This is a genomic window from Methylomonas sp. BW4-1, assembly GCF_052474385.1.
Map to the genome: position 1 here is coordinate 5,228,962 of NZ_CP184125.1, position 110,938 is coordinate 5,339,899.

Below are 110,938 nucleotides of genomic sequence, written 5' to 3' on the forward strand. Positions count from 1 at the left end.
TCTTCGAACAGATATATCTAAAGAAGAGCTAATTAATGAATATTTCAGAATAAAGGCAGAATTAGGAAAAATAAGGCTATCGGCAAACGACATAAAGTTAAATTCAACATTTTCTCTCTCCGCATATTTGAATAAATTTCGAACTTGGAATGAGTTTTTAAGAGAGATAAATGAAATTAATTAAGCTAAGTTAGGACAGCAATCATCTATTTTTATCAAATTTAGAAAGTTGAGACGGGGTTGATCCCGTTATTCCGCCCCGAGCATCGCAGCTTTTGGCGAGATTAGCCCGCAGGGGAGCGGCAGGGATGCCGCTCGTTTTCGGAGGGCCAGGGATGGCCCTTCCGAAAACCCTCGCCAAAAGCGAGAAGCGCAGGATTAAGGCGGAATACCGGGTGGCCTTTTCTTTGAATACTTTCTTTTGGCCATGCAAAAGAAAGTATTTCGGCTGTCGGGCCGAGACCCGACATCAAAATAAACCGCGATAGCGACACCAAATAAACAAACACCCGTAAATTCAACAGACAACTCGAAACGATGGCCAAAATATGACCTCAATAACTCTTCCAATTTTCGGCCAAGGCAGCCAACCCGCCGAGGAAGACGGCGTTGAACTCGACTATCTGGCGATGCCGGAAGAAATGACGACCTACCGGATGCCGACGATTTCGGTGGACTTGAATGCGGCCGATCTGGCGCAGGCCAAAACCGCGTTGCAGCAGCTCGAACAGAATTTGGCAAAGTATCCAGCAACCAGCGAAACCATAGACTTGATAGCCCTGGACCAAACCAATCGCCAGTTCGTCGACGAATTGCTCGGCGAAGGAGAGGTCAGCATGCTGTGTAAGGGTGCGCAAACCCTGCGGATTCAGGAATCGGTGCTGGCCGGCGTCTGGCGTTCGCAACGCCTGGACGGGCAAAAACAAATCGTCACCGATACATTGGAAGTCGGCATCATCCCGCAAGCCATCTTGCAAACTGCATTCGTCGACGCCGCCAAGCATGTCGATACCGACATGAGCGCGTTGCCTGACGGCGTGATGAACGCGCCACCGCTGCTGGCGGAATTGAATGCCAAGATTGCCGAGTATCAACCCGGCACCGAAGCACACATCATCAACCTGAGTTTGCTGCCGCAAACCGAGCAGGATTTGGCGTTTTTGGAGCAACGCTTGGGCAGAGGTACGGTGACGATTTTGTCGCGCGGTTACGGCAACTGCCGGATCGACGCTACCGCCACCCGCAACGTTTGGTGGGTACGATATTTTAATTCGCAGGATACGTTAATCCTGAATACGCTGGAAGTCAGCGAGGTGCCGAATGTGGCGTGTGCGTCGGCGGAAGACATTGCCGACAGCCATCAGCGCTTACAGGAAATTTTGCAGGTGTATTTGTGAGCGAAGGTTTCTTCTCCGGCGCTTATGGAGGCGATGCCTCGCGCTTGCCTCCCGAGGCCAAGCTCGAATGCAAGATTTGCTGGCATGTCTACGACCCGGCCGAGGGCGACGCCGTTTGGCAAGTGCCGTCCGGTACGGCCTTTGCCGACTTGCCGGAGCATTGGAGCTGTCCGCAATGCGGCGCGCCTAAGCAAGGTTTTTTGGTGCTGGACGACTGAATATGGCCTGGCAGGACGGCGAGCAGATTCAACAATGTTTGGAGGCGGTGTTTAACCAAATTTTGACCACGCGGATGCGTGATATGCCGGTGCTGAATCCGGTATTGGCGGTGCGAGCCCTGGGGTTTAACCGCTACAACGCCGATTGGGCAGGGGTATTGATCACGCCGTGGTTTATGAATCTGTTGCTGTTGCCGGGTGGGCAGAGCCCCTGGCTTACGCAAGCGCCCGGCAGCAAGTTTGCACAGGTGTTTCCCTATGGCAGTTTCGAGTTTACCGTTGCCGACGAAGCGGAACTGGGGCGATACGCGCAGTGTTCGTTGTTTTCGCCGATGTTTCAGTTTGCCGATCAAGCAGCGGCAGTGGTTGCTGCGGAAAGCGCTTTGCAAGCCTTGTTGGCTGGCCCGGCGCCACGCGCGATCAGCCGCCGTGATTTGTTACGCGGCAATTTGGTAAGGCCTTAAGTGACGCCGGCGGGCGAGATTCATATCGAGCTGACACATCGTGCCGGCAAGGTCGAAGCGGTGAAGATAGGCTCGACCCGGCCCGAAGCGGCGCGGGTGTTGGTCGGCAAAACACCGGAGCAGGTGTTGGACACCGTGCCGCTGCTGTTTTCCTTGTGCGGCACTGCCCAGGCTTATGCCGCGTTATTGGCTTGCCGTGCCGCGTTGGGATTGGCTGCCGAGCCGGAGGCCGACGTTGCCAGGCAGTGTTTGCTACAACTGGAAGCCGTGCGCGAACATGCCTGGCGCATAGTATTGGATTGGCCGGTTTTGTTGGGCTGGACGGCGGACAAAGCCGCCGTTGCCGGGTTGTTGAAGTTGGATAGGCAGTTTAAATCGTGCCTGTTCAGCAACGGCGAGGGCTTTAGGCTGAATAGCGTTTTGCAAATCGACGAAGTGCGTTTACAGGATTTGCTGGCTGAATTGACTGGACTGATCGATCAAGCGATTTTCGCTGGCGGTTTGCACGGATTTTTGGCAATCAACGATGAAGCGCAATTGGGCGCTTGGCTGAACGCTAATCCGGCTTTGGCTGCCGGTCTGTTGAATGTCGCGTATCGGCAGCACTGGCCAGCGCTGGGGCATAACAAGGTGGCGGGTTTGCCGGCATTGGATCCGTCCGAACTGAACAGGCAGATGCAAAACACAAATCCTTTGGCTTTCTGTCGGACGCCGCAGTGGCAGGGCTGTTGTTTTGAGTCGACGCCGTTGAGTCGTCAGCAAACCTCGCCCTTGCTCGCGGATTTGTGTAGCCGGTACGGCAACGGTTTGTTGCCGCGATTTGTGGCGGTGTTACTGGAAGTGGCTGCAATCCCGCAGAGACTGGCGGCTTCGCTTGATTCGCCGCAAGCGTATGGTGCTGATGGCGTTGGTTTGGCGCAAGTGCAGGCGGCGCGCGGATTACTGATTCATCGCCTGGCCTTGCACCAGGGCCGGGTGTACGATTACCGCATCGTGGCGCCGACCGAATGGAATTTTCATCCGGACGGTGTCTTGGCAGAGGGTTTAATGGCTTTGCAGGCGGCCGATGCCGATGATTTGCGGCGGAAGGCGGAGTGGTTAATTCATGCGGTGGACCCTTGCGTGGCCTATCGGGTGACATTGCAGAAACAGTAGGGTACGCACCGCGTACCATCCGACAGTTTGACAGGTACGCGGTGCGTACCCTACGGCTGAATTTACCGAGCAACCATCATGCATGAAATGTCGCTCTGCGAGAGCGTGTTACAGATTATCGAACAGCAGGCCAAGGCCCAGCAATTTGCTAAAGTCAAAACCGTGTGGCTGGAGATTGGCACCTTGTCGGGTGTGGAACCGGAGGCGATGCAGTTTAGTTTTGAAGTGGTGATGCAAGGCTCCCTGGCCGACCAGGCCCGCTTGGAAATTATCGACGTGCCGGGTGTGGCGTGGTGCATGCCCTGCAGCTGCGAGGTGCTGGTGCGGCAGTTATACGACGAATGTCCGCACTGCGGCAGTCATCAATTACAGATCGTCGATGGCGATCAAATGCGAATTAAAGAACTGGAGGTAGAGTAATGTGCGGCGTATGCGGCTGCGGCGAGGGCCATATCCACTCGCACGAGGAATCACATGAGCACGAGCATGCTCATCACCACCACCACAGTCACGAGCATGGTCATCACCATCATCATGAACATACTGCAGAACATTCACATGCGCCGGGTCTGACCCAGGCGCGGATGGTGCAGATCGAGCAGGATATTCTGGCCAAGAACAATCGCTATGCCGAGGAAAACCGCCGCTATTTCAGCGAACGCGGCATGCTGGCTTTGAATTTGGTGTCCAGTCCCGGCTCGGGCAAGACCACGCTGTTGACTGAAACCATTCTGCGTTTGAAAGACGAGTTGAGCATCGCGGTGATCGAAGGCGACCAACAAACTGCCCGCGACGCCGACCGCATTCGCACCACCGGCGTACCGGCCTTGCAAATCAACACCGGTAAGGGCTGTCATCTGGACGCGCACCGGGTCGGTCATGGCTTGGAAAGCTTGAATTTGCCCGAGCACAGTTTGTTGTTCATCGAAAACGTCGGCAATCTCGTCTGTCCATCGGCTTTTGACTTGGGTGAAGCGCATAAAGTGGTGATTCTGTCGGTCACCGAAGGCGAAGACAAGCCGATCAAATATCCGGATATGTTCCATGCCGCCGATTTGATGATCCTGAACAAAACCGATTTGCTGCCGTATCTGGATTTCGACAGCGCGCAATGTATCCAGTACGCGAAACAAGTTAACCCGCGCATCAAGGTCTTGTCGCTATCGGCCAAGACCGGCGAAGGCATGGACAACTGGCTGACCTGGCTGAGGGCGGAGATGGCTTTGCAGCGGATTGAGTATGCTTAAATCACTATGCGGTAAGATTTTTTCTGACCGTTTACCTTCATTTTCGAGGAAAGGATATGCCGACTAGTCAAGAAATTTACCAACAAATCAGCCACTTAATGCCATTGGAGAAATTGCGTTTAGCAGAGATGTTGCTTGCCGATCTGGATGCGCCGAATCCGGAAATCGATGCTGTCTGGCGCGACGAGGCGCAAAAACGTTGGCAAGGCTATAAAGATGGCAAGCTAAAAACAGTCAGTTATGAAGCGGTTATGCAGAAATATAAATGAAGGTTGAATTTCTCGAAGCCGCGCAAGCCGAGCTCGATCAGGCCTTTGAATGGTATGAAATACAGCAAAATAATCTAGGTCTACAGTTTTTATACGAGTTCGATGCTGCGATTAGGCGAATTACCGCGTATCCAAAATCCTATACGTTGATTGGCAATGAGATAAGACGCTGCCTGATAAAACGTTTTCCGTATGGTGTTTTGTACGGCCTTGATGAAGGCAAAGTTATCGTAATTGCAGTAGCGCATTTACATCGAAAACCTGATTATTGGATGGAAAGAATTGGGTAATAAGGTCTCAACCTGAAGCCCGCATGCAAAAAGTGATGCGAAAGCAAGCGCCGAATTAATCTACAACATCAACAATCAGCTTATGTGCCTAGCCCTCCCTGCCCAAATTACCGACATTGATTTTTCAACACAGATGGCGACGGCGTCAGTGGACAACGTCAAAGTGGAAGTGTCGCTGGCCTTGGTCGATGATGTGAAAGTCGGCGACTATGTGCTGGTCCACGTCGGTTATGCGCTGAATAAAATCGACGAGGACGAGGCCCTGAAAACTTTGGCCTTGTTTGCGGAAGCCGGTCTAACCGCCTCATGAAATACATCGACGAATTCCGTCAGCACGATCTGGCCCAGCAACTGGCTAACAGCATTGCGCAAACCGTCAATCCGGACCGCCATTACCGGCTGATGGAGTTTTGCGGCGGCCATACCCACGCGATTTTTCGTTATGGCGTGCAGGATTTAATGCCGAGCAATGTCGAGTTCATTCACGGCCCCGGTTGCCCGGTGTGTGTGTTGCCAACGGGACGCATCGACAACGCGATTCAATTGGTCGAACAGCACAACGTAATCCTCTGCACTTATGCCGATCTGATGCGGGTGCCGGGCGGCGGCAGACAAAGTCTGCTCAAAGCCAAGGCGGCCGGCGGCGATATTCGCATGGTTTATTCCACCCAAGACGCCTTGAAAATCGCCCGGGATAACCCGGACCGGCAAGTGGTGTTTTTTGCGATTGGTTTTGAGACCACTACGCCGCCGACTGCCGTTGCCATTAAACAGGCACAGGCCGAAGGACTGACTAATTTCTCAGTGTTTTGTAACCATGTGCTGACGCCGGCCGCGATGCAAGCCATTTTGGATGCGCCGGAGCCGGTACAAATCGACGCCTTTCTCGGCCCGTCGCACGTCAGCAGCGTGATCGGCAGCAAACCCTATGAAGCCTTTGCTCAGGATTACGCCAAGCCCATCGTCATCGCCGGTTTCGAGCCGCTGGACGTGATGCAATCGGCCTTGATGTTGATCCGCCAACTCAATGCCGGTCAGCATACAGTGGAAAACGAATACAGCCGGGCAGTGACCCGCGACGGCAATGTCAAAGCCCAAGCCTTGATGGCCGAGATATTCGAGTTACGGCCGCACTTTGAATGGCGCGGTTTGGGGTTGATCCCCCATAGCGCGTTGAAACTAAAAGCCGAATATGCTGAGTTCGACGCCGAACAGCGCTTCCGTATGCCGGCTATCCAAGCTAGCGACGTCAAGGGCTGCGAGTGTCCGGCCATCCTGCGCGGAGCCAAAAAACCGCAAGATTGTAAATTGCTGGGCACGGTCTGCACCCCGGAAAACCCGATGGGCTCGTGTATGGTGTCGTCGGAAGGGGCTTGTGCGGCGTATTGGAGTTACGGGCGGGTGAGGCAACGTTAGGAAAAGCGGGCGCTATTTAACGCCCGCTTGGGTGGCCCGTGTTTAGCGGACTAAGTGATGCGGCTTATTTATAGATTTCTGCTGCCGCCGCTTTCAGTTTCGCTTCGTCGCCCTGCATCGGTTTCATCATGGGGTTTGTCGACGCTTTGGCGCCAGCAACCAACTCGTCGGCGGTTTTGAATTTAGCTTTCAAGGCATCCACGGCCGGTGCGACCGAGCCGTTATGGCAACCTTTGCAAGTAGCCGCCGCATCGGCGCTGGCCAGTGAAGGCGTGATGGCAACAGCTGCCAGTGTCAATATAGCGAGTAGATTTGTTTTCATGAACGTTACCTCGTGTTAATTATTATTTTTAGACTACGGTCCGGACAAGCGTCCTAACCGCTGGTGCGGATGATTTTAGGCATCGGCATGGGTTTTCTACCATAGCCGGAAATTCCAGGCAATCGCTTAAGGGTTTTGGAGTGGGGATAAGCAGTGTCGCGGGGTATGGAGGAAAGTCTTTGCCGACTGTTTACCAAACAAACTGCTTGCTTAATAAACCGCGTCGTGATTGCCAATATTGATGGGAATGATGCGGCCGTCTTCGATCAATAATTCCAGGGTAATGCGGTAAGACAAATTGATGGAAACCGAATGCAGTCCAGCCAACTTGCCTTGCAGTGGATGCAAACGGAGCGACGGGTGAAACGGATTGGCTTCCAGTAGCTGCAAAGTTTTTAGATACGGTTGCCGGAGTGCCGGATGACGTTTGATAAAGCGTGCGGCCTTTTTGTTGTATTGCTCGGTAAAAACCAAGGCATACGCCATTACAGCGTGTCCAGCCGGGCCAAATGCGCTTCCGGAGACTCCTGCGTGAAGCGGCCGGCCGCCAAATCCGCGCGGGTTTGCGCCAGCGCTGCATCCAGTTCGCATTCGCGCAAATAGTGGTAGTGGGCGATGTCCATCACTACAAAACGCTCCTTGCCGCGCACCGACACCACCGCTTCCGGTGCCTCGGCCAGCGCCGCCTCGATAGCAGCGATACCTTTGGTTTTTAAGTCGTTGGCGCTAATTTGCGACATGGCTATTCCCCGCAGTTAATTTAGGATGTCAATGGTGTGCTTAATCGTGCGGTTAAGCAAGCGATCTTTTATACTCAAAAAAGCAGGACTATATGTCGCTCAGCATCTACTGCCTGTACACCATTGGTCATGGAAGGGCTTTTGGGTATGTTTCAAACGTGCTTGAGTTGCGGTTGAATGCGCGTATCTAAATGGATACAATTGGCCCATGAATTATTTTGTGCAGCAAACGGAATCGTTTGCAAAATGGCTGGCGTCATTAAAAGACCTGCGCGCCAAAACTGCAATCTACCGCCGCATTGACCGGGCGCAGGCCGGCAATCTTGGCGACACCAAAGCGGTGGGCGAAGGCGTTTGCGAGATGCGCATCGATCTCGGTGCGGGTTACCGCGTTTATTACACAATACGTAACGGCATGATGATTATTTTGTTGGCCGGCGGCGATAAGTCCACGCAACAGTCCGATATTCAACGTGCGATTAAACTGGCTAAAGAGGTTTGAAACATGAGTGAACAACTACTGCCTTTCGATATGACCACGCTGCTGGACAGTGACGAAGCCATCAGCGAATACCTGAACCAAGTTTTGGAAGAAGGCGATAGCGACGAACTGATCAGAGCCTTGGGCTATATCGCCAAAGCCAAAGGCATGGCCATGATCGCCAAGGAATCCGGCCTGGGCCGCGAAAGTTTGTACAAGGCGTTGGCCCCCGGTGCAAAACCGCGCTTCGACACGGTATTGAAGGTTATCCGGGCATTAGGCGTTAAGTTACATGCCGAGCCGGTTTGAGCTGCCCGTCCGCAACCTGGGCAGGGAATGGCTTGATGCAAGGATTAGCCAAATAGTACGACGTGCCGAACAACGTGATGCGCATCGTTCGCGATTGATGCGCTTCGCTTTCGCTCAGCACATCCAACGGCCCAGCGAGTTTTGGTATGAGTTTGAATAATTCGAAAGAAACGGAATTACAACGAAATGCCCGTTGGTTATTGCGTCATACAGTCTTAATTGTTGCCTTTACTACGTTTAGCGGACTGCTCTCAGGGTGTCTTACGTGCTTTGGAGCATGCGATGCTCTTCCAAGCGTCACAAAAATGGTTGTATTTAAGGGGAACGATGGAGCGGTATATTTCGATATTCCCGCCCGTAAAAAATATAGGCGTGCCGAGCTTGTAGGTATCTATATCTATAAGATAGATTTAGGGCATCCAATTCCTTACTGGAGTATGTCGCAGAAAAGTTACACAGATCGAGGCAAGCTGGCGAGTGAGGAGCAAGATCTAGCGTGGCCATTGCGTTACGGGCAAATGGGGCCGTTAACAGAAGTCAACTCTGAGCCTAAAGAGTTTGAGAATGGCAGGTACCGGGCAGAAGGAACGGTACGGCTATATGACGAGAAAGGGAAAGAATTTTTCGATTTTTCTGATCTCTTTCTTTATGAAAATGGCGCTGTGTATGATTACCCTACTGAATAAACGATCTAGTGCTTAATTTCATAAATAAGCGATATAAAAGTTAATCATAATATTATGATTATAAAAGGATTTAAATTGCCACCAATTAGTGCAATTAAGCACTAGAACTCCTAGTTCCGACTAGCGAACCATAATTTGCCCCTTGTCCCCAACCAATCCATCCGTCAGCTCTTCAATAACTCAAACCCATGTCCTACTCCCATACACTCAATCTAAAATCCGGCCAAGTCGATCTTACCCACGGCGGTGGCGGCAGGGCGATGGCGCAATTGATTACCGAACTGTTCATCAAGCATTTCGATAACGACTTGCTGCGTCGGCAGAACGATCAGGCCTTGTTCGATGTGCCGGCCGGGCGCTTGGCGATCAGCACCGACGGCCATGTGATTTCGCCGCTGTTTTTTCCGGGCGGCGACATCGGTTCGCTGGCGGTGCACGGCACGGTCAACGACGTGGCGATGTCCGGCGCTAAACCGCTTTATCTGAGCGCCGGCTTCATATTGGAAGAGGGCTTGCCGTTGGCCGACCTGGAACGCATCGTCATCAGCATGGCCGCTGCCGCCAAGGCCGCCGGTACGCCGATTGTCACCGGCGACACCAAGGTGGTGGAGCGCGGCAAGGGCGATGGGGTGTTCATTACCACCACCGGCGTCGGCATCGTGCCGGACGGGGTGAATATTTCCAGCGACCGCGCCGAGGCCGGTTGCGCGATTTTGCTCAGCGGCAGCATCGGCGACCACGGCGTGGCGATCATGGCCAGCCGGGAGAATCTGCAATTTGAAACCAGCATCATCTCCGATTCGGCGGCCTTGCACGGTTTGGTCGCCGACATGGTGGCCGCGGCGTCGGCGGCGATCCGCTGTTTGCGCGACCCGACCCGTGGCGGCTTGGCGACGGCCTTGAACGAACTGGCCGGCCAGTCCGGCGTCGGCATGGTCATCGACGAAGCGGCGATTCCGGTCAAAGCTCAGGTCCAGGCGGCCTGCGAAATCCTCGGCCTCGATCCGCTGTATGTCGCCAACGAAGGCAAACTGGTGTGCATTTGCGACGTCGCTGCCGCCGAGACTTTGCTGGCGGCGATGCGCCATCATCCCTTGGGCCGCGACGCGGCCATCATCGGCCAAGTCATCGCCGACCCGCACCATTTCGTGCAAATGACCACCGCTTTCGGCGGCCGGCGCATCGTCGATTGGCCGGTCGGCGAGCAATTGCCGCGCATCTGCTGATGCCCGGCAAGGCCATCCGCGCGCGCGGCGTGGTGCAGGGCGTCGGCTTTCGGCCGGCGATTTGGCATCTGGCGCGCGAGTTTGGTTTGGCGGGATCGGTGTGGAACGACGCCGAAGGCGTGATGATTCATGTCTATGGCAATGCGGCCGACCTTGAACGCTTCGCCGCAGCCATTCCCAACCAGCTACCGCCGCTGGCGCGTTTGGATGCCTTGGAAATCACTGATTTAGCAGGGGGAGCGGCGGACAGCGAATTTCGTATCGTCGCCAGCCAATCCGGTCGCGTCGAAACAGCAATCGCCGCCGACGCCGCCACCTGCCCGGATTGTTTGGCGGACATAGCCGATCCCTGCAACCGCCGCTACCGCTACCCGTTCACCAATTGCACGCACTGCGGGCCGCGCCTGTCCATCGTCCACAGCGTGCCTTACGACCGCTGTCATACCAGCATGGCGGCATTTGCGATGTGCCCGGAATGCCAACGCGAATACGATGACCCGGCCGACCGCCGTTTCCATGCCCAGGCCAATTGCTGTCCGGTTTGCGGGCCGCAGCTCTGGTTGGAGGCAGCCATCGGTCCCTCGCTCGGCGTGGGAATGCAGCCGGAACCGGCGCGCGGTTCGGGACGCCGGAGCGTCCAAGACGGGGTTCCCACGCGGCGCGTGGGAACCATGAACGCAGGCGTGATGAACGATGTCATCCACCAAACCGCGGACCTGATTCGTCAAGGCCATATCGTCGCCATCAAAGGTTTGGGCGGCTTTCATCTGGCTTGCGATGCAAGCAATGCCAATGCGGTGGACGAACTGCGCCGCCGCAAGCGTCGTTACGCCAAACCGTTTGCGTTGATGGCGCGGGATGCAGCGATGGTAAGCCGTTATGCGCTGATCAATTCTCGGGAGCTGTCAGCCTTGGAGGATCGCGCCGCGCCTATCGTGCTGTTACCAGCGCAAGGCGAATATCTAGCGAGCGGCGTCGCGCCGGACGACGACAAACTGGGTTTCATGCTGCCGTACACGCCCTTGCATAGCTTGCTGATGCAAGAGTTGGAGGCGCCCATCGTGTTGACTTCGGGCAATATTTCCGACGAGCCGCAATGTACAGATAACGCCGAGGCGCGGGAAAAATTAGCGGGCATCGCGGATTATTGGTTGTTGTACGACCGTGACATCGTCAATCGCCTGGACGATTCAGTAGTGCGCTTGATGGATGGCAACATGCGCATGCTGCGCCGGGGGCGCGGCTACGCGCCGGAAGCGCTGACATTGCCCAAGGGCTTCGAATCCGCCGCGCCGGTTCTGGCACTGGGCGCCGAGTTGAAAAACAGTGTTTGTTTGCTGAAAAACGGCCAAGCGCTGGTCTGCCAGCATATCGGCGATCTGGAAAACGCCGCCGTGCAACAGAATTACCGGCAAACCATCGATTTGTACAAAAAGCTTAACGACTTTCGGCCGGTAAAGATTGCGGTCGATCAGCATCCCGGCTATCTATCGACCCAATACGGCCAGACTTTGGCTGCCACTGAATCCATTGAATTAGTCCGCGTCCAGCATCACCATGCCCATCTGGCGGCTTGTCTGGCCGAACATGGTGTTGATCTGAACGCACCGCCGGTATTGGCGGCGATCTTCGATGGTTTGGGCATGGGTGAGGATGGTGAATTATGGGGTGGCGAATTTTTATTGGGCGATTACCGGAGTTACACGCGGCTTGGATATTTCCAGCCTATTGCCTTACTCGGTGGTGCCCAGGCGATGCGCGAACCCTGGCGGAATACTTATGCACAACTGCGGCATTATTTTGATTGGCAGGCATTGCAGCGCGATTACCTGGATTTGGACATCATGCGGCTGTTGGCCGGCAAGCCTTTGGCAACGCTCGATACGATGCTGGCGAAAAAACTCAACTCGCCGCTCAGCAGTTCCTGCGGCCGATGGTTCGACGCCTTTGCCGCCGCTTTGGGCCTGCACCCGGAGCAAGTGCATATCGAAGGCCAAGCCGCGATTGCCATGGAAGTGTTGGCGACGCCGGTGTTTGCCCAAGAACAGGCTTACGCGGACGCTTGGTCCATGGAGCGCAACTGCGAGATGACGATATTGAGTTGGCCAGGCCTTTGGCGGGCGGTGTTGGCCGATCTGCAAATCTGCATCGACAAGGCCCGCATTGCCGCCCGTATCCACCATAGCCTGGCCGCGGCGACCGTTGAGTTGCTAATGCAATTGAGCGGAGAAGCGGGCGCGGATAGCGTTGTACTCAGTGGCGGCGTGTTTCAAAACCGCTTGTTGCTGGAAGCAGTCAGCGAGCAATTGCGGCAACAGGGGAAAACCGTGCTATCCCCGCAGCGCTATCCGATGAACGACGGTGGGCTGGCTTTGGGGCAGGCGGTGATTGCGGCGGCGAGCGCTGGATGATATGCCGTATTGATAGGGTTGAATTGCGACCATGTCGTCTACGAGTTAACCTGTGTGGTAAACAATTGGAGATCGATGTCGGTTGATCATTTGCGTTAGAATATTTACGCTGTCTCCGTTTCAACGCAAAAGCGTCGATAGTTCTACAAAAAGGCAGAAATACTCATCAAATTGAAGCACATTGTCAGTAAACCTTACTCAACGAGGCAATTATGAAAGCAATAGGAAGAATGAAAAAATTTTTAATATCCGGGTTGTTTTTTGCTTGTACCCCCTATTCCGACGGTTATGCCGCAACCACGCTTTATACCCAAGACTTCGAAAATCCCAATGCCGGCGCATTTGTGAACGATAGCGGTGATGTCGATATTTATAATCCGATCAACGCCCTTTATGGTGGGCAGCCGGCCGGTTTCCAGTTTGCTCAAACCTTTACCGTGGAAACATTGCAAATTGGCGGCACACAGGCGTGGGGAACAGGGTTTCTCGACCCGCAAGCACGGGCGGGAAACTATGCTATCAGCATGCTTTCGAGTGCTCAGAACGATCTTCTAGGTCTGTCCTTTAATATTGGAACACACAAATATCTGAATTTTCAGATGGATGTGTCCTCGATAGATTTGGATAGATGGGGTGGCCCTTTTGTCGCTTCGGGAGGCGTTGCGCCAGTGTTTCGTTTCTCGCTTTTTGATAATCCCGGCGGCGGTAACGGAGTAACTGGAGGGACATTGTTAAGTTTCGCGGATGTAACCGGGACGGCAACGGCGCTGAAGAATACTTTCGATTGGACTAACCACATCATAGCGCTTGACGCGACAGGGAACACCAACGGCAACGTGATATTGCAAATCGATGAGTTACAAGGCGGCTATGCGGCGCTGGATAACTTTGTGATCGCGGCATCCGATAAACCGAGCGACGTCGGCCAAGTGCCGGTACCGGCTGCCGCCTGGTTATTTGGCAGCGGTTTGCTTGGATTGCTGGCTCTTAGACCAAGCAAGCGCCGCTAACGGTTGTAGCTTCAACCATCGTTAAACCGGCACGGCTGGTTCCCTAGTCGATCAGACAGGGCTAGACCACGTCTCACCCTGTCTGCCGTCGTCAAACCTGCTTCTCAAACGCTACCTCAAACCGGCCATAACGCTGCAAAATCGCCGGCAACAGCAGTAAGTTCAGCATGGTCGACGAGGCTAGACCGCCGATGATGATGGCCGCCATTGGCCCCATGATTTCCCGGCCCGGATTATCGCTGCCTATCGCAATCGGCAGCATGGCCAGTGCGGTGACCAGCGCGGTCATCAGGATGGCCGGCAGCCGTTCCTGGGCGCCGCGAATCAAGGTCTCCGTTGACCAGATTTGGCCTTCCAACTCAATCAAATGCCGGTAATGCGAGATCAGCATGATGCAGTTGCGCACGGTGATGCCGAACAAGGTGATGAAGCCGACGAAGGAACCCACCGACAGCGTGGCGTCGGTGATGACTACCGCGGCGACGCCGCCCAATAGGGCAAAGGGCAGGTTCAACAAAGTCAGCAGCATGTGCCGCAAACTGCCGAGGGCGATGAACACGAAAATCAGCACGCCGGCGCCGGCCAGCAGGGCGTGGATGATCAACGTTTCACGAGCCTTTGCTTGTTCCAGCGCCGCGCCGATGAATTCCGGGTAGCTGCCGTCGCGCCAGCTGAGCTCGTTTTGCACGCGCTGTTTCAATTCGATCATAAAGGCGTCCATGTCCCGATCTTCCACCTTGCAAGTAACGGTCTGGATGCGCTGTGCGCCTTGATGCAGGATGTTATAGCGGCCTTCGCCGTGGCGGATTTCGGCGACCTCGCCGAGCAGCACCCGCTGGCCTTCAGCGTTTTTCAAGGGCAGCTGAGCCAGGTAATCCGGCTGACTGCGCCATTCCGGGGCCAATGCTACCGCCACATTGAAAATCCGGTTGCCTTGCAGATGCTTACCGACGATGCGGCCTTCGTAAGCGGTTTGCATGGCGGTCATCACTTGTGCCGGGCTGATGCCGCGAAATTTTAATTGCTCCAGATTCAGTTCCACTTGCAGCAGGGCAGTGGCCGGCGGTGAGCGCAATTGCACGTCTTCCGCGCCGGGGATGGTGTTGATCAGTGCGGCGAGTTGCTGTGCCTTGTGGTCCAGTTCGGCCAGATCGTTGCCGTAGATATTCACCACCACCGGCGCGGTGTAGCCGGAAATAGTTTCATCGACCCGTTCGGTCAAAAAGGTGTTGGCTTCGTAATTGATGCCGGGGAATTTTTCCAAAATATCGCGCAAGTGGTCCAGCACCTGCTGTTGTTTTTGGCCGGATAATGGTTTTAAGCGTACTTCGTATTCGCTGTAGTGGCTGCCGTAAGTGTCGGCGCCGCGTTCGGCTCGGCCGGCCCATTGCGAGACCGATTCCACACCGTCGATTGCCATGATTTGCTCGGTGAGTAAGCTGCCGACGCGGATGGATTCTTGCAGCGAAGTACCTGGTACGCTGGCGGTGTGGACGATGAAATGGCCCTCGCGCAATTCCGGTAGAAATTTATGATCCAATCGCAGAAAGGCGGCTATGCCGATTAGGCAGGCAAGCGCGCCTATCATCGTCACGGTTTTGAAATGCTTGATAGCCCAGAGTAATTGTTGGGCATACATTGGTTTAAGTCTGCGCAACACGGGTGGATCGCTATCGTCCGGCAGCTTGTTGCGAAACATTAAATGGCATAGAGCCGGTGTCAGCGTTAGCGCCACCAACAAGGACATCAAAATCGCCAGAATATAAGACACGCCCAGCGGCGCGAACAAGCGACCGCTGACGCCGTCCAGCGTCAGCAGCGGCACAAACACCAAAGCCACGATGAAGCTGGCATAAACCACCGAACTGCGAACTTCCAGCGAAGCCTGATAAATCACCGTTTCAGCGCTATCCGGGAAAATTTTTAAGCGGTTTTCGCGCAGGCGCCTAAAGATGTTTTCGGTGTCGATGATGGCGTCGTCCACTACCTCGCCCAGCGCAATCGCCAGCCCGCCCAACACCATGATATTCAGATTGACGCCAGATTCCAGCAGCACCAGCGCAGCGGTCAGCAACGACAATGGAATGGCGGTAGCGGCAATGAAGGCGCTACGCAGATTGAACAAGAACACATATAGCACTACCAGTACGAACAGACCGCCGATCAGTAAATGCCCGGACAGGTTATGCACCGATGTTTCGATGTAATCGGCCGGCCGGAATAAATGCGAGTAGAAATCCACGGCCTGTTGCTTGAAGATGGGTTGAAACTCTTCCAACACGGCCTCGACCTGCCGCGACACCGACAAGGTATTGGCGCCGTACTGGCCGATCACCATCATCACGATGCCGGGTTTACCCATGATTTGCGCCGCGCCGATGGGCGGCTCGGCGCCATAACCGATCTGCGCGACATCGCCCAAGGTCACGTTCATGCCGTCCTGGCGTTTGACGACCAGTTGTTTGAATTGCTCGGGATTGACCGGCTGGCCGCTGATTTGCAGCGTAAAGCGTTGGTTGGCGTTTTCAATGAAACCGGCGCCGTTCATTTCCGCCGCGCCGGCTGCCGCTTTGACAATGTCGTCTATTGAGAGATTGAAACGCTGTAAAGCTGCCGGTTGTAACTGCACCTGTAGTTGCTGAATGTCGCCGCCGAATACATTCACATCGGCCACGCCAGGTACCGCGAGTAGGCGTGGCACCAAGCTCCAATCCACCAAGCCGCGCAGTTCCATCAAGGTCTTGCTGTCCGAACTGAGCCCTATCGTCAATACTGTTGCCGACGAAGAAGACAAGGGCACGGCAATCGGCATGCCCACGCCAGGCGGCAGTTGCTGACTAAGGCCGTCCAGCCGTTCGCTGATCAATTGCCGGTTGCGGTATACGTCGCTAGTTTCGTTGAAGGTGGCGGTGACGATGGAGAGACCTTGAATCGATTGCGAGCGTAAGGTTTGCAACCCAATTAAGCCGCCAACGCTTTTTTCGATTTGCTGAGTCACCAGCACTTCCACTTGCTCGGCAGCCAGGCCGGGGGCTTCGGTCTGGATGATGACTTGTTTGGGCGAAAATTCCGGAAAAATATCCAGACCGGCGTTAGCCAGACGGTAACCGCCGTAAACGAACAGCAGTAGCGCCAGGGCCACGACGATGCCGGAATAACGAATGGAAAAACGGACCAGAAGTGCAAGCATGAGCGACGAAAGGGGTGAAATAGCGGGCTATTGTGCCTTGTCGGTCAGGATTGGTCCATGTTGATACGCTGCTTTCCTGGCTATGCGGATAGAAAGAAGGCTAAGCTGTGTGGTGATTTTCGAGCGGAATGGTGCTTAAAAAATCGCCTCCGCGCTAGTGGCGGAGGTGAGCGTTGTAGATTTTTTAAAATCAGGAAAGCGATTTTTTGCGGGACAAGGCGATGAAGCCCAATAATGCCGAACCCATTAAGCCAAAGGCTGCCGGCACAGGAACTGGGGTTGTGGTGGTTAATAGTCTGAACTGTCCATCCCATTTTGTCGGGCCGGTGAAGTTCAAGCGAAAACTATGCAGGCTGGCAAATACCGCAGGATTAGTAAAGTCGCTGAAACTTACCAAGTAATTATTGTTGCTGGTAAACGTTTTGATACCGGAACTTGAGCTGCCGTTGGCTACCATTTCCACGTTGACACCCAGATCGATTGCTAACACCTCCAGCAGGATGCCGTTGCCATGAGCGGTTAAATCGAGCGGATCGAAATTCCACAGAATGGAAGCGCCACCGGCCGAACGGCCGTCATTCGATATGATCAGCTGGTTGCCGCCGGAAACGATTTCCGTGGTGTTGGCTGAGGCGGTTCCCGAGGCTTGAGCGATAAAGGTCCTCGAGGCATTACTCAGGTCCGTGCCGGTAAGAGCAGACACTGTATCGCTGGTAGAGCCTGCGCTACTGCCGTCGTCGAATGCGGTTTGAGCATGGCTGAAATTATCAATCGTCATTATGCCTGCTTGGCTTTGGCCGGATAGCACTAAGCCCAGGCTTAGAAGCAAAGGCGCGAGGTTTTTGTGAAAATGTTTAGCATTCATATGAGTTATCCGTGAGCAGAATTGAAGTTTGGAAATCAGAAGATTTTGACGGCAGGCGTTAAACCGCTACTAGTTTTTGGCGTTTGCCGCCGACAATGCCCAAAGCGCCTATGATCAATAAAGCGGTGACGGAAGGTTCCGGGACCGTTGATAACTGGCTGAAGTCAGCGTCCCAGGCGGCATTGGTGCCTCGTAATTTCAGCTCCAGACTGTTTAGGTTCTTGAAAGCCGCAGGATTCGAAAATTGTGAGAAATCAAATCTAATAGTGCTGGGTGAACCGATTGCAACGCTGGCCAAGTTCTGAAAACTTAGCAGCGAAGTACCGTTGGCGATCATTTGAATTTGGTAACTGGCGTCGCTAGATTCTGTCGTCAGCAATATCGCGTTAGCGAAAGTAGTGAAATCGACCGCAGCGAAGTTGTAAAAGATACTAGCGGTGCCGGTTGAATTGCTGCTGTTACCGACCGTTAACAAGCCGTCTTCTACAAAAATTCTGGTGGTACCGCCAGGGGTAGAGCTGGAATTTAAGGTTCGTTGCAAATTGCTTAGATCAGATCCGGATACATTAGCTGGGCCATTGACGGTGTTTGTAGTGGACTGACGGGTGGCAAAATTATCTATCACTGTTGCCGATTCGGCGGCTTGAGTGAAGAAGGCTAAAATCAGGATTAATCCGGATAAGGGCATTTTCGGCATTACAGCATTCATGTCGATTCCTTTTTGTCAGTGGCTGAAAGATAAGTGATTCGCGTGCAAGCCATTGGGTTGCATAGTGCGTCACTCTAACTAAGCATTAGTGATGCCAACTTAATTTAGATTAATCCAATCAATTATTTAAATGTGATTTGGTAGCGCTTTTTCAGCTGAGCTGCTGACAGCCGGGGCAGATGTTACGACAGATTTGGCAGGATGGCATGGTGCTGTCACGCGCGGCATTTAATAATGAGCGCAGTTGCTGCTTGTGGTCTTGGTGAGTGAGTGGGAATGTTTCCGATACTTTGCCGATCCTTTCAAAGTGCGATAGCATCGTACTAACACCTTCAATCTGGAGTTCAGCCTCATGGATAGCCAACATATCGATTTGCACCGCTCCATTATCTCCCTGAGTTGTGCGCTGGATTTAGTCGGTATCGACGAAGTCAAGCACGGTAAGCGGGTCGCGATGATGGCTTGGCACATTGCCGGTAAGCTCGATTGGTCGGCTGTCGATAGATTGAGCATTCTATACGCCGGTATGCTGCACGATTGCGGGGTGGCAAAGGTTCGCGAGCATAGGCATTTGACCGAATCTCTGGAGTGGGACGGTGCGGAGGCGCATTGTTTACGCGGTGCGGAATACTTGCAAGCCTGCCCGCCGCTGGCCTATCTGGCGGAGGAAATCCGCTATCATCACACGCGCTGGGAGCAATTGGTTGAATTGCCGCTGGTGCCCCGGATAAAGTTGCGTGCCAATCTGTTGTTTCTGGCTGATCGGATTGACGTGTTGCAAGCCCCGTATTTGGCCAGCGAGCAAATTCTGGTGGCTGCGCCCAAAATAGTGGAGCGCTTACTGAGTTATTCGGGATCGCTGTTTGCGCCCGAGCTGTTGGCTGCATTTGCGGAACTGGCGAAAAGTCAGGCGTTTTGGCTGGCGATGGACCCGGATTATCTGGATGAGGATTTACGCGAATTGGGGCGTGATTTGCCGACGGTAGACTTGACTTATCCCTCGCTTCGGGAAATGGCGCGGCTGTTTTCGCGAGTGGTGGATGCGAAAAGCCCGTACACCGAGCAGCATTCTGAACGGGTTGCCCAAATCTCCAGACAATTGGCATTGGATTTGGGTGTGACCGGCTGCGATCTGGAGCAGGTGGAAATTGCCGGTTTGTTGCACGACATTGGCAAATTGCGGGTTTCCGAGGACATCATAGACAAACCAGGCAGCTTAACTGCCGAAGAACGTGCCTGCATGCAGCGCCATAGTTATGATACTTACCGAATTTTGCAACGGGTGTTTACCGACTCCAAAATTCCGCAATGGGCTGGTTTGCACCATGAAAATCTGCGTGGCGAAGGATATCCGTTCAAGACCATCGGCAAGTCTTTGGAGTTGGAGTGCAGGGTTATCAGTGTGGCCGATATTTTTCAGGCTTTGGCCCAGTCCCGCCCATATCGCGAGGGCATGTTACTGGCTGACATTATCCAGCACCTCAGGCAGCGCGTGGCGGAAGGGGTTTTGGATGGCGAGGTGGTTGCCAAGTTGATCGAGAATGCGGACTTTTATTACGAATTGGCGCAAGGCAATTACTCGATGGATTAAACCGGCGGCCAAAGGGCTATGCTTGTCCGCGACATCCAGGCCTGGGCCTTTTAAAATATTCGCTCGAAGCCGAAAACACAAAAGCCGGAGGCATATTCACGCCTCCGGCTTTTAGCGACAGCGAGCTAAATTGCGGATTACGCTTGACGTTGTTTTCTGGTATTAAAACCTATCAAACCGAGTAAGCCGGAACCCATCAGCCATGCTGCTCCCGGGACCGGGACCGCGGTAATCGGACCACTTCCGCCATTGTCGTCGAGGCAATATTCAACATAGAGCTCTGCCGCTTTGAAAAAATAATCTTTGCTACCATAATCCTTCACGCCCAATACGGCCGTCAATGAAGCGAAGCCGGTTTTGGAAAGAAAATCGCTAACATCCAAGCTGATATATTGTTTGTAGCCATCGACTTCGGTCCAGCTTGTGGAAACGTTGGAGCCGTTAATCGATGTTATACGAGCGTATTCGTTTTTGTCTTTTAACAGGCCATTTAAGATGATGGAGTCGTCGGCCGATGTTGAGTCGTCACGCAACCATATTTTCAGCAGAGCGCTGTTGATAAAGGTGGTGTCCAGCTGATAGTTGAAGTTAAGGGTGTAGCTATCGTTACTGCTAATGTTGTCGGCTTTCGAAATTAGCGTGCCGTTGCTGCCGCCTGATAACGTCAGGCTCAGTTTTTCTAAATCGCAAGGTGCTTGATTGCCGCAGCTACCGTGTTCTGGCTGATTGTCGTGTTCATGTTCGTGTTCAAACCAATTTGACGCAAAGGCGGAGGAAGTGAATAGGGCCGAAGATAATAGGATGGAAGCAGTAAATAGCGTTTTCATGGCAAGTACCCGGAAGTAATGAATAGAAATTTATCGGAGGTGATTGGACGCAGAACAGGATGTGTGCGGCAAATCATCTGGTGAGCAGTTTATCCGGGTATGTAACGTCGTTTAATTGTCCGTTCGTGCCATGACAATTTTGTCATGGCGGACGGTTTGGGTGGAGTGCTTGGATAGCGGGATCGCTCAGGTGCGGTATGGATTACCTCCCATCCGAGTCGACTGTTGGGCAATAAGAACAACTCACAGATCTGAAAGCGGTATCACAAAGCGCGAATTGCCCGCCCATTTGCTTGAACAGGCGGCAGAGAATATTTTGCGAAAACACCGCCTCAATTTTGCAGGCGGTGTTTATTTTGAGTTCTCTCAGATGCGGCGTTGCCCGATAAATCCCAAACCGGCCAATGCCGCGCCAAACAGCCATGCGGCTGCAGGTAACGGCACGGTCGTGATATTGATCGAGGCATTTGCCGTTAATACATTGCCGTTGGATAGCGTGTCGGTGTCAGGATCGAACAAGGAATTAAACGGGCTGCGGGTGAATAAATCGTAAGTCAGTACAATTTGGCCGAAGACGGTGCCCTGCGCGGCGTTGTCAGCAATTTTAAAACTACCTACGCCGGTTTGGCTGGCGGCATCGAATGTCTGTCCCCAGACGGTGCTGGCGCCAAAGCCCGGTCCCACAACGAAGAAATTGTCGGGTGCGCTGATAAAGTCCGTGAATACGCCTGGGGAGGTAGAGGACTGAAATTCCGCTCCTGTCACCACGAGGTAGTTTTGCGTGTTGGTGAGCAGGAAGCCCCAGCCCACGGTATCGCCCGCATCGCCTTCGATTAAGCCGTTTGTCGGCTCTAATTGTAGCGAGGTTGCTGCTTGGGTGCTGGGAAGAATAAGCAGCAAACTGGCTAACAGGATAAGTTGTTTGATCATGAGAATATCTCCTTAATAAGGGCTAGCGGAATTGGTTGGTCAGCGTTTTCGATCCGGTTACTTCACCGTTGTTACTGCTGAATGTGATGGTTGCTTTAAAGCGGGCGGCGTTCGGGCAGCCGTTAAAATTGATGGTTGCAGTGCCGCTTACCTTTGCGCCCGCTTGGATATTGCCAACACCCAATGGGAAACTGGCCGGGTTGGTGATCGTTGGTGTGCAGGAGCTGCCGCTTAGCTGCGTCAAACTGAATGTGTCGATCTGGGCATTTTCCGCCGGACACCGGCTGTTGTTGCTTAGCGTGATGGTCCAGATGCGCCCGCTCTGGGTCCCGGTTTTACTACTGATGCCGGCGGATAGTTCCGGCAGGCCGCCCGCCTCGCAATCCACCGGGTTTTCGATGAAGCGGTCGGAAAAGTCGGTTTTGGCGTAGTCGTAAGCCACGATATTGTCGACGATGTACTTGTCATAGGAGTTACCATCCGATTCCGCTTGCGCACCGATCACTAGGCCGACTGCCGGGATAGTGGACGGATTCCATTGCTGCGAGGTCGCGTTGATCAACTGTCCGTCCCGGTAGACTCTCATGGTATCGTTGCCACCGTCGATGCCGTTTACGTTCCAAGCGATTGCCGCATGGAACGGAGCTCCGATCTGGGCGACAAATTGCTGAGGTTCAAGTGATGTAATAACGCCGGCGGAAGCGATGCCACCAAAAATACCTTGGCCGGTAACGCCGTCTCCCCAGGATAGATAAAAACTCTCTTCCCGCCAGGAATAAGGATGTCCGACCAACCCGAAAACACCGTAGTTATAGGGTTGAGGTTGAGTGACCTTGGGTACGATCCACATTGAGATCGTACCTTTTTGCGCCAAACTGGTCATGATTTGGGCGGGAAACTCAATCCAATTCCAAAGGGCCTTTCGGACGTAGCCGTTGCCGAATTTGGCCGGCTCGTAGGCATATTGGTTGCCCTGAATGCTGCCACTGGGGCCGACTTCGCTGTTGATCACTTCGGTGTTGCTACCCAATTTGTTCCATAACACCACATTCCCGGTTTCAGCTTGGGCTGTAGGGCTGAACAAGCCGAGTAAAGCCAGCAGGCATGCGATGGCAGATAGGGTTTTGCGTTTAATTCCGTTCATAGAATCCTCCTTTAGGGAGTCAAGAAATACAATATGCCGCAACCCGTTTATGGTGTCGGTTAGCTGGGTAGGGCAGGCGAATAGTTAGAATTATTGTAAGAAAAGAGGATGGAGCGAAGCGCCATGGCCGGCAACAAGCCGATAAAAGCCAGGATAGACGCCAAAATTTATGGTACGAAATATAAGGTAATTAGGCAATCGATAACTAGTGAGTTAATTCTGTGGCTTGATGGCATTTAGGGTTGATTTGTTTGATTTACCGGCATTCGGCAAAGCGCTCGGCGCTGCCGCTATGGGTATAGCCGGGTATAATTCGCGGCTATTGTTGACAACCCTTCTCCGCCATGTCCGAAGACTACTATTTCACCCCCGATCAAGCCGTCGAATCCCTAAAAGTGCCGCCGCATTCCATTCAAGCCGAGCAGTCGGTGCTGGGCGGTTTAATGCTGGATAACCAAACCTGGGATTCGGTGGCAGACAAGGTGGTCGAGACCGACTTTTATCGCCGCGACCATCGATTGATTTTCCGTGCCATCGCCCAATTGGCCGAAAAGCAGGACCCGTTCGACGTGGTGACTTTGTCCGAGGTGCTGGAAACGACCGGCGAACTGCAGGATGTGGGCGGTTTGGCTTATTTAAGTACGCTGGCGCGCGATACGCCCAGCGCCGCGAATATTGTCGCCTACGCCAACATCGTCCGTGATCGTTCGGTTTTGCGGCAATTGATTCATGTCGGTACCGAGATTTCCGATTCGGCATTTACCACCGAGGGCCGGGAAACTGCCGATTTGCTCGAAAATGCCGAACGCAAGGTCTTCGAGATCGCCGAGCAGCGCCAACGCGGGCAGGGCGGGTTCAGTTCGATCAAATCCCTGCTGGCCAAGGCTGTGGATAAAATCGAAACCCTCTACGAACTGGATGGCGACATCACCGGAGCCAGCACCGGTTTCACCGATCTGGACGAAAAAACCTCCGGTTTGCAACCCGCCGATTTGATTATCGTCGCCGGCCGGCCATCAATGGGTAAAACCACGATTGCGATGAATATGGCCGAAAACGTGGCGCTGAAAAGCGGCATGCCGGTGGCGGTGTTCAGTATGGAGATGCCGGGCGAATCCTTGGCGATGCGGATGATGTCGTCGCTGGGCCGCATTGACCAGCATAAAGTCCGTACCGGCAAATTGGACGACGATGATTGGCCACGCCTGACCTCAGCGATTAACCTGCTCGCGGAAACCAAGATGTTTATCGACGACACGCCAGCTTTGACGCCAACCGAAGTGCGTTCGCGCGCCCGGCGTTTGACTAGGGAGCACGGCCAATTGGGTTTGATCGTGCTCGACTACCTGCAGTTGATGCAATCGCCTGCCAGTGGCGATAACCGGGTGCAGCAGATTTCTGATATTTCCCGCGGCTTGAAGGCGCTGGCCAAAGAGCTCAATGTACCGGTGATTGCACTGTCTCAGCTCAATCGTAATCTGGAGCAACGCCCCAACAAGCGGCCGGTGATGTCGGATTTGCGTGAGTCGGGGGCGATCGAGCAGGACGCCGATTTGATTATCTTTGTCTATCGCGACGAGGTGTACCACGAAGACAGCCCGGACAAAGGCATCGCCGAGGTGATTATCGGCAAGCAACGGAACGGACCCTTGGGGACGGTGCGGTTGACTTTCCTGGGCCAATACACCCGCTTCGAAAACTTTGCCGGCGTTTATAACGGCCCCGAGGATTACGAATGACGCCTGCGGCTTTTGTGCATCTGGATTTGGAAGCCGTGCGCCATAACTTAGTGCAAGTGAAGCGTTACGCGCCGGACAAAAAAATCATGGCGGTGATCAAGGCCAACGGCTACGGCCACGGCATGGCGCGGGTAGCCACCGCTTTGGACTTGGCGGACGGCTTTGCCGTCGCCAGGGTGGACGAGGGCGTCAGGCTGCGGCAAGCCGGGTTTAAACAAGCCATCACCGTATTGCAGGGCTTTGTCTGCGTCGATGAGTTGTTGCAATTATTGAAGTATCAATTGGCGGCGGTGATCCACACTCCCCAGCAAATCGCCATTTTGCAACAGCACGCCGATGCCGAAGGCAAACTTGCCGTTTGGCTGAAAATGGATACCGGCATGAACCGCTTGGGTTTTAAAGGCGCCGATTTCAACGCCGCTTACCAGCAACTGTTGGGCTGCGCACGGGTCGAGCGACCGATCAATCTGATCACCCATTTTGCCAACGCCGACGATTTACTGGACGACAAAACCCGTCGGCAAATCGATTTGTTCAACGATGCGGTCAAAGACTACCCCGGTGCGTGCAGTATCGCTAATTCCGCAGGGATTATCGGCTGGCCGAATGTCCGCTTCGGCACCGCTCAGGACCGCAGTAGCGATTGGGTGAGACCGGGATTGATGCTCTATGGCTGTTCGCCGTTTGCCGGTAAAACCGGCGCGGACTTTGGTTTGCAGCCGGTGATGAGTTTGCATTCACGGCTGATCGCGGTCAAGGATGTGGCCGCCGGCGAAACAGTGGGATACAGCGGTACTTGGCAATGCAAAACTGCGACTCGGCTGGGTGTGATTTCCATCGGCTACGGCGACGGCTACCACCGCCACACCAAGAGCGGCGCGCCGGTGTTGGTAAACGGCCAACGGGTGCCGTTAATCGGCCGGGTATCCATGGATATGATCACCGTCGATCTCAACGAACTGCCGGATGCCCAACCCGGCGATCCTGTGACGTTGTGGGGCGACGGCTTGCCGGTCGAAGAAATTGCCCGTTACGCGGAAACCATTCCTTACACCTTGTTGTGCGGGATCACGCAGAGGGTGCAGGTCATCGAGCAGGGGACGGAATAAGTGCGAAGGTTCCTTAATCCTTAATGATTGAGCTTTTTTGGGCTATTCAGCTTTTAACTCGAGTATCCGGATGGGCGATCACAAATCGGTGCGAGTTCGTTTCTTCCATGTTCTGCAAAGAGCGGATAAAAATGACTTAATTGACTTACCGGTAATTTTTTCTTAGTGCCAGAAAACCGGCTATGCCGGAAATAAACAAAAACAGTGCTGATGGAATTGGAACAGGCGATGCTAATAAAAGACCCTGGCCATTTCCCAGTCTTCCCCAGGTCACATCCTTTGCTGTTAAGTAAGTTGGAATTAAATCAACAGCCGATACAGTATCGGGCAAGTTCCGCAAAGCTATTTGCATAAACGACGGAAGCACGGATTGTGCGTAGGAATATTGCATTCCAAAAATAATGTTGCTTGCACTCCAAGGATTGATGTTATAAGCAACACCAGAATATGGCGTAATGCTAGAATACCAAGATGATGAGGGATTTTCAGAAGCGAAATAACTTACTCTAGATAAGAAAAAATTAGCTTCTGTTGGGTCTGAAAAATCTTGTCTTTTTATATAAGCAATTTCAGGCAAAAACTCAAAATACAACTGTTCAAACATTCCATTTGGGTTCGACAGAGAGATATCTATGTTAATAGAGTTACTAGATACGTCAGTTATTGTTACTGCAGCAAATGGTGTATTTAAGTTTTCTATATCATGGTCTGTCGCGTAGATCGATGGGGCGTTTTTGAAAAAAGAATAAGAAAAAGTGCTTCCTGAACAAATACTACTAAAACTAAATAAAGAAATAAGAAATACAAAAATTGATAACTTCCTCATGATGTTTTTTCCCTGTAGGTAAAGTTGTGTATTGATTAAAACGCTATAGCCGAAAACTTCAAATCGGGTTATCCGGCCTTATGTTGGCGGAACACATTTCAGGTGCCGATTACCACAAATTATTGCAAGCCCAAAACGAGTCCACTTTATCAAAGTTATACCCCCACCTCCACTTCGTACCCCGAATATTTGCGGATATTGATTACGCCGTTGTCGAAGATTAAATACTGGCCTTTGATGCCTTCCAAAATGCCGGACACTAAGGGCTCTTTATCGAAATTAAACGATTTCACTTTGCTAGGGTACTGCAACACCGGGTAGTTCAGCGTTAGCGGTTCGGCATCGCTGAGCAGCTGCGGCGGACTGTCTGGAAATTGCGCGGCGATGGTTTGTAATTGCTCGGCGCATTCGGTGAGCAAGCCGTCGCGGATGGTCGGCAAATCCAACGGTGTAGTGTTGTTTTTCAGCATTTGCTGCCAGCTGGTTTTGTCGCTGACATGTTGCGCCAAGGTTACCTCAATCAAACCCGACAGATGGCGGGAAGCGACTTTGAAAATAGGTAAGGCTTGCACCGCGCCTTGATCAATCCAGCGGGTTGGGGTTTGCGATTGGCGGGTGATGCCCACCTTGATCCCGGAAGAGTTGGCTAGATAAACGATATGCGGTTGAAAGCAAAACTCCTCGCCCCAGCTCGGTTCGCGGCAGGTGCCGGCGGCGTAGTGGCAGGTTTCCGGCTTCATGATGCACATATCGCACTGCGCCAGCTTGATAAAACAGGGGTAGCAATAGCCTTGATTAAAGCTTTTGTTGGTTTTTTTCGCGCAATGCACGCAAAAGATTTGGCCGGTGTAACGTAGCGTGAGTTTTTTGCCCAACAGCGGGTTCAATTCGATTGCCTGCTCGCCGACCGGCAAGCGGTATTGCACTGGCTCGGCCAACGTGCTGGTCATTTTCTGCAGACTGCCTAACACTTGATTTAATCCCGATAGCTGAATAACGGCGGCTATAATGACAGCGTTTCCAGCGTACTCAAAGAGGATTCGATGTCATTCATGCAAGTTGCTGCGGGTGGCAATATTCCGTTTGAAATAAATGTGGTGGTCGAGATTCCCGCATTCAGCGATCCTGTCAAATACGAGGTGGATAAACATACCGGCGCCCTGACAGTGGACCGCTTTATGGGCACCGCCATGCAATATCCCTGCAATTACGGCTACATCCCGCAAACTTTGTCGGAAGACGGCGATCCGGTGGACGTGATGATCATCACGCCGGCACCTTTGCTAAGCGGCTGCGTGATCAATTGCCGGCCGGTAGGTGTTTTGAAAATGATAGACGAAGCCGGCCCCGATCCCAAGCTGTTGGCGGTACCTGTGCCGCGCTTGACGCCGTTTTACAATCACGTCACCGATTACAAGGATTTGCAACCGGACAAGTTGGCTAAGATCACCCATTTTTTCCAACATTACAAAGACCTGGAGGAAGGCAAATGGGTCTGCGTGGAAGGTTGGGGCGGTATTGAAGATGCGCGGCAGGAAATTCTGGATAGCGTTGGCCGCTATAAAACCTCGCATAGCAGCCGTCGCTAATCCGTTGTTCTGTGGTTAGTTGATCGTTTGGGCGAGCTTCAGTTTTTTCGCACGGTACATCGCGCTATCGGCCCGGTTTAGTAAGTCGAGACTGCTTTGGCCGTCGTGGTGATAGATGGCCGCGCCTATGCTGGCACTGATCGCAACCGGCTTGCCCTTAATGCTGCAAGTTTCGGCCAGCTGGGACTGAATTTTTTCTATCACCGCCGCCACGCTGCGATCAGCATCGACTTCACCCAACAACACCAAGAACTCGTCGCCGCCGTAACGGCAAGCGGTGTCGCCGCAGCGCAGACAAGCCGACAAGCGTTCCGCCACTTCTTTCAGTAATTGGTCGCCGGCCGCGTGGCCGAGTTCGTCGTTGATGTTTTTGAATTCGTCCAGATCGATAAACAACAGTGCGACCGGCCGTTGCTGACGATCCGCTTGGGCCATGGCTTGTTGCAGTCTATCCAGCAATAAAACTCGATTGGGTAAGCCGGTTAATTCGTCGTGGTGTGCGCAATGCAGCGCTTGCCTGTAATTCTCGTTACTTTCCAGTAGTTGCTGTTCCAAGGTTTTGCGAGTGGCGTTCAGCGACTCGATTTGTCGGCGGGCGTCGGCCAGCTGTTGCTGACTAATCGCCAGGGCGCGTTCCAATGCAGCAAGCTCGGCTCGGGATTGATTCAATTGACAGCATTCGCTGTCGCTTTCGCATACCGGTGCTTGGTTAAGCCAGCACTGGGCGACGATGGGTGAAACAACAGTGTATTTATGTTGCTGGAGTCTGATTCGGTTATCCATCACAGCGCCTCCATTAAGTCAGTGGCTGAATCGATGGCAGTCAACACTGCGCTAGAGAAGATCGAATTATCAACGTTCATGACAATAACCCATTTGAATTGAGTGGCCGGAAATCTCGTTAACCGAGGTTTGTTGGCTTAACTGGATCAATTCATGTGCCAGACGCGCGGGTTTTAAAGCTGTTGTTGGGTAACTGCCTGTTGTTGAAGGAGTTTGGCAGGAATGAAAAGATGGAAGAGGGGCTGGATAACGCGGGATATTGGGGCTAAGTGCAGACGGTATTTCGTCAATCTTACGAAATACCGTATTCCCAGGTTTGGATAGCTGGAGAGGGGGCGGTAACTTAGGTTTTTTGTTCGATAACCAAGTTTTTTTGCAATTCTTGCGGCGGTACCGGATGGGTCGGCTTCTGATACGCTGCCAGAATTTGCTTAACGTAATTGCGAGTTTCCTGATAGGGCGGGATGCCCTGATAGCGTTCTACTGCACCTTCGCCGGCGTTATAAGCGGCCAGCACCAAATCGACTTTACCTTCGAAATGTCTTAGCAGCCAGTGTAGATAAGCGGTGCCGCCTTTGATGTTTTGGATCGGATTCCAGCTGTCTTTTACCCCAAAACGCTCGGCGGTTTCCGGAATGAGTTGCATCAGGCCTTGGGCATTTTTACCGGACAGTGCGCTGGGGTTGAAAGCCGATTCGGCTTGAATCACCGCCATGATCAGTTGCGGGTCGATGCTGTAAATGGGGGCAATTTCTTTTACCCAGGCTTCTACCCGTTCGCGGTTAGGATTGGGGTCAGCGACCAGTTTAACTTCGGGTTCCGGAGTCGGTGGTTGGCAAGCTGGGTCGTCACTGGGTGCGACATCGCCGAAACGGGTCAGCATTTGCTTGGCATGGCTATCGCCGTGTTCTGCCGCTTGTTTAAACCAGTGGCTGGCCAGCGGAATGCTGCGGGTTACGCCGCGGCCGTTGAAATACATAAATCCGATGCTGTAAGCCGATTCGGCATCGCCTTGCAGTGCGGCCTTGCAGTACATATCAAAAGCTTGATGGTAATCTTGTTTGACAGTGCGGCCGTGTTCGAAATCGGCAGCGGTCTTGCGGATTTGTTCCAGATTAACCGGCGCTACGTCCTGAGCATTAGCGATTTGGGTGGTGAGGCTCAAGCACAGGGCAAGTAGCGATTGGCGTTTCAAGTTCATAAAATTCTCGTTCTGTATTGCTGAGACTAGGCTCTTCTAAACCCGGCCGGAAAAGGATTGAAGCGTCAATCCTCCAAGCTTCCAGCTACCGTATACATTGCAAGTGCTTGATCGCCCATATGGCCGAGTTTCCGTGCAATTGCGCTTCATTGCATCCCGCAGGATGTTGGCAAACCTTGAAATAGTTCCGGGGCCGCTGAGGGTGTTAGCTTTACCGGAACTGCTTCAAGGTTGTCCGCACTATACCGCCTGTTTTGCCGAGGCTATATTGCCCATATGGGCAGGTAAGTCTGGCGCGAATATATCACAGGGTTGATTTTACGGCGATTTAAACTGTTGTTTTTGATGTGGTTGTGGCGGATCTGCCGGCGCGGAGCCTGGTTTGGCTCGCGGTTTTCATTAGTACAGAGCAGACAAAATCATCCCCTGATTTCTTATCAAGATGACTTGCCGCGGAATTTTCAGGATTGGCCGGCAAATTTGCTCCTACGAGAAATTGCGCTGACTAAGCCCATACCCAAAGACATCAGCAGGAAGCCGCCAGGTAGAGGCACCGTCGCGGGTGGCGGCACTATTGTGACACCGCTGAAATTCACTTGCTGTAGTCCGCCAAAATCAAAAGCAAGGGCGGTATCAAACGCTTCGTCGCCCCAGTTGATCACCCCAAACTCAAGAAAATACGATCCGGTTGCGGTGAACGAGTAAGCGGACTTAATCCAGCCGGTCGGGCCACAGGTGTTGGCGTTATCCCAGCAAATGCCGCTTGAGCCACCCAACGGTATCCAGCTTGTGCCGGCCGCAGCAAAGCCAATGGTGTTACCGTCATTCAATACCGCATCGAGCTCATCCGGTAAGTTGTTATCTACCTGACGATTCAACACGTTACCGGGCACGACATTACCGTTAGCAGAATTGGTGCTGCGGGCTGTAAACAACCAGGCGGCAGTGTTGTGGGTAGCCGCATTGACCAAGCGCGCCCAGGCGTAGTCGTCATAACCACGGCCATCGGTTGAAATGTAATTGAATTGCAAAGTCAGCGTGTCATTCGCATTGGCACTGAAAGCATTCGATTGAATTTTCGAGCCATTGGTTTGGTTCTCGGTGCCGCGTCCTTCATCCCTCAGAACCAAAGACGAAACACCATAAACACCGCCGGATGTCGACAGGTAACCGAACTGAGCGTTTCCAGTCGGTGAGTTATTGACCGTATTGTCCCCGTAAATCAGCCCAGCTGCGCCGCTTGTCGTCCAGGTGTTATTGCTTAAGGAAATATTGGCAGCTTGCGCGGTAGGTAGCACAAGCGCCCCGCTTAAACTGAGGGCGATGAGGGGAGTGCGCGTAATTTTCATGGTTTTACCTTTTTATTCTGTGTATGGATAAGGCTCAGGGTTTTTATGAATAAGCCGCACCAATCTCATTAGATCGTGCTGTTTGCCTGGTTAATCGGCGAAACTTATTTCGCGGTGTATTCCATGTGGCGGCAAAAAGGTTCAATACAGTAGGCCGGTTTTCAGCAAGGCAACTGTAAAATCTAAGATTTAAGCGGTGGCGGTGCGGATTGCTTGCAAAATGAGCTGTTCCTATACATCAAAGGTCGAGTTTGCCATAATTCCAAGAACTGATCTTCTGGGGGTATGGACATTAACAAGCGAATTTTGTTGGGGGTTTGCGGCGGTATCGCGGCTTATAAAGCGGCAGAACTGGTGCGCTTGTTGCGGAAGCAAGGCCATGAAGTTCGCGTAGTGATGACCGCAGCAGCCCGCCAGTTTGTTACGCCGCTGACCTTTCAGGCCTTGAGCGGTCATGCCGTACATGGCGATTTGCTGGATGTCGAGCAGGAACAGGCCATGAGCCATATCCATTTGGCACGCTGGGCAGATCTATTGCTGATTGCGCCGGCGACCGCCGATACCTTGGCGAAAATGGCGCATGGTTTGGCGGATGATTTGCTATCTACCTTGTATCTTGCGGCCGAGTGCCCAGTATGGGTCGCGCCGGCGATGAACCAGGCAATGTGGGGTAAACCGGTAACCCAAGAGAACGTTGTCAGGCTGCAAAGCCATGGTGTGCATTGTATCGGCCCGGCCGCTGGCGAGCAGGCCTGCGGCGAGCAAGGCTTGGGGCGCATGGTCGAGCCGGCCGAGATTTGCCGGCAACTGCTGGCGCCTGAGCAGCCCGGTTTTCTGTCGGGCATTAACCTAGTCATCAGTGCCGGACCGACGCGAGAGCCGCTTGATCCGGTGCGGTACATCACTAACCGCAGTTCGGGCAAAATGGGTTATGCCTTGGCGACCGCAGCCCTATCAGCCGGCGCCAAAGTGACACTGGTGAGTGGCCCGGTCAACTTAGCCGCGCCGGCCGGCGCCAAACTTATTCCAGTGGAAACCGCCTTGCAAATGTATGATGCAGTGATGATGCATAGCCGGATTGCAGATATTTACATTGGTGCGGCGGCGGTAGCGGATTACCGGCCGCAACAGCTGGCTGATAGCAAGATAAAAAAGGCTGGCGACACCAGCAATATAGCCTTGGTAAAAAATCCGGACATCATTGCCGCGGTGGCTGAACTGCAACCAAAACCCTTGGTTGTGGGATTCGCCGCGGAAACCGACGATCTGGAAAATTACGCCAAACACAAGCTGCAAAGCAAACACCTGGACCTGATCGCCGCGAATTGGGTCGGGCAGGTTGAAGGCGGTTTCGAGAGTGATCGCAACGCCTTGCAAGTATTTTGGTCGGGAGGTCAACAAATCCTGCCGATGACCGATAAACATACCTTAGCCGCGCAGCTGCTTAAACTGATAGCCGAGAAATTCCATGAAAAAAATCCAGTTAAAAATTCTTGATCCGCGTCTGGGCCGGGAGATTGCTTTGCCCGCCTACGCTACCCAAGGCTCTGCGGGGCTGGATTTGCGCGCCTGTCTGGATCAGGCCTTGACCTTGCAGCCGGGCGAAACGGCCCTGATACCTACCGGCCTAGCCATTCATATCGACGATCCGCATTTGGCGGCGGTATTGCTGCCGCGCTCGGGCCTGGGGCACAAGCACGGCATCGTGCTGGGTAATTTGGTGGGTTTGATCGATTCTGATTACCAGGGGCAGGTGTTTATCTCCTGCTGGAATCGTGGCAATAGCGCATTTACCGTCGAGATAGGTGAACGCATCGCGCAAATGGTGTTTGTGCCGGTGGTGCAGGCCGAGTTTGAGTGCGTCGCCGATTTCGACGAAAGCCATCGCGGCAGCGGCGGTTTTGGACACAGCGGCCGGCACTAAGCGGAGTCGCGACGGATGGGACGCATATTTAGCATAGTAGCGGGCATCGCGGCGCTGATGGTGTTATTGGCCGGTGGCGGCGCCTATTGGTTTTCCGCGGCCCAGGTCAGGGAAACCCAGCAAACCAGTACCACGGCCATTGCCAGCGGCATGACAGTCAGCATCGTCAGCCAGATCGAAACCTTGCAGCGGGTCATCGACGGTCTGGCGCAGGCGCCGGATGTGGTGGCGGCACTTGCCAGCGATAGCCACAATCCAGCGACCTTGGATAATGTCGCTGCCAGGCTACAGAATACGATTCCACAAGCGCTACGTGTGCGCTTGTTGCCGGCGACGGTCAGCGAGCCGGATCTTAGCCAAGTGCCGAATATGGGCTTTGCCGATTTGGAAATGGTGCGCGCCACGCTGACCGCCAAGCAAAAGCCCTTCGTGCAAGGTGAAGGCGAGCATCGGCATTTGGCAATGACGGCTGCGGTCAGTCAAAACCAGCAGGTAATCGGCGTGATTTTGGTTAGTTTAAAGCCGGATTTATTGCAACAGCTGATTAGCAAGACTACTGTCGGCAACGGTTATGTGGAGATTAAGCAAGAGCAGGCGGTATTGGCTAGTGTCGGCATGCAGGAATTGAAGGCGGAGGAGCCGCAAGTGATGCCGCTGACTAACAGCCGGTGGTCGTTGGAGCTTTCCATAGGTGGCGGCACCAGTACCGACGACATCATTTTATTTTCCTGCATTATCTTGATCCCCGCTTTATTGGGTTGCTTGGCGTTTTTTATCGGTTATCGCAAATTGGCCGATTATCTGCATCATGACCAAAGCAGTATTTTAAAGGCCGCCAAGGACATGATGACCGGCAAGCAAGTTGGCCACTATCCGGTGCAACTCGATGAAATGCGGCCGATTATTTCGACTTTGGCGCAGTTTAAACGCATCCTGGAGCAAGAAAAAAGCCCGAGTAAAGTCCCTGACGAATTGGGCGAGTACGATTTTTTCGACGAGTCGTTCGATATTGATTTTATCGAAGAGTCGCCTAAAACCGCCGAACACTATGCCAGTGTGCCGGTCAGCTTGGGCACGGCGCCTATCAGCGTGGCCGAGCAGGCGCCGCTGAGTGCGGTTGCTCCCGCCGAGAAATCGGCACCCGTGGCGATGCCAAACGTTGCGCCGACGGCAGGCGAGTCTTTTGCCGATATTTTCCGTACTTATGATATTCGCGGCATTGTCGGGCGCGGCTTGACGCCGGAAACGGTGCGCAATATTGGCCGGGCTTTGGGCAGCGAAGCCAGGCAGCTAAATATCAAGACTATTGTGATGGGCAGGGACGGCCGGCTATCCAGCCCCGGCTTGGCGGATGCGTTGGCAAAAGGCATTACCGAAGCCGGTTGCGATGTATTAAACATTGGCTTGGTACCGACGCCGCTGCTGTATTTTGTCACCCAGCACAGCGAAGGCCGTAGCGGTGTGATGATCACCGGTAGCCACAATCCGGCTGACTATAACGGCCTGAAACTGGTTTTGAACGGTGAAACTTTATCCGGCGACAAGATTCAACAATTAAAAAAACGCATTGAGGCCGGTGATTTCAGCGAAGGCACGCCGGGTTCCATCGAGCTGAATAGTCTATTCAGCAACGAATATATCGGCATGATTTCCGACGATGTGCATTTGGTCAGGCCTATGAAAGTGGCTGTCGATTGCGGCAACGGTGCGGCCGGACAACTGGCACCGATTCTGTTGCGCACGATGGGTTGCGAAGTGATCGAGTTGTATTGCGAGATTGACGGCAATTTTCCCAATCATCATCCCGATCCCAGCAAGCCGGAAAATCTGGGCGATCTGATTAAGGCTGTGAAGCATTACGAGGCCGATATAGGCGTAGCGTTCGACGGCGACGGCGACCGAATTGGCGTGGTCGATTCCGGCGGCAAAATTATTTGGCCGGATCGGCAAATGATGCTGTATGCCCGCGATGTCTTGGCCAATAAACCGGGAGCGGAGATCATTTACGACGTGAAATGCTCCCGGCATTTACACGATCAAATCGTCAAACGCGGCGGTCGGCCGTTGATGTGGAAAAGCGGCCATTCGCTGATGAAAGCCAAACTCAAGGAAACCACGGCGGCGCTGGCCGGTGAGATGAGTGGACATATTTTCTTTAACGACCGTTGGTTTGGTTTCGACGACGCCCTATACGCGGCGGCGCGGCTGATTGAAATTCTGTCTGCTGATATGCGTAGCAGTAGCGACGTATTTGCCGAACTGCCGGATAGTATCAATACACCGGAGCTGCATGTGCCGATGGCAGAAGGCGAAGGCATCCGCTTCGTGGAACAGCTATTCAGCCAGGCCAAGTTTAAGGACGGCAAGATCATCAATATCGACGGCATGCGCGTCGAATTTGCCGACGGCTGGGGCCTGGTCAGAGCCTCTAATACCACACCGGTTCTAACCGTGCGTTTTGAAGCGGATAGCCAGGATGCGATGCAACGTATTCAAGCTCAATTCAGGCAGCTGATGCTGCAAATCAAACCCGATATCAAACTACCTTTTTAATTGTTAGTGATTATGAAAGAAAAAACCGCGCACCAGATTGCCCACGTTCTTATCGAAGCCTTGCCGTATATTCAAAAATTCAAGGGCAAAACCGTTGTGATTAAATTCGGCGGCAATGCGATGGTCGATGATGCGTTGAAACACAGCTTCGCCCGCGACATCGTGTTGATGAAGCTGGTAGGTATTAATCCTATCGTCGTGCATGGCGGCGGGCCGCAAATCGGCGACTTGTTAAAACGCCTGGGTAAAACCTCGGAGTTTATCGACGGCATGCGCGTAACCGACAGCGAAACCATGGATGTGGTGGAAATGGTGTTGGGCGGTCTGGTAAACAAAGAGATCGTGAATATGATCAATATGCAGGGTGGCAAGGCGGTAGGTCTGACCGGTAAGGACGGCAATTTCATTCATGCCCGTAAAATCAACATGACCAAGGCCGGCGCGACGCTGGACGATGCTCCGGAAATCATTGATCTGGGCCATGTCGGCGAAGTCAGCAGTATCGATCCGGCGGTGGTGGAAATGTTGGGTAACAGCGATTTTATTCCGGTGATCGCGCCGATTGGCGTGGGTAAGGACGGACATTCCTACAATATCAATGCGGATTTGGTGGCCGGTAAGGTTGCCGAAGTGTTAAAAGCTGAAAAGCTGATGCTGTTGACCAACATCCCCGGCATTATGGACAGACAGGGCAATTTGCTGACCGGCCTGACCTTGACCGATATTGATAATCTGATTGCCGATGGCACGATTTCCGGGGGGATGATTCCGAAAACCCGCTGCGGCACTGATGCGTTGAAGGGAGGTGTGACCAGTGTGCATATCATCGACGGGCGGGTCGAGCACGCGGTGTTGCTGGAGCTGTTCACCGATCAGGGCGTCGGTACCTTATTGTTGCGCCGCTAAGCTGGATTGAATGAATGGTGCAAAGGCTTGGCGAATACTTTGTGCCTTTGCTCCTGAACATAATTCGTTGCCCAGGCTGGATTGGCGGCAGCGAATATCCAGAAATATCTGCAAAGTGTTGTTACGCTCCAGTAGCGATACCGACAAGCTTAAATCGTCGTCTTTCTGCGGGGCTGCGCGCATGATCAGTTTCTCGCTTTCCACGTCTTGGCCGGTGGTGGAGTGAGTCGCGACAAACTCGCCAGCGACTTTCCAGGCCTTTTCGCATTGCCCGGCGTCCTGGCAAACAAACAGGCCTAACTCGTTGCTAGCGTTACTGGCCGCTAAACTATCGCCGTTGACCGGTTTTCCGTCGTTGTTGTTGGCTTGGGTGAGGAATTGAAAGCGGGCTATGTCGGCTTTGAATTCTTTTTCGCTGTTTTGTCTATCTTGTTGGTGACGCAAAAGCTCTTGTTTGCCCGCTTCTATCTGTTGTTTGCTGGCGGCAATATCCGCCAGTAATTTCGGCGGTATCTTGCTGCCGCCGCGCTCAAGATTGGCGGCTTGTTGCTGTTGTTGCTGCAATTGCTGCTGAGTGCGTTCGATATTACCTTCGATCACTTTTTGCCCGGCATCGAAGGACGCCATTTTATTGATCAAGGCTTTATTCATATCATCAATGTTACGAAAAGTGCTCAGCAGGACTTTGTCGTTGGCGTTTTGCCTGGCAATGATCTTTTCCTGTTCCTTGCGTAGCGCATCCAGCCGCTTTTGCTGGGCTATTTGTTCGGCGGTTTTGGCTTTTTCCAGCACGTCGAGCACGCGGGCTTTCTCGCTTAATGTTTCCCGTTTGTGCTTTACCTGATCCGGCGGCACTTGGTCTGAGAAATAGACGTTACCGTTTTCATCCACCCAACGATACATTTTTTTGGCATATGCCGGCTGACCCAATGCACATAGCAAGGCTAGAGCGACAAATGAGGTTCGTTTGAAGGGGGAATGTCGCATGGCAATACTGGCTAGAGGCCTAGCCCAGTAGGCTGACCAATTGATGCAAGGGCGGCAAAATCATCATTTTTGCCAGTTGCAACAATACCAGCGCCACCAGCGGCGATAAATCTATCCCGCCCAGGTCGGGTAAAACCTTGCGACACACGTTCAGCAGCGGATCAGTCAAGCTGTACAAAATCGATGAGGCGGAACCGTAGCTGCCGGGGGCGAACCAACTGAGGATGGCGCCGGCAAAAATGGCGTAAACGAAAATATCGATCAGCATTTTCAGCAAGTCGGTAAACGACAATAACGTCAATGCCACAAAACTCACGGACAAGCCTTTAACAGCCAGTATCGAGAAGTTGGCGACTATTTGCAGCAACAAGGCCAGTACCAGAGAAGAGCTATCGATGCGGCCGATAGACGGGATGAAACGGCGCATGATCCTTAGCGGCGGATGGGTGATTTTCACCAGAAATTGCGATACCGGGTTGTAAAAATCGGCCTGGGTCCATTGCAACAAGAAGCGTAATGCCACCGCTAGAATATACAAAGAAAACAGCGTATCGATTAGGAACACTATCGGGTCGGTCATGTAATTGCTGCCCATTAGTCGGCTCCTAGTTGTTTTGACATTTCAATGGAACGGTCATTGGCGGCATGCAAGGCTTTGGCAACCAGTTCGACAAAGCCGTTTTGCATAAATGTTTCTATGGCTTGTTGAGTGGTGCCCCCCGGCGAGGTAACTCTGGCGCGCAATTGGGCGGGCGATTCGGCCGATTCCAGCGCAATTTTGGCGGCGCCCAGCGCGGTTTGCTGAATCAGTAGTCTAGCCGAGCGTTCGTCCAGGCCCAATTCCAGGGCGGCTTTTTCCATCGCTTCCATCAGCAGGAAGAAATAGGCCGGTCCGCTGCCGGAGACGGCGGTCACCGCGTCAAGTTGGTTTTCGTCGTTGACCCACAGGGCCAAACCGACAGCGCGTAAAATATTTTCGGCCAGATCTTTTTGTTCGTCATCAACATTGGCGTTGGCGTGCAATGCGGTTGCACCGGTTTGCACCAGTGCCGGTGTGTTTGGCATGCAGCGCACGATAGCGACCTCGCTACCTAGCCACTTAGACAGGCTTTGTTGGGAAATGCCGGCGGCAATCGATACTACCAGCACACTCTTTTGTTTCAGGCTGGGAGCGATTTGCAAAGCAACATCGCGCAATATTTGCGGTTTAACTGCCAGCACCACGACTTCGACTTCGTTAATGACTGTCTCGTTGTTGGCGGTAGTATTGACATGAAGTTGATCGGTGTGAGCCTGCAACGTGGCGGGCGCGGTATCCGACACCCAGATCTGCTGCGGTGAATGGCCGCTGGCAATCAAGCCGCTGATTAGACTGGTCGCCATGTTGCCGCCACCAATAAAACCGATTGTTTTTGTTTTCATAGCTTACTGATTAGTCTGTTGAATTGTTACGGAAACCGCTTTTCGCGATGCATTCTACATGACAATGGTGGCGTCGCAGAGAATCTCAAGTCGTTACGGATTTTTGCAAGCCGATATGCCGGGGGCGGATACCTAACAGTATCAGCGCCGAACTATAAATCAAGATTGCCGAGCCGATTGTTATCCCCAGGTGCAGGCCTCGTTGTGATGCGCTCCAATCCAGCCAAAGCGTCACGTCGACAAAATAATATAAAAACGCCGACATCACTGTGTTGGCCGCCACAACCCGCAGTATGAATATTAGCCATTGCTCGCAAGGCTGGTAAATTCGGGTTTTTAACAACGTCAACAATAGCAGGAGCGCGTTTAGGTATGCAGACAAGGTAGTTGCCAGGGCGATGCCAAGATGAGCGAAGGGAAATGCCAGCAGCACACTCAATATGATATTCGCGACGATGGAATGCATACCAAAACGCATTGGCGTTTGTGTATCCTGGCGGGAAGTGAAGCCTGGAACCAAGATCTTGATCAACATAAAGGCCAGTAAGCCTAGCGCATAAGCCATCAGGCTTTTGCCTGCCATCCGCACATCGTCGCTGCCGAATTCATTATATTGAAACAACGTCGATAACAAGGGCTCGGCCAGCAGTGTCAAACCCAGGGTGGCCGGTAAGCCGATCAGTAACACCAATTTCAAGCCCCAATCCAACGCTTTGGAAAAGGCCAGGGTATCTTCAGCGGCATGATTCTCGGACAATCTCGGCAAAATGACTGTTGCCAGTGCCACTCCCAAAATCCCGAGCGGAAACTCTACCAGCCTATCGGAGTAGTACAGCCAAGAAACGCTGCCCGAAGTTAAAAATGAGGCCACCAGAGTGCCGAACAGTAAATTGACTTGCACCACGGAGACGCCGAAAATGGCAGGGAGCATCTGTTTGAGCAGGCGTTGCACAGCCGGGTCTTGGTAGCCCCAGCGCGGCCTGGGTAGCAAGCCGAGCCTTATCAGTGCAGGGATTTGAAATAACAGTTGCACTACGCCGGCGCCAAATACGCCCCACGCTAAAGCCATAATCGGTTCGGCCATTAACGGCGAAATCCAGATTGCAGCGCCTATCATGCAAATGTTCAGAAATACCGGAGTCAGTGCCGGAATGGCGAATTTGCCACGTGCGTTCAAAATCGCACCGGCGAAGGCAACCAACGTAACGAAGAACAGATACGGGAAGGTGATGCGCAGCATCTGCACAGCCAGTTCGTACTGGTCGCCTTCCCACAGAAAGCCGGGTGCAAAAAGCAGGATCAGCAGCGGGGCCGCAATTACCCCTGCCAGTGTGAATAGCACCAATAAGACAGCCAAGGTGCCGGCGGTGCGGTCTATAAACTGCTGCAATGCCTCGCGGCTACCTTTTTCGTTATAATCGGTCAGTGCCGGCACAAATGCCTGCGCGAACGCGCCTTCCATGAACAAGCGGCGCAGGAAGTTCGGAATCCTGAAGGCCACAAAAAACGCATCGGTTGCCGCGTTAACGCCAAAAATGTTGGCAAATAGCATGTCTCTTACAAAACCCATGATCCGCGAAATCATGGTCATACTGCTAACGATTGCGGTGGATTTAAACAGCTGCTTGCTCACTGCAGGCCTCAGATTGAGTTTGGGAACACTAAAAATTTGACAATCATAGCATCCAAAATGATAATACGCGGTTCCAGATTAACTCAAAAGAACTGATAGACTATGGCTAATTCACCACAAGCTAGAAAAAGAGCGCGTCAGGCTGAGAAAAGCCGTATTCGCAATGCCGGACAGCGCAGCAACTTACGCACTTTCGTTAAAAAAGTGATCGCCGCTGTTAGAGCAGGCGATAAAGAGCAAGCTCAAGCCGCGTTTAAAACCGCTGTTCCTGTAATTGATTCGGCCGTTAACAAAGGCCTGATCCACAAAAATAAAGCCGCTCGCAGCAAAAGCAGACTAAACGACAGACTGCGCGCAATGGCTTGATCTCGACGCAAAGTCGATAGATCAACAGGGCCTATGCAACAGATGTTGCTTGGGCCTTTTTTATGCGCGGCGGTTTTATCTCGCGCAGACACCAGATGCCCTGGTTTCTAATCTTTCCGATAATCAAAGGTTGTTAGCTTTCAAACAACTTATTTGGAATAAGTTGCTTGCGGCGCGTGGACATGCTGCTAATCTGATAGCTTTCAGCTCATCAGTCTAAGGTACTGTCATGAATAACCAAGACCAAGCCAAACTGCGTTGGGGAATTCTCGGCGCGGCCCGCATCAACGAGCGCTTATTGCCGGCAATAGTCGAAGCATCCAATGCCGAACTGATTGGTATCGCCAGCCGCCGTCCCGGGGCTGCGGCGCAAACGTTGGCTAAATATGCCCCCTGCCATCCTGAGATACAGAGTTACGACAATTTAGATTCTCTGCTCAACGACGATGACATACAAGCCATTTATTTGCCAATGGCGAATCATGAGCACGCTGAATGGACTTTACGTGCCATCGAGCATCGCAAGCATGTGCTGTGCGAAAAACCGATGGCGCTGACGGTTGCCGATATCGATGCGATAGAAACAGCGGCTCGCCGTTACGGGGTGACCGTGATGGAAGGCTTTATGTATCGTTTCCATCCGCAACATGCCCGAGTATTGGAGTTGATCGGTTCCGGACTGATAGGCGAGATTCGATCAGTGCGTGCCAGCTATTCGTTCATGATGCGCCCGGCCCGGATGTATCGTTTAGCCGACGATGTTTCGCACGGCGGTGGAGCGATGTGGGATATTGGCTGCTATGCAATTCATTCGCTGCGAATGTTTTTTCAGCAATCCCCTTGTCGGGTAACGGCGTTGTCCAAATACGTGGAAAGCGGCGCCGACATCGCCACTAGCGGCGTGCTGGATTTCGGCGAAGGCAAATTCGCACATTTCGATTTCAGCTTTGAACGGGCTCGGCGCTGCGAATACGAAATCATCGGTACCCAAGGGGGTGTCAAATGTCATGTGGTTTGGCAATTGCCCGGTGATGTCCCGGTGATTTCTTGGTGGACCGAGGACGGTCGCCAGTCCGAAGAGCGCTTGCCGGCTTCCAATCACTTCCGTCTGGAGATTGAACATTTCAGCAATTGCGTGTTGAGTGGTCAGGGGCCGCAGTTGTCCCTAGCCGACGCCCGCGACAATTGCAGAACGATAGTGGCCGCATTGCAATCGGCGGCGGAAGGTCGGGTCGTCGAAATTTAATGGCAACAAGGCGAGGACGTCTGAGCGAGTGCTGTCAAACTCTGCAAAAAGGCCATGTCTTTGAGCCTCGTTCGCGTTTAATTCATATGAGTTTGCGGCCTCAGGAGCTTGTCGATGAACGAGAAAATATTATCCAAAATTGTTCGGCGCGATGCCTTACGTATCGGCGTGATGCTGAGTGTTCTTCAAGTGGGTTCTGTATGCGCCGTTGACTTGGTACAAGCCCGGAAAGATTTGCAGCAAATGGGTGTTGAATACACGGCACAGCAATTCGCGACCTCCGCAGGAGCCGGCGATATGGCGGCGGTGCGATTATTTCTGGATGCGGGAATGGATATCAACGCTGGCGATAGTGCCGCTTTGGGGTTGGCGGCCGGTAGAGGGCGGACGGAAATGGTGGAACTGCTATTGGCGAACGGCGCCAAGCCGACAGCCAATGCGCTACAGTTTGCGAGAACCCGGGGTCATCGGGAAATTGCGAATATGCTGCTTCGAGCCGGGGCGAAGGAATAGCGGCTATGTACGCTCAGATTGAGCGATTGATGGGCATGTCTCGATTTTTCAACAAGAACGGGAAGGCGCGACTCCCTCAGAATAGCTAGAGGGAGTCGCGCGGAGACTTAACGCGCGAGTTTTTTTCGGCCGTTGATTCCCAAAATACCTAAGGCTGAGCCAAACAACCAAATCGCCGCTGGTACGGGCACTGCGGCAATATTGCTGGCGAACAACTGGTTATGGAATTCGATATTGCCGTTAAACGACTGAGCAACCAATTGGCCGTTCAATTGCCCGTAACCGCCGAATACGTTGGCCCAGGGCGCTAGAATCGAGCCCTGAGGGTTCTTGCTGCCCGCTAACGTTAGCGACGTTGCGTCATAGAAATTGTAGATGACGTGTGTGGCGTCTATGCCGTTAAGATTGACTTGGCCGTTTTGAAATATCTGGCCGGTGCCGCTGACATTGATCAACACGGTGGAGTTGCTGGGAGCGCTGATGTTGATCGTATTGCTGGCGGTCAGTTCGGCGCCGTCTATGTCAAACACGTTGAGTTCGCTATTGTTGCCGGTCAGATTCAGCGTACCGTAATTGTTACCGACACTGCCGTTGGCGGTCAAAGCGTTCCAGGCGTTGGAGATATTTTGATATTGGGTTTGCGCGCCGGAAAAATCCACCAATGTTTGCGCGAAGACGCCGCCATTGGCGGTAAAGCTGCTTAGCAGGGTGCCGCCTGCATAGATGCTGCCGTTCTGACCGTTGCCTACACCGCCGTTGTTGGCGGTAAGCGTGCCGTTGACGACCAAACGGGCTGCGTTGCCACTGATTTGCGAGGCCACCGAATAGTTGGCCAATGTAATATTGCCGCCGGCAGCCAAGTTGCCCTCTGTATCGGAATTTGAGCTGATGAAGTTGCCGAATACGAAAACATTGTAGTCGCTGGCCGGCCCTACCAAGGCTGCATGGGCTGGAGAGATGGCGGCAGCCAATAATAAACTGGTAGTTGCTATAGTGTGTGACAAACGCATTTTCCTTTAACCTTGAATAAGTATGATGGCGGGATGCCTTAAATTGATAATGTGTCGACAATATCCGTTCCCATGCGGAAATGTCTTAAGCAAAACCGACGGTTCAAATAAGAGCGTGGCGATAAATACCTGACCACGCCGTTGATCGACCGGGGAAGTTGGCTTTTACCGATTCGAGACCTATATTAAGTGACGAGCCGTTAATAGTCGCTTATCCCGGATTGCGGCGATAAACCATGCACTTCCGGCGTCCATTCTATCTGATTTGAATTTCGGGTGATACGGCCGTTGGTACAGGTGACTGCCGGGTTAGAAAACTGCTAATCCGGCAGCTTATTCCAAGCCGTTTTTATTGGCTAAATGTCAATCCGTCATTTGCGACATCGATTTTGATCGAGTCCCCAGGGATGAAGCGTCCTGACAAAATCTCATTAGCCAGCGGATTTTCCAATTGCCGTTGTATCGCCCGTTTCAAAGGCCGCGCGCCGTAAACCGGATCGAAACCGGCTTCGCCGAGTAAATCCAGTGCGGTTTCGCTGACTTCCAGACCAATGTCTTTTTCCTGCAAGCGACGGCGCAACAATTCGATCTGAATTTTACAGATGGCGCGGATTTGGCCCTGGCCGAGCGGATGGAAGACCACTGCTTCGTCGACCCGATTGATGAATTCCGGCCGGAAATGCTGAGCTACAATCTCCATCACCGCATCTTTCATTTCGATATAGTTGTCTTCGCCCGCCAGTTCCTGGATCACGCTGGAGCCCAGGTTCGACGTCATTACCACCACCGTGTTTTTAAAGTCGACGGTGCGGCCCTGTCCATCCGTCAAGCGGCCGTCGTCAAGCACTTGCAGCAATACATTAAAGACGTCGTTATGGGCTTTCTCGATTTCGTCAAGCAGGATGACCGAGTAGGGTTTCCGGCGCACGGCCTCAGTTAGATAGCCGCCTTCTTCATAACCGACATAGCCGGGAGGTGCGCCGATCAAACGGGCCACGGAATGTTTCTCCATGAACTCCGACATGTCGATGCGCACCATTGCTTCCTCGGTATCGAACATGAATTCCGCCAAAGCCTTGCACAGCTCGGTCTTGCCGACTCCTGTTGGCCCCAAGAATAGGAACGAGCCGTTGGGGCGGTTCGGGTCCGACAGGCCGGCGCGGGAGCGGCGGATCGCGTTGCTGACGGCTTTCAAGGCCTCGGTTTGGCCGATCACCCGTTTGCCCAGTTCTTCTTCCATGCGCAGCAATTTTTCGCGCTCACCTTCCATCATTTTCGAGACCGGAATGCCGGTCCATTTCGAAACCACTTCGGCGATTTCTTCTTCCGTGACCTTGCTGCGCAGCAGGGTGGTTTCCTGCATTTCTGCTTGCGAAGCCAAGTCCAGTTCTTTCTCCAGTTTGGGTATGTCGCCGTATTGCAGCTCGGACATCCGCGCGTAATCCTGGCTGCGGCGGGCCGCTTCCAGTTCCAGGCGGGCATGTTCCAGGCGTTCCTTGATCGTTGCAGTGCCTTGCAATGCCGCTTTCTCGGCTTTCCAGATTTCTTCCAAATCGGAATATTCTTTTTCCAAGTCGGCGATTTCCACTTGCAGGATTTCCAGGCGTTTTTTTGAGGCCGCGTCGCTTTCGTTTTTCATGGCCTCGCGTTCGATTTTCAATTGGATCAAACGTCTATCGAGTTTATCCATCGACTCCGGTTTGGAGTCCATTTCCATCCGGATCCGGCTGGCGGCTTCGTCGATCAAGTCGATGGCTTTGTCCGGCAATTGCCGATCAGAAATATAGCGGTGCGACAGCATGGCGGCGGCAACGATGGCCGGGTCGGTAATGTCGACGCTATGATGAATTTCGTAACGTTCTTTCAAACCGCGCAAGATGGCGATGGTGTCTTCGACGCTCGGTTCGTCGACCAGTACTTTTTGAAAGCGGCGTTCCAAAGCGGCGTCTTTTTCGATGTACTGCCGATATTCGTCCAGTGTCGTCGCGCCGACGCAATGCAGTTCGCCGCGGGCCAGAGCCGGTTTCAGCATGTTGCCGGCGTCCATCGCGCCTTCGGCCTTGCCGGCGCCGACCATGGTGTGCAGCTCGTCGATGAACAGGATGATCTGGCCTTCTTGTTTGGCAACGTCATTAAGTACGGCTTTCAGACGCTCCTCAAACTCGCCGCGAAACTTGGCGCCGGCGATTAATGCCGCCATGTCCAGCGACAATAGTTGCTTACCTTTGATACCTTCCGGCACTTCGCCGTTAACGATGCGCTGCGCCAGACCCTCGACAATGGCAGTTTTGCCGACGCCGGGTTCGCCGATCAATACCGGGTTGTTTTTGGTGCGGCGTTGCAAGACCTGGATGGTGCGGCGGATTTCGTCGTCACGACCGATCACCGGGTCCAGCTTGCCTTGTTCGGCACGTTCGGTCAGGTTGATGGTGTATTTTTTCAAGGCCTGGCGTTGATCTTCGGCGTTGGCATCGTTGACGTTCTGGCCGCCGCGCATGTTTTCGATGGCTTTTTCCACGGCCGAAGCGGTGACGCCTGCTTGCTTGAGGATTTTTTGTAAGGAGCCGCTGGCTTCCAGGGCTGCCAGCAAAAATAATTCGCTGGAGATGAACGCATCTTTACGTTTCTGCGCCAGCTTGTCGGTCAGATTCAACATCCGCGACAATTCGTTGGAAATCTGCACATCGCCGCCGGCGCCGGAGACGCTGGCCAGACGATCAATCTCCTTGCTCAGCTCGTTGTGTAGTGCATTGACTTGAATGCCAACTTGCATCAGTAAAGGTTTGATACTGCCGCCTTCCTGATCGATCAACGCCAACATCACGTGCACCGGCTCGATGAACTGGTGGTCCTTGCCCAAGGCCATGCTTTGCGCGTCGCTGAGCGCCTGTTGAAATTTACTGGTTAATTTATCCATTCGCATGCTGCGTACCTCATTTGGGATATAAATTGTGTTGCCGCAGAGATGGGGCGCTACGTAACGCTTTTCAAGCGAGGGCTGGTGGATAATTCCACTATTTTTCGGGTGAAATTATTGCTATTGATTGGTGGCTTGAGATGGACATCGTTGGTAGCCTTGATAAATGATTCAAAGTACAATGCTCGCGCTCAGATAACAGATGTTGAGGGATTATGGCCTTTGCTAGTCAGCAGGTCCGGTTGTCAATATTGTCGGTCTGCGTAACCATTAGTTTTATTTTGTAGGAGTTTTAGAAATGGCAACAGGCACTGTAAAGTGGTTCAACAACACCAAGGGGTTTGGATTTATCGAGCCTTCCGAAGGCAAGGAAGATGTGTTTGTGCATCATTCCGTAATTAAGGGCGAAGGTTTTAAAACCTTGTCTCCAGGCCAGTCGGTTCAGTTCGATATCGAGTCCGGTCCTAAAGGTTTGACTGCCGCGAACGTCCTGCCCAGATAAGCGTTAACGGTTACGGGTAAAATGGCTCTTGCTTGCAAGGGCCTTTTTTATGCCTGTTACAAAATGGATTTTTCGGTCGAGGACAATATAACCAAGCTATAATGCAGCCATCCCTTCCAAACCGGCGTAACTGACTATGGCACGCGAATTTTCTTCTTTAAAACAAATGGATACCCCGGTCAAAGTGCTGTTTACCGGCTATTTGACTACCGTGGCGGTTGGCTATCTGATGGCTTTGATCCAAATTCTGTTTACTCATGGTATGGCTGACGGCAAGTTTGGCCTGTCGATAGACGACATTGTTTACAGTTATTACGGCAATCGTTCGGGAACCGTGCTGGAAACCAAGCTGAACGGGTCCATGAAGGAGAATGCATCCGAACAGGAACGGTTCGCCATTATCCAATGGGTACGCGATGGTGCCGACAAGGACGATTTTATCGACGATGGTATCGAAAAAATCATTCAGGAACGGTGTGTGATGTGTCACAACAAAGACGCACCGGTTCCGGATTTGAGCGATTTTAAAGTATTGAAGGAATTGACCAAGGAAGATGAAGGCGCGACTTTTAGTTCGCTGACGCGGGTTTCACATATTCACTTGTTCGGCATCAGTTTTATTTTCATGTTTGTCGGCTTGATTTTCAGTTTTTCGGAAACCAGTACCATCAAGTACAAATGTATTGCGATCGGTATGCCCTATATGTTTTTGCTGGTGGATATTTTGTCGTGGTGGTTGACGAAGCTGAACCCAATGTTCGCCTGGCTGGTGATTGTGGCGGGCGGCGGTATGGCGGTGTCGTTTGCGTTTATGTGGACGGTGTCCGTCGCGGAAATGTGGTTGTTTGATAGGGTGTTTCTGGACGCTGACGGTCAGCCCAGAGTGCAGTGGAGCGCAATAGTAGAAGCTAAGTTTAAGCAGGTTGGCGGAGAGGCGGCGGCGAAAAAATTAGCTGAGTTACTGAAGCAAGTCGGTGTTTACGGCTGGTCGAAATTTCAGAGCCAAGGCCTGCCATTTCTGAAAGATATCTACGTAAAAATAGTCAAGAAAGACAAATAGTTACGTAAGTGTGACTGGGTATGCAAAACACTGTAGAGAAGTTAAAGTTCCGCGCTTGGCAAGCCGATAACCGGAGCGGTATGATGCAAACTCGATTTGCAGGAGGTGTACCATGATTAGCAATGTACTGAATAGCGCAACCAGTCTGATCAGTAATGCTCAGCAAAAAGCCAGTACCGCCGCGCAAACCATCGCGAATTTGCCGGTGCAAGCTCAGGAAGTCGGCGGCTCAAAAGATGTCGGTTCAGCTGATTTGTTCAAGCCGGTGTTGAGCTTAAAAGAAGCTGAGCTTGAAACTTCGGCTGGTGCCAAAATGATCAAGGTTCATGAAAAAACGCTCGGATCTCTTCTCGACGTGAAGGCTTAATGGCTAACGCTGACATCATAGCCCAGCGCTTTGATGTCAGCGGCAAACGCATTCATTTCTTCAACACTCATTCTTTCCAGTTCGACCGCTTCCATTTGGAACGATTGCCTGGCCACGCTGTAAAGCATAATTTCTTGCAGTTTAATCTGGCCAAACCGTAATTCCTGCAAAAGCCCTAAATAGGCCTGCTTCTCACCATCAGACCACGCTTGCCGATAATGCAACATGCAGGTTTGTAGTTTGGTTGGACAAAGTCTGGTGGCAATTTCTAGACGTTCCAATAACTTTTGCTGACTTTGGCCTGTGCTGTTGATCAACTTGCGGCCCTGTTCGGTCGCGCTATCCAGTTTGAACCATAATTCGCCGTTGTGTCTGCTCAATTCCGCCAAGCCCGCTTGTACTGTCGATTGGTGTATCAAACTGCCATTGCTGATCAATACAAATTTGCTGGCTGGAAACACGCCGGATTCCGTGGCGATCTTGCCGATCAGATGCACGGCTTTATCAAAATCTATCAAGCTGGTCGGTTCGCCGTTGCCGGAAATGGCGATATCCTTGATAACGCGGTGATCGATTTCGACGTTAAATTGCTCAAAAAAATCGCCGTGTTGCACGTAATTTAAAAAGAAGCGCAGTTCCTGCTCCAGTAAGGCAAAATCCATTTCCGGCGCATTACCGCGCTGTAACTGCGGTACTTGGCAGTAAATACAGCGCCAGTTGCAGGCATTGTTCGGGTTGAAATTGACACCTATCGATAAACCACCCGCACGGCGGGAGATGACCGGGTAAACATATTTCAGGCCAGCGACATTACGGTTGTGATTTGTGGTGGTGAGTATCGGTTTCACTTGAGATGCGCCGCGCAAACCGTAACGGGTTTGCGCGGCCATGAGTTAGATTCGGACTAGCACTTCGCCGCGTCCGGTTTCCGCCATGTCGCCGCCGTAGCGTTGTACGCGGTTAAATGCGGCGCCGCTGTCGGCAAAACGGGAGTTGAAGGATTTGAACGAGGCGAACAATATAGGCAGGAAGGCCAGGGTATGTGAGCCGCAGTCGTTGAAAGTCGCTGATAATTGCGGCTGATTCCATAGCAACAAAGTGCCGCGCCGCATCGCATAGCCCAGATAGCGGCCGGTGTTACCCATCACCGCGATAGTGCCTGCCAGCATCCGCGAGCCGCAATAATCGCCGGCATTGCCTTCGATCAAAATCTGGCCTCGGCGCATATGGTCGCCGGCACGCTGGCCGACATTACCTTTCACTAACACCGTACCGCCTTTCATGCCTTGTTTGTTACCGGGTAGGGCTCCACCCAGAAAATCGCCGGCATCGCCTTCGATTTGAATTAAGCCGTTTTTCATTTCACATGCAGCATACAGGCCTGCATCGCCACTGACGTTGATCGTGCCGGATTTCATTTGCATGCCCAGATATGCACCGGCATCACCTTGTACGCTAATGCTGCCGCCATCCAATTCCTTGCCAATGAAGTCCAGCTTGTTATTGCTATAGGCGATAATGATTTCTTGGGTGTTCATGCCGGTGATGTAGAACAGTTCATCAACCCGTAACCGGCGTTTGCCATTCTGTAGTTCGATGGCGGCAATCGCATCGACGTCCAAACCTTGCAGCTTTTGACAAACCAGCGGCGACATGTCGATACGCTGGTCGGTTGGCTGTTTCAGGGTAAAGGTTAACGCGCTCATGCCATGATCTCCTGCAAATGAAAGTGGAACGGTCCCAATTTGCCGCCGTAGTTGCCGGCACTGATACGCTTGATGCCGTTAGCCGCGCCCAGATCACAAACCGCTTGAATACCCACGCGCATGGCCTTGTCGATGTCTTCTTTGCTCAAGCCGTCGATGACGATCTCCATCACCGATTCGATTTCCGGCGACAAATCGGTTTTGGTTACGCCTTTTAAAGTCGGGCAAAAAGCATCGTTTGTTGATGCGCCCAATGAGGCGTATTTTGAGCCAACTTTGGAGCCGGAGCGTACCACGCCGCCGGGGAAGGGCATAATCACATTCGGAATTTTGCGCATTTCCTCAATCGCCGCCTCGCAGGCTGCCAAAGCTTGTGGTTGCGATTCTGCCAGCACCAGGAAGTTGCCGCCGCCGACCGCGTCCACCATGCCGGTCGTCGCTTCGGTCAGAAACTCACCGTCCATTACCGGCACTCGCCAGTAGCGCTTGCCGCCGATCTTTTTTGCAATTTGAAAGCCATCGCCGAAGTAACGCAGGTTTTTGCCCAAGGGAATTGGCTTGCCGCCTTCGATGCCGGCAAATAGTGCCGAGGTTGGCGAGGTCAATACGCATTGCCCGGCACGGGTTTCCAATTGCTTGGCCAAACCTTTGCCGCCCATCGCGTAAATCATGATGGCGACGCCGGGCCGTCCGTCGGGCGTTTCGTTCGGGCTCAACACTCGTTCGATGCCCGCCTCGCAGCCGCAAGCAATTACAGAGGTCGCGAAGCCGGTCATCGCTTGCGCGGAAATCATCGCCCATTTTTCGTTTTGCGCGGTGATGATGGCGCGCGTCGCCTTCATCGGAAAGGCTTCGGCGAAAGTTTTGTCTATGGTTACGCCATTAATGATCATGCTGCACCTCGCAACGGATGTGCCGTCAAGCTGCCGCGTCCGTCTTCGCTAATTTCGTCGTCGCTGATTTTAAAGTTGCCGAGTTTCATGGTCAGGTATTTGTCGAAATAAGGTTTGAGGTCTTTTTCGATGGATAGATCGTAGTCCGGTTTGACGATATGGGTCGTGCCCCAGGTGACTTTCACGACCTCGCCGTCTTTAACGACCAGTTCGCCGTCCTTGAACACATAATCGGGTTTGGTGAACATGGTTTGACGGTCCGCGTTTTCGGTGTAAACAGTAATGTCTGCGAAGTTGCCTGCACTCAAAGCGCCGCGGTCTTTTAGGCCGATGATGCGGGCTGCGCCGGCGCGGGTCATGATGGCGATTTCGTTTAGCGTGTATTCGCGCTCGATCGAGGCTAGCGTGGTCATTTTTTGCGCTTCTGGATGGATGGTCGCCAGCATGTCGTTCCGGAAGCTGCGGTCCATCAGCAGGCGGATCAAATGCGGATAGCTGGTGAATGGTGCACCGTTCGGGTGGTCGGTGGTCAGGAAGATTCGCCAAGGGTCTTCGACCAATAGGAAGATTTCCAGGCCGATGGCCCACTGCAAGGCATTGACGAAGTTTTGGTCCTTGTATTTAAACGGCACCACGCCGCAGCTCGGCGTCGCATTCGATGTCCATGCACACCCATTTATTCGGGCTGGCGAAACGGTGGTTGGCGTGTTGGCGCATGTTATCGCCGGAGGCGGTCACGGTCTGGCCGAACAGGATTTGGCCGACGTCGGCGGTGATGTTCGGATTGCTATTGATTGCCTCGGCGATCTGCGCGGCACCGGAGGAGAATTTGAAATCGCCTTCTTTACCGTAGCTATGGAACTGAATATGCGTCAAGTGCATCGGCAGGCCGTCGATACCTTCGATGGTATTTAAGGTGGTTTCCAGATTGCCCGGTACGCCTAAATTGCAGCCATGCACATGCAAAGGATGAGTGATGCCGAGTTCTTGCACCGCTTTAGCTAAGGTTTGCAAGATTTGACGGGGCGTGACGTCGTAATGGCTGTTCTTTTCGTCCAAATCCAGTTTGCGCTGGTTGAATTTGAACGCATTGATGCCGCCGGCGTTGACCACCTTAATGCCGATGCCTTTGGCGGCGTTCAGCGTCCAGGCCACGTAATCATTGATGGCTTTTTGATCTTTGTTGGCGGTCAGCATGCGTAATAGGAAGTCGTCGCTACCCAGCATGACATAGCCGCCTTTATCCACTATCGGTGTGTCGCCCATTTCCATATGTGCTTGGCGAGCGTTGATCGGCAGTACTGCAGGTTCGAAGCAGGCTGTGTAGCCCATTTCCGCATAGCGGTAGCCTGCTACGTAAGTGCTGGGCATCGCGTGACCGTTACCGGAACGGGTAATCGGCGTGCGGTGCACCGGGTCCTGGCGATGGTCTTCCGGCAATAGGGTGCGGGCGATGTTGCCTTTGCCGCCGCCGATGTGGGTGTGCATGTCGATGGCGCCCGACATGACCACTTTGCCGCGCAAATCGTATTCTTTGTCAACCGGTCTGCCGTCTTTAGGCGCATCGATAATGCGGCCGTCCTGCACGTAAATGTCTTGCTGTTGTCCGTCGATGCCGCTGGCCGGATCGTAAACGGTTCCACCTGTAAGTTTTATCAACATGTGTTTGGTCCTAAAGGGCTTGTTCGATAGCGGACAGGACTTCGGCGGTACTGGGCAGGCCGGAGTCGCGCAATTTTTTCAGGCGGATCGCCACCACATTGTCCAGGCGGTAAGCGTGGCCGGAGTGGTCGATGCCGGGCGTGCCCACGGGAATAAACACATCCGGTTCTTTCTCAAACTTCATGCCGGAGCGAGCGATGACGATAGTCGGTAAGTGGGTTTTTGGCGGCAGTGCACTGCTGTTAAAGGCCTGAACCCACAGCAAGGCATCGGCTTCGCCGTTACTTAGCAGTGTTTGGCTGTCGTAAAGATAAGGATCGTACTCGGGGTAGCCACGGGCAAAATTGACGCGCGCAGGGTAGCCGGTAGTCCAGCCGCAGACTTGGTTGGCGGTTTGGTCGCCTTCCTTGCCGCCCAGCGGAAAGCCGGAGCAGCGGGTGCCGGCTTGGTTAAGGTCTTTAACGATATTGCACAGCGTTTGCACGGTTAGCTCAGCTTGATCGAATGCCAATGCCGCCGCGCCCCACAGAATGACGCCATACTGTGCGGCCTTCAGTTTGTCGGCGATAAGCTGTAGCTCGCTAATGGCGATGCCGGCGACGCTTTGTGCGTGTAACAAGTGGCCTTTAACCAGGGCCGACAATGCGGCTGTCACTTCTGGTAAATCGGCGTCCGCGCAAGTTAGAACGGTGGCTTTTTGGCCGGACGGCGATGTCGAGGCGTTTCCGGAGGGGGCTTTGCCCAGATAAATAATTTCCCGGTTTGCCGTGTTGTCGAGGAACATGGCTTCCTCATTCCACAAATACTTCTCGAAAAAGCGCGGGGCAAAAGCTTCCAGATCGGTGCCGACTATCAGCAATAAATCGCAGCGGTTTTTCAGTTCGGCTAATGTGGTATTCATCCAGCCGGAGTCCTGCAAAGCCAGTAAATTGCGGCGTGCGTTATTAAAATTGAGGTTATCGACCACCGCGCCGCTTTTGTCGGCTAAAGCCAGCAATGCGCGCATGCCGTAGACGTCGGTGGCGCAGCCGCCGATCACAGGTTGATGGGTGTTTCGTAGCAATTCCGCAGCTTTAGTGGTCGCCGCTTCCAAACTCGCTGCCTGCCCGGCAATGCGCGGCACGGTGTCCGCTACGGCTTGTTCGAATGCCGGTGTATTAACCGAGCAACCGTTTGCGGTCACTTTCAAGGTTGTGCCGTCCACCTGTATGCTCAGGTCGTCAGTACCAATGCCGCAAAACGGGCTGGGTACCTCGGTTATTTCAGTCATGGAAAGTCCTCAATCTTTTTTAATATATTTGAATCGTGGATCGTCGGGCGTGCCTTCCAGGATGCCGGCGGAAGTTTCTGCCGCATCCCACATCAACACTTCCTCAATTTTTTGGGCTAAAAGAAAATCTTTATCGGTGATGCCTTTTGCCGAATGCGTGACCAACTTGACGATCACGAATGCATAGGAAACAGTTAAATCCGGGTGGTGCCAGGCTTTTTCCGCCAAGTGGCCGACGGTGTTGACCACCATTAAAGTCGCTTTCCAGCCGCTGGTCTTGATTTTGCGGCGGATCCAGCCGTTTTCGTAATACCAGTGCGGCAGTTCCTGTGCTAAACGTTCGGCGATTTCGGTCTCGCTATAGACCTTGGCAGTATCGTGCGACATCGTTTATCCCCCGGATTGAAGTGACTGGGCATTCTATCGCACAGTTTAGTCGGTGTCTTTACGGTGTACAGGTGTTTGGCTGGATTTCAGTGCCAATTGTCGGCAACTGGAGGGGGCTTTTTTTAACTGGCTTGTTTAGGCGGGTTAAGGGAATGCCTCGGCGCAGAGGCATTCTTTTCGGCATGCGTTTGTTATTTGACCACTCTTAGTTGTGGTTTTTGCGGAGGTTTGGGCTCTGTCGGTGTCGGCGGGGTTTCGTCCTCATTCTCTTCCGGGTCGAAAATCATACCTTTGCCATTTTCTTTGGCATAGATGGCCAACACCGCTTTGCACGGCGCGATAATGCGCATGGGTTTGCCGGCAAACCGGGCGTTGAATTGGATTTCTTCATTGCCGAGCACCAAACCTTGAATGGCTTCCGGGCGCATATTCAATACGATTCGGCCATCTTCCACGAAGTCGCCCGGCAGCGTTACGCCGGGGTAGTCGGCGTTGACCAAAAGATGGGGGGTCAGGCTGTTGTCGACGATCCATTCGTAGATGGAGCGAATCAGATAGGGTTTAAGTGGGGTCATTTGCTTGGGGTTTGCATCATGTCTTTTTCTTCGCGGCTCAGGCTTTCTTGAAAAGCCCGTCTGGAGAAAAGTCGGTTGGCGTAGGCGGTGATGCCTTTGCCTAGGCCGGCAATATCAATGCCGATGCTGGGAAGTCGCCACAAGAATGGCGCCATCGCACAATCGATCAGGGAATACTCGTCGCTCATAAAATACGGTGTCGCTTCGAATACCGGTGCGGCAGCCAGTAAGCTTTCCCGGAGTTGTTTTTTAGCCTTGGCGGCTTTTTTGTCGCCGTTGACCAGAACGTCATCCAGCAGCGGATACCACTCCTGATCGATGCGTTTGATCAGCATCCGAGCGTTGGCGCGGGAGACCGGGTCCATTTGATGCAAGGCGGGGTGCGGGAAGCGTTCATCCAGGTATTCCATGATGATGCGGGCGTCGTAAAGTACTAAGTCGCGTTCCACGAAAGTCGGGGCATTACCGTTGGGGTTCAGTTCCAGCAGATCTTCCGGCGGGTTATTCGGGTCGAAAAACTCAACTTCCGCTGGCACGCCTTTTTCGTATACAACTAGCCTGGCGCAGTGGCTCATTATGCAGGCTGGTGATGAAAAAAGAGTCATTGCGGATTTTCGGCTGGTGATGTTTGCCACGAAGTGAACCTCTTTGAGTAACAGGATTTAAACCGGGGCAGATTGTAGCATGGATGTTGGGGCTTTTGGGGGCGATGCCGGACGCATTCTGCCCTTGAAAATAACGGGCTGCACCCGGCTATTTTAAACGGCTTGCCGCACTATTCAGCCCAGTTTGACGATGATGTCTTCCAGTACATTCGCGGTGGCATGAACCTTGTCGGCGGCATTGGACAAATGCCGGTAAAGTTCGCGTTGTTTAAACATATTCAAGTAGTCATCGCCTTGGAATAAATCGGCGATGGCCTTGCGGTACATCTTCTCGATGCGGCGCTCCGAGTGGCGGGCGGCAAAGGCGTGTTGCTCGGCCTCGGCGGGGGCTTTGCCTAATACGGCGAAGCCGCGCTCCAGTGCTTTGATGCCCACTTGCAACTCGATGACCATCGCTTGCGAATGGCTGTCGGGGTTCAGTTCCAGGGCTTCCATCTCGTTATACGTGCTTTTGCAATAGGTGACGATGCTATCCATGGAGGCGATGGCCCGGTAGATGTCCTCGCGATCTATCGGCGTGGCAAACGAGCTGTTTAGCTCGTGCAGGTTGTATATGCGGATTCTGTCTGCTTCGTGCTCGTCTTCCTTCAGTATTTTGCCGGCATCTACCGATCCGCTGTCCATGAATCTGACTAGGTTGTCGACTGTGACGCAAACCTGTTGGCATTGCTGGTGCAGCAACTGATAAAAATCGGCGGTTTTCGGAAAAATTCTTTGAAACAGGCGGGAGGCCAGCGAAGTTTTTGGAGACGGCATAGCGGATCGCATTGGCTAATGATTGAAAAAATGGGCGAATATCGGAAAACAAACGCCCGCGATCATTGCCGAGCCGGGAATGGTGATCAGCCATGTCCTCAAGATTTCGAGTGCTTTGCCCCAGCGTACGGCCCGTGGCCGGTCGGATGCGCCTATCCCCATGATGGCCGACGCCACCACATGCGTCGTGGATACCGGAGCTCCTAACAGAGAGCTGCCAAAGATGGTGGCGCATGCGCTTAGTTGCGCGTTGAGTGCGTGGATGGGGCGGATCTTGTAAATTGCAAACCCCAAGGTTCTAACGATGCGCCAGCCGCCGGTCAACACCCCGGCGGTCATAGCGCTGGCGCAAAACAGCATCACCCAGCTTGGCACCCGGAAGCTATCGATTTCGCCGCTGAGCAATAAGATCAGCGTCAACACGCCCATGCTTTTTTGCGCGTCGTTGGCGCCGTGAGAAAAGGCCAGTGCTGCGGCCGTCAACCACTGGGTACTGCGTAACTGATTATTAATGCTTGGCGATGCGCTGCGCAATAAAAATATGGTCAGGCGCTGCAGTATGAAGCCGATCATGAAACCCAGTGGAGGAGAAAGAAACAAAGCCAGCAGGACTTTGCTGACGCCAAGAATTTGGCCGTGACAGACGGCGTTGAATCCCCAGACGATGTGCTCGTTACCCGCGCCGATGATAGTGGCGCCGATTAAACCACCGGTCAGGGCGTGTGAAGAAGAAGACGGCAGGCCGCGCCACCAGGTGAACAAATTCCAGAACACTGCGGCAAAAAGCCCTGACACCATGATTAACAGCGCATCGGCTTTGGGAAGAAAGGATAGGTCGAGCAATGTGCCGATTGTGTTGGCGACAGCGGTACCTCCTAGTAATGGTCCCAGGAATTCGAAGATAGCAACCACCAAAACCGCCTGCACCGGCGTCATCGCGCGGGAGGCGATGACGCTGGCGATTATATTGGAGGCATCATGAAAACCATTGGTGTAATCGAATACCAGTACAATGATGATCGCAACACCGACAAACGGAAACAATGCCTCCAAAATATTGGCGGGTTAATGCGGATTAATTGACGACGTTGTGGCCGCGTTGTCTGAGGCAGTTGCGGTAGGCGTTTTTATAGCTGTCGTTGGAATGAATGCCTTGTTGAGCACCGCCGCCAATGCCGCCGGCCGCGGCGCCAATGGCTGCTCCGGTGCCGGGGTTGCCGACTACCGCGCCAATTGCCGCGCCGCCCGCAGCGCCTATCAAGCCGCCAACTGCTGCGCCGGTGGCAGTGTCTTTAACGGTGCTGGACGACTGCGAAGCCAGTTGCTCGCATTCCTGCATATCCTGATTCAAGCGGAACGCATTGGGATCGTTATAGGTGTCCACCGTGGGAGTCCAGCCGGTGGTGGTGGCGCAACCTGCGACTAACAGGCTGGTTGCTAAAATCGATTTAAGCGGTAATTTATGCATGACAAGTCTCCTTCATTAATGCTGAATGCATTGTTAGTGTTCCAGAGAGTAGTCCATTTTGCACTGTTTTGGAAATTTACAAGTCAAATTGACACTGGCAAGCCTGTCACGTATGATTCGCAGCCTTTTTTATCCGTTTTTATCACCAAAGGCAGTAGCACATGAAAAGAACTTATCAACCCAGCAAAATCAAACGCGCTAGAACTCACGGCTTTCGTGCCAGAATGGCTACTGTGGGCGGTCGCAAAGTGATCAATGCGCGCAGAGCTAAAGGCCGCGCATCGCTGACGGTTTAATTGTCGGCGGAAGATTTCGGCTTTCCCGATCAGTATCGGCTAGGGACGCCCGCTGAGTATAAAAAAGTATTTACCAATCCCGTAAAGTCCACAGATAAATATTTTACGGTGTTGGCGACGAACAATATCCTGCCGCATCCGCGGCTGGGTTTGGCGATCGCAAAAAAAACTATAAAAAAAGCAGTCGCAAGGAACCGCATAAAAAGGGCTGTCAGGGAAAGTTTTAGATTACAGCGTCAACATATCGTCGGCATTGATATTGTTGTTTTGGCAAGAGGTGATGCAGCAAATGCAGCCTCGCCGATATTGAGGAAGTCATTGGAAAGGCATTGGCATAAACTGGTAGATCGATGCGATTCCTGCTCATAACCCTGATCAAGGTTTACAAATACTTCATAAGTCCTTTGCTGGGACCCAGATGTCGTTTTTATCCCAGCTGTTCAAGTTATGGCTTAGAGGCAATCCAGATTCATGGTGCTTTCAAAGGCTCTTACCTCACGCTTCGACGCTTATTAAAATGCCACCCGTTTCATGAGGGTGGCATTGATCCTGTTCCGGAAAAATTGAGTAAATAACAATGGATAACATAAGATTTGTACTGGTCATGGCGATGTTGATGATCTCCTACATGCTGTGGGAATCGTGGCAGATCGATTACGGCCCCAAGCCGCAGGCCCTGGTTTCTGATAAACCCGTATTGGCTGGTGATGCAGCAACAGTGTCCCCCGGACAAACGGCGGGAGATGCCCGGGCTGCTGCGGTGCCGACTGTCGCCCAAGTAGCTGCTGAAAATGTTATCAAAGTCAAAACCGATGTTTTCGAGCTGGAAATTGATCCTCAGGGCGGCACATTACGCAATCTGGATTTGTTGAAATATCCGCACGAGAAAATCAACACCGTAGTCGACAAAGCTTATGCCCTGATCGGCATGACGCCTCCGGAGAAAAACCTAAATCCGATTCGGTTGTTCGACAGCAATCCCGATAGCCTGTACCTTGCCCAAAGCGGCCTGATTGCCAATGCCAATTCCTTGGCTGCTCCCGATCATAAAAGCCTGTTCACCGCCGAAAAAACCGAATATCAGTTGCTTGACGGTCAGGACGAGCTGAGAATCCCCCTGACCTGGACTAATCCACAGGGATTGACTGTCACCAAAACATACACCTTCAAACGCGGCAATTATGCCGTTGGTCTGGAGCAAAAGGTCAGCAACCATTCCGCTCAGGACTGGTCCGGCAAGCAGTACAACCAACTGGTGAGAACCCAGTACAGCGACAAAAGCAACAACAGCTTTATTCGGACATTCTCCGGCGGCGTGGTTTACACTGAAAAAGACAAATTCCAAAAAATCAAATTTGAAGATATGGCGGATGACAAGTACGACGTCAAAGCCAAGGAAAATGTGCACAGCAAAGGCGGTTGGAGTGGCATGATCCAACATTATTTTGCCGCGGCCTGGATTCCACCAGCCGATCAGGACGCCCAGTTTTACACCAACGATCTGAAGGATGCCCGTTTCCAGGTCGGTTCCTTATCCCCCGATTTGACGGTTCCAGCCAATGGCGAAGCCGTGTTTAGCAGTCAGTTGTTTGCAGGTCCGAAAATTCAGCCAATCATGGAAGCTTTGGCGCCAGGTCTGGAACTCACCGTCGATTACAGCTGGTTGACGCCGATTGCCAAAGGCATTTATTGGCTACTTAACCAAATCTACGGTTATGTCGAAAATTGGGGCGTGGCGATTCTGGGCGTCACCTTTGTCATCAAGGCCTTGTTCTTTAAACTGTCGAAAGCCAGCTTTCAGTCGATGGCCAAAATGCGCAAGATTCAGCCGCGCCTGAAAGAACTCCAAGAGCGTTATGGTGAGGACCGCCAGAAATTCAACACCGAAATGATGGCGATGTACAAAAAAGAAAAGGTCAATCCCTTGGGCGGTTGCTTGCCGATTATGGTGCAGATTCCGGTATTCATCTCCTTGTACTGGGTATTGATTGAGACCGTCGAAGTGCGTCAGGCCGATTTCGCCTTGTGGATTCAGGACTTGTCGGCGCAAGACCCGTTCTATCTGCTGCCGATTTTGTACGGTATCACCATGAAAATTCAGCAAAGCTTGAATCCGGCGCCTATCGATCCGCTGCAAGCCCAGGTGATGAAAATGTTCCCTATCGTGTTCACCGTGTTCTTCCTGTTCTTCCCGTCCGGTTTGGTACTGTACTGGATCTGCAACAACAGCTTGTCGATCATCCAGCAGTGGTATATCACTAAACACGTGCTTGAAGAGGATGCGCACAAGCATAGCGTAGTACCTTAATGCTGGGCGGCGACACCATAGCCGCCATTGCCACGCCGCCCGGTAACGGCGGCGTCGGCGTCATTCGCATCTCCGGGCCATCCGCGTCCGGCATCGCCCAAAGCCTCACCGGCAAAACTCTTCCCAAACCCCGCTACGCCCAATTTGTTCACTTCCTTGATGCCGATGGCCGAGTAATCGACAGCGGCTTGCTGCTGTATTTTGCCGCGCCGGCTTCGTTTACCGGTGAACAGGTTATCGAACTGCAAGGCCATGGCGGCAGTGTGGTGCTGGATATGCTGTTGCGGCGGGTGCTGGAACTGGGCGCGCGTTTGGCTAACCCCGGCGAATTTAGTCAAAGAGCTTTTCTAAACAACAAAATCGATCTGGCGCAAGCCGAAGCGATAGCCGACCTGATCAGCAGCGGCACCGAACAAGCCGTCCGTTCTGCGCAGCAATCCATGCAGGGCGTGTTTTCCGAACAAATCAACGAACTGATAGACGAACTGATCGAGCTGCGGGTGTTTATCGAAGCGGCCATCGATTTTGTCGATGAAGAAATCGACTTCCTGGGCGACGGTGTGGTGGCGGGGCGCATAGCACGCTTGCAAGGCAAGCTTACCGACATTGGCAAAACCGCCCAGCAAGGCCGGCTGTTACACGACGGCATGACCGTGGTATTGGCCGGCAAACCTAACGCCGGCAAATCCAGCTTGTTGAATGCCTTGGCCGGTCACGACGCGGCGATTGTCACCGACATTGCCGGCACTACCCGCGATGTGCTGCGCGAACGCATTCAGCTGGACGGCATGCCCTTGCATGTGATCGATACCGCCGGCTTGCACGATAGCGACAATCCGGTGGAACAGGAAGGCATTCGCCGGGCTCGCCAGGAAATCGCCAAGGCCGACCGGATTTTATTGTTGATAGACAGCACCGACCCGGACAGCGCCAGCTTGGATGCCAGCCTGCCGGCCAACATTGCGGTCACCAAAGTTTTCAATAAAATCGATCTGATCGGCGGTCAACCCAGGGTCATGGAAACTCAGCAAAGCACCGAAATCCATTTGTCCATCAAACATAAACTTGGTCTGGATTTGCTGCGCCAACACCTGAAACAAAGCATGGGTTTTACGGAAAGTGCGGATAACGTATTTGTCGCCAGAACCCGCCACATCCAGGCCTTGCAACTTGCCGCGCAAGCCGTGGACCGCGCCGCCGAGCAATTGCTGCATCAAGCGCACGAACTGGTCGCGGAAGAATTGCGTCAGGCGCAAACCAGCTTGTCTGCCATCACCGGCGAATTTACCTCCGACGATCTACTAGGCGAGATTTTCTCCAGTTTTTGCATTGGTAAGTAAGCGACTAACGCGGACTTATCAATCGATTTGCTCCAATACCACCGGCTTGGCGCTAAAGACTTCGGCAACCAGTTCCAATTGCGCGGCAAATAGCGGCAGGGTCGGAATTTTCCAGGCTTTGCCGGTGAATTTGGCCAGGATGTTGTTCAGCCAAGGCCGGTCGGAGCTGGCGTGGTGAATGATGAAACGGTAGGACTCGCCGTCGTTGAACACCGCAAAATCCTCCAAAGTCACTTCTATGGTATGTTCCTCGCCGTAAAGCCGGGTCTGCACATACACTTTGCGGGCATCGAGATCGAAGTTGAACTGGGTCAACTCCGCGATGCCTTTCATGATGATGTTCGCGCCCCAAATGATCAGCGCGTTGGGTGTTAATTTGATAACAAAACGGATCAAGCTGGATTTAAAACTCATGGCTGGCCTTTAGATATGTGCAGGGATAAAGTCATGATTTTAAACATTGTTGGCGGGATTGTTTCGTAAATATTTCAACGATTGCCACACGGCTACCAAACCTCAAGTGAATCAGGCGCTGGCGACCGACCCGACTCGCTCAAATGCGCATACGCCGGAAAGGTTTGCAGCCGGCTGTCGTCCAGCGGTTCGCCGATGGTAAAGTGATACAGGCTTTGCCAGTCGTTATCTTTTAAACCCAACACACCGTGCACGGCATCGTCAAAGAAGCAGCCGATACCGGTACCGCGCACGCCGGCGGCTTCCGCTTCCAGGTATAAAATCTGCCCCAGTAGGCCGCTTTCCCAGAACAGCCGCCGATAGCGCCAGGCTTCGGCGTCCACATTGTCGGCAAAACGCGCCAACATCCCCAAACTGAACGCACTGTCGCTGGCGATGGGTTGGTGGCAGGACAGGGTTTTTGCGGCTTGCCTGACGCTGCCAGCCGTCAGCCGATAAAATTCGAACGGTGCCTCGACGGCCTGCCATTCGTAATCGGCGGAACAAAGCGGTTTTAATTCCGCCGCCGCATCCGCCGTGCGCGGCAGCACGTATAAGCCCGGTTCCAGGCCGGCTACCCGATGCACGAATAGGACGATATTGACTTGCGCCGGCCAATTCCAGGCAGTAAACGGCGGTTTGGCATTGGGCTGCAACGCGGCCAGCATTCTATGAAAATCGGCCAAGGGTAGCTCCGGTGATTTGCCGTTAAAGTGCTGCGCGCTACGGCGTTGGCGAATCAACGCGCTGGCAGTTAGATTGTGGCTGGGTGCCGGTAAATCCAGGTTCGGCAGGGTTAAGCGTTCGGCAACTGTCGTCGGTTTGACGGCTTGGGCGGAGACTTCATCTATGATTGGCCAACGGTAAAAATGCCTGCCGCTCAAGCGCTCGGCATTCCCGAACCATTCGGCGCTTTGGCTAAGCGCTGCTAAATGTACGGTGGAAAATTCGCCGCCCGCCGTTTGGCTGGCATGCAGCCGGCAGAATAAATCCGGCGTTTCGTGCTCGGTGGCGACAAAATCGTCGCTGCGGTCCAATCCCAGCCAAGCGGCGATGTCGGCATCGGCAGTCTCGCTCAGCAATTCTATCGACCAACCCAGGCAGGCAGCGGCATAACTCAGCGCGGCCAGTGCATGACCGATGTCGTGTTGGCAGTAGCGAAAGGCCCGTTCCCCGTATTTCCAGGCTTCCCGCCAATGAATTGAGGAAAGGCCAATATAGACTTCTTTACCCGCCGTTTCCGCAGTAAACCGGCTGCGACGCTCCAGATGATGATCGTGACTGACGTAGTGATAGACGCCAGGTGGCAACAACTCCTGATCGGTGCAAAGCACATAAGCTTCGGTGGGATGCAAATTGCCGCTGGACGGATTGCAGCGCAAAGCCCAGCGGTCCGGACCAAACTGCTTCCAGGCCGACAAGCCGAACGATAATTCCAATAACAGGCCCAGATTGGTCCGGTTTAACGGCTGCGGCGCTATCCGGTCCGGTTTATCCAAGTCCGCGAACAAACAACTTAGTTCGGTGCCTGGTGGCGGCAGTTTTACCGCTTCACAGCCGCTAAAACGCCGAAACGGATTGGGCTGGTCGTCCCAATCCAAAGACTCCGGGCCTTTGGCGTAGGCGTTTAATTGGTGTTTGGTGCGGTTGTGGTAGCTAATGACAGCGTCTGCAAGGTTGTTCATTGGGTTCTCTCTATACATTCAATGCTGTGTGGATGGAGCGGAGTATTTTCTGAAAATTAGCAATGTTCAGCATGTTTCGTGCCTGATCTCCCGCGATTAAATGGGCTGCCTTCCGGTGGTTTAAAGTCCCAGGCTCGCAACAGAAATATTCGCGTTCTTCAAGGTAAGCAAGTGTTGGTGGATTTCCACTATATACCCGTCTGACGCTCGGCTAATTAACATAGTTTCGATAGTAAGGGATGGCTGTTGGCGCTGAAAAATTTTATAAAGACCTATTTTTTATATGTATTTTTTTGATGGTCTTGTTTTTGCTCTCGTTGGGTTCGATAGTTTAGCAAGCATCCAGCTTGCGCTTTGGTCCGAATGGGGTGCTGGGTAGACAGCACTAATTTATTCAGCGCAGTTAAAAGGTTCGGGAGCGTCGCAATGTCCACAAGTTATCCTTTTGTGTCGGAACAAAAATTGTCCGACAAATTAGTTTCGGGGTCCTTTCTAGGCAATTTCAAAACCGCATTCAAGAAAATCACTCTGCGCAAGTGTCTGTTGAAATTGCATCTGTATATTTCCTTGTGGTTGGGTACGCTACTGGTGATTGCCGGGGTTACCGGCAGCCTTCTGGTTTACGAGCATACTTTGGATAAGTGGCTCAATCCCGACATGATGAGCGTGGCCGTTGGCGAACGCTGGTTACCCATTGCGGAATTAGTGGCAATCGCGAACCGCGTCTCGCCCATTCCAGAGCCACCATCCCATCTACAGATGCCGGAGGACCCAAGCGAAGCGCTCATCGTGCGTTATCAAGCGGCGGCGATGCCGGGCCACAAAGGCCACAATCATCACTTTCACGAAGTTATGGTGAATCCGTACACCGGTCAGGTGCTTGGCGACCGGGATAGAAACGATGCCTTGATGACATTTATTTTGCGCCTGCATTTCAGCCTTTTGGCGGGTGATTTCGGTAAGCTGGTCATGGGGATTACCTCCTTGCTGACCTTGGTATTGACGGTTACCGGCATTTATTTGTGGTGGCCGAAACTCGGCAAAATCAAGCAGGCTTTTCTGATTAAACGTAACGCCAGCTCCACGCGCTTTAATTTCGATCTGCATAAAACCACCGGTATCTATACCGCTATAGTCATGTTGGCAGTGGCCTTCTCCGGGGTGTATTTCAATCTGCCGCAGTTGTTTAAACCGGCGGTTAATTTTTTCTCACCTCTCGAAGACATGCCGCGCGGCATCAAATCAACAGCAAATGGCGGCACGGTAATTCAACCGGAGATAGTTAAGGCCAATATTCAAGCCGCGTATCCAGGGATTCAGATTCAACGGATTTTCCTGCCGGTCGGTGAGAACGGCAGTTACATGATCTCTGCTCGCCAGTCCGACGAACTGCGCAGCAAAGGCTCTACCAGCTTTTGGGTCGATCAATACGACGGCGCGATTTTGGCGGTGCGCGACCCGAAAAAATTCAACGCCGGTAACGCTTTTATCAATTTGCAACTGCCTTTGCATAACGGCGAGATTCTCGGTACTCCAGGGCGCATCGCGGTACTAGTGGCGGGGTTTGCGCCGTTAGTGATGATGGTCACCGGCCTGATCCATTGGTTGAAAAAGCGTAAAGCTAATCGTGCCCGTCGAACCGGTTTGAAAGCCGCCGCTAGCTAACGTTTTTCCCACGATGACGAACTAACAAACTCCGGCGCGTGCCTGCGCGCCGTTCAGGAGCTTTTGTGCTCAATCCCGACCCTTCCGTAAACTTTAAAGGACTTTGAGGTTATCGATGTTACCTACTCGTGCCACCACCAAAAACATTGCTGTGGTATTACCTTTGATCATGCCGTTGAATTTGGCCGCTGTGGAAAAAGCGCCTGATGAGCTGGATGAAATGGTGATTACCGCAACCAAAACCGAACGCAGTATTCGCGATGTATCGGCTACGGTGACAGTGATCGATAGGGAGCGTATCGAAAAATCCAACGCGACAACCGTCGATCAACTACTCAAGGGCGTGCCGGGTGTGTATGCCAGCCGCATGGATGCCTCGTCTCCCAATCGGATTGCCCAGACCTATACCCGAGGCCTGCCGGGCAATGGCCGCACCTTGGTACTGATCGACGATGTGCCTATGAATGTGTCCTACGACAGTCAGGTGGATTGGTCGCAACTGGGCACTATTGACGTGGATCGAGTGGAAGTTGTCAGAGGTGCCGGTTCGGCCCTTTACGGCAACCATGCGATGGGCGGTGTAATAAACGTTATTTCTAAAGCGATTACGCCCGGCGTGAAAGGCAAAGTGGATAGTGAATACGGCAGCATGGAAACGATCCGTGAAGCAGGTATCGTCTCTTACGGCGGCGAGCACAGCGGCGGTTCGGTATCAACCAGTTATTTGGAAAGCGACGGCTATAACATGTGGCGTCCGGATACGAGTGTGGCTGCCATTCCCTTATCGCAACGCGATAAAACCGGCACACGTAAAACCAATGTAGGCGCCAAATTTACGCACGAATTTGATGCCTCTAATCTGCTGGATCTGAGTTTTTCCTATTTGAGTGACGTTGCAACAGGCTTATATCGAATTCCTGATTATATAGCCCAAGATAGAGAGCAATATCTGGGTTCGGCACGTTATCGCTATTTAGGGGAGCGTTCTGAAGCCACGGTAGTCTTGTACAGCCGTATTGGCCGAATGGATGCCGATAGTGCAAACGCTGCCAATGCAACCAGTCCGGATTTGGCCCGCCCCGGCACGATGGCCGCCAGTCTGATTTCCTATCGCGGCGATTTTGACGATATGGAAGCCGGTATTCGCGCGCAATATAGCCATTACATAGGCAGCCATCACAAATTGACGGTGGGCGGACAACATGCAGACAGTCAAATGACCATGATTAACCAGTTTCCCGCGGAACGCGGCAGAGAGCAGCTTGTCGAGGGCGGCATTCAATTGAGCGGCATATTTTTGCAAGACGAAATCAATTATGGACCGTTGAACGTAAGCTTGGCCGGGCGTTGGGATTTGTGGCAGACAGACGGCCAATTCAGAGATACCAAAACCAGTTTCCCTGGGCAAGGCCAATGGGGTAATCATGCGGAGGACTCGTTCTCGCCTAAGGGTGGGTTTTCGTACAAGCTCACCGATGATTTAGTGCTGCGCGGCTCGATAGGTCAGTCGTTTAACACCCCGGATGTCTCTCAGCTCTACGGCAATAGCAGGCGGGGTGGGACGACCGTGGCTTACGGTAACCCGTATTTGACTCCCGAAAAAGCCGTTTCCGGCGATATTGGCTTGGATTACTACTTTGGCCGGCAGGGGTATATCAAAACCACGATCTATAACACGACTGCGGAGGATTTTATCGCCACAGTGCAACGAAGCGGCGCGACGGTCGGCACCACCGACAAAATTAATATCGGCACCATTCGGGCCGAGGGTGTTGAGGTCGAAGGGATGTGGAAGCTAGGCGATTTCCTGACTTTGTACGCGAGTTATACCAAGAACGATTCGATTGTCACCAAGCACGATAGGAATCCTAATTTGATCGGCAAGCAACTTACCAATGTGCCGCAAGATCAAGGTAGTTTGCGGGCTGATGTTAGCCTGCCTTACGGCTTTTCGGTTTTCGGTGCTTTTAATTACGTTGGCGACCGATACTTTACCGAGACCAATTTACCTACCGCACCGGGCGGCTCTGCCGTGTATAAAAGCTACGCAACCTACGATTTAGGGGTGGCCAAGACCTTAGTCAAGGATGTTACCGCCCGGATGACCTTCATGAATATCGGTAATGATAAGTATGAAGGTATCGGGTATATCGCGCCGGGCGCCACCATTGCCGGCGGTATCAGCGCCAAGTTTTAAAATTGAACCGGCGCGAATAGGTTGTCGGGCGATTTTATAAGGGCGAAATGCGGTTAATGGGTAAGCAACTCTTTTTCCGGAACGACCAAGTCCTCGGTCCAGCACCCAATTGGCCGGCCCAAATTTAGATCCTGGTCTTCGAAGCGGACTAAAAAGACCGTAAGCCCAGGATCTTCTTCAACATGGCCTTTCATCACGATCACGCCGCGGGCGCCTGCTTGCGCCAGCACTTCGCCTTCCTCGCTGTCCGGCATACTGCCATCGTCAATAATCGTATGCGCGGCATATACCACGTCGCCCAAATCCAAATCTTCTACGTTCATGCTGTGCTCCTGTGAGAGTTTTGTAGTAAAGCCGACAAAAGCTCTCGGTTTGTTGTGAAACGGCGTGCCGATTAAGGTTGGCCTTCTGCCTTTCGGTTAGGAATTTCAGCGTCTTAGCTGAAATTTTCGCGTATGGCATGCTGGTTGCTTTATCTGTTTACAAAATCAATGCCAAACCCGTTCAGGAGACTTAAAGATGATTACATTAACCGAAAGCGCCATCCAAGCCGTGGGTCGTTTTATCAGCAGTTCCGACAAACCGACCGGTGGGCTGCGCATCGAAGTGACCGATGGCGGTTGCTCTGGTCTGTCTTATGGGATGAAGTTGGAAGCAAAAGAAAATGCGGACGATACCGTCATCGACTGCGGTGCGGTCAAAGTATTTGTGGACCCGCTGAGTTTGCCCAGTCTGAATGGTATGTCTATTGATTTCGTCGACAGCCTGGAGGGCTCAGGCTTCAAATTTACCAATCCCAACGCGGTTAAAAGCTGTGCCTGCGGATCATCGTTTACCACCGGCGAGAGCGGCGGTACACCAAAAACCTGTTCTTAAGTATTCGAGGAAATAGCTATGTGGGATTATTCAGATAAAGTAAAAGATCATTTCTTCAACCCCAAAAATGCCGGTGCAGTAGCCGGTGCCAACGCGATTGGCGAAGTGGGTTCCATCAGCTGCGGCGATGCTTTGCGTTTGACCTTGAAGGTCAACGACGACACCGAAGTGATCGAAGATGCAGGCTTTCAAACCTTTGGTTGCGGCTCGGCGATTGCATCTTCTTCAGTGCTGACCGAAATCATCAAAGGCCTGACTTTGGACGAAGCTTTGAAAGTGACTAACCAAGACATTGCTGCTGAGTTGGACGGCCTGCCACCTGAAAAAATGCACTGCTCTGTGATGGGCAGGGAAGCCTTGCAAGCGGCGGTGGCTAATTATCGTGGCGAAGAATGGAAAGACGATCACGAAGAAGGCGCGTTGGTCTGCAAATGCTTTGCTATTGATGCGGTGATGATCGAAGAAATGGTCTGGGCAAACAAACTACGCACCGTTGAAGACGTGACCAACTACACTAAAGCCGGCGGCGGTTGCGCGGCCTGCCACGAAGACATCGAAGCGATCCTGGAAAAAGTCCTGAAAGAGCGCGGCGAGACTTTCGATCCGAATGCGGCGCCGGTCGCCAAACCCGAGCCTGTGGTTGCCAAAGGCCCGCTGACCAATCTGCAACGCATCAAGAAAATCGAAGAAGTGATCATGTCCTTCCGGCCGCAATTGATGGCCGACGGCGGTGACGTCGAGTTGGTGGAAGTGGTGGATAAAACCGCTTACGTCAACATGACCGGCGCTTGCAATGGCTGCCAAATGTCCGCCATGACCATTGCCGGCATTCAGCAACGCTTGATGGAAGTGATGGGCGAGTTCATCAAAGTCGTGCCGGCCTCGCAAATGCCCAAGTTGGTGACGATAGAGGAGGCCAGTCATGCCTGATATTTATCTGGATAACAACGCGACCACCAAGGTGGACAGCGCGGTGGTCGATGTGATGATCCCGTATTTTACCGAGTACTTTGGTAATCCATCGTCTATCCATCGCTTCGCCGACGGCGTGGCCAAGGCCATCAAGAAAGCGCGCTCGCAGGTGCAAGAGTTGATCGGTGCCGAGCACGATTCCGAGATTATTTTCACCTCCTGCGGCACGGAGTCCGATTCCACGGCGATCTTGTCGGCGATCAAAGCTCAGCCCAATCGTAAGGAAATCATCACTACCTCGGTGGAGCATCCGGCTATTTTGGCTTTGTGCGAAAACCTGGAGAAAGAGGGTTATACGATACACCGCATGCCGGTGGATAAATGCGGTCGTTTGAATCTGGAAGCCTACAAAAATCTACTATCCGATGAAGTAGCAATTGTCTCGGTGATGTGGGCAAACAACGAAACCGGCACCATCTTTCCAGTGGTGGAAATGGCCGAAATGGCCAATGCGGCCGGCGTGATGTTTCATACCGACGCCGTGCAGGCGGTCGGCAAGATTCCGATGATGCTGCAAGACACCAAAATCGATATGTTGTCGATTTCCGGGCACAAATTGCACGCACCGAAAGGTATTGGGGTGTTGTACTTAAAGCGTGGCACACGCTTTCGCCCGCTTTTGCGCGGTGGACATCAAGAGCGCGGCCGCCGAACCGGTACTGAAAACACCGCGTCGATTGTCGGCTTGGGTAAAGCCTGCGAATTGGCGATGGAGCACATGGAATACGAAAACGTGCAGGTCAAAGCGATGCGCGACCGTCTGGAGCAAGGCATCGTTGCCGCCGTGCCGCACTGCTTTATCACCGGTGATTTAAACAACCGCTTGCCCAATACCACGGACATTGCTTTCGAATATATCGAGGGCGAAGCGATTTTGATGCTGTTGAACAAAGCGGGTATCGCTGCTTCTAGTGGTTCGGCTTGTACCTCGGGTTCCTTGGAGCCTTCGCACGTCATGCGGGCCATGGATATTCCGTACACCGCCGCGCACGGCACCATCCGCTTTTCGTTCTCGCGCTACAACACTATGAGTGAAGTGGACGAAGTGTTGAAGGTGATGCCCAGCATCGTCGCTACTTTGCGGAAACTATCGCCGTATTGGGACAGCATCAACAACGAACCGGTTGCCGATCCGGAACAGGCTTTCCAACCCACTTATGCTTGATTGAGTGTATTGATTGGTCGGGTTTGCAACGGTGCCCCTGAGGCCACGGGCAATCCGACCAGTTTGGTTTTGAGTCGACGCTGCATAAACTGGTGTTGACACCAAAAATTTTCACTGAGGATTGTTATGGCTGAAACGCTTGCTGATTTACGCGCGGTATTGTCCAAGATGGAAGCCGCATTGAGTTCCATCACCGAATTTAACGCCGAGGTGCTAGAGTTCGTTGATGTCCACTATTCGAGTTTGCTGAACGATCAAAAAGTCGTCCAGGTTTTCAAGAATGTTGGCGATGCTGAGGATGAACTGCAAAGACAACTGAATTTTCTGCGCTCGCGTTTGACTGCCAGCATAGCAGAGTTTAAAGCAGTTTGTGAGGCGGAAGGCTGAACGCTGTAAGCCAGCAACATGGATTAAATCGGTAGCGAAGACCTGTTTAACCTCCAGCAAATTGAGATAGTTCTGAGCCGTTTATTGCATTGGAGGGCACCAATGCCGGCTTAAGTCTCTATCACAGAACCAAAAAAGGCGGTTGTTCAACCGCCTTTTCTGTATTTTGGCAGAGCAGTTCGCTCAAACCTTTCTGGTTTTTCGGTTAAGGCCCAAACCAACCAACGCACTGCCGAAAAGCCATACCGCACCGGGTACAGGCACAGCGGCGACATTGAAGTTGATATTGTTAATACCGTTGTCCCAATCGGTGCCCAGGATAATTCTGATCGAATGAGCAGTAACGCCAGGGGTGAAAGTATGAGGTGCGTCGCCGGGTACTGCATAAGGTGCATAATCGACAAAAATGTTGGTAGGGTTGGTACCATCAACCACTCTCAAGTCGCTCGCATTGCGAGTGAAATTTCCCGGCCCTGGATACGCAGCAACGTCGAAGTTTTCCAAGGTGACGCCCTGATTTGGATTGATTGCCGTCAGCGTAATGCTCAAAAGCAGACCTGATGTATGAGCAAACGCCGCTGAGTTTAAAGTGGCATAACCGGCATTCCACAATAGAGCATCGTTATAAGCCGTTGTGCCATTGAGGTTTAGACTGGAATACGATACCGCCACGTCCGCGGTAGAACCGTAACCTGCTGGAACCGGGGCGTAATTGTCAAACGGCTGTAGCGCATCGAAGTTAATCGTCGTGGCTTGTGCGTTGAATGCGGCGGTAATCAGTATTAACGGATAAAGCTTTTGGATAACATCGGCGACCCCTTCAAACGGCGTAAAAATACGCCTATCAATTGACAGAAACTCAAGAACAGTAGGCGCTGTTCCTGATTCCGAGATTAAAAGCAAAATACGTTCCATTTTGTATGTTGTTTGTTTTTGCCAATAACTTCAATAGGTTGAGTTAGCAGGTATTGAGCGGTATTAGGATAATGCCATTTAAAACGTTGAGTGATGTAAAAAATGCCGACATCGGTAGTGCGCAAGCGCAGACATCAAATTCGATATACCTTAGTCTGTTAGAGGATGTTTCGCGCAACCGCAGCAGCCAGGCCAGCCTTTTTACTGCTGCCAACCCAGCCGGCAAATCCGGAAACAAACAACCAAATACCTGCCGGAATCGGTACGGCCGCCGGTGCGGCTACGTCAAAGGCGATCTCGCCAATTTCCGAAACCAGATAGGCTTCGTAATAAGAGTTGATTTGTAAGCGCACATAGCGCGCTTCGCTGTCAATCAAGTCGAACACCGTTGCCGGGTAGGGTGGTGTGGGGTCCAAATCGCTGGGCATTTCGGGGTTGGTGAAGTCGCCGGCTTTATTGGACGTGGAAAAATCGGCTTCCAACGATGTGAACAAACTGATCGACGCGACGTTGGCGCCGCTGTTAGAGGCCATATTCCATAAAGCCATTTTCTGTACCTTGTAAATGGCCCCCAAATCGAAATCCAGAATACCGGTGCACGGGCAATACGCCGGGCTGATCCAGCCGTTACCGATTTCCGGGCCGGCACCAATATGTGTTGGGTTTAAGTTCATATAATCGGCAAACGCGGTGGCGCCACTGCTAAAACCGGCGGATAGACCGGATTGGTTAAACATAGGCTTTTCGTCGGTTTTGGCCGGAAATCCCGCAATACCCGAATAGTTGCCTATGGTGTTGTTGATCACCGCCACCGGTGACAAGATGGCGCCGGTTGCCGCCGGTTGTGCCAAGGTGACAATACCCAACAGGCCAAACATGCAAGCCCAACCATTTTTACGTGAAGTCATACGTGTTCCTCCTAAGTGATGTATCCGGAAACATGCTGAATAGGCGGCGCCGGCGCTACCTGCCGGGCCTCCAAGTCAAGAATGTAAGCTAGTAAAAATAATCAGTCAAAATATTTTCGAGGCCAGTTTTTTGAGTATTAGAAATGTGTGTCGGCTTACTTTAACTACCAGTGCGGTGGGCATTGTGGAATTTGCGTACCACTGGCGCAGGCTGCGAACAGACCATTGTCGGGTTTGCGACAATTTGCCTTTGCGGTTGCGAGGTTGTCTTGTCGATAGTCTGCCAATCACACAGTAAAGCCCAAGGATTCCGCAGATTTAGCAGTTGGCAAGCGAATTGCTTAATCACTAGCAAAGGAGTAGCCAATCTGGTTGCTCAGTTTTAGACACCGGCAGTATGAGGCTTGGCGATGACTTCTGATCCCCGCACCATCATTATCGACGACACCACGCTCCGCGATGGCGAGCAGTCGGCCGGCGTGGTGTTCTCGTTGGAGGAAAAGTTGGCGATTGCCAAGCAGTTGTCCGCGCTGGGTGTGCCGGAGTTGGAGATTGGTATCCCGGCCATGGGTGTACAGGAACGCGACGAAATCAAAGCCATTGCTCAATTGAAATTGCCTAGCAATTTATTGGTATGGTCCAGGATGCGTGAAGAAGATTTGCAACACTGCCTGGGCTTGGGCGTCGGTACCGTGGATTTATCGATTTCCGCCTCCGATCAACATATTCAACATAAACTGAAACAAAGCCGGGCTTGGGTGTTGGCTACCATTGAGCGCTGTGTGAAAACCGCGGTCGATGCCGGTATGCGGGTTTGCGTCGGAGCCGAGGATGCGTCTCGCGCCGACAGCGACTTTCTGGCGCAAATGGCCGAGGCTGCGCAAAGCGCCGGCGCGATAAGAATTCGCTTTGCCGATACGGTCGGCATCATGGAACCGTTCGGCGTATTTGAAGCGATTCGCAAACTGCGCGTCGTCACCGACATGGACATCGAAATGCACGCCCACGACGATCTGGGCTTGGCCACCGCCAATACTCTGGCCGCCGCATATGCCGGCGCTACCCACGTCAATACCACAGTCAACGGCTTGGGCGAACGGGCCGGCAATGCCGCTTTGGAAGAAGTGGTGGTGGGGTTGAAGCAGTTGTACGGATTCGAAACCGGAGTGGACTTGCGCAACTTCCCCGCTTTGTCCCGTCAAGTGGCGACCGCGTCCGGCGACACGATAGGCAGCCGTAAAAGTTTGATTGGCCGCGACGTGTTTAGTCACGAAGCCGGTATCCACGTCGACGGTTTGCTGAAAGATCCCAACAATTATCAAGGCGTCGACCCTGCCTTGGTCGGTCGCAGCCACCAACTGGTGCTGGGCAAGCATTCCGGCAGTCAAGGCGTGATGCACGCCTACAAACAACTGGGCATCCAGATTAACCGCTGGCAGGCCGGGCGCCTGCTGCCGCTGATTCGCGAGTTTGTCAGTTTGCATAAACGCGCACCGCAATCGACCGATTTGAATCAATTTTTACACAGCCTATAGCGAGGTGTCAGATGAGTAGCAATCGTCAAAAACCAGCCGTGCCCAGCACCGCCAAAGTCGACGTACCACAGCAAACTGCGGCGCAGCACGAACTGCCTGATGACCGTTACCCCGGTTCGTTCTTCCGGGTGCCTGGCGTGCCGATGCCCGGCAAAACCACCTGGAGCTTGGCAAAATGATGTTCTTCTCGCCGTCGCGTCCTAGCGTTGCATCAGGACTCTGGCAAGACTGGCGCGACGATGTGGCTTGTGTGTTTGCCCGGGATCCGGCAGCACGCGGCTTACCGGAAGTATTGTTGGCTTACCCCGGCGTGCATGCGGTGTTGCTGCACCGAGTCACCCATCGCTTGTGGCACGCCGATTGGAAATTGACGGCGCGGTTATTGGCGGCCTTTGCCCGCTGGTTGACCAACGTCGATATTCATCCGGGCGCGACGATAGGCAAACGCTTTTTCATCGATCATGGCGCGGGCGTGGTGATCGGCGAAACCGCTGAGATCGGCAACGACGTGACGATGTATCACGGCGTGACGTTGGGCGGTACCACCTGGAACAAGGAAAAACGCCATCCGACGCTAGGCAATAACGTGTTGATCGGTGCGGGTGCCAAGATCCTCGGCGCGATCAATCTGGGCGATAACGTGCGCGTCGGTGCCAACTCGGTGGTGATCAAAGACGTGCCACCTTGCTGCACGGTCATCGGTATTCCCGGCCGAATTATCCAGCAGAAAGGTATAAAAATTCAGGATCCACGCGGTATCGACCTCGATCACCATTTAGTGCCGGACCCGGTGGGCAAAGCGCTGAGTTGCTTGGTGGATCGTTTGGACGAATTGGAAAACAATCAAAAACGCTTTGTGGTGGCGGAGGAGACCTGCGGCAGCTGCGAAGCGGAAGGTGTCTGCCACGGCGAAGACGTGGTGGTACTGAAGCAAGCAGCAGGTGGCAAGTGATGGAAATGGATCTGTTGCAATTCGACGCCAAGGACTTGTACTACGAGAAAGCCGACAGCCAGGAAGTGGAGGACTTGATCCAATACGCTTCCGAACTGTACGCCACCGGTGAAGCGGAGCTGCCGTTATTACAGGCGTATTTGCGGGCACCGGAATCCTTGAATGTGCTGGTGTCTTTGAATCGATTTTATTACTACCAGCATCGTTTACCGGAGGCGCTATTGATCTCCGAGAGAGCCTTGAGCCTGATCCGGCCCGGCATCGATTTTCCGGAAGATTGGCGGCAGCTGGAAAGAACGCATATCAGCGAGGCGCCAAAGGACTTGCTGACTCGGATCAGGCTATATCTGTTTACGTTGAAATCTATCGGCTTCTTGAATATGCGCTTGGAAAATCTGGAACTGAGCAAGGCGATTTTCGAAAAGTTGGTGTCCTTGGATGACAAAGACAGGATAGGCGCGCAGGGGCTTTTGGAGCTGGTTGTGCGTCGGCAAGAGGCGGCGGAAGGGATTTTTCGTATGCCGCAAGCTTTCGGGTAGGCATCGCCCAACAATTGGATGCCCACGATAAGTGATGTTTGTTGTTCCGCGCTATTAACCTAAAGGTGATCGCCATGATGAAAAAACAAAAATCCGATCCATTTTTGGCCCAAACAGCTGTGATGCTGGTGGTTTTATTAGTGGTGTACGCATTGGGAGAACAACCTGCCAATCTCGATCACCTGATGATGAGGTAATGACGATGAGTTTAGAAGAAGATATGGAAGAGCTGGAAGCTGCGGAAGACTTTCTGCGCTATTTCGAGCTGGAATACGATACGACCGTCGTCCACGTCAACCGGCTGCATATCCTACAGCGCTTCCACAATTATCTGAGTCAGGCCGGCGATAACATGCCGGAAGACGAAGATGCGCAACGGGAAGTCTACAAAAAGCTGTTGCAGCGTGCTTATAGCGACTTCGTGGACTCCGACGCACAGACCGAAAAAGTATTTAAGGTCTTTAAGATGATGGAACCGCAAACCGTGTTTGTTTCCCTAGCGGATATTAAAACATGATAGACGAACGTTACGACGAAGAGCGCTTCGAATTCGGCGAACGGGTCAGGCTGACGCGAAACGTTCGCAACGATGGCACCTATCCGGGAATGGATGTCGGCGACTTTTTGCTGCGCCGGGGCAGTGTCGGCAATGTCATCGAAGTCGGCACCTTTCTGCAAGACCAAGTGATTTACACCGTGCATTTTTTGGATGCGGGACGCATGGTAGGCTGCCGGGCCGAAGAATTGATCCCGGCCGATGCACCCTGGAATCCAAGCCGTTTCGAGTTTCGCGACCAGGTGGTGTGTACGATAGACATCCCCACCCAGGACGGTAATTACCCGGCCGGCACCCAAGGCGAAATCCTGAAAGTGTTGCGCGACAGCGATCCTTTGCTCTACCACGTGCGTTTTCCGGGTAAAACCATGCAGGTGCCGGAAAGTGTATTGGAGCCGGCGGATCCGGCCACCTTCAAAGAACCGGAGGCATAATGATGAGCCAGACGTCGATAGAGCCTTACACCCTGTTGCGCGCCGCCTTGAGCCTGTTCCAGAAAGCGCCGGCCGAATTGGAGCAACTGCAACTGCGCCAGGTGGAAGTGCAAGCCAAAAACGAATACGAAATCGAAGGCCGAGTCCTGAACTCCGCCGAAGCCACCGGCGTGGTGATTTCCGATACAGAGCTGGACCGCGCTTACAAGGAAGTGCGCGGCCGCTTTGAAGATGAAGACGCCTTTTTAGCGGCATTGAACGCCAACAGCCTGGATGTCGATATGCTGAAAGCGGCTCTGTATCGGCAGTGCAAAGTCGATGCGGTGATGGATAGAGTCGCCGCCCGCGCACCCAAGGTTAACGAGGTGGAAATCGGCATTTTCTACCACTCGCACCCGGAAAAATTCCATAAACCCGAGACGCGCCAGGCCAGACATATCTTGATCAGTATCAATCCGGATTACCCAGACAATACCCGCGAGGCGGCGTGGCGGCGGATTAACGAGATTCTCGGCACCTTGAAACGTAAGCCGCATAAATTTGCCGATTTGGCGCTGAAGCATTCGGAATGCCCGACGGCAGTGCAGGGCGGCGAAGTGGGCACAGTGGCCAAAGGCACCTTGTTTCCGGAACTGGATGCGGTATTGTTTAATTTGAAAGAAGACGCCATCAGTGATGTGGTGGAAACCGAGATGGGTTTTCATGTGATTCAATGCCTGAAAATCATCCCGGCCGAAACCATGTCGCTGAAAAAAGCGACACCGAAGATTCAGCAGATCATGCAGGATCGTTACCGCAGAAATTGCCAGCGCACGTGGCTGGCCAGTCTGCCCGCAGTCAACAGGAGTGCCTAACATGTTAAAAGAACCCAAACATTGTTCGTTTTGCGGTATCGAAGCGTCGGCGGCCGTGCCGATGATTGCCGGCACGGAAGGCTACATCTGCGAAGCCTGCGTGATGTTGGCCAGCCAGGTGGTATCCAGCTGGGGCAAGAAGAAAGAATTAGCCGATATGCAAGGCCCTTTGCCCAAGCCCGCCGAGATGAAAGCCATGCTCGATCAGTATGTGATCGGCCAGGATTTGGCCAAGGAAATTCTGTCGGTCGCGGTATACAACCACTACAAGCGCTTGAAAAACGTCAGCCGTAAAGTCGGCGGTTTGGGCGAGTCCGACGACAGTGTGGAAATCGGTAAATCCAATATTCTGATGATAGGCCCGTCCGGTACCGGCAAAACCTTGCTGGCTAGCACGCTGGCGAAAATCGTCGGTGTGCCGTTTGCGGTTGCTGACGCCACCACGCTGACCCAGGCCGGTTATGTCGGCGACGACGTGGAAAATATCCTGGTGCGCTTGCTGGATGTGGCCGACGGCCAGATCAGCAAAGCCGAATGGGGTATGGTATATATCGACGAAGTGGACAAAATTGCCCGCAGCCCGGAACAGGCTTTCGGTACCCGCGATGTGTCCGGCGAAGGCGTGCAGCAAGCCTTGTTGAGGCTGGTCGAGGGCTCGCATGTCAAGGTTCCTTCCAAGGGCCGGCGCAAGGATCACAGCGGTAATGATTCGGTCATGGTGGATACCAGCAATATTCTGTTCATAGCCGGCGGCGCGTTTCCGGGCCTGGAAAAACACGTGGAAAAACGCTTGCTGCCGCCGAAAACTGCTATCGGTTTTCATGCCGAAGTCAGCAACCCGGACGACAAACCGACGCTGGAAGCGATGCTGAATGCCACACAGCCGGACGATTTGAAACGCTTCGGCTTGATCCCGGAATTTATCGGCCGCTTCCCCGTGTTGGCGCCGTTAGAACCCTTGGATGTGGATGCCTTGATCCAAGTCTTGACCGAACCGAAGAACGCTTTGGTTAAACAATACCAACATCTGTTTGCCTTCGATGATGTGGAGCTGGAATTCACCCAGGATGCCTTGGTGGAAATCGCCGAAAAAGCCATCGCCCGCAACACCGGCGCCCGTGGTTTGCGCGGCATCATGGAGCACGTTTTGCGCCGCACCATGTTCGATTTACCTTCCAGGCCGGACGTCGAGCGCTGCATTGTGAATGCCGAGGTGATACGCGGCGAAGCGGAAATTGAAGTCGTGCCGCGCGACAAACCCACTGACGGTGACGATTTGAAACGGTTGTCGGGCGGGGAGTGAGTTTGGCGGCCGGGCTGTAAAAGCCGAAGCCCAGCCCTAGCATTGAAAAGTTTTAGTTAATCGAGAAATCTACTATGAGCGTTAAAGAAAAAATCTTGCAACAACTTGCCGAAAATCCGGTGATTATTTACATGAAGGGCGTGCCTAGCGCTCCGGAATGCGGGTTTTCCGCGAAGACTGTCGGCATCTTGAACGAAACCAAGATCCCTTACGCTTATGTCAACGTCTTGCAATCGCCGTTCATCCGCGAAAAGCTGCCGTCCATTTCCAAATGGCCCACTTTCCCGCAAGTGTTCATCAAAGGTGAACTGATCGGTGGCGCCGACATTGTCGAGGCCATGTACAAGGAGGGGACTTTGTTGCCGCTGTTGCAAGCTACCGTTCAGCCCGTCGAGAGTGCGGATGCCAGTCAAACCATTACCCATTCCGAAGTGGAAGCCTTGATTCTGGCTGCCTATCCGGGGGCGACCATCGGCATCGAAGGCGCTGGCTGCGATTTGAACATCACCGTGGTCAGCGAATTGTTCGCCGATCAACCCATGATCAAACAACATCAAGGCGTCATGGCTACATTGAGTGCGCCGCTGGCTTCTGGCCGTTTGCATGCCGTCACGCTAAAGACACATACGCCTGAAGCTTGGGCCGCTCAGCAACCGGCGGCAAATCCGGGCTTACTGCAAATTCAAATCTGATCTAGTTAACAAGGAGACAACACTATGGCAAAAGTAGGCATTTTTTTCGGTACCGATACCGGCAACACACGCAAAGTAGCCAAGACCATTGCGACGAAATTGGGCGATGCGGCCGACAAGCCGGTCAATATCAATAAAGCCTCCGTGGACGATTTGTTGGCCTACGATGTCTTGATCGTCGGTTCGCCGACTTACGGCGAGGGCGAACTGCCGGGCATGAGTGCCGGACACGATAACGAGAGCTGGGAAGAATTTCTGCCCACGTTGGCGGGCGCCGATTTCTCCGGCAAAACCGTGGCGATCTACGGTTTGGGCGACCAGGAAGGTTATCCCGGCAATTTCGTCGATGCCTTAGGCTTTTTATATGACGCCTTTGCCGACGCCGGTGCCACTATCGTCGGTATGACCAGCAGCGAAGGTTACACTTTTAAAAAATCCAAAGCCTTGCTGGGCGACCAATTTGTCGGTTTGGCGTTAGACGAAGACAACCAGAAAGAACTCAGCGAAGGCCGGCTCAGCGCTTGGCTGGATTCAATTTCCTCCGCCTGGGCTTGATAGGCGAACCATGATCGAAGAAGCGGCCATCGTTACCCGCGTTAGCGATGGCCGTACCTGGATCAAAAGTCTGCAAAGCAATGCCTGCAGCGGCTGTTTGCAACAACAATCCTGCGGCACGGCGACACTGGCAAAAGTGCTCCCCAAGCGCGAATTTCCAGTCGATTGCGACATAAACCTGCAAGCTGGCGACCACGTGATGGTGGCGATAGACGATGGTCAACTGCTGCTCACGTCGCTGTTACTCTATCTGGTGCCGTTGATTTTTATGCTGATCGGGGTGGGCTTGGCCGAAGCCTGGCTACCCGCTCCGTATAACACGGATTACTTGCCCGAAGTGGCGTTAAGCACATTGCTGACCGGCTTTTGGTTGATAAACCGCTGTCAAAATCTGCTACTGCTCCATCTTTGTTTTAAGCCGCAAATCGTCAAGAAACTGGGTAGCGATTGATTTTTCGCTGGTTGACGCACTGGTTGTGTAAAGTCAGTCCGCTTCCGTTTGCTTGCGCTACGCCGGCAGACAAAGCTGCCATGTCGGTTTCAGGCGTGTAAACATTTCCATTCCTTTGAGCTCGTGTTGCAAGATTTGCCAACGGGCCAGATCAAACGAATCCCGATACAAACACGCAACCCAATCCGCCAGTCGCACGGCGGCATAGGTTTCTCCATTGTTGCTGTCGCAGGCGGTAAGGCCGGCGCTGTGTTGGTAGCCTGTGATAACGCTAGCCGCATCGTAGCCCCAGCGATGCAACGCCAGCGCCGCCAGGCCTGCATGAAAGGTCGTCTCCTCGGGCAGACTCGATTCGGCAGCCAAGGCCACAGGGTTAAGCGCCGCCGGCAGCTCGGAAAAATGCATGTCGGCAAATAAGGTTTGCACGTGCGCGGCAAGCTCGGGGGTATTTGCCGCATGCCAGAAATTGAAAACCAGGCTTTGCCGTGGCTGAATAGCCTCCGTAACGCCATGGTATGAATCGGCATGTAGCAAAAAGCCGAAGGCTTTGTTGTATTCCGGATTGACACGAAAAACCGCGTCACTCTCCTGCGAGGCGAATAGTTCCAGCACCCCGCCATGCTTGGGTTGCCATTGCTTATTCAGTTGCACAACCAGCCGGGCAATCTCATAACCCACCAGCGGCCGGTCACTGTGCATGCCAATCACTTGTCCAGGCAGCATGCGTTGGGCCGTGACTAACAGACGATTCGTCAGTGGCAATCCGGTAATCTCGCGCATTCTAGCCAGCACTTCGGTTTGAAATGCCGCTGGAATGTGCTCGGTAACGTCTCTAAGCGAGCACCGGTAAAACACCCCATCCCGATGCTGCCACTCGGCATCCAGCAAAAATAAACGCTCAAGCGCCGCGCACTGCTCCCTAGAAAATGCGGAATTGTCGTAAAAAAACGGGAACGGGCTATCGTGGTGGATGGGCTGTGAGAGCAACAGCTAAGCTCCTATTAGAATCAAATTGAGAGGTAGCAATACAACTACAACTGATCATTCCCGCGATTACGCTTCGCTAATCGCGGCTAAAAGGGGTGGCTGAGTCGCTAGCTACACTGTGATCTTTTTACATTATTGCTTCGGATACACCTGTACCCACTCGATGCGTGGGCCGTTCATTTCCTTGACGACGATTTCAAAATCGTTGAAAGCGATGCGCTCGCCGGCTTCGGGGATGTCGCGCAATTGCGCCAGAATCATGCCGCCCACCGAGTCGACATCGTCCAGATCCAGTTCTTCGTTTTCCACGTCGATGCCCAGAATCCGTTCCAGGGAGAAAATCGGCAAGCTGCCTTTGCCCAGCAAACTGCCGTCGTCCTGACGGGTCCAGTCGCTTTCGGTTTTCCGAAATTCGTCGCGAATTTCACCGACCATGGCCGACAGCAAATTGTCCAAGGTGATAAAGCCGTGCGGCTTGTGGCCTTTCTGGCCGATGACGGCAAAGTGCGGTGAGCCTTGGGTAAAGCGCCGGAATAACTCCAGTGCCGGCATATGCGCGGAGATATGTTGAATCGGCCGTAAATAGGGTTCCAAATCGTCGATTTGCTGGCCGTTTTGTTGCGCCAGGAATAAGTCCTTCAAGTGGATCACCCCCAACACGTCGATGCCGTTGCCATCGAAATACGGGTAGCGGCTGAAGCAGCTTTTATACACCGTATCCAGCATTTGTTGTTGAGATTGCCCTTGGTACAGTGCGGTGATTTCGTGGATAGGCCGCATTAAATCGGATACTTCCAACTTGCCGAAATCCAGGGCCTTGGCCAGTACATTGCATTCGTCGCTGGTCAGGTTTTCACCAGCCCGGCTGGAGCGCAAAATCAGTTTCAATTCCTCGTTGGAATAATGGCTGTCTTGATTGTGGCTGTTGCTCAGGCCGGCTATGCGTAGCACCAGATTGGCGCTGCCGTTTAACAACCAAATCGCCGGATACATCAACCAATACATCGCATACAGCGGTCCGGCGCTCCATAAGCCTATGCCTTCCGGATTACGGATTGCCAGCGATTTGGGCGCTTGTTCGCCCACCACGATATGCAGAAAGGAGATGGTGCAAAACGCAAAGCCAAACGAGATGTTGTGGATGATTTCGGGAGAGGTGATTTCGGCTTTGGCAAACAGCGGAACTAATAGGTCGGCAAAAGCCGGTTCGCCGATCCAGCCCAAACCCAGGGAGGCGAGGGTAATGCCGAGCTGGCAAGCGGATAAGTAGGCATCGAGTTGCCTGTGTACTTTGGCGAGTATCCTGCCTCGCCAACCTTCGGTTTGTTCAATGGCTTTAATCCGGGTTTGTCGCAATTTAACCAAACTGAACTCGACTGCGACAAAGAAGCCGTTGAGACATACCAGCAGCAAGGCGCAGGCGACCAGGACAAGATTACTCATAGATAACGCATTGATTACAGCGGAAACAGCATTATACCGGTAATCCGGGTCTTTGCTTGTTACGTGATGCTGCTCAGCTCAGATCGCGCTTAATCGGGCGGGCCGGGCAGGCGTTCGACATTGGCGGCCATATGGCTCGGATACAGCGCCGGGCCGAATTGGGTAAAAATGGCCACATCCGCCGCATCGTGGCCGTAAGCGACGATGACCCGACCGCCGCAAGGTTCGGCTTGAGTGGGATCGAAGGTGTACCAGCGCCCATCCACATAAGCCTCGAACCAGGCGTGAAAATCCATGGGCTGCAAACCGTATAAATAACCGACCACCATTCGCGCCGGAATGCATAAAGCCCGGCACAGGGCGATGCCCAAATGCGCCAGTTCGCGGCAGACGCCTTCGCCGGCCAGATTGGTTTCAACCGCCGAGAGCTGGAAATGCGGCGAATCAGGATTGAAGCGGATATTCTCGCGCAGCCAGCGGTGCACGGTGGCGACTTGGTCATAGCCCGGGATGGCGTCGGCGACGATGTCCTGGGCCAGGTCGATAAACCGGTCGGATTCGCAATAGCGGGTGGGTGTCAAATAGGTCAGCACACTATCCGGCAAATGTTGCACTTCGGTGAACGGTGCGCCGGGGCAGACGTCGATGTGCTCATGGGTGTGAATATCGGCGCTGGTGCGCACGGCAAACTCGCCGGGTGGGGCAATCAGGCGCTGGCAGAGATTGCCGTAGTAGTCGGTAAACTCAAAAACCGGCACCGTCGGTGTCAATGTATACGACTCCCGCGCCACCCATTGATTTGCGCCGCTACGCGGCCGCAGCATCAAAATAAAAGGGGTGTCGATGCTGACATCGAAGGTTATTTCGCAACTCGTGCGCAGCCACATATGAGGGTCCTGGTGTTGATTATCGAAAAATCAGCGTTGATGGCAAGCGCAGCCCGTTAGATGCCGATACCAACCGCTTGAGCCACTTGGTCTTGCGGGTTAAATCTTGGCTTTGCCTGAGCGGAGAGGCCAGAACGGGATCGACAGCACCAGTATACACAGCAACCACGCGACGAGTTGCTGATTGTAAAACGTATACCCCAGCGCGACCGGCAAACCTTCACTAAAGCTGGGATGCGCTTGGATGAAATCGTAGGCCGCCATAAACTCGTGGGTCTCGCCGATCACTACCGCCAAGGTGCCGGCGCTTAAAAAATAGGCCAGCAAGCGGTCGCGTGGCGTTTGCGAATCCCCGCCGGACAGGCTGTCAAAGCGCAGCATCTGCCGGTAAAAGCGCCGCTGGGCCAGGCATAGGCACACGATCAACCCGCAGACGCCGAGGGCCGGAATCGCGAATTGTTCGACGGGAAAGCTTAGATACCGGCCGTTGAACGCCAGACTGTAAGTTTTATACAGCGCCAGAATCCCGAAAAATAAATAGGCGCTCCACAAGTGATGGGCCAAGGTCGGCGCTGCGGATTGCTCGGCTAAAATCGCATAACTGCGTTGCAGCAACAAAGTACTCAACACACCGTTGGCGGCGATAATCAAGAGGGTGTAAGCCTGTTGCCAAATGCTATAGCTGGTGAACCACGCAAAACTTGCCAGCGTGACCAGACAAACGCTAAATACTTGGGCCAGCGTCAAAAAGACCAACTGGCGCGGCCAAGGCAACTGGGCCAATTTTTTAAAATAGACCGCAACCAGCACCAGCCACAACCCCGTCGCCCAGGCAAAATGCGCTAGCCAGTCCGGATTTTCGTAAACCGGGCCGGTCAGCGGAAACACCGGTTCGCGGTCGATAGTCAGCAATCCCCAATTGGCGCCGACCACGCCTTCGTTATGGCTCTTCCAAGGTTGGTTGAAGGCTTCGACGATGTTGTAATCCAAACCGTGCCGGTTAACGACTTCGATTAGGCTACGGATGAAGCGCGTTTCATTTACCACGCTGGGGACGGCTTGCCCGCGTTGCCGGCCGGCGGCCGGCCAGCCGGATTCGCCGATCAGAATCGGTTTGTTCAGGCCCATACTGTGAGCTTTGTCTTGAATTTGCTGAACGATTTTCTCGACATGCCCGGCCGCGTCTTCAATCGCCACCGGCTCGTCTTCCCAGTAGGGCAGAATATGCACGGTGATGAAATCCACTTCCTGCATCAGTTGCGGATATTTTAAGTAAATAGACCAGACATCCGCATACGACACCGGCTGCTTCACCGCCTGTTTAACCTGGCGGATATAGCCAATCAGCGTGTCTACATCCATATCCTTGCGTAGCAGGACTTCGTTACCGACCAGGACCCGTTTCACCACGTCCGGATTGGCATTGACAGCTTCGATCAGCGCAGCGATTTCCTTTTTGTTACTGGCATGACCATCGCCCAGCCAGCCGCCTTGAATCATCTCCACACCGTGTTTGCGCGCAAATTCGGGCGTAGGCTGCATACCGCCGAGTATCGAGTAGGTACGGATGGTATGGGTTTTATCGGCAATCAAGCCCAGGTCGGCATCGATGTGCTCCGGCAACGGAAATTTTTCTTCGATCGGACTAAACCCCTCCCGGTAAGGGGCAAACGACAAACTGCGCAATTTCCCCGACGGTACGTCAATGCCGGCGTCTTGCGGGCGATTCAGACCCCAGGCGATAGCGCCGTGAACGGCAAGGATGAACATGAGGCAGAACAACAGATGGGTGGTGCGCATGACAGGGGGATGGTTAAGCTGAGTGAATAAATATGTGGGATTGCCGGGATTATACAGTCTTGGCGCGCGCTAAAAATCAAAGTCGCTGAGTCTGGCGGCGATTCTCGATAAAACTATGTTATCTGCCGGTTATGCCGCAGGTTATTTGCCGCATTCGCGGGCGGCCTGCCACTAAGGAGCAAAGCAGGGCAGGACGCCGGGCGGGGCTTGCCGGCAATATTCGCCTTTGGTTCGATAATTGCACACGCTCTGACGCAGCTATGCGGTAAGGCTTTGGCGGGGTGCCGGCCGGCTGCTGTTTTTGATTGAAGCTTTGGATATTTCCGATACGCATGAGTGCACAGCCAATGACCGATATTTCCGCGTTCTGGACCGAGTCCTTGGCCGATGAGTTATTGCGCTTTTTAACCGGGCGCTTGAAATGCCCGGACATTGCCGCCGAATTAACCCATGACACCTACCTGGGACTGCGGCAAATAGCCGAGAAAACGCCGCCGGATAATGCGCGGGCCATGGCGTTTCGGATTGCGATCAATCTGACCATCGATCATCAGCGCAAAACCATGGTCAGGGACCGTTACGGTGCCGACGAAGATATTGATGCGCTGGTTGATACCCTTCCCGGTAACGCCGCGCCGCCGGAACAGGTGTTGATAGGTCAACAACGTTTGGCCGCGTTGCAGCATGCGCTGGGCGAGTTGCCGCAAGCCTGCCGCACTGTGTTTTTACTGCATGGGGTCGATGGCCTGACCTATACCCAAATCGCCGAACGTTTGGGGATTTCCAAGTCCCAGGTCAATAAGCTGCTGGCCCAAGCCATGGCGCATTGCGCCCGGCAACTGGCCGATTAAACAGCAAGCCCGCATTATTTTTCCGCAACCCACTTCATCCCGATGCCGTTGACTGCCGCCGCTTGCCTTACTTGGTATGATCGCTTTCGCGCCTCGCACGTCTTTATCAATAACAGCCTTGCATAATGGGAGATTGCATGCCAGCGCCGTCCGATAAATCCGCTCACACCAGTCTGCAAGATCAGGCCATCGCCTGGCTGATTTGTCTGCGCGACGACAGATTGGACGATGCGGAACTCGAAGCCTTCGCCGATTGGTTGAGCCGCGACCCCTTGCATGCCCAGGCATTTACCGAGGCTGAGGCTTTGTTCAGCGATATGGTACTGGCAGGCAGTTTGTCCAGTGCGAGCGAATCGCTGCAACCCGGGTCTCGACACACGGCGGCGGAAAAAAATGCTGCCGCTGGCCAGATTATTGACCCGGCCCTATCTATCAGAAGGATTCCGTGTCAGCCGAGCTCGTCGAAGCCCGGGCTGGTGACCCCTGCGACAGGCTCAGGGCGAATGGTAATCAAGAGTAGGGCCGATAAACCAGCCAGCCGCCGGCCGTCGGCCAGGCCGCGCCGGCCCTGGTTTGCGGCCGGGCTGGCCGTCGCGGCGATGTGGCTGTTGGCGATTAGTCTGATCATGCCGCAACAAGCGCGCTTATTTAGCGATTATTTCAGCGACTACCGCACGCAAACCGGCGAAATTCGCGAGATTCAACTCAGCGACGGCAGCCGTTTGCTGATGAACACCAATAGCGCGGTTTCGGTAGCGTTCACCGCCGCGACCAGACGTATCATCTTGCACCACGGCCAGGTGCAATTTACGGTGGCAAAGGATAGCCGGCGGCCTTTCGACGTAGTGGCCGACGAGTTGACGGTCCGCGCCTTGGGCACGGTGTTTGACGTGTATAAAACCGCGACCGGGCCTACCGAGGTGAGCGTCCAGGAGCATGCCGTAGCGGTCAGTACGGCGGGTCGGGACAGTGACGTTACCGTCGCCCAGGGGCAAGGCTTGGTCTATCAACCCGGACTGCCGCTGCCGCATCCGCGGGCCGTGGGCGCGGAACAGTCCGCTTGGCGGCAGCATCGCCTGGTGATCAACGATAGACCTTTAGCTGACTTGATCAGCGAGTTGGAGCGCTATCGATTGGGACGGATATTTCTGGCGGATGCCGCACTTAAAAATCTGCGGGTAACCGGGGTGTTTTCTCTGGATACGCCCGATGAGGCACTGTCCTCGGTGCGTAAAGCACTGGCTTTGCAAGAAACCCGTATCGGTCCCTGGTGGGTGCTGCTGCATCGCTGATTTTTTGGGTGCTGTAAGCCACTCCGGGCAGCGCGCGCATGTCCAAAACGGTTTGGCGCATATGGGTCGAAAAATCCAGCCCACCGGCTCGAGCCTTCAACGGCTGTTCCCTATTTACCCGCATTCAAGCAAAAGTCGTCCCTCCGCCGGAAACTTCCTCAGTCGCGCAGCGCTGCGATTTTTTCAACGCGGTTTTGCCGGAATGGAGACGATTTTTTGCCAATCAGGAAATTTTTGTGATCGATTTTTGTGCTGAAACGACTTCTATGTTGAGAAACATTATTTTTCGGACAGGACGGATCTTGAAAGCACGGATTAACGATTTTCGCTACCCGCTGGCAGTGGACGTATGGCATCGGCCAGCCGTATATCTGTGCTATGCGCTGAAAGGCAATCGTGTCGGCGTCGATACCTGGGTGTTGATCGGGCTGGTGGCGGCCGGCGGACAATTGATCAGCGGCCAGGCGGTCGCTACGGAAGTGGTTCGCCACTTCAATATCGGCCGCCAGTCCTTAAACAACGCGCTGATTCAATTTGCCGCGCAAGCCAAGTTGGAATTGATTTTTTCAGCGGACATGTTGCGTGAGCTCGCCAGTCCGGAGCTGCGCGGGGACATGTCGGCAGAGCAGGCGTTGACACACTTGCTGCATGGCAGCGGTTTTACCTACCGTTTTATCGATACCGACACGGTGACTTTGGAACGCAGTCCGGCGGCAAAAGAAGTGTCTAGCCTGCCGCCCCCCGTTACCTTGGATGCCATGACTGTCGTGGGCTCGAAAACAGCGGAGGCCGGTGCGGAAATCGCCACCGAGCCGATGCTTGACGAGGCGCGGACCTATGCCGTCAGCCATATTGCCAGCGCTACCGGAACCGACACGCCAATCAAGCAAATCCCGCAGTCCGTGCACGCGCTTAACCGCCCCTTGTTAGACGACCAGCAAACGATCAACCTCAGCGAATCCTTAGTCAATGTTAGCGGCATAGTGGCGCGTAATACGCTTTACAGTCCGGTTATCGAAGGCACCTTAATTCGCGGTTTTCGTTCCGAACAACTGCTGGATGGCTTTACCCAGTACTACAACCCCGGCGACCGGGAAAGCACTATTAATATCGACAGAATCGAGGTGCTGAAGGGTTCCAACGCCTTGCTCTACAGCGGCGGCTCGGGCTCCCCGGTGGGCGGGGTGGTGAATCTGCTTGCCAAATTGCCGCAGGCCAAAGCCTTTGGCGAAGCGGGTTTTAGAATCGGCAGCCACAGCTTTTATCAGCCGTTTTTCGATGTCAATCAACCCCTAAACGCCAATATTTTGTTGCGCATGACCGGTGAATATACCAACGCCAGACACGACATCGACATAATCGAAACGCAGCGTTTTAACCTTAACCCGGCCCTGACGCTGACCGATAACGACCAAACCCGTTTGACGATCCAAGCCAAACTGTCGCGTTGGCAGCAACCGGAGTACCAGGGCTTGCCCGCCACCGGCAGCATCGCTGGTGATTTTGCTACCCGGCCCGATCTGTTCCCGGGGCCGGCCAATCTGCCCGATAGCCATTCAGATGCCGATGCGGTATGGGCTACGCTGGACCGGCAGCTCACCGGGAGCTGGCGCTTAAACCTGAAGGCGCGCTATGCGCAGGCTAAATTCGACGAGAAAATTCAGACCCTGTTCGGCAGCGATGGCCTGGTCGCGGACCGACCCTTGTTGCCGGCATCGCACTGGGCATTAGTGAACGCCGAATTGTTTCAACAACAGCATGAACGCAGCGTATTGGGCAATTTGCAGGGCAAATTTAAGCTGGGTCCCAGCGAAAATAATTTGTTACTGGGCGCGGATTACAGCCGTTTGCAAGATGCCGGCTTTATCGAGGGCGATTTCGGCGCCTTAGGATTCGGCGTAGGTACGGTCGATCTGCGGGCACCGCTATTTGACTCCCCTTATGCCGTACCCGGTCCGGGCCGGGAAAATCAGTTCATCGAAAACCTCACTTACGGCGCTTACCTGCAGTGGCAAAGCACGCTGTACCGGCGATTGCATTGGCTGTCCGGGCTTAGGCTGGGCAAGGTGGGTATCGATTTTAATAACGCGCAAACCGGGGTAAATGTCACCACGGATACGCTGAAATGGTTGCCGCGCCTCGGCGGCGTGATCGACCTAAACGAGGAGGTTTCCTGGTTTATTTCCTATAGCGAAGGCATGCGCGGCCAACCGTTTGTCAATTTCGTCGATACGCCGGCGCCGGAATTGTCCAATCATCTGGAAACCGGTTTGAAATTCAATTTTGCGAATCAATTCAGCGGCCAACTGGCGCTCTACCAAATTGAGCGTAGCCAGGTCGCGGTCACCGACAGCAGCGATTTCCTGCGGCGTTCGGTCGCCGCAGGGAAGCAACGCTCGCGCGGTATCGAAATGGATTTGCTCTGGCAACCGGTCGAGGGCTTCAGCGTGCTGGCAAACTATGCGCATACCGACGCCCGCTTCATGGACGATAAAGCCGGGGTGGCTGCCGGCAATCGCTTGGCTCAAGTCCCGGAAGATGCCGGGCGGCTCTGGGCGCATTACCGTTTTCAGCAGGATGAGTTGCAAGGTTTTAGCTTGGGTTTCGGCGTGTACGCCCGCGCCGGCGCTTATTTATCCAATAACAATCGCTTTAAAACCGCCGGCTACCACAGCTTCGACGCGGCGTTGGCTTACGAAACCGGGCGTTTCCAATGGGCGGCCACGGTCAAAAATCTCAGCGATGAGGATTATTTTCAGCCCTACGGCTATTTCGAAGGCCGGGTAGCGCCGGCAGCCGGCCGCGCCGGGTTTCTAAGTTTTTCAATCAAGTACTGATGCCGTCGTTAACTATTTGCCACAGGAGTTTTTCAGGAGCACCTCACTCAGGGATTTAGAGTGATGTCGTAAGGATCGCGACAAACATGCCACATCCGCCGCGAGACGGAGCCGGAAAGCCACGGGTCTTGGAGATTAAGACAGCCGGGTTACCTGCCAGTTAAAGACCCTAAATTCGGGTTGGCGATTTGCAGATTAACTTTAACCGTAATTTATTAAGGAATAAAAAATGACAATCTTGCACTACAACCGCACTCAATGGGTAAGCGCCGGCCTGCTCGCCTTCAGCGCATTGACCGCCGTTTTGGCGCCTGCTACAGCCAGCGCTGCACAAGTTAGCGGCGATGCCACCATTACCATCAACAATGCCGCTTTTGCGGCGGCATCGGTCAATGTCGGCAGTGGCTATCCGAATGGCTGGATTGTCGCGAAACATTGGGGTGCCAGCGACAATTTACTGGGTATCACCGGTGCAACCACCGGCGGAACGACGCTATCGGCAACCGCCAGCACAGCGATGTCGTTTGCGGTTAACGCCAACACCACGACCAACAGCTATCCGGCTGCCGGTCCCTATGGCCGTACCGAACAAGCCACGACGATGGACGCCGGCAATACCTCGGTTGGCCAAATCGGTTTGAGCGGCGCCTGGTTGTTGACCAGCCAAGGCGGCAGCGGCATTTTGACGCCATACGACTTTAGCCTGGTAAAAACCGGGAGCACTTGGAATATCAAAACCTACGATACCGGTTTTGGCTACCAAAATTTCTTGAAGCTGACCAACGTCTCCGAGTCGCTAAGCAGCAATGGCGAATTACTACTGAGCGGCGATTTGCAATGGACCGGATTGTGGGCCGGTTTGGTTGGCGCCAATACCAATGCCGTGGTCGGTACTTTTAGCCTGGCGCCCAGCACGGCGCCATCGGCGGTACCGGTACCGGCGGCGGTCTGGATGTTCGGCAGCGGGCTGCTGGGCTTGCTGGGTAAAAGTCGTAGAAAAGCCTCGGTCGCGGCCTAACTCGCAAATTGGGCTTGGGGCGGTCGCCAAGATTCGCTTCGGGCCCGGACTTTCGGCAATAAATCCCTCTTCGTGCCCGCATGCCGTCGACTACGGCCGCTTGTGTATTTAGGCAGGGAGAGGGCTTATTCTGACCATCCGCTGATAGGGATTTTATGAAGATCAACAAAAACTGTGGCTATCCCGCTTTGGTGGTGCGGGCGATGCTAGCCATCGGTCTGGGAGTGGCCTCAGCAAGCGCTGAAGCCACGCTATTGAATGCGCCTTCCGGCGGTACGTTTACGATGAACCTGGACCGGAATGCGCTGGCACCTTATGCCGGGGGCTATTACTTGTCGACGTTTTGGAGTACGGCAACGTCCAATGCTCATAATCCGGCCAACACCGGCGACCATTTGCTTAGCCAGCTCAATACCACCGAGATTTCCGGACTCAATCAGGTGTTCGAGTTGACGGCTATCGGTAACGATCCTAGTCCGCAAGCCAGTCAGCGTTACGTCAAAGCCACATCAGCCGATTTTGCCATCGATACCATCACGCTGGCCGGCGTGGCCGGGGCACAAGTGGGCATGACCGGCGTGCAGGGTTTTTATGCGCCGAACTGGCCGCCGACTGGAGCCGGCTTGGTCAACGGCGATTTTTCGCTGCTTTACGATGCCAACCGGCAAACTTTGGGCCGCACCGGTTGGTACCTAGCCAATAACATTTATTTCACGATGGCGGTGTACGACTTAAGCAATCTAAGCCTGAACTTTAGTAACGCCGGAAACTGGCAGTTGAGCGGCGATTTACTGATGTCGCCGGAAAACGCCGGCATGTTGCAAGGCGCGCAACTGGTCGATGTCGGCAGTTTCTGTTTGGGCACGGGTGCCTATGCCGGTTGCGGACAGGTATCGGCGGTGCCGCTACCCGCTGCGGTCTGGTTATTCGCTAGCGGCTTTTTGGGCTTTATCGGCATAGGCCGTAGGCCATATCTTTCAAGGAGTGTGACATTATGAAAATCAATAATCATCGATCATCCACCTGGCTATTAGCCGTTTTCGGTGTATTGTCGATCAGCCAAGCCCACGCTGCGACAGTCAGCGGCGGTGCGCTGGTCCTTAACCTAAACCGCGATGTGCTAATCGCCAGCCTTGACGTGAACGATTATCCGGACACGCCCACCGCGGACTTTCCGATTTGCTGCCGGCCTTCTATTTATCTGGAAGAGTTTTACGACGCTTCGGCGGCATCAAAAACCTTTGTTGAGCTGCGGGACGGCAATACGCCGGATTTGTACGATACGGTGGCCGATGAAATTCCGGCAACCGGTTTGCAATTTAGTGTCAACGGGCTGAGTCCGATAGTCAATCCGGGCGGGCGGCAGAACAGAAATACCACTTTCGCGTTCGAGCCCGGCAATTTGTTCGGCACTGCCAGCGGTAGTATCGGTCTGGGCGGTGTCATGCGTTTTAGGGTGGACGTCGATCCGCCGACCAATAGAGTGTTGTTGGGCGATATGACCTTGGAATACGATCCGGCTCTTGAAGCGGCAACGCCGGGGCGTTCCGGCTGGGTGATTACCAATCACATCGGTTTCGATGCGGGCGGTTTTGAGTTGTTTGATGTCACCACCGCAATAGTCGGGAATACGTTAAGCCTCAACGGCAATCTTGGGTTAGGGTGGGGCTTCGATCATCTGGGCGCTCGCGACGCCCGCTTGCGCGATACGCGCATTGGTACTTTCAGCTTCCAAACCACCGTGGTGTCGGGAGAAACGCCGGCGGCGGTGCCTTTGCCGGCTGCTGTCTGGTTGTTTGCCGGCGGTTTGGCCGGACTGTTTCTGAATAACCGTTCCGACAAAAGGATGGCGTGATGAAACCAGCCGAAGATCCAGAATTGATTCGGCCATGGACTGCCGTTTACCCAGCGCCTGACGAACGCCACCCTGCATATTTCCGCCGCGGCGGCTGGGTAAAAATCGCGGCAGGCTTAGGCATCGGTTTGACATTGACGACAGCCGCGCAGGCAGGGCCTTCCCCGGTAATAAGTTTTGGACAGTATCGTAGCCATCAAGTCAACGTCGATGCGGAGGGGCAAAACATCGCCAGCGACAAAGGCAACGAGCCGACGCTGGCCTTGAGTCCGCTAAATCCCGCCAATATTGTCGTGGGCTGGCGTAAGTTCGATTCACCGCCCACTGCCGTCAAACACGGCGGCTATGCCTATAGCTTTGACGGCGGCGCGAGTTGGACTACCGGCATGCTGCCGGCCTTACCGCTGCAAACTCGCACCGATCCGGTGTTGGAGGTCGATGCCCTAGGCAATTTCTATTACCAGTCTTTGGCGGTATCGGATAGCACTTCGGTGTTTAAATCCAGCGACGGCGGGGTGACTTGGTCGGAGCCCGTGTATCAGTTTAAAGGCGACAAGAACTGGCTGGCCATCGATAAAACCGGCGGTCCCAGCGACGGGTATATGTACAGCACCTGGCGGCGGCCGGCCGACAGTAACCCCGATCCAAATTATGTCCCCAAATATTTCATCCGATCCACGGACGGCGGTGTCAGTTATCAAGAACCGGATGCGGCATTGCCGGTGGCAAACTTTGGCTTTGGCCGGCTGACCATCGGCGCGGAAGGCGAGGTTTATCTATTCGGCGTCGATGAAACGATTTTGTCCGTCAGTGCCTTGGGCATAGTGCGTAGCGGGCACTATTTCCTGAAATCGGTTGATGCCAAAGATCCCGCCGCTTCACCCACCTTTACCGCGCAAAAGGTTGATATCGGCGGCAACAGCATGATGTTCCTGTCGCCGAGCTTGCAGTTGCCCAACCCGCTGGGCGGCGACGGCGATGTGCAAATTGCCGCCGATCAATCGGCCGGGCCGTTGCGCGGCAATATTTACTTGCTGGCGCATGTCTCCCCCTATACCTGGCAAACCGGCGGCGATCCGCAGGATATTCATTTCGTGCGCAGCAGTGACGGCGGCGCTACCTGGTCGGCGCCGGTGCGGGTGAATGACGAACCACCCGCCGCCAACGCTTACCAATGGTTCCCGATGCTGGGCGTGGCGGCCAACTCCCGCCTCGACGCGGTGTGGTACGACACCCGCAACGGCAGCGGCAGCGCGCCGTACCGCTATTCGCAGCTTTACTACGCCTACTCCTGGGACGGCGGCGTAACCTGGAGCAAAAATCAGGCGGTCACGCCGGTGTTCAATACGCATCTGCCGTATAACATCGTGAACGGCGAAGAACGGCAAGGCGACAAAATGGGCGATTACACCCAGATAGTCTCCGACGCCAACGGCGCGCACATTGCTTACACCGCCACCTACCACGGCGAGCAAGATGTGTATTACCTGAACGTGTTTCCGGATTGCAATAACAATGGCAAATCGGACGTGCTGGATATTCAAAACCGGGTCAGCGGCGATACCAACTTCAATCATTTACCCGATAGCTGTGAAAGCATCAGCGTAAGAGGCGATCTGGACGGCGACCGCGATGTCGATCAACTGGATTTGAACCTGGTCATTGCGGCGCGCAACCAACCGGCTACCGGCGTGGACGATCCCCGTGATCTGGATAAAAACGGTGTGATCAATGTGTTGGATGTGCGCAAGCTGACTTTGCTGTGTACGCGCTCACGCTGTGCGATTTAAACGAGCTTGATTCAAGCGGCTGGTAGTCAGATTTCTCCAATCTGACGCACGCACCGAAATTACTCCGTCATTCCCGCGCACGCGGGAATCCAGGGTGCCGAATATAGGACTAACAACGATGATGAAACAACTAAAAGCCGGCCTGGTCGGTACAGCATTATTCGCCGCCAGCGGTGTGGCCGATGCGGCTATTGATTTACATTTCACGCCCCGTAGCCAAACCGTCGAAGCCATTGAAATCGGTTTGAACATTTCCGGTTTGGGCGGCGCTGCGTTAGCAACGTATGACTTTAATATTCAGTTTGACCCAACACGTTTGGCCTTTGCCGGTGTAGTTTTCGGCGATCCGGTGTTGGGTGACGAATTGGATGTGTTTGACTTGGGTGGCAACAGTACCGCCGCCGATGTGCTGGGGCCGGGAGTGCTGAACTTATTCGAGTCGTCCTTGGACGACGCGGCGGATTTACAAGCCCTGCAAGCCGACAGCTTTACGTTGGCGATCATCCGTTTCAATGTGCTGAGCAGCGGTAGCAGTCAGCTTGGTTTATTGATTAACGGTTTGGCGGATGCCGGGGGTAACGCCTTATCGGCAAACACAGCGCCGCTTGACATCAATACAGTAGCTGCTGTGCCGTTGCCAGGGATGGTTTGGCCGATGGTTAGTGGGTTGTGGGTGGTGTTGAGGCGGCGTAGGAGTTAGTCAAAGTAGCCTGGATGAAGCGGAGCGTAATCCAGGGGCAACTTTGGGAATAATCCTAGTTACGTTGTTCTTCTTGGCAAGTTGCTAAGCATGTGTTTGGGTGATATACGGAAACTTTATAATCACTTGTTAGGGTTCTCACTATGCCCATGACCAACGACGAGTTTCAACTCTTTGTTGAAACTGCCAATGCTGAACTCCGAAATAAACAAACGATATTGGCCGATGATTATGGTCTCGGAAGTGCCGGACGTTGGTGGTTCGAGCAAACGACGGGAAATCTTCAGTTTTTTGATGCCGCAGACAATTTATCCGTTGAAACGGATGTGATTGATATTGGCAGTTATTCACCCAAGTCCAATTCGTGGAAATGGGCGTGGGGTAATGATTCAGTATTGCCGTGGCTACGGCAAAGAGCAGAAAAACTCAAAGAGCTTGAAGCCATCACAGGCATAGAGATCTTCGGGTATGAAAATGCTTTCACGGTCGAAGACGAGTCAATGGCTTGGGAATTAACTGCTATGTGCCTAAAGCATCTCGGAGCCTTAGGTTGCTACAGATGTCCGTCGTCTAAGCCCGGTGGGCCAACTACGTTCCTTGCTATCATGTCAATCAAGAGGTGCGGCAAAAATGCACCCTAACCCAGCGCTCAACCTCACTACCTTTGGTCGCAGCACGCTAAGGGATAAAGCCTAGTAGGTGAAGGTGCGCGTTAGCGTTCCCCGTCATATCCAAAAGCGAGTATTGAAATGTCACATAACCGCTTCCGCGGCAATATGACCTACGGCTACAATTCGCACGAAATTCGAAAGCCGCATTCCATGTTGGTATCAAGCGCGACATTTTGTTCCGGGAGGTTCAAATCGGTTTCAGATGGTTGTTGCACCGGGCAGGTGCCATTCTTGCAATTGCTTTGGGCGTCGGCTTGTGGAAGCAGTGGACATTAATCTGCAACGAAGCGTGTGCGCCGGGGCGGGCGTTAATGATGATTTTGCTGAGCTTTTTGCTGCCGGCCGTGGCGTATTCGACGCTGTTGGTATGGACGGCTACACGTCCCAGGCCTGTTGCCCGAGTTATCTCCGCTGCTTTGACTTTAGCCAGTCTTGTGGCGGCGATTTGGCTAAGTTTTTTTGCGTGAGGTGGTGTGGTTTCGGATTATTCCCGGTCACCCAGTTTAGGCAAACGATCCGCCAAGCCCATCGCATGCCGCGTCAGCAGTTTTTTCGCAAACGGCAGGTGGTCCAGCATGGTCAATCCGGCGTTGCGGACGGCGGCCAGTGGTAGATTGTCGTTGGAGAACAGCTTCACCACGCTATTGGTAAAACCGATGGTTTTGCCGTGGTCTTGTTGGCGTTGCCGGCTGTAGTTTTTCAGCAGGCGGGCATCGCCCAAATCGCCATCGCGTTCGTGTTGATCGATCAGCATTTCCGCCAATAGGGCGACATCGCGGATTCCCAGGTTAAAGCCTTGGCCGGCGACCGGATGCAGTTGATGCACCGCATTGCCGATGATGACGGTGCGGCCGGAGACCATGCTTTCCGCGCGGATCAGGCTTAACGGAAACGCCCGGCGCGGCGCGGCCAATTTTAATTCGCCCAAGCGGTAGCCGAAGCAGTTTTGTAGCTCGGCAAGAAATTCGCGGTCGCTGACGTTAATCAGGGTTTCCGCTTGTTCGTGAGTGCGCGTCCACACCACCGCCGATTGTTTACCGGCGACCGGTAGTAAAGCCAATGGGCCGAATTCGGTAAAGCGTTCGAAGGCAATATTACGATGTGGTAGCGCCGATTGTACGGTGGTGACCAGCGCGGTCTGGCCGTATTCGGTGACTTGCTGCGGAATTTCCAACAATTTACGCACCGTGGAGTTGCCGCCGTCGGCGCCGACCAGTAACTGGGCGTTGACGTTTAACGAGCTGCCGTCGTGCTGTTTCAAACTGACGTTCACGGCGTCGCGGCCAGACATCAAGCCGGCGACTCGGGTTTGATACAAGCAAACCGTGTCGGTTTTCTCGACCAGGTCGGCCATGTGCTGTTCGATGTCGCGGGCGACGATCACATAACCTAAGGCTTCCACGCCCTGATCTTCAGCGGCTAGCCGGGTTTTCCCAAAATGGCCGCGATCCGAGACGTGAATATGTTTGATGGCAGTGGCTTTATCGGCCACCCCGCGCCAAGCGCCCAAGTCATTCAGCAGTTCTACGGTACCGGCCGCCAAAGCCAAGGCGCGGTCGCCGGCCGGCGAATGACGCAGTTGTTCGCGGCTATTGGCTTCGACCAAGGCTATCTTCAAGCCGCTATTTTTCAGCGCCAGGGCCAGACAGTTACCGGCCAGGCCGGCGCCGACGATGATCAGGTCGAAATCGTGTTGCATCTGCTTTAGCCCAGTGCTATGGATCGATCATAAAGCGTTTCCGGCGCGACATCTAGCTCACCCGGCCAACACACGGTACCCAGTCCGACATAGGCTTGATCGAATAGTGAGCGGTCCTTAAGTTTAATGAAAACGCCTTTATTCAGATAAGGGGACATGTCGAACAAGCGGTGCTCGCCGTTATCGAACCAAAGTTCCAGTTTATAGTTGTCTTTAGGTTGCACTTGAATCACGGATTCCATAATGACCTTCCTTTAGCGTAAAGGATCGATAGGGAAGAGTTTTTCGCCATTGATCGCCAAGTTCCAATCGGCTAACAAAGATTCCCGATGAATTTCAATCCAAGCCTGCACCAGCCTGGATTTGGCAACCGGCAGGTCGCCGCTAAGTAATGCGCCGTCGGCTATGGAGAACGAGGCATTGTAGACTTGATATTTGGCGTGGATATGCGGAAGTTTATGGCGCTCATCGTCGAAGAAATACATACAAATGACGACGCCATAAAACATGCTGATGGTTGGCATATCGAATTTTTCCGTCACGCTAGCTCGATTGCATTAACGCTTCGATGGCTGCTATCGACTTTGGCACGCCGCCAGTCAGTATCTCATGACCGTCTTTTGTTACCAACACATCGTCTTCGATGCGAATGCCGATGCCGCGCCATTGTTTGTCTACGGTTTCGCAATCGGCCGGCACGTACAGGCCGGGTTCCACGGTTAACACCATCCCCGGTTCCAACAGTCGCCATTCATCTTTGATTTTGTAATCGCCGACGTCATGCACATCCATGCCCAGCCAATGGCCGATGCGGTGCATGTAAAACTGTTTGTATTTTTCGTCTTTGATCAGTTTTTTGGGTTTGCCTTTTAACAAGCCCAGTTCGATCAGGCCTTTGGTCAGGGTTTCTACCGAGGCGTCATGGGCTTTGTTCCAGGGATTGCCGGGTTTGATTTCAGCCAGCGCGGCTGCTTGGGCATCCAGCACCAATTGGTACAACAGTTTTTGTGGCTCGCTGAACTTGCCGGACACTGGAAAAGTGCGGGTAATGTCGGCGGCGTAATGGTCGCATTCAACGCCGGCGTCGATCAGCAGCAAATCGCCTTTGTTGAGTTTGTCCTTGTTTTCGACGTAATGCAGCGTGCAGGCGTTTTTGCCGCCGGCGACGATGGACGGATAAGCAACCGCGCGCAGACCGTCCTGAATAAATTCGTGGATCAGCTCGGCTTCGATCTGATATTCGTACAAACCGGGTTTGCAGGCCTGCATGGCGCGAATATGCGCCTTGGCGGACACTTCGCCGGCCCGGCGCATCAGTTTTAGTTCTTCCGCGCTTTTGAACAAGCGCATTTCGTGGACGATGTGTTCCAGCGATACCAACTCGCCCGGGGCGGTGACGCCGGAACGGGATTGTTTGCGGATGTGATTGATCCACTCCAGCAGTTTGTGGTCCAAATCGCTGTCCTTACCCATGGGATAGAACACCTTGCTCTTGTTTTCCAGCATGCCCGGCAGGATGTCGTCCAGATCGTCGATCGGGAACGAATCGTCGGCTTCGTAGTGTTTGGTAGCGCCTTCCAGGCCGGCGTGGGCGCCTTCCCATAAAGCCTTTTTCTCGTCGAATTCGCGGCAAAACAGGATGTACTCGCCTTGCTCGCGGCCGGGGATGAATACCGCCATCGATTCGGCTTCGTTAAAGCCGGTCAGATAATAAAAGTCGCTGTCTTGACGGAACGGGTAGTGGACGTCGCGATTGCGGGTGCGCTGCGGGGCACTGGCAATGATGGCGATGTTGCCCTTGCCGATTTGCTTCATCAGGCTGGCGCGGCGTTTTTTGAATTCGCTTTGTTTCATGGTCTATCTACTTAGATTAATGCGTTTGCGATGGGCCGAGTTCGGCAAATTGATCGCGCACGGTAAACACGGCGGCGCGCACATATTCGCGGAGTTCGACCAAGGCATTTTCGTCGTCTTCATCGCCGACGTCGGTGTCGATTTTGGTGAGCTCTATCATGTCGCGCATCACTTCAGCGGTATCGCCCGGCCAGTCGGCGCCGGTTTGCGCATAACCCACGCCGAACAAAAAGCCCTGGCACCAACAGCGAAGGGCTTCCACTTGTTCGTCTAACGGATCGTCGTCGTCAGGCATCAGCAAATCGAAGGCGAAATCGTCGTTTTGATTTTCCAGCAATACTCGGGTTCTTTCGAACACACCATGCAGCAGCGCTTTGTCTTCGTCGATCAACTGTTGCTCGTCGTCAATGAGTTCCCGTAGCCAGTTTTCCGCATCGGCGCGGATTTCGACGCAGAGCATGCCGGTGGCGATACCGTGCGCCTCGGCAGCGCCGATGTCGGCGTCATGTTGCTCTAAAATTTCTTCAACCGAACGGTAGGTCATCTGGGCTGCGTTTCCTATATAAAGCTGTTTAATAACATGGCTTATGCTAACATTCTTAACCATCTACGATGATTATAACGTCATATCGGCCCATACTCTTGCTATGTCTCAAACAGAAAAAGATCCGTCAACCGAACTGGAAGCATTGGAAGCGAAACTGGATACGCTGATTGCCCAGTTCAATCAAGTCAAAAGCGAGAATAAGTCCTTGAAAGTTAAACAGGATGCCTTGGTTAAGGAAAAAGCCAAGCTGCTGGAAAAAACCACGTTGGCCAAAACCCGGGTGGAAGCGATGATTGCCCGCTTGAAAGCCATGGAGCATGATTCGTGAGTAAAACCGTGCAGCCCGTTTCGCTGAATATCCTGGATAAGGAATATAAAATCGCCTGTGCCGCCGATGAAAAAGAGGGGTTGATCAACTCTGCCCGGGAACTTGACCGGCAGATGCGCAAAATCCGTGACACCGGCAAAGTCAGCAGCACCGACCGCATCGCCGTGCTGGCCGCCTTGAACTTGGCTCACGACTTGACGGCATCCAACAAGAACGAAGCCAACGGCAGTTTGGATATTGGTCAACGCTTAGCCGATTTGCGCAGCAAAATAGAAAACGTTTTGGAAAATTCGTAAATCATCCGGTAGACTATCAGTCCAATCTCCTGCGGCGTTCGAGCAGTACTGGGTGTTTCCTGAACCTGTTTTTACCCCGGAAACTTTTTGCCATTCATGGTGCGCATGCCTGTTTATTCAGGAAGCCTGATTGACTGGATTTGGTTTCCACTTGAACCTTCGGTTCAAGGACGAAAGTATCAGACGGCGCAGGCGGGAGATCTCTTGATTTTGCTTGTCTCGGTTTCTCGTCTTCGTTCGAAGACCCCCCTCGTGTTTGTTGTTAGTCTGCTGGTAGGTGGCGCGCAGGGTGGCGTAAGGCCTGGCGACTGTAGTCGCGGCTTAAAATTCGTTTAGCTAGCGCTGTATAGACTATGATCCATCCTCCAACACCTGTTGATAGCATGCCCCCTTTCTTTTCGCTCCGCTGGACAACGACGATTACGCGGCAATGAACATAAGCAACAGCAATGCTGGTGATTCCGGCAAAAGCTTCACAGAAAACTTCTTGGGCCTATTGGTTGATCAGGGCCTGATCGATGCCGAAAAACTGAAATACGCCTTGCGGGTGCAAGGCAAACTGGAGTCGCCAAAGCCGATTTTGTTGGTGCTTTGCGATCTGGGTTATGTCACCCACAACCAACTGGTCGAGTTGTTTCGTAACCACCCGGTCAAAGTCAAGTTAGGCCTGTTCCTGGTGGAGTTCGGGTATATCACCAACACCGACCTGGATTTGGCGCTGGCCGAGCAACGGCAAAAAGCAGGGCGCAAACGCCTGGGCGAAATTCTGGTGGAACGTAATCTGATATCAGAAATGAAAATGCTCGAGGTTTTGGCGGACCTGATGGGCATTTCGGTTATCGATTTAAGTACTGCTGTGATCGATCAGACGCTGATGACCAAGCCGATGTTGAAGTCCGCCAATAAGCATTGTTTTTTGCCTATCGAAAAACAAATGGACGGCGTATTGGTGGCTTTCGGCGACCCGCTGGATCAAAACGCCATCGAGATGGCCCGGCACGTCTTGGGCGCCGAGATCATTCCGGCGGTGGGGCGATATTCGCAGATCATGCGTTTTCTGCTCAATTACGAGCGTAATACCGGCGCCGAAAAAGTAGCCGTCGGCGAGCAGTCGGCCGTCGCGGTTGCCAACCGGATCTTTGAAGACGCGATACGCCAGGGAGCCAGCGATATACACATCGAACCGTTGGAGCATAAGGTCCGGGTGAGGCAACGGATCGACGGCGTAATGGTGCACTATCGGGACTTTCCGGTCGAAATTGCCCAGGCCCTGATTAGTAGGATTAAAGTGATGGCCGGTGCCGATATTGCCGAAAAGCGCCGGCATCAAGACGGTCGGGTCATGTTTGAGCAGGCCAGCAGCAATCGCGTGATCGACATGCGCGCTTCGTTTTTCAGTACCATCAACGGCGAAAAAATCGTCTTGCGGCTATTGAACCGCAAGACAGAATTGCTGGACATTCACGAAGTGGGCATGGCGCCCTTGATGCTGGAACGCTTTGTTCAAGATTCGCTGGACGTGCCGACCGGCGTTGTCATTATCACCGGACCGACCGGTTCCGGTAAAACCACGACGCTTTATAGCGCAGTGGATTACCTGAACGCTCCGGAAGTCAGCATTGTTACCGCCGAAGACCCGGTCGAATACGTGATTGACGGCGTCGCGCAATGTTCGATCAATCCGAAGATCAATCTGACTTACGAAGAAACCCTGCGCCACATCGTGCGCCAGGACCCGGACATCATCGTGCTCGGCGAAATTCGCGACAAGTTTTCCGCGGATACCGCGATCCAGGCGGCCCTGACCGGCCACAAAGTGTTGACCACATTTCACACCGAGGACAGCATCGGCGGCCTGCTGCGGCTGCTGAACATGGAAATCGAGGCCTTTTTGATTTCTTCGACTGTAGTTTCGGTAGTCGCCCAGCGCCTGTTGCGCCGAGTGTGCCGGCATTGTGCCGAACCGTTCAAGCCCGATCCGGCTTTGCTGCGCCGGCTGAATGTGACGCCGGATGACATTGCCGGTGCTCAATTTTTGTTGGGCAAGGGCTGCGAAAAGTGCCGTTTTACCGGATACTCCGGCCGGGTATGCGTGTTCGAGCTATTGTCGATGAACGAATTGGTCAAAGATGCGATATTGCAGCGCAAAACCTCCTACGAAATCCGGAGGGTGAGCTTGGAGACGGCGGGCTTGGTTACCCTGCTAGAGGATGGTTTGGTGAAAGCCGCCGCCGGTGCTACCTCGCTACAGGAAGTGATCCGCAATCTGCCGCGTTTTGGAAAACCCCGCCCTTTATACGAACTGCGCCGCTTGTTGGGCAGTCGATGAGCCAATAATACAATCCAATCTTATGAGTGAAAAATCGCTTTCCGAATTGATAGACGAGGCCATTACCTCGGGAGCCAGTGCCTTACCGGTATTTCCGCGGGCAGTAACCGAGCTGCGTTTGGCCTTGCAAGACGAAAATCGCTCGCTGGACGCGATTGCCAAGCAATTGGCGATGGACGCCAGTTTAGCCAGCCAAATTTTGCGCGTTGCCAACTCGTCATTCTATGCCGGCTTGGGATCAATCAACACCGTCAAGGATGCTCTGGTCCGCTTGGGTTTGCCGCGCATCGTCCAGATTGCCACTTTGGTTGCGCAGAAAGGCTTGTTTGCGGCAAAAGATGCCGCCACTCAGCAATACATGGTCAAACTTTGGCAGCATAGCGTTGCGGTGGCCTTGGGCGCCGAATGGCTGGCCAAGCGTTTATCGTTCCAGACGATAGCGGAAGAAGCCTTCATGGCCGGCCTGTTTCACGACATTGGCGAACTGTTGCTGCTGCGCTGCTTGGAAGACCTGGCGGCTAAGGACCTCAATCTAAATTTACCTGCCGATTTGCAGCGAGAACTGATCATCCGCCAGCACGAGAGCAAAGGCGCATGGTTGCTGCAAGAATGGAATTTACCGGAAACCTATCGTAAGGTTGCCGCCAACCATCATCAGCCGGCCACCGAACATACCGGCACAGTGGAATTGTTGGTGCGCGTAGCCGACATGGTCGCCTACAAGCTGGGTATCGCGCCGCGGCCGCAGCCTGATCTAGTGATCTCCAGCAGCGAGGAAGCCGGCCGGCTCGGCCTGTCGGAGATTATGCTGGCCGAGCTGGAAATCGCGCTGGAAGATTCGCTGGCCTTGTCTGCCTGACACGCCAACCCCGTTCATACACCTGCGATGCAGGGCAACCCTGTTGCTACCGATTCCAACCGGCTCGACTAATTGCCTTCGCTAAAACGCGAGGCTTTGCTTTAGAATGGCCGTCAGCCGGCATGGCCGCTTTCCCAAACTTTGCATAACCACGTTGGAACAATGACCATCGAATTTCTGATCAATTTTCTGATTCTGTTGCTCGGCACTCTGGCCGCCGGGTTTTTGGCATACCGCTCGTTTCAAAAGCGCCGGATCCAGCTCGGAGCGGAACCGACCTTGCCGCAGTACTTTATCCGGCGCAGTACATACTGGAGCGGGATTGTCCTTTACTGCTCGTTGATGGCTGGATTGTTTTTATTGCTGACTTGGCAATGGCTGCCGCTGGAGCCGTTGGTAACGCTGATCGTTAGTCATTTACGCGCCGGTGAGCTGGTGAATCTGCTCTACGGTCTGGATGGTAACAAACTGTTCCCGCTAATTGCTGCCGGCATCATGCTGTTTTTCGTCGCTTGGGAAAGCCCATTTAATCCGTTGTTGATTTTACGGGACAGCATTCACGACGCCTTTGCCATTCCGACCAAAGCCGTCGAAGTGTATAACGCGCTGATCAAATCCCGGCTGTCGGCGGCGGACGACAAGATAAAAGCCCAAATCGCTGATCGTCTGTTGGTGCAAAGCATCGACGCCGGCGATTTCGATAAATCCGGCGCCACGGTCGAATACAAATGGGCGCATAACAGCCTGCTGTTCGACCAGATTCAACATTACGCCGACCAATCCTCTTACCGACGCTTGTTCAGCGAGCCTTCGCTGAAATGGGGCGAGATTTGCATCTCCTATAATGCAATGTCGGAAAAGGTGAATATTTGGAAGGAAGCCGAACCGCATTACACCAAGACTGTCAACTTGCTGAAGGATTTGGACCGACTGACCGGACTGCTGTGCCGATTGCTGGCGGCGGCGGTGGTATTCGGCAGTCCCAGCGAAAACGACATGTGGGAGACGGTCAGAAAACTCGGCGGCAATGTGCACGAAGCGCGCTTGAAGCACACCTATAAATATCTGCTGATATTCGCCGCGGCGACGGCGTTTGGCGTGATTTTGGGGCGGGAAGTGTCGGTGGCGTTGCACAACGTGTTTCTGTTTCCGGACAAACCGTTACCGCACTTTAGCTATACCACCCTGCGCTGGATAGCCTATTCAATCGTCATTTACGTGGTGCCCATTACACTGGTTTTTGCTTTGCGGAGCGTCGCATTCCGCCATCAACAGGAACCTGCGGAGCAGAATTACGGCTTTTACATGGCGATCATGTTCGTCTGCTTCCTGGTTAGTACCACCATCTCGACCTTTATCTTGGAGTTAACCTTTTATCGCCGGGATGATTTTAATTTCCTGGACAGTTTCCTCGATCACGCCCGCTGGGGGATTATGCCGGCGCTGATTTGCGGTTTTGTCGCCTACCGGATGGACGCGCCGGCCAGCGAAGCCGAAGCCTTGAGCAAAACCATCCTCTCCGCTGTGCTGGGTTTTCTGGCTTGGGGTGGGATTGCGGTGATTTTCATGCTGTATGCGACGGACGATTTGGCGATTGAGAAATTGAATTTGCGGTTTACTTTGGTGGGGACGGCGTTTTTTGTGTCCGGATTGCTGGGGGCGGCGGCTCGGTTTAAGACGGCAAGTGATTGATGTTGGTTTTGTTGGTTTTGTTGGTTTGTAGGGTAGGGACGGGGTTTTGTGTCCACACGGTGGTGGAGATTATGTGTCGCTAACGCGACGGGTGTTTTATATGTCGGTTCGCGGACCGACAACCGCGATACTTTCTTTTGCTCCGCCAAAAGAAAGTATCCAAAGAAAAGGCGGCCCGGATGCCGCTTGTTTCCTGCGCGCCGGAGCTTTTATCGAGGGTCGGCAGAAGGGGCTTCCCAGCCCCTCCGCCGACGCACCGCATCCCTGCGGTGCCCCTTCGGACTGATCTCGATAAAAGCTCCGGTGCTCGGCGCGGCATACGGGAGAAACCCCGTCGCTGGCTTGAAAGGCTTTGACGATTCTTTTGGATTTAGCGGAGTAGCTCCGAATAGCGAAGCGTATTCGGAGGAACGAGGGATATTCCAAACATCGTTTGGACTATTTGCGAGATAGCGCACGCCCCAAAGATTTTGCCAATATGCGTCCGATTACGCTGCGCTAATCTGACCTTAACAACCAGATAGAAAATGGAGAAACCAGATGAGAACTCGTTTGATAGCTTTAATGCTTATTTCTTTCGCAGATTTCGCATTAGCTCAGGACAAAATTGAACGGATGAGCGCCGTAACCATGGAATCGTTTGTGCCGGATACGGTTAAGTGGAATGACGAACCGATACTCCCTAAAGGTGCCAAAAGTGCCATTGTATTAGGCGACCCAAACAAAGCAGGAGTTTTTATCGCTTTGCTGAAATTTCCCGCTAATTATCCAATCCCACCGCACATACACCCGTTTACAGAGGTAATTACCGTTCTCCGTGGCAAGCTAGGCAATGGCATGGGTGAAAAATTTGACACAAAAAAGGGTGAGGTTCTTAACGTCGGTTCAGGCTTTGTATTACCAGCCGGACACACTCATTATGTGTGGACCACTGATGAGGAAACAATCGTCGAGCTAATCGCTACTGGGCCATGGGGTATTACATATACGAATCCAGCCGATGATCCACGCAATAATAAATAACAAGTCGCCTGGACGAAGCGCAGCGGAAACGGAGTAATCAAACCATCAAAACCTCGACTTCGTTTCACCCTGTCGTCGCGATATTATTTCCTGATTAACCGAATTTTAATTCCGGGAAGGTTTTCTCCCGTATGCCGCGCCGAGCACCGGAGCTTTTGAACGGATTAGCCCGTAGGGGCGCCGCAGGGATGCGGCGCGTTGCCGAAGGGGCAGGAAGCCCCTTTCGGCGACCCCGTTCAAAAGCGAGGAGCACAGGACAAATCGGCAGGATAGCCGATTTGCATGCACCGCACCCGAAGGGCGAGGCACAGGGATGTGCCGAGTGAGCTAAGCGGCATTCGGGTGGCTTTTTCTTTGGATACTTTCTTTTGGCCACACAAAAGAAAGTATCTCGGCTGTCGGGCCGAGACCCGACATTAAAACAACCGTCGCGTTAGCGACACATAATCCCCTTCACCGCGTGGGCACAAAAAGCCGTGCCCACCCTACGCCCAGCAAGGACGACGGCCAATTCAACACCTCAAACGTTATACGGCGTAGAAATCCAATCCCTCAACACCGCCTCATCCCGCTCCGGCAAATACGCAAAATCCCCGGAAATATCCTTGTAGACTGCGTCAGCGCTGTGAGTAGACACCAACTTGCCTTTGACCATATAAAAAAACCAGGCAAACGGATAACCTGCCTGCCGGTCAAAGCGATTCAATACATTACTTAACGCGCTGCCTTTCTTGCCGGCAAAGTCTTCCAGATGCGGCAGGTTGTTTTTGTGGGTGTTGACGATTTCCACGTTGACGATTTGCTCGCCGAAGCGGCCGGTGTGCCGGTAGGGGCGGATGATCCAGTCTTCCGACATACTGTATTTTTGCCCGGCGCTGCTGCGGTTCCAGTCTTCCATGAAGCGTTGTACCGGGTGTTCGCCGGGGTGTCGCTCGTTAATCACTTCCATGAACAGCTTGACATCGGTCTTGCGCCGGTAGGTATATCTGGAATGCCCGAAGCCGAAGCTTTCGATGCAGAAGGGTTGCAGCGGGTCGATGAATTCTTCCAGGTCGTCGGGCGGATTGTTTTCGTCCACCAGCATCCGGTCCGAGACCTCGTGGGTTTTATCGATTTCGATCAGCGTAAAATCTTCGGCTTTGGTGCCGGTCTGTACCACAAAATACAGGGTTTTGCCGGTCTGCTTGGTGGCGATCAGTTTTTGTTCCAGCGTGTAATCGATCAGGGTTTGCAGGTTTTGCCCGCATTCCAGATAGGTGCGTTCCACCCATTCGATCAGATCGTTGGCGATGCGTTTGCCGTCCATATCCACCACGCCGCCCAGCCGGTACCATTCATCACCGGTCAAAGCCAGGCGGATGGGGTGGTCGGGAATTAGTGCCTGTAGTTTGCTGAGCAGCAAATCGTCGGTTTGACCGGGGATGATTTTTTTACAGCAATCGGTAATGTCTTGTCCGGCAAGATTGAGTCTTGATTCAGTCATGATCGGCTTCAGGTGTGGAGTTTGAATGTAAGCGTTGCCTTACCAGTTCGCGGACATCCGGTTCCGGATCTTCGGCGAGAGCGGCGAGTTGCGCGGGATCGACCTTTAGTGCCGCTGTGTAGCGCACGACCCAATCTTCGTCGTTTAACAGCATGGCTGCGTCTTCCGGCGCCATGCGTTCCGCGACGATGCGCCGCACATCCGGCGAACGGTCGTTAGCCATCAGCCCCAGGCTGACTTCCGGCAGCCGTTCGGCAACGCGCTTGCGTACTTGTAAGTCTTCGTCTTTGATGAAACGAAACAAGCGGCCCGGCGGTAGGCGTTTGGCGACCATCAAGCGCACGATATAGTCGGGGTCGTCAGCCAGCAACTCCAGGTGTTCCGGATCGATACGGTCCGCGACCGTCATGCGTACTTCGCGGTCCGGGTCGTCGATCAAGGCTTGTAGCTGCTGGGCCGGCAGGCGAAACGCGACGGCGCGGCGCACCACTTCGTCTTCGTCGGTGATCAGCGCCGACAAGGCTTTTAGCGGTGCGTAGCGCACGGCGATGGCCCGGCGTTCCCAGAACGGGTCTTGCAAATAAAGTGTGGCGTAGGCCGGATTGACCCGAAAGAAACGGTCGATTTGTCGGCCGCTATTGATGAACACGCAAGTATCGCCGGGCATGCACCGGCCCATCAGCAGGGTTTTCCCGCGGAACGGGCAGAGGCTGCAATCGGCGACGGGCAGAGTAACAGGGCTGTCTTGTTCCGCCATATTATCGTCTTATTCGGGAATAACTTCGGCGATCACAATGCCCGAGGCATTTTCGTAATTATCGGTAATGCGTAAGCAATGTTCGCGGCCATCGACCAAGTACAGATTGAATCCCGCGCCTTCCAATAACGGTTCATTGTTGGGCAGGTCGTCGTCCATGCAATAGGTGAAATGGACGCCGGGGTATTCGCCGCGCAGTCCACTGACGACGGTTTCGTTCAAGGCTTGGCCGTTAATTTTCTCGGCTATGGTTTGCAGTTGCTCTGGACTAATCATCGCTAGGATTCCTGTTCGAAACAAACGCGCTGCACGGGCTGGATGCCCATCGATTTAGCCAGCCACGGCGGCGGGGCATGCGCTAAAACGATTTGCAGTTGTTTGATTATTTGAGTGATGGCTTCGCCCTGGTCGGCTTTAACCGGATGAATGCCGTATTTGATAAGTTTTGCCGCCGCCGGGCCGCCGATAGAAGCAATATACAACACTCGGCAATCGGCGATCAGTTCTGCGCGATACACATTCTTATCGTCATGCTGCCGTTGCGCGTCGCTATCGATGCTGCGCACATCGACGAGCCGGGCGTCGTCCGCGGCAATCTGATAAATCAAAAACTGCCGGCAC

117 protein-coding genes, 1 other RNA gene, 1 pseudogene and 1 riboswitch (2 of these 120 running past the window's edge) are annotated in these 110,938 nt (G+C 53.4%); of the genes and pseudogenes, 70 read left to right on the forward strand and 49 right to left on the reverse strand.

Annotated elements, in window-relative coordinates:
- The 11 genes from ACH5Y9_RS24340 to hypD form a co-directional block, all read left to right on the forward strand.
- Positions 1-184: the 3' end of a homing endonuclease associated repeat-containing protein gene (locus ACH5Y9_RS24340; RefSeq protein WP_445367900.1), read on the forward strand. It extends 1,118 nt beyond the left edge of the window; the window shows 184 of its 1,302 coding nt (coding positions 1,119-1,302); its start codon lies off the left edge, out of view; its stop codon occupies positions 182-184.
- 364 nt (positions 185-548) lie between these two features.
- Positions 549-1,397, forward strand: coding sequence for a hydrogenase expression/formation protein (locus ACH5Y9_RS24345; protein ID WP_445367901.1), 849 nt, complete (start codon positions 549-551; stop codon positions 1,395-1,397).
- Entirely contained in the window at positions 1,394-1,615 is a 222-nt protein-coding gene (locus ACH5Y9_RS24350; RefSeq protein WP_445367902.1) for a rubredoxin, read from the forward strand. Before ACH5Y9_RS24345 ends, ACH5Y9_RS24350 begins: the two co-directional genes overlap by 4 nt.
- Before the next feature lie 2 nt (positions 1,616-1,617).
- Positions 1,618-2,079: a [NiFe]-hydrogenase assembly chaperone HybE gene (gene hybE, locus ACH5Y9_RS24355; RefSeq protein ID WP_445367903.1), complete on the forward strand. Its 462-nt coding sequence runs from the start codon at positions 1,618-1,620 to the stop codon at positions 2,077-2,079.
- Positions 2,080-3,234, forward strand: a complete 1,155-nt coding sequence (locus ACH5Y9_RS24360; protein WP_445367904.1) for a nickel-dependent hydrogenase large subunit — start codon at positions 2,080-2,082, stop codon at positions 3,232-3,234.
- A gap of 78 nt (positions 3,235-3,312) precedes the next feature.
- Positions 3,313-3,654, forward strand: a complete 342-nt coding sequence (gene hypA / locus ACH5Y9_RS24365; protein ID WP_445367905.1) for a hydrogenase maturation nickel metallochaperone HypA — start codon at positions 3,313-3,315, stop codon at positions 3,652-3,654.
- Positions 3,654-4,481, forward strand: a complete 828-nt coding sequence (hypB, locus tag ACH5Y9_RS24370) for a hydrogenase nickel incorporation protein HypB (protein ID WP_445367906.1) — start codon at positions 3,654-3,656, stop codon at positions 4,479-4,481. The genes hypA and hypB overlap by 1 nt, the downstream gene beginning before the upstream one ends.
- Positions 4,482-4,537: 56 nt before the next feature.
- The gene (locus tag ACH5Y9_RS24375; protein ID WP_171697522.1) at positions 4,538-4,750 is read left to right on the forward strand and encodes an addiction module protein; all 213 of its coding nucleotides are present in this window, start codon (positions 4,538-4,540) and stop codon (positions 4,748-4,750) included.
- A complete protein-coding gene (locus ACH5Y9_RS24380; RefSeq protein WP_445367907.1) occupies positions 4,747-5,040 on the forward strand; it encodes a type II toxin-antitoxin system RelE/ParE family toxin in 294 nt (97 codons plus the stop codon). Before ACH5Y9_RS24375 ends, ACH5Y9_RS24380 begins: the two co-directional genes overlap by 4 nt.
- Before the next feature lie 82 nt (positions 5,041-5,122).
- A complete protein-coding gene (locus ACH5Y9_RS24385) occupies positions 5,123-5,350 on the forward strand; it encodes a HypC/HybG/HupF family hydrogenase formation chaperone (protein ID WP_033159116.1) in 228 nt (75 codons plus the stop codon).
- Positions 5,347-6,456 carry a hydrogenase formation protein HypD gene (hypD, locus tag ACH5Y9_RS24390; RefSeq protein WP_033159117.1) on the forward strand — a complete coding sequence of 370 codons (1,110 nt, stop codon included), beginning with the start codon at positions 5,347-5,349 and terminating at the stop codon, positions 6,454-6,456. Before ACH5Y9_RS24385 ends, hypD begins: the two co-directional genes overlap by 4 nt.
- Before the next feature lie 64 nt (positions 6,457-6,520).
- Here the strand turns inward: hypD and ACH5Y9_RS24395 are convergent, their stop codons facing one another.
- The 3 genes from ACH5Y9_RS24395 to ACH5Y9_RS24405 form a co-directional block, all read right to left on the reverse strand.
- Complete coding sequence (locus ACH5Y9_RS24395; RefSeq protein ID WP_033159118.1) at positions 6,521-6,778, reverse strand: hypothetical protein; 258 nt, start codon at positions 6,776-6,778, stop codon at positions 6,521-6,523.
- 210 nt (positions 6,779-6,988) lie between these two features.
- Positions 6,989-7,264: a type II toxin-antitoxin system RelE/ParE family toxin gene (locus ACH5Y9_RS24400; protein WP_033159119.1), complete on the reverse strand. Its 276-nt coding sequence runs from the start codon at positions 7,262-7,264 to the stop codon at positions 6,989-6,991.
- A complete protein-coding gene (locus ACH5Y9_RS24405) occupies positions 7,264-7,518 on the reverse strand; it encodes a type II toxin-antitoxin system Phd/YefM family antitoxin (protein ID WP_445367908.1) in 255 nt (84 codons plus the stop codon). Before ACH5Y9_RS24405 ends, ACH5Y9_RS24400 begins: the two co-directional genes overlap by 1 nt.
- Before the next feature lie 208 nt (positions 7,519-7,726).
- Between ACH5Y9_RS24405 and ACH5Y9_RS24410 the strand changes: the two genes are divergently transcribed.
- From ACH5Y9_RS24410 to ACH5Y9_RS24435, 6 genes are all read left to right on the forward strand, one after another.
- Positions 7,727-8,020 (forward strand): type II toxin-antitoxin system RelE/ParE family toxin, encoded by a 294-nt coding sequence (locus tag ACH5Y9_RS24410; protein ID WP_445367909.1) that lies wholly within the window; start codon positions 7,727-7,729, stop codon positions 8,018-8,020.
- A 3-nt stretch (positions 8,021-8,023) separates the two neighbouring features.
- Positions 8,024-8,308, forward strand: a complete 285-nt coding sequence (locus ACH5Y9_RS24415) for an addiction module antidote protein (protein ID WP_205451369.1) — start codon at positions 8,024-8,026, stop codon at positions 8,306-8,308.
- A 146-nt stretch (positions 8,309-8,454) separates the two neighbouring features.
- The gene (locus tag ACH5Y9_RS24420; RefSeq protein WP_445367910.1) at positions 8,455-8,994 is read left to right on the forward strand and encodes a hypothetical protein; all 540 of its coding nucleotides are present in this window, start codon (positions 8,455-8,457) and stop codon (positions 8,992-8,994) included.
- A gap of 188 nt (positions 8,995-9,182) precedes the next feature.
- Positions 9,183-10,220 carry a hydrogenase expression/formation protein HypE gene (hypE, locus tag ACH5Y9_RS24425; protein ID WP_445367911.1) on the forward strand — a complete coding sequence of 346 codons (1,038 nt, stop codon included), beginning with the start codon at positions 9,183-9,185 and terminating at the stop codon, positions 10,218-10,220.
- Positions 10,220-12,631 (forward strand): carbamoyltransferase HypF, encoded by a 2,412-nt coding sequence (hypF, locus tag ACH5Y9_RS24430; protein WP_445369924.1) that lies wholly within the window; start codon positions 10,220-10,222, stop codon positions 12,629-12,631. The genes hypE and hypF overlap by 1 nt, the downstream gene beginning before the upstream one ends.
- A gap of 212 nt (positions 12,632-12,843) precedes the next feature.
- Positions 12,844-13,641, forward strand: coding sequence for a hypothetical protein (locus tag ACH5Y9_RS24435; protein WP_445367912.1), 798 nt, complete (start codon positions 12,844-12,846; stop codon positions 13,639-13,641).
- Between the two features lie 91 nt (positions 13,642-13,732).
- Here ACH5Y9_RS24435 and ACH5Y9_RS24440 read toward each other — a convergent pair whose 3' ends face one another.
- From ACH5Y9_RS24440 to ACH5Y9_RS24450, 3 genes are all read right to left on the reverse strand, one after another.
- Positions 13,733-16,831, reverse strand: coding sequence for an efflux RND transporter permease subunit (locus tag ACH5Y9_RS24440; protein WP_445367913.1), 3,099 nt, complete (start codon positions 16,829-16,831; stop codon positions 13,733-13,735).
- A gap of 190 nt (positions 16,832-17,021) precedes the next feature.
- Positions 17,022-17,696 (reverse strand): hypothetical protein, encoded by a 675-nt coding sequence (locus ACH5Y9_RS24445; RefSeq protein WP_445367914.1) that lies wholly within the window; start codon positions 17,694-17,696, stop codon positions 17,022-17,024.
- A gap of 58 nt (positions 17,697-17,754) precedes the next feature.
- Positions 17,755-18,405, reverse strand: coding sequence for a PEP-CTERM sorting domain-containing protein (locus ACH5Y9_RS24450; protein ID WP_445367915.1), 651 nt, complete (start codon positions 18,403-18,405; stop codon positions 17,755-17,757).
- Positions 18,406-18,757: 352 nt separating this feature from the next.
- Here ACH5Y9_RS24450 and ACH5Y9_RS24455 point away from each other — a divergent pair, with 352 nt between their 5' ends.
- Positions 18,758-19,996: an HD-GYP domain-containing protein gene (locus ACH5Y9_RS24455; protein WP_171697534.1), complete on the forward strand. Its 1,239-nt coding sequence runs from the start codon at positions 18,758-18,760 to the stop codon at positions 19,994-19,996.
- 137 nt (positions 19,997-20,133) lie between these two features.
- Here the strand turns inward: ACH5Y9_RS24455 and ACH5Y9_RS24460 are convergent, their stop codons facing one another.
- The 3 genes from ACH5Y9_RS24460 to ACH5Y9_RS24470 form a co-directional block, all read right to left on the reverse strand.
- Positions 20,134-20,823 (reverse strand): hypothetical protein, encoded by a 690-nt coding sequence (locus ACH5Y9_RS24460; RefSeq protein ID WP_445367916.1) that lies wholly within the window; start codon positions 20,821-20,823, stop codon positions 20,134-20,136.
- Positions 20,824-21,189: 366 nt separating this feature from the next.
- Positions 21,190-21,753 (reverse strand): VPLPA-CTERM sorting domain-containing protein, encoded by a 564-nt coding sequence (locus ACH5Y9_RS24465; RefSeq protein WP_445367917.1) that lies wholly within the window; start codon positions 21,751-21,753, stop codon positions 21,190-21,192.
- Between the two features lie 22 nt (positions 21,754-21,775).
- Positions 21,776-22,897, reverse strand: coding sequence for a hypothetical protein (locus ACH5Y9_RS24470; protein WP_445367918.1), 1,122 nt, complete (start codon positions 22,895-22,897; stop codon positions 21,776-21,778).
- 344 nt (positions 22,898-23,241) lie between these two features.
- Here ACH5Y9_RS24470 and dnaB point away from each other — a divergent pair, with 344 nt between their 5' ends.
- Entirely contained in the window at positions 23,242-24,636 is a 1,395-nt protein-coding gene (dnaB, locus tag ACH5Y9_RS24475; RefSeq protein WP_033159133.1) for a replicative DNA helicase, read from the forward strand.
- The gene (gene alr / locus ACH5Y9_RS24480; protein ID WP_445367919.1) at positions 24,633-25,745 is read left to right on the forward strand and encodes an alanine racemase; all 1,113 of its coding nucleotides are present in this window, start codon (positions 24,633-24,635) and stop codon (positions 25,743-25,745) included. Before dnaB ends, alr begins: the two co-directional genes overlap by 4 nt.
- 145 nt (positions 25,746-25,890) lie before the next feature.
- Here alr and ACH5Y9_RS24485 read toward each other — a convergent pair whose 3' ends face one another.
- Together ACH5Y9_RS24485 and ACH5Y9_RS24490 are read right to left on the reverse strand one after the other, a co-directional pair.
- Positions 25,891-26,571, reverse strand: coding sequence for a hypothetical protein (locus tag ACH5Y9_RS24485; RefSeq protein ID WP_445367920.1), 681 nt, complete (start codon positions 26,569-26,571; stop codon positions 25,891-25,893).
- Between the two features lie 155 nt (positions 26,572-26,726).
- The gene (locus ACH5Y9_RS24490; protein WP_445367921.1) at positions 26,727-27,521 is read right to left on the reverse strand and encodes a DUF2797 domain-containing protein; all 795 of its coding nucleotides are present in this window, start codon (positions 27,519-27,521) and stop codon (positions 26,727-26,729) included.
- A gap of 93 nt (positions 27,522-27,614) precedes the next feature.
- Here ACH5Y9_RS24490 and ppa point away from each other — a divergent pair, with 93 nt between their 5' ends.
- Positions 27,615-28,160 carry an inorganic diphosphatase gene (gene ppa, locus ACH5Y9_RS24495; protein ID WP_192393103.1) on the forward strand — a complete coding sequence of 182 codons (546 nt, stop codon included), beginning with the start codon at positions 27,615-27,617 and terminating at the stop codon, positions 28,158-28,160.
- Between the two features lie 15 nt (positions 28,161-28,175).
- Here ppa and ACH5Y9_RS24500 read toward each other — a convergent pair whose 3' ends face one another.
- The 3 genes from ACH5Y9_RS24500 to ACH5Y9_RS24510 form a co-directional block, all read right to left on the reverse strand.
- Positions 28,176-28,943: a diguanylate cyclase domain-containing protein gene (locus ACH5Y9_RS24500; protein WP_445367922.1), complete on the reverse strand. Its 768-nt coding sequence runs from the start codon at positions 28,941-28,943 to the stop codon at positions 28,176-28,178.
- Between the two features lie 343 nt (positions 28,944-29,286).
- Positions 29,287-30,144, reverse strand: coding sequence for a transglycosylase SLT domain-containing protein (locus ACH5Y9_RS24505; RefSeq protein ID WP_445367923.1), 858 nt, complete (start codon positions 30,142-30,144; stop codon positions 29,287-29,289).
- Between the two features lie 461 nt (positions 30,145-30,605).
- Entirely contained in the window at positions 30,606-31,493 is an 888-nt protein-coding gene (locus ACH5Y9_RS24510; protein ID WP_445367924.1) for an NF038132 family protein, read from the reverse strand.
- A gap of 285 nt (positions 31,494-31,778) precedes the next feature.
- Between ACH5Y9_RS24510 and coaBC the strand changes: the two genes are divergently transcribed.
- The 4 genes from coaBC to argB are packed head-to-tail and all read left to right on the forward strand — an operon-like array spanning position 31,779 to position 36,876.
- A complete protein-coding gene (gene coaBC / locus ACH5Y9_RS24515) occupies positions 31,779-32,990 on the forward strand; it encodes a bifunctional phosphopantothenoylcysteine decarboxylase/phosphopantothenate--cysteine ligase CoaBC (protein ID WP_445367925.1) in 1,212 nt (403 codons plus the stop codon).
- Positions 32,962-33,417 carry a dUTP diphosphatase gene (gene dut, locus ACH5Y9_RS24520; protein ID WP_171697543.1) on the forward strand — a complete coding sequence of 152 codons (456 nt, stop codon included), beginning with the start codon at positions 32,962-32,964 and terminating at the stop codon, positions 33,415-33,417. Before coaBC ends, dut begins: the two co-directional genes overlap by 29 nt.
- 15 nt (positions 33,418-33,432) lie before the next feature.
- Entirely contained in the window at positions 33,433-35,970 is a 2,538-nt protein-coding gene (locus tag ACH5Y9_RS24525; RefSeq protein ID WP_445367926.1) for a phosphomannomutase/phosphoglucomutase, read from the forward strand.
- A gap of 12 nt (positions 35,971-35,982) precedes the next feature.
- The gene (gene argB / locus ACH5Y9_RS24530; protein WP_033159176.1) at positions 35,983-36,876 is read left to right on the forward strand and encodes an acetylglutamate kinase; all 894 of its coding nucleotides are present in this window, start codon (positions 35,983-35,985) and stop codon (positions 36,874-36,876) included.
- Here the strand turns inward: argB and ACH5Y9_RS24535 are convergent.
- The 4 genes from ACH5Y9_RS24535 to murJ form a co-directional block, all read right to left on the reverse strand.
- Entirely contained in the window at positions 36,859-37,863 is a 1,005-nt protein-coding gene (locus ACH5Y9_RS24535) for a DUF4124 domain-containing protein (protein WP_445367927.1), read from the reverse strand. The two genes, argB and ACH5Y9_RS24535, sit on opposite strands and share 18 nt — an antisense overlap.
- Before the next feature lie 19 nt (positions 37,864-37,882).
- Positions 37,883-38,458, reverse strand: coding sequence for a YggT family protein (locus ACH5Y9_RS24540; RefSeq protein WP_445367928.1), 576 nt, complete (start codon positions 38,456-38,458; stop codon positions 37,883-37,885).
- Positions 38,458-39,285, reverse strand: coding sequence for a pyrroline-5-carboxylate reductase (gene proC, locus ACH5Y9_RS24545; RefSeq protein WP_445367929.1), 828 nt, complete (start codon positions 39,283-39,285; stop codon positions 38,458-38,460). The genes ACH5Y9_RS24540 and proC overlap by 1 nt, the downstream gene beginning before the upstream one ends.
- 85 nt (positions 39,286-39,370) lie before the next feature.
- The gene (murJ, locus tag ACH5Y9_RS24550) at positions 39,371-40,918 is read right to left on the reverse strand and encodes a murein biosynthesis integral membrane protein MurJ (protein WP_445367930.1); all 1,548 of its coding nucleotides are present in this window, start codon (positions 40,916-40,918) and stop codon (positions 39,371-39,373) included.
- Positions 40,919-41,020: 102 nt separating this feature from the next.
- Between murJ and rpsT the strand changes: the two genes are divergently transcribed.
- From rpsT to ACH5Y9_RS24565, 3 genes are all read left to right on the forward strand, one after another.
- Positions 41,021-41,284: a 30S ribosomal protein S20 gene (gene rpsT, locus ACH5Y9_RS24555; RefSeq protein ID WP_020483383.1), complete on the forward strand. Its 264-nt coding sequence runs from the start codon at positions 41,021-41,023 to the stop codon at positions 41,282-41,284.
- A 229-nt stretch (positions 41,285-41,513) separates the two neighbouring features.
- Positions 41,514-42,530, forward strand: coding sequence for a Gfo/Idh/MocA family protein (locus tag ACH5Y9_RS24560; RefSeq protein WP_445367931.1), 1,017 nt, complete (start codon positions 41,514-41,516; stop codon positions 42,528-42,530).
- Between the two features lie 114 nt (positions 42,531-42,644).
- Positions 42,645-43,043, forward strand: coding sequence for an ankyrin repeat domain-containing protein (locus ACH5Y9_RS24565; protein ID WP_445367932.1), 399 nt, complete (start codon positions 42,645-42,647; stop codon positions 43,041-43,043).
- Positions 43,044-43,150: 107 nt separating this feature from the next.
- Here ACH5Y9_RS24565 and ACH5Y9_RS24570 read toward each other — a convergent pair whose 3' ends face one another.
- Both ACH5Y9_RS24570 and clpB read right to left on the reverse strand, forming a co-directional pair.
- Positions 43,151-44,047, reverse strand: coding sequence for a choice-of-anchor A family protein (locus ACH5Y9_RS24570; protein ID WP_415879122.1), 897 nt, complete (start codon positions 44,045-44,047; stop codon positions 43,151-43,153).
- A gap of 355 nt (positions 44,048-44,402) precedes the next feature.
- Positions 44,403-46,976 (reverse strand): ATP-dependent chaperone ClpB, encoded by a 2,574-nt coding sequence (clpB, locus tag ACH5Y9_RS24575; protein WP_445367933.1) that lies wholly within the window; start codon positions 46,974-46,976, stop codon positions 44,403-44,405.
- A gap of 292 nt (positions 46,977-47,268) precedes the next feature.
- On the opposite strand from clpB, the gene ACH5Y9_RS24580 reads away from it, so the two are divergent.
- The 3 genes from ACH5Y9_RS24580 to ACH5Y9_RS24590 all read left to right on the forward strand — a co-directional run bounded on the left by ACH5Y9_RS24580 (position 47,269) and on the right by ACH5Y9_RS24590 (position 48,899).
- Positions 47,269-47,472, forward strand: a complete 204-nt coding sequence (locus ACH5Y9_RS24580) for a cold-shock protein (protein WP_020483379.1) — start codon at positions 47,269-47,271, stop codon at positions 47,470-47,472.
- A 136-nt stretch (positions 47,473-47,608) separates the two neighbouring features.
- Positions 47,609-48,532, forward strand: a complete 924-nt coding sequence (locus ACH5Y9_RS24585; protein WP_445367934.1) for a hypothetical protein — start codon at positions 47,609-47,611, stop codon at positions 48,530-48,532.
- Positions 48,533-48,644: 112 nt separating this feature from the next.
- Complete coding sequence (locus tag ACH5Y9_RS24590) at positions 48,645-48,899, forward strand: hypothetical protein (RefSeq protein ID WP_445367935.1); 255 nt, start codon at positions 48,645-48,647, stop codon at positions 48,897-48,899.
- Here ACH5Y9_RS24590 and ACH5Y9_RS24595 read toward each other — a convergent pair.
- The 11 genes and pseudogenes from ACH5Y9_RS24595 to ACH5Y9_RS24645 all read right to left on the reverse strand — a co-directional run bounded on the left by ACH5Y9_RS24595 (position 48,896) and on the right by ACH5Y9_RS24645 (position 58,281).
- Positions 48,896-49,789, reverse strand: a complete 894-nt coding sequence (locus tag ACH5Y9_RS24595) for a radical SAM protein (protein ID WP_445367936.1) — start codon at positions 49,787-49,789, stop codon at positions 48,896-48,898. The two genes, ACH5Y9_RS24590 and ACH5Y9_RS24595, sit on opposite strands and share 4 nt — an antisense overlap.
- A 3-nt stretch (positions 49,790-49,792) precedes the next feature.
- Positions 49,793-50,605, reverse strand: a complete 813-nt coding sequence (locus tag ACH5Y9_RS24600; RefSeq protein ID WP_445367937.1) for a formylmethanofuran dehydrogenase subunit C — start codon at positions 50,603-50,605, stop codon at positions 49,793-49,795.
- Positions 50,602-51,498, reverse strand: coding sequence for a formylmethanofuran--tetrahydromethanopterin N-formyltransferase (fhcD, locus tag ACH5Y9_RS24605; protein WP_192393120.1), 897 nt, complete (start codon positions 51,496-51,498; stop codon positions 50,602-50,604). The genes ACH5Y9_RS24600 and fhcD overlap by 4 nt, the downstream gene beginning before the upstream one ends.
- Positions 51,495-53,160: pseudogene (locus tag ACH5Y9_RS24610) on the reverse strand (formylmethanofuran dehydrogenase subunit A). Before ACH5Y9_RS24610 ends, fhcD begins: the two are co-directional and overlap by 4 nt.
- 10 nt (positions 53,161-53,170) lie before the next feature.
- Positions 53,171-54,430, reverse strand: coding sequence for a formylmethanofuran dehydrogenase subunit B (locus ACH5Y9_RS24615; RefSeq protein ID WP_445367938.1), 1,260 nt, complete (start codon positions 54,428-54,430; stop codon positions 53,171-53,173).
- A gap of 9 nt (positions 54,431-54,439) precedes the next feature.
- Positions 54,440-54,817 carry a 4a-hydroxytetrahydrobiopterin dehydratase gene (locus tag ACH5Y9_RS24620; protein WP_445367939.1) on the reverse strand — a complete coding sequence of 126 codons (378 nt, stop codon included), beginning with the start codon at positions 54,815-54,817 and terminating at the stop codon, positions 54,440-54,442.
- Between the two features lie 191 nt (positions 54,818-55,008).
- A complete protein-coding gene (locus tag ACH5Y9_RS24625; protein WP_033159156.1) occupies positions 55,009-55,392 on the reverse strand; it encodes a ClpXP protease specificity-enhancing factor in 384 nt (127 codons plus the stop codon).
- A complete protein-coding gene (locus ACH5Y9_RS24630; protein WP_445367940.1) occupies positions 55,389-55,997 on the reverse strand; it encodes a glutathione S-transferase N-terminal domain-containing protein in 609 nt (202 codons plus the stop codon). Before ACH5Y9_RS24630 ends, ACH5Y9_RS24625 begins: the two co-directional genes overlap by 4 nt.
- Before the next feature lie 174 nt (positions 55,998-56,171).
- Positions 56,172-56,813, reverse strand: coding sequence for a DUF47 domain-containing protein (locus ACH5Y9_RS24635; protein ID WP_445367941.1), 642 nt, complete (start codon positions 56,811-56,813; stop codon positions 56,172-56,174).
- Positions 56,814-56,828: 15 nt separating this feature from the next.
- Positions 56,829-57,866 carry an anion permease gene (locus ACH5Y9_RS24640; protein WP_445367942.1) on the reverse strand — a complete coding sequence of 346 codons (1,038 nt, stop codon included), beginning with the start codon at positions 57,864-57,866 and terminating at the stop codon, positions 56,829-56,831.
- 22 nt (positions 57,867-57,888) lie between these two features.
- The gene (locus ACH5Y9_RS24645; RefSeq protein WP_445367943.1) at positions 57,889-58,281 is read right to left on the reverse strand and encodes a glycine zipper family protein; all 393 of its coding nucleotides are present in this window, start codon (positions 58,279-58,281) and stop codon (positions 57,889-57,891) included.
- A gap of 161 nt (positions 58,282-58,442) precedes the next feature.
- Here ACH5Y9_RS24645 and rpmH point away from each other — a divergent pair, with 161 nt between their 5' ends.
- From rpmH to mnmE, 5 genes are read left to right on the forward strand one after another with little or no spacing between them, the layout of a single operon-like run.
- Positions 58,443-58,577, forward strand: a complete 135-nt coding sequence (gene rpmH, locus ACH5Y9_RS24650; RefSeq protein ID WP_020483365.1) for a 50S ribosomal protein L34 — start codon at positions 58,443-58,445, stop codon at positions 58,575-58,577.
- Positions 58,578-58,946 (forward strand): ribonuclease P protein component, encoded by a 369-nt coding sequence (gene rnpA, locus ACH5Y9_RS24655; protein WP_205451345.1) that lies wholly within the window; start codon positions 58,578-58,580, stop codon positions 58,944-58,946.
- Positions 58,928-59,152 carry a membrane protein insertion efficiency factor YidD gene (yidD, locus tag ACH5Y9_RS24660; RefSeq protein ID WP_081733834.1) on the forward strand — a complete coding sequence of 75 codons (225 nt, stop codon included), beginning with the start codon at positions 58,928-58,930 and terminating at the stop codon, positions 59,150-59,152. The genes rnpA and yidD overlap by 19 nt, the downstream gene beginning before the upstream one ends.
- Positions 59,153-59,154: 2 nt before the next feature.
- Positions 59,155-60,885 carry a membrane protein insertase YidC gene (yidC, locus tag ACH5Y9_RS24665; protein ID WP_033159162.1) on the forward strand — a complete coding sequence of 577 codons (1,731 nt, stop codon included), beginning with the start codon at positions 59,155-59,157 and terminating at the stop codon, positions 60,883-60,885.
- Entirely contained in the window at positions 60,885-62,225 is a 1,341-nt protein-coding gene (mnmE, locus tag ACH5Y9_RS24670; protein WP_445367944.1) for a tRNA uridine-5-carboxymethylaminomethyl(34) synthesis GTPase MnmE, read from the forward strand. The genes yidC and mnmE overlap by 1 nt, the downstream gene beginning before the upstream one ends.
- 18 nt (positions 62,226-62,243) lie before the next feature.
- Here the strand turns inward: mnmE and ACH5Y9_RS24675 are convergent, their stop codons facing one another.
- On the reverse strand, positions 62,244-62,639 hold the full coding sequence (locus ACH5Y9_RS24675; RefSeq protein ID WP_033159164.1) for a hypothetical protein: 396 nt from the start codon (positions 62,637-62,639) through the stop codon (positions 62,244-62,246).
- A gap of 92 nt (positions 62,640-62,731) precedes the next feature.
- Positions 62,732-64,363 (reverse strand): SagB/ThcOx family dehydrogenase, encoded by a 1,632-nt coding sequence (locus tag ACH5Y9_RS24680; protein ID WP_445367945.1) that lies wholly within the window; start codon positions 64,361-64,363, stop codon positions 62,732-62,734.
- A 426-nt stretch (positions 64,364-64,789) separates the two neighbouring features.
- On the opposite strand from ACH5Y9_RS24680, the gene ACH5Y9_RS24685 reads away from it, so the two are divergent.
- A complete protein-coding gene (locus ACH5Y9_RS24685; protein WP_445367946.1) occupies positions 64,790-66,028 on the forward strand; it encodes a PepSY-associated TM helix domain-containing protein in 1,239 nt (412 codons plus the stop codon).
- A gap of 115 nt (positions 66,029-66,143) precedes the next feature.
- Positions 66,144-68,225, forward strand: a complete 2,082-nt coding sequence (locus ACH5Y9_RS24690) for a TonB-dependent receptor (protein WP_445367947.1) — start codon at positions 66,144-66,146, stop codon at positions 68,223-68,225.
- 53 nt (positions 68,226-68,278) lie between these two features.
- Here the strand turns inward: ACH5Y9_RS24690 and ACH5Y9_RS24695 are convergent, their stop codons facing one another.
- A complete protein-coding gene (locus ACH5Y9_RS24695; RefSeq protein WP_171697569.1) occupies positions 68,279-68,548 on the reverse strand; it encodes a nitrogen fixation protein NifZ in 270 nt (89 codons plus the stop codon).
- Between the two features lie 196 nt (positions 68,549-68,744).
- Between ACH5Y9_RS24695 and ACH5Y9_RS24700 the strand changes: the two genes are divergently transcribed.
- The 4 genes from ACH5Y9_RS24700 to ACH5Y9_RS24715 all read left to right on the forward strand — a co-directional run bounded on the left by ACH5Y9_RS24700 (position 68,745) and on the right by ACH5Y9_RS24715 (position 71,625).
- Positions 68,745-69,101, forward strand: coding sequence for a HesB/IscA family protein (locus tag ACH5Y9_RS24700; RefSeq protein ID WP_033159169.1), 357 nt, complete (start codon positions 68,745-68,747; stop codon positions 69,099-69,101).
- A gap of 18 nt (positions 69,102-69,119) precedes the next feature.
- Positions 69,120-70,031: a Fe-S cluster assembly protein NifU gene (gene nifU, locus ACH5Y9_RS24705; protein ID WP_020483356.1), complete on the forward strand. Its 912-nt coding sequence runs from the start codon at positions 69,120-69,122 to the stop codon at positions 70,029-70,031.
- On the forward strand, positions 70,024-71,238 hold the full coding sequence (gene nifS, locus ACH5Y9_RS24710; RefSeq protein WP_445367948.1) for a cysteine desulfurase NifS: 1,215 nt from the start codon (positions 70,024-70,026) through the stop codon (positions 71,236-71,238). Before nifU ends, nifS begins: the two co-directional genes overlap by 8 nt.
- A gap of 126 nt (positions 71,239-71,364) precedes the next feature.
- Entirely contained in the window at positions 71,365-71,625 is a 261-nt protein-coding gene (locus tag ACH5Y9_RS24715) for a hypothetical protein (protein WP_445367949.1), read from the forward strand.
- Between the two features lie 183 nt (positions 71,626-71,808).
- On the opposite strand, the gene ACH5Y9_RS24720 is transcribed toward ACH5Y9_RS24715, so the two are convergent.
- Both ACH5Y9_RS24720 and ACH5Y9_RS24725 read right to left on the reverse strand, forming a co-directional pair.
- Positions 71,809-72,540 (reverse strand): hypothetical protein, encoded by a 732-nt coding sequence (locus tag ACH5Y9_RS24720; protein WP_445367950.1) that lies wholly within the window; start codon positions 72,538-72,540, stop codon positions 71,809-71,811.
- Positions 72,541-72,698: 158 nt separating this feature from the next.
- Positions 72,699-73,448 carry a hypothetical protein gene (locus tag ACH5Y9_RS24725; protein WP_445367951.1) on the reverse strand — a complete coding sequence of 250 codons (750 nt, stop codon included), beginning with the start codon at positions 73,446-73,448 and terminating at the stop codon, positions 72,699-72,701.
- Between the two features lie 410 nt (positions 73,449-73,858).
- Here ACH5Y9_RS24725 and nifV point away from each other — a divergent pair, with 410 nt between their 5' ends.
- From nifV to ACH5Y9_RS24785, 12 genes are all read left to right on the forward strand, one after another.
- Positions 73,859-74,983 (forward strand): homocitrate synthase, encoded by a 1,125-nt coding sequence (gene nifV, locus ACH5Y9_RS24730; RefSeq protein WP_445367952.1) that lies wholly within the window; start codon positions 73,859-73,861, stop codon positions 74,981-74,983.
- A gap of 11 nt (positions 74,984-74,994) precedes the next feature.
- Positions 74,995-75,162, forward strand: coding sequence for a hypothetical protein (locus tag ACH5Y9_RS24735; protein WP_165385990.1), 168 nt, complete (start codon positions 74,995-74,997; stop codon positions 75,160-75,162).
- Positions 75,162-75,935 carry a serine O-acetyltransferase gene (gene cysE / locus ACH5Y9_RS24740; RefSeq protein ID WP_445369925.1) on the forward strand — a complete coding sequence of 258 codons (774 nt, stop codon included), beginning with the start codon at positions 75,162-75,164 and terminating at the stop codon, positions 75,933-75,935. Before ACH5Y9_RS24735 ends, cysE begins: the two co-directional genes overlap by 1 nt.
- Positions 75,935-76,474 carry a hypothetical protein gene (locus ACH5Y9_RS24745; protein WP_445367953.1) on the forward strand — a complete coding sequence of 180 codons (540 nt, stop codon included), beginning with the start codon at positions 75,935-75,937 and terminating at the stop codon, positions 76,472-76,474. The genes cysE and ACH5Y9_RS24745 overlap by 1 nt, the downstream gene beginning before the upstream one ends.
- 74 nt (positions 76,475-76,548) lie before the next feature.
- A complete protein-coding gene (locus ACH5Y9_RS24750; RefSeq protein ID WP_256438917.1) occupies positions 76,549-76,671 on the forward strand; it encodes a hypothetical protein in 123 nt (40 codons plus the stop codon).
- A gap of 5 nt (positions 76,672-76,676) precedes the next feature.
- Positions 76,677-76,991 carry a nitrogenase-stabilizing/protective protein NifW gene (gene nifW, locus ACH5Y9_RS24755; RefSeq protein ID WP_033159105.1) on the forward strand — a complete coding sequence of 105 codons (315 nt, stop codon included), beginning with the start codon at positions 76,677-76,679 and terminating at the stop codon, positions 76,989-76,991.
- Positions 76,988-77,464, forward strand: a complete 477-nt coding sequence (locus ACH5Y9_RS24760) for a nitrogen fixation protein NifZ (protein WP_033159092.1) — start codon at positions 76,988-76,990, stop codon at positions 77,462-77,464. Before nifW ends, ACH5Y9_RS24760 begins: the two co-directional genes overlap by 4 nt.
- Positions 77,464-78,318, forward strand: a complete 855-nt coding sequence (nifM, locus tag ACH5Y9_RS24765) for a nitrogen fixation protein NifM (protein ID WP_033159091.1) — start codon at positions 77,464-77,466, stop codon at positions 78,316-78,318. Before ACH5Y9_RS24760 ends, nifM begins: the two co-directional genes overlap by 1 nt.
- A gap of 1 nt (position 78,319) precedes the next feature.
- Positions 78,320-79,621 carry an ATP-dependent Clp protease ATP-binding subunit ClpX gene (gene clpX / locus ACH5Y9_RS24770; protein ID WP_101054171.1) on the forward strand — a complete coding sequence of 434 codons (1,302 nt, stop codon included), beginning with the start codon at positions 78,320-78,322 and terminating at the stop codon, positions 79,619-79,621.
- Positions 79,622-79,695: 74 nt separating this feature from the next.
- Complete coding sequence (gene grxD / locus ACH5Y9_RS24775) at positions 79,696-80,313, forward strand: Grx4 family monothiol glutaredoxin (protein WP_205451328.1); 618 nt, start codon at positions 79,696-79,698, stop codon at positions 80,311-80,313.
- A 24-nt stretch (positions 80,314-80,337) separates the two neighbouring features.
- The gene (locus ACH5Y9_RS24780; protein ID WP_020483339.1) at positions 80,338-80,868 is read left to right on the forward strand and encodes a flavodoxin; all 531 of its coding nucleotides are present in this window, start codon (positions 80,338-80,340) and stop codon (positions 80,866-80,868) included.
- Between the two features lie 10 nt (positions 80,869-80,878).
- Entirely contained in the window at positions 80,879-81,319 is a 441-nt protein-coding gene (locus tag ACH5Y9_RS24785; protein WP_205451327.1) for a SoxR reducing system RseC family protein, read from the forward strand.
- A 57-nt stretch (positions 81,320-81,376) separates the two neighbouring features.
- On the opposite strand, the gene ACH5Y9_RS24790 is transcribed toward ACH5Y9_RS24785, so the two are convergent.
- The 4 genes from ACH5Y9_RS24790 to ACH5Y9_RS24805 all read right to left on the reverse strand — a co-directional run bounded on the left by ACH5Y9_RS24790 (position 81,377) and on the right by ACH5Y9_RS24805 (position 86,436).
- The gene (locus ACH5Y9_RS24790; protein ID WP_445367954.1) at positions 81,377-82,306 is read right to left on the reverse strand and encodes a 2OG-Fe(II) oxygenase; all 930 of its coding nucleotides are present in this window, start codon (positions 82,304-82,306) and stop codon (positions 81,377-81,379) included.
- Between the two features lie 132 nt (positions 82,307-82,438).
- A complete protein-coding gene (locus ACH5Y9_RS24795; protein ID WP_033159087.1) occupies positions 82,439-83,749 on the reverse strand; it encodes a hemolysin family protein in 1,311 nt (436 codons plus the stop codon).
- 89 nt (positions 83,750-83,838) lie between these two features.
- A complete protein-coding gene (locus ACH5Y9_RS24800; RefSeq protein ID WP_101054162.1) occupies positions 83,839-84,636 on the reverse strand; it encodes a transglutaminase domain-containing protein in 798 nt (265 codons plus the stop codon).
- Positions 84,637-84,735: 99 nt separating this feature from the next.
- Positions 84,736-86,436 (reverse strand): glycoside hydrolase family 17 protein, encoded by a 1,701-nt coding sequence (locus tag ACH5Y9_RS24805; protein WP_445367955.1) that lies wholly within the window; start codon positions 86,434-86,436, stop codon positions 84,736-84,738.
- Between the two features lie 332 nt (positions 86,437-86,768).
- Here ACH5Y9_RS24805 and ACH5Y9_RS24810 point away from each other — a divergent pair, with 332 nt between their 5' ends.
- The 9 genes from ACH5Y9_RS24810 (at position 86,769) to ACH5Y9_RS24850 (ending at position 97,420) form a co-directional block, all read left to right on the forward strand.
- A complete protein-coding gene (locus ACH5Y9_RS24810; RefSeq protein WP_319961907.1) occupies positions 86,769-87,287 on the forward strand; it encodes a sigma-70 family RNA polymerase sigma factor in 519 nt (172 codons plus the stop codon).
- 137 nt (positions 87,288-87,424) lie between these two features.
- On the forward strand, positions 87,425-88,579 hold the full coding sequence (locus ACH5Y9_RS24815; protein ID WP_445367956.1) for a FecR family protein: 1,155 nt from the start codon (positions 87,425-87,427) through the stop codon (positions 88,577-88,579).
- A 302-nt stretch (positions 88,580-88,881) separates the two neighbouring features.
- Positions 88,882-91,416, forward strand: coding sequence for a TonB-dependent siderophore receptor (locus ACH5Y9_RS24820; protein ID WP_445367957.1), 2,535 nt, complete (start codon positions 88,882-88,884; stop codon positions 91,414-91,416).
- A 78-nt stretch (positions 91,417-91,494) separates the two neighbouring features.
- Positions 91,495-91,573: riboswitch (cyclic di-GMP riboswitch) on the forward strand.
- Between the two features lie 72 nt (positions 91,574-91,645).
- The gene (locus ACH5Y9_RS24825) at positions 91,646-92,434 is read left to right on the forward strand and encodes a hypothetical protein (RefSeq protein ID WP_445367958.1); all 789 of its coding nucleotides are present in this window, start codon (positions 91,646-91,648) and stop codon (positions 92,432-92,434) included.
- 155 nt (positions 92,435-92,589) lie between these two features.
- On the forward strand, positions 92,590-93,432 hold the full coding sequence (locus ACH5Y9_RS24830; protein WP_445367959.1) for a hypothetical protein: 843 nt from the start codon (positions 92,590-92,592) through the stop codon (positions 93,430-93,432).
- Positions 93,429-94,289, forward strand: a complete 861-nt coding sequence (locus tag ACH5Y9_RS24835; protein ID WP_445367960.1) for a hypothetical protein — start codon at positions 93,429-93,431, stop codon at positions 94,287-94,289. Before ACH5Y9_RS24830 ends, ACH5Y9_RS24835 begins: the two co-directional genes overlap by 4 nt.
- Positions 94,289-96,079: a hypothetical protein gene (locus ACH5Y9_RS24840; RefSeq protein ID WP_445367961.1), complete on the forward strand. Its 1,791-nt coding sequence runs from the start codon at positions 94,289-94,291 to the stop codon at positions 96,077-96,079. The genes ACH5Y9_RS24835 and ACH5Y9_RS24840 overlap by 1 nt, the downstream gene beginning before the upstream one ends.
- 118 nt (positions 96,080-96,197) lie before the next feature.
- Positions 96,198-96,779, forward strand: coding sequence for a cohesin domain-containing protein (locus ACH5Y9_RS24845; protein WP_445367962.1), 582 nt, complete (start codon positions 96,198-96,200; stop codon positions 96,777-96,779).
- A 143-nt stretch (positions 96,780-96,922) separates the two neighbouring features.
- Positions 96,923-97,420 carry a DUF6882 domain-containing protein gene (locus ACH5Y9_RS24850; RefSeq protein ID WP_445367963.1) on the forward strand — a complete coding sequence of 166 codons (498 nt, stop codon included), beginning with the start codon at positions 96,923-96,925 and terminating at the stop codon, positions 97,418-97,420.
- Positions 97,421-97,934: 514 nt separating this feature from the next.
- Here the strand turns inward: ACH5Y9_RS24850 and ubiH are convergent.
- From ubiH to ACH5Y9_RS24875, 5 genes are read right to left on the reverse strand one after another with little or no spacing between them, the layout of a single operon-like run.
- Positions 97,935-99,149, reverse strand: a complete 1,215-nt coding sequence (gene ubiH, locus ACH5Y9_RS24855) for a 2-octaprenyl-6-methoxyphenyl hydroxylase (protein WP_445367964.1) — start codon at positions 99,147-99,149, stop codon at positions 97,935-97,937.
- 5 nt (positions 99,150-99,154) lie between these two features.
- A complete protein-coding gene (locus tag ACH5Y9_RS24860; RefSeq protein WP_101054125.1) occupies positions 99,155-99,391 on the reverse strand; it encodes a DUF2442 domain-containing protein in 237 nt (78 codons plus the stop codon).
- Between the two features lie 12 nt (positions 99,392-99,403).
- On the reverse strand, positions 99,404-99,691 hold the full coding sequence (locus ACH5Y9_RS24865) for a DUF4160 domain-containing protein (protein ID WP_445367965.1): 288 nt from the start codon (positions 99,689-99,691) through the stop codon (positions 99,404-99,406).
- A 1-nt stretch (position 99,692) separates the two neighbouring features.
- The gene (gene pepP / locus ACH5Y9_RS24870; RefSeq protein WP_445367966.1) at positions 99,693-101,003 is read right to left on the reverse strand and encodes a Xaa-Pro aminopeptidase; all 1,311 of its coding nucleotides are present in this window, start codon (positions 101,001-101,003) and stop codon (positions 99,693-99,695) included.
- Positions 101,004-101,019: 16 nt separating this feature from the next.
- On the reverse strand, positions 101,020-101,547 hold the full coding sequence (locus tag ACH5Y9_RS24875; protein ID WP_101054119.1) for a UPF0149 family protein: 528 nt from the start codon (positions 101,545-101,547) through the stop codon (positions 101,020-101,022).
- A gap of 103 nt (positions 101,548-101,650) precedes the next feature.
- Here ACH5Y9_RS24875 and ACH5Y9_RS24880 point away from each other — a divergent pair, with 103 nt between their 5' ends.
- From ACH5Y9_RS24880 to ACH5Y9_RS24910, 7 genes are all read left to right on the forward strand, one after another.
- Complete coding sequence (locus ACH5Y9_RS24880) at positions 101,651-101,878, forward strand: TIGR02449 family protein (protein WP_033159102.1); 228 nt, start codon at positions 101,651-101,653, stop codon at positions 101,876-101,878.
- Complete coding sequence (locus ACH5Y9_RS24885) at positions 101,875-102,174, forward strand: cell division protein ZapA (RefSeq protein ID WP_445367967.1); 300 nt, start codon at positions 101,875-101,877, stop codon at positions 102,172-102,174. The genes ACH5Y9_RS24880 and ACH5Y9_RS24885 overlap by 4 nt, the downstream gene beginning before the upstream one ends.
- 23 nt (positions 102,175-102,197) lie before the next feature.
- Positions 102,198-102,377: non-coding RNA, 6S RNA (gene ssrS, locus ACH5Y9_RS24890), on the forward strand.
- A gap of 227 nt (positions 102,378-102,604) precedes the next feature.
- Positions 102,605-104,503: a GspE/PulE family protein gene (locus ACH5Y9_RS24895; RefSeq protein WP_033159070.1), complete on the forward strand. Its 1,899-nt coding sequence runs from the start codon at positions 102,605-102,607 to the stop codon at positions 104,501-104,503.
- Positions 104,504-104,525: 22 nt separating this feature from the next.
- On the forward strand, positions 104,526-105,362 hold the full coding sequence (locus ACH5Y9_RS24900) for an HDOD domain-containing protein (RefSeq protein ID WP_445367968.1): 837 nt from the start codon (positions 104,526-104,528) through the stop codon (positions 105,360-105,362).
- A gap of 162 nt (positions 105,363-105,524) precedes the next feature.
- Complete coding sequence (locus tag ACH5Y9_RS24905; protein WP_445367969.1) at positions 105,525-107,054, forward strand: hypothetical protein; 1,530 nt, start codon at positions 105,525-105,527, stop codon at positions 107,052-107,054.
- Between the two features lie 540 nt (positions 107,055-107,594).
- The gene (locus ACH5Y9_RS24910) at positions 107,595-108,077 is read left to right on the forward strand and encodes a cupin domain-containing protein (RefSeq protein ID WP_445367970.1); all 483 of its coding nucleotides are present in this window, start codon (positions 107,595-107,597) and stop codon (positions 108,075-108,077) included.
- 520 nt (positions 108,078-108,597) lie between these two features.
- Here the strand turns inward: ACH5Y9_RS24910 and ACH5Y9_RS24915 are convergent.
- The 4 genes in view from ACH5Y9_RS24915 to nifX are tightly spaced (at most 9 nt apart) and all read right to left on the reverse strand, a layout consistent with a single transcriptional unit that may run on beyond the window.
- A complete protein-coding gene (locus ACH5Y9_RS24915; protein WP_171697594.1) occupies positions 108,598-109,560 on the reverse strand; it encodes a hypothetical protein in 963 nt (320 codons plus the stop codon).
- Positions 109,553-110,317 carry a 4Fe4S-binding leucine-rich repeat protein gene (locus ACH5Y9_RS24920; RefSeq protein WP_415879091.1) on the reverse strand — a complete coding sequence of 255 codons (765 nt, stop codon included), beginning with the start codon at positions 110,315-110,317 and terminating at the stop codon, positions 109,553-109,555. Before ACH5Y9_RS24920 ends, ACH5Y9_RS24915 begins: the two co-directional genes overlap by 8 nt.
- 9 nt (positions 110,318-110,326) lie before the next feature.
- Entirely contained in the window at positions 110,327-110,593 is a 267-nt protein-coding gene (locus ACH5Y9_RS24925) for a DUF6129 family protein (RefSeq protein WP_026603355.1), read from the reverse strand.
- A gap of 2 nt (positions 110,594-110,595) precedes the next feature.
- Positions 110,596-110,938, reverse strand: partial view of a nitrogen fixation protein NifX gene (nifX, locus tag ACH5Y9_RS24930; protein ID WP_445367971.1) — the 3' portion only. It continues 257 nt past the right edge of the window; 343 of the gene's 600 nt are visible here — the last part of the coding sequence; its start codon lies off the right edge, out of view — the gene reads right to left on this strand; it ends in the stop codon at positions 110,596-110,598.

Bases quoted from the DNA above. Each gene is read 5' to 3' on its own strand.
- ACH5Y9_RS24625 (WP_033159156.1), bottom strand. From the start codon at position 55,392: ATGACCCCACTTAAACCCTATCTGATTCGCTCCATCTACGAATGGATC.
- hypF (WP_445369924.1), top strand. From the start codon at position 10,220: ATGCCCGGCAAGGCCATCCGCGCGCGCGGCGTGGTGCAGGGCGTCGGC.
- yidD (WP_081733834.1), top strand. From the start codon at position 58,928: ATGCGATTCCTGCTCATAACCCTGATCAAGGTTTACAAATACTTCATA.
- ACH5Y9_RS24375 (WP_171697522.1), top strand. From the start codon at position 4,538: ATGCCGACTAGTCAAGAAATTTACCAACAAATCAGCCACTTAATGCCA.
- ACH5Y9_RS24720 (WP_445367950.1), bottom strand. From the start codon at position 72,540: ATGGAACGTATTTTGCTTTTAATCTCGGAATCAGGAACAGCGCCTACT.
- ACH5Y9_RS24490 (WP_445367921.1), bottom strand. From the start codon at position 27,521: ATGACCAGCACGTTGGCCGAGCCAGTGCAATACCGCTTGCCGGTCGGC.
- ACH5Y9_RS24505 (WP_445367923.1), bottom strand. From the start codon at position 30,144: ATGAACTTGAAACGCCAATCGCTACTTGCCCTGTGCTTGAGCCTCACC.
- ACH5Y9_RS24810 (WP_319961907.1), top strand. From the start codon at position 86,769: ATGAGTGCACAGCCAATGACCGATATTTCCGCGTTCTGGACCGAGTCC.
- ACH5Y9_RS24380 (WP_445367907.1), top strand. From the start codon at position 4,747: ATGAAGGTTGAATTTCTCGAAGCCGCGCAAGCCGAGCTCGATCAGGCC.
- ACH5Y9_RS24470 (WP_445367918.1), bottom strand. From the start codon at position 22,897: ATGAACGGAATTAAACGCAAAACCCTATCTGCCATCGCATGCCTGCTG.
- argB (WP_033159176.1), top strand. From the start codon at position 35,983: ATGAAAGAAAAAACCGCGCACCAGATTGCCCACGTTCTTATCGAAGCC.
- dut (WP_171697543.1), top strand. From the start codon at position 32,962: ATGAAAAAAATCCAGTTAAAAATTCTTGATCCGCGTCTGGGCCGGGAG.
- hypD (WP_033159117.1), top strand. From the start codon at position 5,347: ATGAAATACATCGACGAATTCCGTCAGCACGATCTGGCCCAGCAACTG.
- ACH5Y9_RS24510 (WP_445367924.1), bottom strand. From the start codon at position 31,493: ATGAAAATTACGCGCACTCCCCTCATCGCCCTCAGTTTAAGCGGGGCG.
- ACH5Y9_RS24630 (WP_445367940.1), bottom strand. From the start codon at position 55,997: ATGACTCTTTTTTCATCACCAGCCTGCATAATGAGCCACTGCGCCAGG.
- ACH5Y9_RS24905 (WP_445367969.1), top strand. From the start codon at position 105,525: ATGACCATCGAATTTCTGATCAATTTTCTGATTCTGTTGCTCGGCACT.
- ACH5Y9_RS24895 (WP_033159070.1), top strand. From the start codon at position 102,605: ATGAACATAAGCAACAGCAATGCTGGTGATTCCGGCAAAAGCTTCACA.
- nifW (WP_033159105.1), top strand. From the start codon at position 76,677: ATGAGTTTAGAAGAAGATATGGAAGAGCTGGAAGCTGCGGAAGACTTT.
- ACH5Y9_RS24580 (WP_020483379.1), top strand. From the start codon at position 47,269: ATGGCAACAGGCACTGTAAAGTGGTTCAACAACACCAAGGGGTTTGGA.
- ACH5Y9_RS24735 (WP_165385990.1), top strand. From the start codon at position 74,995: ATGAGTAGCAATCGTCAAAAACCAGCCGTGCCCAGCACCGCCAAAGTC.
- ACH5Y9_RS24745 (WP_445367953.1), top strand. From the start codon at position 75,935: ATGGAAATGGATCTGTTGCAATTCGACGCCAAGGACTTGTACTACGAG.
- ACH5Y9_RS24840 (WP_445367961.1), top strand. From the start codon at position 94,289: ATGAAACCAGCCGAAGATCCAGAATTGATTCGGCCATGGACTGCCGTT.
- ACH5Y9_RS24680 (WP_445367945.1), bottom strand. From the start codon at position 64,363: ATGAACAACCTTGCAGACGCTGTCATTAGCTACCACAACCGCACCAAA.
- ACH5Y9_RS24420 (WP_445367910.1), top strand. From the start codon at position 8,455: ATGAGTTTGAATAATTCGAAAGAAACGGAATTACAACGAAATGCCCGT.
- ACH5Y9_RS24565 (WP_445367932.1), top strand. From the start codon at position 42,645: ATGAACGAGAAAATATTATCCAAAATTGTTCGGCGCGATGCCTTACGT.
- rpsT (WP_020483383.1), top strand. From the start codon at position 41,021: ATGGCTAATTCACCACAAGCTAGAAAAAGAGCGCGTCAGGCTGAGAAA.
- ubiH (WP_445367964.1), bottom strand. From the start codon at position 99,149: ATGCAACACGATTTCGACCTGATCATCGTCGGCGCCGGCCTGGCCGGT.
- alr (WP_445367919.1), top strand. From the start codon at position 24,633: ATGACGCCTGCGGCTTTTGTGCATCTGGATTTGGAAGCCGTGCGCCAT.
- hypE (WP_445367911.1), top strand. From the start codon at position 9,183: ATGTCCTACTCCCATACACTCAATCTAAAATCCGGCCAAGTCGATCTT.
- ACH5Y9_RS24910 (WP_445367970.1), top strand. From the start codon at position 107,595: ATGAGAACTCGTTTGATAGCTTTAATGCTTATTTCTTTCGCAGATTTC.
- ACH5Y9_RS24825 (WP_445367958.1), top strand. From the start codon at position 91,646: ATGACAATCTTGCACTACAACCGCACTCAATGGGTAAGCGCCGGCCTG.
- ACH5Y9_RS24750 (WP_256438917.1), top strand. From the start codon at position 76,549: ATGATGAAAAAACAAAAATCCGATCCATTTTTGGCCCAAACAGCTGTG.
- nifS (WP_445367948.1), top strand. From the start codon at position 70,024: ATGCCTGATATTTATCTGGATAACAACGCGACCACCAAGGTGGACAGC.
- mnmE (WP_445367944.1), top strand. From the start codon at position 60,885: ATGCTGGGCGGCGACACCATAGCCGCCATTGCCACGCCGCCCGGTAAC.
- hybE (WP_445367903.1), top strand. From the start codon at position 1,618: ATGGCCTGGCAGGACGGCGAGCAGATTCAACAATGTTTGGAGGCGGTG.
- proC (WP_445367929.1), bottom strand. From the start codon at position 39,285: ATGAAAACAAAAACAATCGGTTTTATTGGTGGCGGCAACATGGCGACC.
- dnaB (WP_033159133.1), top strand. From the start codon at position 23,242: ATGTCCGAAGACTACTATTTCACCCCCGATCAAGCCGTCGAATCCCTA.
- fhcD (WP_192393120.1), bottom strand. From the start codon at position 51,498: ATGATCATTAATGGCGTAACCATAGACAAAACTTTCGCCGAAGCCTTT.
- yidC (WP_033159162.1), top strand. From the start codon at position 59,155: ATGGATAACATAAGATTTGTACTGGTCATGGCGATGTTGATGATCTCC.
- ACH5Y9_RS24620 (WP_445367939.1), bottom strand. From the start codon at position 54,817: ATGTCGCACGATACTGCCAAGGTCTATAGCGAGACCGAAATCGCCGAA.
- ACH5Y9_RS24815 (WP_445367956.1), top strand. From the start codon at position 87,425: ATGCCAGCGCCGTCCGATAAATCCGCTCACACCAGTCTGCAAGATCAG.
- ACH5Y9_RS24835 (WP_445367960.1), top strand. From the start codon at position 93,429: ATGAAAATCAATAATCATCGATCATCCACCTGGCTATTAGCCGTTTTC.
- hypA (WP_445367905.1), top strand. From the start codon at position 3,313: ATGCATGAAATGTCGCTCTGCGAGAGCGTGTTACAGATTATCGAACAG.
- ACH5Y9_RS24525 (WP_445367926.1), top strand. From the start codon at position 33,433: ATGGGACGCATATTTAGCATAGTAGCGGGCATCGCGGCGCTGATGGTG.
- ACH5Y9_RS24405 (WP_445367908.1), bottom strand. From the start codon at position 7,518: ATGTCGCAAATTAGCGCCAACGACTTAAAAACCAAAGGTATCGCTGCT.
- ACH5Y9_RS24875 (WP_101054119.1), bottom strand. From the start codon at position 101,547: ATGACCTACCGTTCGGTTGAAGAAATTTTAGAGCAACATGACGCCGAC.
- ACH5Y9_RS24920 (WP_415879091.1), bottom strand. From the start codon at position 110,317: ATGGCGGAACAAGACAGCCCTGTTACTCTGCCCGTCGCCGATTGCAGC.
- ACH5Y9_RS24845 (WP_445367962.1), top strand. From the start codon at position 96,198: ATGATGAAACAACTAAAAGCCGGCCTGGTCGGTACAGCATTATTCGCC.
- ACH5Y9_RS24485 (WP_445367920.1), bottom strand. From the start codon at position 26,571: ATGAGGAAGTTATCAATTTTTGTATTTCTTATTTCTTTATTTAGTTTT.
- ACH5Y9_RS24760 (WP_033159092.1), top strand. From the start codon at position 76,988: ATGATAGACGAACGTTACGACGAAGAGCGCTTCGAATTCGGCGAACGG.
- ACH5Y9_RS24435 (WP_445367912.1), top strand. From the start codon at position 12,844: ATGAAAGCAATAGGAAGAATGAAAAAATTTTTAATATCCGGGTTGTTT.
- hypB (WP_445367906.1), top strand. From the start codon at position 3,654: ATGTGCGGCGTATGCGGCTGCGGCGAGGGCCATATCCACTCGCACGAG.
- ACH5Y9_RS24415 (WP_205451369.1), top strand. From the start codon at position 8,024: ATGAGTGAACAACTACTGCCTTTCGATATGACCACGCTGCTGGACAGT.
- grxD (WP_205451328.1), top strand. From the start codon at position 79,696: ATGAGCGTTAAAGAAAAAATCTTGCAACAACTTGCCGAAAATCCGGTG.
- ACH5Y9_RS24400 (WP_033159119.1), bottom strand. From the start codon at position 7,264: ATGGCGTATGCCTTGGTTTTTACCGAGCAATACAACAAAAAGGCCGCA.
- ACH5Y9_RS24780 (WP_020483339.1), top strand. From the start codon at position 80,338: ATGGCAAAAGTAGGCATTTTTTTCGGTACCGATACCGGCAACACACGC.
- ACH5Y9_RS24595 (WP_445367936.1), bottom strand. From the start codon at position 49,789: ATGGCCGCGCAAACCCGTTACGGTTTGCGCGGCGCATCTCAAGTGAAA.
- ACH5Y9_RS24800 (WP_101054162.1), bottom strand. From the start codon at position 84,636: ATGTGGCTGCGCACGAGTTGCGAAATAACCTTCGATGTCAGCATCGAC.
- ACH5Y9_RS24830 (WP_445367959.1), top strand. From the start codon at position 92,590: ATGAAGATCAACAAAAACTGTGGCTATCCCGCTTTGGTGGTGCGGGCG.
- ACH5Y9_RS24805 (WP_445367955.1), bottom strand. From the start codon at position 86,436: ATGCGCACCACCCATCTGTTGTTCTGCCTCATGTTCATCCTTGCCGTT.
- ACH5Y9_RS24695 (WP_171697569.1), bottom strand. From the start codon at position 68,548: ATGAACGTAGAAGATTTGGATTTGGGCGACGTGGTATATGCCGCGCAT.
- ACH5Y9_RS24925 (WP_026603355.1), bottom strand. From the start codon at position 110,593: ATGATTAGTCCAGAGCAACTGCAAACCATAGCCGAGAAAATTAACGGC.
- ACH5Y9_RS24540 (WP_445367928.1), bottom strand. From the start codon at position 38,458: ATGGGCAGCAATTACATGACCGACCCGATAGTGTTCCTAATCGATACG.
- ACH5Y9_RS24615 (WP_445367938.1), bottom strand. From the start codon at position 54,430: ATGACTGAAATAACCGAGGTACCCAGCCCGTTTTGCGGCATTGGTACT.
- ACH5Y9_RS24465 (WP_445367917.1), bottom strand. From the start codon at position 21,753: ATGATCAAACAACTTATCCTGTTAGCCAGTTTGCTGCTTATTCTTCCC.
- ACH5Y9_RS24850 (WP_445367963.1), top strand. From the start codon at position 96,923: ATGCCCATGACCAACGACGAGTTTCAACTCTTTGTTGAAACTGCCAAT.
- ACH5Y9_RS24880 (WP_033159102.1), top strand. From the start codon at position 101,651: ATGTCTCAAACAGAAAAAGATCCGTCAACCGAACTGGAAGCATTGGAA.
- ACH5Y9_RS24585 (WP_445367934.1), top strand. From the start codon at position 47,609: ATGGCACGCGAATTTTCTTCTTTAAAACAAATGGATACCCCGGTCAAA.
- ACH5Y9_RS24410 (WP_445367909.1), top strand. From the start codon at position 7,727: ATGAATTATTTTGTGCAGCAAACGGAATCGTTTGCAAAATGGCTGGCG.
- nifM (WP_033159091.1), top strand. From the start codon at position 77,464: ATGATGAGCCAGACGTCGATAGAGCCTTACACCCTGTTGCGCGCCGCC.
- ACH5Y9_RS24915 (WP_171697594.1), bottom strand. From the start codon at position 109,560: ATGACTGAATCAAGACTCAATCTTGCCGGACAAGACATTACCGATTGC.
- ACH5Y9_RS24725 (WP_445367951.1), bottom strand. From the start codon at position 73,448: ATGACTTCACGTAAAAATGGTTGGGCTTGCATGTTTGGCCTGTTGGGT.
- ACH5Y9_RS24900 (WP_445367968.1), top strand. From the start codon at position 104,526: ATGAGTGAAAAATCGCTTTCCGAATTGATAGACGAGGCCATTACCTCG.
- ACH5Y9_RS24450 (WP_445367915.1), bottom strand. From the start codon at position 18,405: ATGAATGCTGTAATGCCGAAAATGCCCTTATCCGGATTAATCCTGATT.
- ACH5Y9_RS24500 (WP_445367922.1), bottom strand. From the start codon at position 28,943: ATGGATAACCGAATCAGACTCCAGCAACATAAATACACTGTTGTTTCA.
- ppa (WP_192393103.1), top strand. From the start codon at position 27,615: ATGTCATTCATGCAAGTTGCTGCGGGTGGCAATATTCCGTTTGAAATA.
- ACH5Y9_RS24455 (WP_171697534.1), top strand. From the start codon at position 18,758: ATGGATAGCCAACATATCGATTTGCACCGCTCCATTATCTCCCTGAGT.
- coaBC (WP_445367925.1), top strand. From the start codon at position 31,779: ATGGACATTAACAAGCGAATTTTGTTGGGGGTTTGCGGCGGTATCGCG.
- clpB (WP_445367933.1), bottom strand. From the start codon at position 46,976: ATGCGAATGGATAAATTAACCAGTAAATTTCAACAGGCGCTCAGCGAC.
- clpX (WP_101054171.1), top strand. From the start codon at position 78,320: ATGTTAAAAGAACCCAAACATTGTTCGTTTTGCGGTATCGAAGCGTCG.
- ACH5Y9_RS24635 (WP_445367941.1), bottom strand. From the start codon at position 56,813: ATGCCGTCTCCAAAAACTTCGCTGGCCTCCCGCCTGTTTCAAAGAATT.
- ACH5Y9_RS24560 (WP_445367931.1), top strand. From the start codon at position 41,514: ATGAATAACCAAGACCAAGCCAAACTGCGTTGGGGAATTCTCGGCGCG.
- ACH5Y9_RS24395 (WP_033159118.1), bottom strand. From the start codon at position 6,778: ATGAAAACAAATCTACTCGCTATATTGACACTGGCAGCTGTTGCCATC.
- nifU (WP_020483356.1), top strand. From the start codon at position 69,120: ATGTGGGATTATTCAGATAAAGTAAAAGATCATTTCTTCAACCCCAAA.
- ACH5Y9_RS24385 (WP_033159116.1), top strand. From the start codon at position 5,123: ATGTGCCTAGCCCTCCCTGCCCAAATTACCGACATTGATTTTTCAACA.
- ACH5Y9_RS24440 (WP_445367913.1), bottom strand. From the start codon at position 16,831: ATGCTTGCACTTCTGGTCCGTTTTTCCATTCGTTATTCCGGCATCGTC.
- pepP (WP_445367966.1), bottom strand. From the start codon at position 101,003: ATGAAACAAAGCGAATTCAAAAAACGCCGCGCCAGCCTGATGAAGCAA.
- ACH5Y9_RS24715 (WP_445367949.1), top strand. From the start codon at position 71,365: ATGGCTGAAACGCTTGCTGATTTACGCGCGGTATTGTCCAAGATGGAA.
- cysE (WP_445369925.1), top strand. From the start codon at position 75,162: ATGTTCTTCTCGCCGTCGCGTCCTAGCGTTGCATCAGGACTCTGGCAA.
- ACH5Y9_RS24690 (WP_445367947.1), top strand. From the start codon at position 66,144: ATGTTACCTACTCGTGCCACCACCAAAAACATTGCTGTGGTATTACCT.
- nifV (WP_445367952.1), top strand. From the start codon at position 73,859: ATGACTTCTGATCCCCGCACCATCATTATCGACGACACCACGCTCCGC.
- ACH5Y9_RS24600 (WP_445367937.1), bottom strand. From the start codon at position 50,605: ATGAGCGCGTTAACCTTTACCCTGAAACAGCCAACCGACCAGCGTATC.
- ACH5Y9_RS24785 (WP_205451327.1), top strand. From the start codon at position 80,879: ATGATCGAAGAAGCGGCCATCGTTACCCGCGTTAGCGATGGCCGTACC.
- ACH5Y9_RS24795 (WP_033159087.1), bottom strand. From the start codon at position 83,749: ATGAGTAATCTTGTCCTGGTCGCCTGCGCCTTGCTGCTGGTATGTCTC.
- ACH5Y9_RS24675 (WP_033159164.1), bottom strand. From the start codon at position 62,639: ATGAGTTTTAAATCCAGCTTGATCCGTTTTGTTATCAAATTAACACCC.
- ACH5Y9_RS24535 (WP_445367927.1), bottom strand. From the start codon at position 37,863: ATGCGACATTCCCCCTTCAAACGAACCTCATTTGTCGCTCTAGCCTTG.
- ACH5Y9_RS24345 (WP_445367901.1), top strand. From the start codon at position 549: ATGACCTCAATAACTCTTCCAATTTTCGGCCAAGGCAGCCAACCCGCC.
- ACH5Y9_RS24700 (WP_033159169.1), top strand. From the start codon at position 68,745: ATGATTACATTAACCGAAAGCGCCATCCAAGCCGTGGGTCGTTTTATC.
- ACH5Y9_RS24860 (WP_101054125.1), bottom strand. From the start codon at position 99,391: ATGGAATCCGTGATTCAAGTGCAACCTAAAGACAACTATAAACTGGAA.
- ACH5Y9_RS24590 (WP_445367935.1), top strand. From the start codon at position 48,645: ATGATTAGCAATGTACTGAATAGCGCAACCAGTCTGATCAGTAATGCT.
- ACH5Y9_RS24445 (WP_445367914.1), bottom strand. From the start codon at position 17,696: ATGAATGCTAAACATTTTCACAAAAACCTCGCGCCTTTGCTTCTAAGC.
- ACH5Y9_RS24460 (WP_445367916.1), bottom strand. From the start codon at position 20,823: ATGAAAACGCTATTTACTGCTTCCATCCTATTATCTTCGGCCCTATTC.
- ACH5Y9_RS24645 (WP_445367943.1), bottom strand. From the start codon at position 58,281: ATGCATAAATTACCGCTTAAATCGATTTTAGCAACCAGCCTGTTAGTC.
- rpmH (WP_020483365.1), top strand. From the start codon at position 58,443: ATGAAAAGAACTTATCAACCCAGCAAAATCAAACGCGCTAGAACTCAC.
- ACH5Y9_RS24685 (WP_445367946.1), top strand. From the start codon at position 64,790: ATGTCCACAAGTTATCCTTTTGTGTCGGAACAAAAATTGTCCGACAAA.